89 protein-coding genes (2 of these 89 running past the window's edge) are annotated in these 115,343 nt (G+C 63.2%); 47 read left to right on the top strand and 42 right to left on the bottom strand.

The features are described 5' to 3' along the window. The 6 genes in view from IRI77_RS03430 to IRI77_RS03455 are tightly spaced (at most 28 nt apart) and all read left to right on the top strand, a layout consistent with a single transcriptional unit that may run on beyond the window. Positions 1-1,151, top strand: partial view of an amidohydrolase gene (locus tag IRI77_RS03430; RefSeq protein ID WP_194450685.1) — the 3' portion only. The gene continues 658 nt to the left of window position 1, outside the view; only the last 1,151 of its 1,809 coding nucleotides appear in the window; its start codon lies off the left edge, out of view; it ends in the stop codon at positions 1,149-1,151. Positions 1,152-1,177: 26 nt separating this feature from the next. Next, positions 1,178-2,575, top strand: a complete 1,398-nt coding sequence (locus IRI77_RS03435; protein ID WP_194450686.1) for an alginate export family protein — start codon at positions 1,178-1,180, stop codon at positions 2,573-2,575. Positions 2,576-2,603: 28 nt separating this feature from the next. Continuing rightward, positions 2,604-2,876: a DUF1427 family protein gene (locus tag IRI77_RS03440; RefSeq protein ID WP_194450687.1), complete on the top strand. Its 273-nt coding sequence runs from the start codon at positions 2,604-2,606 to the stop codon at positions 2,874-2,876. Further along, on the top strand, positions 2,873-3,331 hold the full coding sequence (locus tag IRI77_RS03445) for a DoxX family membrane protein (protein WP_194450688.1): 459 nt from the start codon (positions 2,873-2,875) through the stop codon (positions 3,329-3,331). Before IRI77_RS03440 ends, IRI77_RS03445 begins: the two co-directional genes overlap by 4 nt. 11 nt (positions 3,332-3,342) lie before the next feature. Beyond that, complete coding sequence (locus IRI77_RS03450) at positions 3,343-4,299, top strand: ring-cleaving dioxygenase (protein WP_194450689.1); 957 nt, start codon at positions 3,343-3,345, stop codon at positions 4,297-4,299. Beyond that, on the top strand, positions 4,296-4,949 hold the full coding sequence (locus IRI77_RS03455; RefSeq protein ID WP_194450690.1) for an alpha/beta hydrolase: 654 nt from the start codon (positions 4,296-4,298) through the stop codon (positions 4,947-4,949). The genes IRI77_RS03450 and IRI77_RS03455 overlap by 4 nt, the downstream gene beginning before the upstream one ends. On the opposite strand, the gene IRI77_RS03460 is transcribed toward IRI77_RS03455, so the two are convergent. From IRI77_RS03460 to IRI77_RS03480, 5 genes are all read right to left on the bottom strand, one after another. Then, entirely contained in the window at positions 4,946-5,806 is an 861-nt protein-coding gene (locus IRI77_RS03460) for an alpha/beta fold hydrolase (protein WP_194450691.1), read from the bottom strand. The genes IRI77_RS03455 and IRI77_RS03460 overlap by 4 nt on opposite strands. 81 nt (positions 5,807-5,887) lie before the next feature. Beyond that, positions 5,888-7,762 carry a tetratricopeptide repeat protein gene (locus IRI77_RS03465; protein ID WP_194450692.1) on the bottom strand — a complete coding sequence of 625 codons (1,875 nt, stop codon included), beginning with the start codon at positions 7,760-7,762 and terminating at the stop codon, positions 5,888-5,890. Between the two features lie 406 nt (positions 7,763-8,168). After that, positions 8,169-9,134, bottom strand: coding sequence for a flagellar motor switch protein FliM (fliM, locus tag IRI77_RS03470; RefSeq protein ID WP_194450693.1), 966 nt, complete (start codon positions 9,132-9,134; stop codon positions 8,169-8,171). A gap of 98 nt (positions 9,135-9,232) precedes the next feature. Next, positions 9,233-11,857: a prolyl oligopeptidase family serine peptidase gene (locus IRI77_RS03475; protein ID WP_194450694.1), complete on the bottom strand. Its 2,625-nt coding sequence runs from the start codon at positions 11,855-11,857 to the stop codon at positions 9,233-9,235. 71 nt (positions 11,858-11,928) lie between these two features. Beyond that, on the bottom strand, positions 11,929-15,075 hold the full coding sequence (locus IRI77_RS03480) for a family 78 glycoside hydrolase catalytic domain (RefSeq protein ID WP_194450695.1): 3,147 nt from the start codon (positions 15,073-15,075) through the stop codon (positions 11,929-11,931). Between the two features lie 284 nt (positions 15,076-15,359). Here IRI77_RS03480 and IRI77_RS03485 point away from each other — a divergent pair, with 284 nt between their 5' ends. The 3 genes from IRI77_RS03485 to IRI77_RS03495 are packed head-to-tail and all read left to right on the top strand — an operon-like array spanning position 15,360 to position 23,001. After that, positions 15,360-16,742, top strand: a complete 1,383-nt coding sequence (locus tag IRI77_RS03485) for an efflux RND transporter periplasmic adaptor subunit (protein WP_194450696.1) — start codon at positions 15,360-15,362, stop codon at positions 16,740-16,742. Then, a complete protein-coding gene (locus tag IRI77_RS03490; protein WP_194450697.1) occupies positions 16,739-19,876 on the top strand; it encodes an efflux RND transporter permease subunit in 3,138 nt (1,045 codons plus the stop codon). Before IRI77_RS03485 ends, IRI77_RS03490 begins: the two co-directional genes overlap by 4 nt. Further along, positions 19,873-23,001 (top strand): efflux RND transporter permease subunit, encoded by a 3,129-nt coding sequence (locus IRI77_RS03495; RefSeq protein ID WP_194450698.1) that lies wholly within the window; start codon positions 19,873-19,875, stop codon positions 22,999-23,001. The genes IRI77_RS03490 and IRI77_RS03495 overlap by 4 nt, the downstream gene beginning before the upstream one ends. Before the next feature lie 95 nt (positions 23,002-23,096). Here IRI77_RS03495 and IRI77_RS03500 read toward each other — a convergent pair whose 3' ends face one another. Beyond that, positions 23,097-24,497 (bottom strand): anthranilate synthase component I family protein, encoded by a 1,401-nt coding sequence (locus IRI77_RS03500; protein ID WP_194450699.1) that lies wholly within the window; start codon positions 24,495-24,497, stop codon positions 23,097-23,099. After that, on the bottom strand, positions 24,494-25,057 hold the full coding sequence (locus IRI77_RS03505) for an anthranilate synthase component II (protein WP_194450700.1): 564 nt from the start codon (positions 25,055-25,057) through the stop codon (positions 24,494-24,496). The genes IRI77_RS03500 and IRI77_RS03505 overlap by 4 nt, the downstream gene beginning before the upstream one ends. Before the next feature lie 97 nt (positions 25,058-25,154). Between IRI77_RS03505 and IRI77_RS03510 the strand changes: the two genes are divergently transcribed. Then, entirely contained in the window at positions 25,155-25,613 is a 459-nt protein-coding gene (locus IRI77_RS03510) for a pentapeptide repeat-containing protein (RefSeq protein ID WP_194450701.1), read from the top strand. A gap of 4 nt (positions 25,614-25,617) precedes the next feature. On the opposite strand, the gene IRI77_RS03515 is transcribed toward IRI77_RS03510, so the two are convergent. Together IRI77_RS03515 and IRI77_RS03520 are read right to left on the bottom strand one after the other, a co-directional pair. Beyond that, positions 25,618-25,824 carry an anti-sigma factor gene (locus IRI77_RS03515; protein WP_194450702.1) on the bottom strand — a complete coding sequence of 69 codons (207 nt, stop codon included), beginning with the start codon at positions 25,822-25,824 and terminating at the stop codon, positions 25,618-25,620. Positions 25,825-25,830: 6 nt separating this feature from the next. Continuing rightward, positions 25,831-27,042, bottom strand: coding sequence for an acyltransferase family protein (locus tag IRI77_RS03520; protein WP_407674103.1), 1,212 nt, complete (start codon positions 27,040-27,042; stop codon positions 25,831-25,833). Positions 27,043-27,243: 201 nt separating this feature from the next. Here IRI77_RS03520 and IRI77_RS03525 point away from each other — a divergent pair, with 201 nt between their 5' ends. The 8 genes from IRI77_RS03525 to IRI77_RS03560 all read left to right on the top strand — a co-directional run bounded on the left by IRI77_RS03525 (position 27,244) and on the right by IRI77_RS03560 (position 37,753). Next, positions 27,244-27,735, top strand: coding sequence for a bacterioferritin (locus IRI77_RS03525; protein ID WP_194450703.1), 492 nt, complete (start codon positions 27,244-27,246; stop codon positions 27,733-27,735). Positions 27,736-27,905: 170 nt separating this feature from the next. Beyond that, the gene (gene secA / locus IRI77_RS03530; protein WP_194450704.1) at positions 27,906-30,803 is read left to right on the top strand and encodes a preprotein translocase subunit SecA; all 2,898 of its coding nucleotides are present in this window, start codon (positions 27,906-27,908) and stop codon (positions 30,801-30,803) included. Then, positions 30,788-31,819 (top strand): hypothetical protein, encoded by a 1,032-nt coding sequence (locus IRI77_RS03535; RefSeq protein ID WP_194450705.1) that lies wholly within the window; start codon positions 30,788-30,790, stop codon positions 31,817-31,819. The genes secA and IRI77_RS03535 overlap by 16 nt, the downstream gene beginning before the upstream one ends. A gap of 444 nt (positions 31,820-32,263) precedes the next feature. Next, positions 32,264-33,934, top strand: coding sequence for a ribonuclease J (locus IRI77_RS03540; RefSeq protein WP_194450706.1), 1,671 nt, complete (start codon positions 32,264-32,266; stop codon positions 33,932-33,934). A 4-nt stretch (positions 33,935-33,938) separates the two neighbouring features. After that, on the top strand, positions 33,939-35,297 hold the full coding sequence (locus IRI77_RS03545) for an FAD-binding oxidoreductase (RefSeq protein WP_228486579.1): 1,359 nt from the start codon (positions 33,939-33,941) through the stop codon (positions 35,295-35,297). Between the two features lie 165 nt (positions 35,298-35,462). Further along, positions 35,463-36,773 (top strand): citrate synthase, encoded by a 1,311-nt coding sequence (locus IRI77_RS03550; RefSeq protein ID WP_228486580.1) that lies wholly within the window; start codon positions 35,463-35,465, stop codon positions 36,771-36,773. A 91-nt stretch (positions 36,774-36,864) separates the two neighbouring features. Next, positions 36,865-37,167, top strand: a complete 303-nt coding sequence (locus tag IRI77_RS03555; RefSeq protein ID WP_194450707.1) for a hypothetical protein — start codon at positions 36,865-36,867, stop codon at positions 37,165-37,167. Between the two features lie 139 nt (positions 37,168-37,306). After that, positions 37,307-37,753, top strand: a complete 447-nt coding sequence (locus IRI77_RS03560) for a hypothetical protein (RefSeq protein WP_194450708.1) — start codon at positions 37,307-37,309, stop codon at positions 37,751-37,753. On the opposite strand, the gene IRI77_RS03565 is transcribed toward IRI77_RS03560, so the two are convergent. Continuing rightward, positions 37,754-38,845 carry an alanine racemase gene (locus IRI77_RS03565; protein WP_194450709.1) on the bottom strand — a complete coding sequence of 364 codons (1,092 nt, stop codon included), beginning with the start codon at positions 38,843-38,845 and terminating at the stop codon, positions 37,754-37,756. An 18-nt stretch (positions 38,846-38,863) separates the two neighbouring features. Then, positions 38,864-39,583 carry a hypothetical protein gene (locus IRI77_RS03570; RefSeq protein ID WP_194450710.1) on the bottom strand — a complete coding sequence of 240 codons (720 nt, stop codon included), beginning with the start codon at positions 39,581-39,583 and terminating at the stop codon, positions 38,864-38,866. Positions 39,584-39,927: 344 nt separating this feature from the next. Here IRI77_RS03570 and IRI77_RS03575 point away from each other — a divergent pair, with 344 nt between their 5' ends. The 3 genes from IRI77_RS03575 to IRI77_RS03585 all read left to right on the top strand — a co-directional run bounded on the left by IRI77_RS03575 (position 39,928) and on the right by IRI77_RS03585 (position 43,317). Next, on the top strand, positions 39,928-40,329 hold the full coding sequence (locus tag IRI77_RS03575) for a hypothetical protein (protein ID WP_194450711.1): 402 nt from the start codon (positions 39,928-39,930) through the stop codon (positions 40,327-40,329). Between the two features lie 109 nt (positions 40,330-40,438). After that, positions 40,439-40,837 (top strand): BlaI/MecI/CopY family transcriptional regulator, encoded by a 399-nt coding sequence (locus tag IRI77_RS03580; RefSeq protein ID WP_194450712.1) that lies wholly within the window; start codon positions 40,439-40,441, stop codon positions 40,835-40,837. Between the two features lie 2 nt (positions 40,838-40,839). Then, positions 40,840-43,317, top strand: a complete 2,478-nt coding sequence (locus tag IRI77_RS03585; RefSeq protein WP_194450713.1) for a M56 family metallopeptidase — start codon at positions 40,840-40,842, stop codon at positions 43,315-43,317. On the opposite strand, the gene IRI77_RS03590 is transcribed toward IRI77_RS03585, so the two are convergent. Then, the gene (locus tag IRI77_RS03590; RefSeq protein WP_228486581.1) at positions 43,306-44,448 is read right to left on the bottom strand and encodes a BaiN/RdsA family NAD(P)/FAD-dependent oxidoreductase; all 1,143 of its coding nucleotides are present in this window, start codon (positions 44,446-44,448) and stop codon (positions 43,306-43,308) included. The two genes, IRI77_RS03585 and IRI77_RS03590, sit on opposite strands and share 12 nt — an antisense overlap. 25 nt (positions 44,449-44,473) lie before the next feature. Between IRI77_RS03590 and IRI77_RS03595 the strand changes: the two genes are divergently transcribed. The 3 genes from IRI77_RS03595 to IRI77_RS03605 are packed head-to-tail and all read left to right on the top strand — an operon-like array spanning position 44,474 to position 48,596. Then, positions 44,474-46,600: a glycosyl hydrolase 2 galactose-binding domain-containing protein gene (locus IRI77_RS03595; protein ID WP_228486582.1), complete on the top strand. Its 2,127-nt coding sequence runs from the start codon at positions 44,474-44,476 to the stop codon at positions 46,598-46,600. Next, the gene (locus tag IRI77_RS03600) at positions 46,597-47,724 is read left to right on the top strand and encodes a glycoside hydrolase family 172 protein (protein WP_194450716.1); all 1,128 of its coding nucleotides are present in this window, start codon (positions 46,597-46,599) and stop codon (positions 47,722-47,724) included. The genes IRI77_RS03595 and IRI77_RS03600 overlap by 4 nt, the downstream gene beginning before the upstream one ends. After that, positions 47,721-48,596: a hypothetical protein gene (locus IRI77_RS03605; protein ID WP_194450717.1), complete on the top strand. Its 876-nt coding sequence runs from the start codon at positions 47,721-47,723 to the stop codon at positions 48,594-48,596. The genes IRI77_RS03600 and IRI77_RS03605 overlap by 4 nt, the downstream gene beginning before the upstream one ends. Positions 48,597-48,629: 33 nt before the next feature. Here the strand turns inward: IRI77_RS03605 and tsaB are convergent, their stop codons facing one another. Further along, the gene (gene tsaB / locus IRI77_RS03610) at positions 48,630-49,253 is read right to left on the bottom strand and encodes a tRNA (adenosine(37)-N6)-threonylcarbamoyltransferase complex dimerization subunit type 1 TsaB (RefSeq protein WP_194450718.1); all 624 of its coding nucleotides are present in this window, start codon (positions 49,251-49,253) and stop codon (positions 48,630-48,632) included. A gap of 3 nt (positions 49,254-49,256) precedes the next feature. Continuing rightward, complete coding sequence (locus tag IRI77_RS03615) at positions 49,257-50,972, bottom strand: DUF5060 domain-containing protein (RefSeq protein WP_194450719.1); 1,716 nt, start codon at positions 50,970-50,972, stop codon at positions 49,257-49,259. Between the two features lie 25 nt (positions 50,973-50,997). Here IRI77_RS03615 and IRI77_RS03620 point away from each other — a divergent pair, with 25 nt between their 5' ends. Continuing rightward, on the top strand, positions 50,998-53,391 hold the full coding sequence (locus IRI77_RS03620; protein ID WP_194450720.1) for a zinc-dependent metalloprotease: 2,394 nt from the start codon (positions 50,998-51,000) through the stop codon (positions 53,389-53,391). A 5-nt stretch (positions 53,392-53,396) separates the two neighbouring features. Here the strand turns inward: IRI77_RS03620 and IRI77_RS03625 are convergent, their stop codons facing one another. Then, positions 53,397-53,768, bottom strand: coding sequence for a hypothetical protein (locus tag IRI77_RS03625; RefSeq protein WP_194450721.1), 372 nt, complete (start codon positions 53,766-53,768; stop codon positions 53,397-53,399). An 82-nt stretch (positions 53,769-53,850) separates the two neighbouring features. Here IRI77_RS03625 and IRI77_RS03630 point away from each other — a divergent pair, with 82 nt between their 5' ends. From IRI77_RS03630 to IRI77_RS03650, 5 genes are all read left to right on the top strand, one after another. Beyond that, positions 53,851-55,014 carry a Gfo/Idh/MocA family protein gene (locus tag IRI77_RS03630; RefSeq protein WP_194450722.1) on the top strand — a complete coding sequence of 388 codons (1,164 nt, stop codon included), beginning with the start codon at positions 53,851-53,853 and terminating at the stop codon, positions 55,012-55,014. A 147-nt stretch (positions 55,015-55,161) separates the two neighbouring features. After that, positions 55,162-55,728 (top strand): ECF-type sigma factor, encoded by a 567-nt coding sequence (locus IRI77_RS03635; RefSeq protein ID WP_194450723.1) that lies wholly within the window; start codon positions 55,162-55,164, stop codon positions 55,726-55,728. Next, the gene (locus IRI77_RS03640) at positions 55,725-58,472 is read left to right on the top strand and encodes a serine/threonine protein kinase (RefSeq protein ID WP_194450724.1); all 2,748 of its coding nucleotides are present in this window, start codon (positions 55,725-55,727) and stop codon (positions 58,470-58,472) included. Before IRI77_RS03635 ends, IRI77_RS03640 begins: the two co-directional genes overlap by 4 nt. Positions 58,473-58,637: 165 nt before the next feature. After that, a complete protein-coding gene (locus IRI77_RS03645; protein ID WP_194450725.1) occupies positions 58,638-61,370 on the top strand; it encodes a DUF1800 family protein in 2,733 nt (910 codons plus the stop codon). A gap of 20 nt (positions 61,371-61,390) precedes the next feature. Continuing rightward, a complete protein-coding gene (locus tag IRI77_RS03650) occupies positions 61,391-62,752 on the top strand; it encodes a DUF1501 domain-containing protein (RefSeq protein WP_194450726.1) in 1,362 nt (453 codons plus the stop codon). Between the two features lie 89 nt (positions 62,753-62,841). Here the strand turns inward: IRI77_RS03650 and ggt are convergent, their stop codons facing one another. The 4 genes from ggt to IRI77_RS03670 form a co-directional block, all read right to left on the bottom strand. Beyond that, the gene (gene ggt / locus IRI77_RS03655; RefSeq protein ID WP_194450727.1) at positions 62,842-64,473 is read right to left on the bottom strand and encodes a gamma-glutamyltransferase; all 1,632 of its coding nucleotides are present in this window, start codon (positions 64,471-64,473) and stop codon (positions 62,842-62,844) included. 179 nt (positions 64,474-64,652) lie between these two features. Next, positions 64,653-65,303 (bottom strand): HAD family hydrolase, encoded by a 651-nt coding sequence (locus tag IRI77_RS03660; protein WP_194450728.1) that lies wholly within the window; start codon positions 65,301-65,303, stop codon positions 64,653-64,655. A 129-nt stretch (positions 65,304-65,432) separates the two neighbouring features. Continuing rightward, positions 65,433-66,176 (bottom strand): YIP1 family protein, encoded by a 744-nt coding sequence (locus IRI77_RS03665; protein ID WP_194450729.1) that lies wholly within the window; start codon positions 66,174-66,176, stop codon positions 65,433-65,435. Between the two features lie 36 nt (positions 66,177-66,212). Then, positions 66,213-67,016, bottom strand: coding sequence for a DUF3298 and DUF4163 domain-containing protein (locus IRI77_RS03670; protein ID WP_194450730.1), 804 nt, complete (start codon positions 67,014-67,016; stop codon positions 66,213-66,215). Positions 67,017-67,141: 125 nt separating this feature from the next. On the opposite strand from IRI77_RS03670, the gene metH reads away from it, so the two are divergent. After that, the gene (metH, locus tag IRI77_RS03675; protein ID WP_194450731.1) at positions 67,142-70,699 is read left to right on the top strand and encodes a methionine synthase; all 3,558 of its coding nucleotides are present in this window, start codon (positions 67,142-67,144) and stop codon (positions 70,697-70,699) included. Here metH and IRI77_RS03680 read toward each other — a convergent pair. The 9 genes from IRI77_RS03680 to IRI77_RS03720 all read right to left on the bottom strand — a co-directional run bounded on the left by IRI77_RS03680 (position 70,654) and on the right by IRI77_RS03720 (position 80,814). Next, positions 70,654-72,120 carry an arylsulfatase gene (locus tag IRI77_RS03680; RefSeq protein ID WP_194450732.1) on the bottom strand — a complete coding sequence of 489 codons (1,467 nt, stop codon included), beginning with the start codon at positions 72,118-72,120 and terminating at the stop codon, positions 70,654-70,656. The genes metH and IRI77_RS03680 overlap by 46 nt on opposite strands. Positions 72,121-72,137: 17 nt before the next feature. Further along, positions 72,138-72,836, bottom strand: a complete 699-nt coding sequence (locus IRI77_RS03685) for a metal-dependent hydrolase (RefSeq protein ID WP_194450733.1) — start codon at positions 72,834-72,836, stop codon at positions 72,138-72,140. A gap of 27 nt (positions 72,837-72,863) precedes the next feature. Continuing rightward, positions 72,864-73,322: a YbhB/YbcL family Raf kinase inhibitor-like protein gene (locus IRI77_RS03690; RefSeq protein WP_194450734.1), complete on the bottom strand. Its 459-nt coding sequence runs from the start codon at positions 73,320-73,322 to the stop codon at positions 72,864-72,866. A gap of 309 nt (positions 73,323-73,631) precedes the next feature. After that, positions 73,632-75,416 (bottom strand): glycoside hydrolase family 3 protein, encoded by a 1,785-nt coding sequence (locus tag IRI77_RS03695; protein ID WP_194450735.1) that lies wholly within the window; start codon positions 75,414-75,416, stop codon positions 73,632-73,634. A 121-nt stretch (positions 75,417-75,537) separates the two neighbouring features. Further along, entirely contained in the window at positions 75,538-75,993 is a 456-nt protein-coding gene (locus IRI77_RS03700; RefSeq protein ID WP_228486583.1) for a response regulator, read from the bottom strand. A 120-nt stretch (positions 75,994-76,113) separates the two neighbouring features. Next, on the bottom strand, positions 76,114-77,268 hold the full coding sequence (locus IRI77_RS03705) for a VWA domain-containing protein (protein WP_194450737.1): 1,155 nt from the start codon (positions 77,266-77,268) through the stop codon (positions 76,114-76,116). Positions 77,269-77,326: 58 nt separating this feature from the next. Next, on the bottom strand, positions 77,327-78,076 hold the full coding sequence (locus IRI77_RS03710) for a rhomboid family intramembrane serine protease (protein WP_194450738.1): 750 nt from the start codon (positions 78,074-78,076) through the stop codon (positions 77,327-77,329). A 107-nt stretch (positions 78,077-78,183) separates the two neighbouring features. After that, positions 78,184-79,620 (bottom strand): HD-GYP domain-containing protein, encoded by a 1,437-nt coding sequence (locus IRI77_RS03715; RefSeq protein ID WP_194450739.1) that lies wholly within the window; start codon positions 79,618-79,620, stop codon positions 78,184-78,186. Between the two features lie 96 nt (positions 79,621-79,716). Then, positions 79,717-80,814: a tetratricopeptide repeat protein gene (locus IRI77_RS03720; RefSeq protein ID WP_194450740.1), complete on the bottom strand. Its 1,098-nt coding sequence runs from the start codon at positions 80,812-80,814 to the stop codon at positions 79,717-79,719. A 379-nt stretch (positions 80,815-81,193) separates the two neighbouring features. Between IRI77_RS03720 and IRI77_RS03725 the strand changes: the two genes are divergently transcribed. Beyond that, positions 81,194-81,982 carry an NUDIX hydrolase gene (locus tag IRI77_RS03725; RefSeq protein WP_194450741.1) on the top strand — a complete coding sequence of 263 codons (789 nt, stop codon included), beginning with the start codon at positions 81,194-81,196 and terminating at the stop codon, positions 81,980-81,982. On the opposite strand, the gene IRI77_RS03730 is transcribed toward IRI77_RS03725, so the two are convergent. Beyond that, entirely contained in the window at positions 81,972-82,421 is a 450-nt protein-coding gene (locus IRI77_RS03730; protein ID WP_194450742.1) for a DUF4760 domain-containing protein, read from the bottom strand. The genes IRI77_RS03725 and IRI77_RS03730 overlap by 11 nt on opposite strands. Before the next feature lie 39 nt (positions 82,422-82,460). Here IRI77_RS03730 and acs point away from each other — a divergent pair, with 39 nt between their 5' ends. Then, positions 82,461-84,389 carry an acetate--CoA ligase gene (acs, locus tag IRI77_RS03735; RefSeq protein WP_194450743.1) on the top strand — a complete coding sequence of 643 codons (1,929 nt, stop codon included), beginning with the start codon at positions 82,461-82,463 and terminating at the stop codon, positions 84,387-84,389. A gap of 42 nt (positions 84,390-84,431) precedes the next feature. Here the strand turns inward: acs and IRI77_RS03740 are convergent, their stop codons facing one another. Next, a complete protein-coding gene (locus tag IRI77_RS03740) occupies positions 84,432-85,244 on the bottom strand; it encodes a mechanosensitive ion channel family protein (protein WP_194450744.1) in 813 nt (270 codons plus the stop codon). A gap of 10 nt (positions 85,245-85,254) precedes the next feature. Further along, positions 85,255-88,029 (bottom strand): ATP-binding protein, encoded by a 2,775-nt coding sequence (locus tag IRI77_RS03745; RefSeq protein WP_194450745.1) that lies wholly within the window; start codon positions 88,027-88,029, stop codon positions 85,255-85,257. 222 nt (positions 88,030-88,251) lie between these two features. Here IRI77_RS03745 and IRI77_RS03750 point away from each other — a divergent pair, with 222 nt between their 5' ends. Together IRI77_RS03750 and IRI77_RS03755 are read left to right on the top strand one after the other, a co-directional pair. Then, positions 88,252-88,647 carry a hypothetical protein gene (locus IRI77_RS03750; RefSeq protein ID WP_194450746.1) on the top strand — a complete coding sequence of 132 codons (396 nt, stop codon included), beginning with the start codon at positions 88,252-88,254 and terminating at the stop codon, positions 88,645-88,647. Positions 88,648-88,765: 118 nt separating this feature from the next. Continuing rightward, complete coding sequence (locus tag IRI77_RS03755; RefSeq protein ID WP_194450747.1) at positions 88,766-89,167, top strand: hypothetical protein; 402 nt, start codon at positions 88,766-88,768, stop codon at positions 89,165-89,167. A gap of 2 nt (positions 89,168-89,169) precedes the next feature. Here the strand turns inward: IRI77_RS03755 and IRI77_RS03760 are convergent, their stop codons facing one another. The 3 genes from IRI77_RS03760 to IRI77_RS03770 are packed head-to-tail and all read right to left on the bottom strand — an operon-like array spanning position 89,170 to position 93,104. Then, positions 89,170-89,892, bottom strand: coding sequence for a hypothetical protein (locus IRI77_RS03760; protein WP_194450748.1), 723 nt, complete (start codon positions 89,890-89,892; stop codon positions 89,170-89,172). Next, positions 89,889-91,712, bottom strand: a complete 1,824-nt coding sequence (locus tag IRI77_RS03765; RefSeq protein WP_194450749.1) for a sensor histidine kinase — start codon at positions 91,710-91,712, stop codon at positions 89,889-89,891. Before IRI77_RS03765 ends, IRI77_RS03760 begins: the two co-directional genes overlap by 4 nt. Positions 91,713-91,721: 9 nt before the next feature. Next, positions 91,722-93,104 (bottom strand): sigma-54-dependent transcriptional regulator, encoded by a 1,383-nt coding sequence (locus tag IRI77_RS03770; protein WP_194450750.1) that lies wholly within the window; start codon positions 93,102-93,104, stop codon positions 91,722-91,724. A gap of 26 nt (positions 93,105-93,130) precedes the next feature. Between IRI77_RS03770 and IRI77_RS03775 the strand changes: the two genes are divergently transcribed. Beyond that, a complete protein-coding gene (locus tag IRI77_RS03775) occupies positions 93,131-93,490 on the top strand; it encodes a hypothetical protein (protein ID WP_194450751.1) in 360 nt (119 codons plus the stop codon). On the opposite strand, the gene IRI77_RS03780 is transcribed toward IRI77_RS03775, so the two are convergent. Genes IRI77_RS03780 through IRI77_RS03800 form a run of 5 tightly spaced genes read right to left on the bottom strand, consistent with a single transcriptional unit; the run spans position 93,491 to position 98,276 of the window. Beyond that, positions 93,491-93,820 (bottom strand): hypothetical protein, encoded by a 330-nt coding sequence (locus tag IRI77_RS03780; protein ID WP_194450752.1) that lies wholly within the window; start codon positions 93,818-93,820, stop codon positions 93,491-93,493. 51 nt (positions 93,821-93,871) lie between these two features. Next, a complete protein-coding gene (locus IRI77_RS03785; protein ID WP_194450753.1) occupies positions 93,872-95,362 on the bottom strand; it encodes an ATP-binding protein in 1,491 nt (496 codons plus the stop codon). A gap of 31 nt (positions 95,363-95,393) precedes the next feature. Next, positions 95,394-96,101 carry a heavy metal response regulator transcription factor gene (locus tag IRI77_RS03790; protein ID WP_194450754.1) on the bottom strand — a complete coding sequence of 236 codons (708 nt, stop codon included), beginning with the start codon at positions 96,099-96,101 and terminating at the stop codon, positions 95,394-95,396. Between the two features lie 46 nt (positions 96,102-96,147). After that, positions 96,148-97,695, bottom strand: coding sequence for a UxaA family hydrolase (locus tag IRI77_RS03795; RefSeq protein ID WP_194450755.1), 1,548 nt, complete (start codon positions 97,693-97,695; stop codon positions 96,148-96,150). 32 nt (positions 97,696-97,727) lie between these two features. Next, positions 97,728-98,276 carry a hypothetical protein gene (locus tag IRI77_RS03800; RefSeq protein ID WP_194450756.1) on the bottom strand — a complete coding sequence of 183 codons (549 nt, stop codon included), beginning with the start codon at positions 98,274-98,276 and terminating at the stop codon, positions 97,728-97,730. A 63-nt stretch (positions 98,277-98,339) separates the two neighbouring features. On the opposite strand from IRI77_RS03800, the gene IRI77_RS03805 reads away from it, so the two are divergent. Continuing rightward, the gene (locus IRI77_RS03805) at positions 98,340-99,773 is read left to right on the top strand and encodes an ArnT family glycosyltransferase (RefSeq protein ID WP_194450757.1); all 1,434 of its coding nucleotides are present in this window, start codon (positions 98,340-98,342) and stop codon (positions 99,771-99,773) included. Here IRI77_RS03805 and IRI77_RS03810 read toward each other — a convergent pair whose 3' ends face one another. Both IRI77_RS03810 and IRI77_RS03815 read right to left on the bottom strand, forming a co-directional pair. After that, the gene (locus tag IRI77_RS03810; RefSeq protein WP_228486584.1) at positions 99,774-101,072 is read right to left on the bottom strand and encodes an AAA family ATPase; all 1,299 of its coding nucleotides are present in this window, start codon (positions 101,070-101,072) and stop codon (positions 99,774-99,776) included. It lies immediately after the preceding gene. Positions 101,073-101,167: 95 nt separating this feature from the next. Then, positions 101,168-101,893, bottom strand: a complete 726-nt coding sequence (locus IRI77_RS03815; protein ID WP_194450758.1) for an SDR family oxidoreductase — start codon at positions 101,891-101,893, stop codon at positions 101,168-101,170. Positions 101,894-101,985: 92 nt separating this feature from the next. Between IRI77_RS03815 and IRI77_RS03820 the strand changes: the two genes are divergently transcribed. From IRI77_RS03820 to IRI77_RS03845, 6 genes are all read left to right on the top strand, one after another. After that, positions 101,986-102,813, top strand: coding sequence for a cytochrome C assembly family protein (locus IRI77_RS03820; RefSeq protein WP_194450759.1), 828 nt, complete (start codon positions 101,986-101,988; stop codon positions 102,811-102,813). Between the two features lie 13 nt (positions 102,814-102,826). Continuing rightward, positions 102,827-104,092, top strand: a complete 1,266-nt coding sequence (hemA, locus tag IRI77_RS03825; protein WP_194450760.1) for a glutamyl-tRNA reductase — start codon at positions 102,827-102,829, stop codon at positions 104,090-104,092. Then, a complete protein-coding gene (gene hemC, locus IRI77_RS03830) occupies positions 104,089-105,747 on the top strand; it encodes a hydroxymethylbilane synthase (protein WP_194450761.1) in 1,659 nt (552 codons plus the stop codon). The genes hemA and hemC overlap by 4 nt, the downstream gene beginning before the upstream one ends. After that, on the top strand, positions 105,716-106,066 hold the full coding sequence (locus tag IRI77_RS03835) for a hypothetical protein (protein ID WP_194450762.1): 351 nt from the start codon (positions 105,716-105,718) through the stop codon (positions 106,064-106,066). The genes hemC and IRI77_RS03835 overlap by 32 nt, the downstream gene beginning before the upstream one ends. Positions 106,067-106,092: 26 nt before the next feature. After that, entirely contained in the window at positions 106,093-106,863 is a 771-nt protein-coding gene (locus IRI77_RS03840) for an SDR family oxidoreductase (RefSeq protein ID WP_194450763.1), read from the top strand. Positions 106,864-106,950: 87 nt separating this feature from the next. Next, positions 106,951-108,324, top strand: coding sequence for an APC family permease (locus IRI77_RS03845; protein WP_194450764.1), 1,374 nt, complete (start codon positions 106,951-106,953; stop codon positions 108,322-108,324). An 8-nt stretch (positions 108,325-108,332) separates the two neighbouring features. Here IRI77_RS03845 and IRI77_RS03850 read toward each other — a convergent pair whose 3' ends face one another. Beyond that, positions 108,333-110,795: a diguanylate cyclase gene (locus IRI77_RS03850; protein ID WP_194450765.1), complete on the bottom strand. Its 2,463-nt coding sequence runs from the start codon at positions 110,793-110,795 to the stop codon at positions 108,333-108,335. A gap of 205 nt (positions 110,796-111,000) precedes the next feature. On the opposite strand from IRI77_RS03850, the gene IRI77_RS03855 reads away from it, so the two are divergent. From IRI77_RS03855 to IRI77_RS03870, 4 genes are all read left to right on the top strand, one after another. Continuing rightward, positions 111,001-112,029: a sigma-54 interaction domain-containing protein gene (locus IRI77_RS03855; RefSeq protein ID WP_194450766.1), complete on the top strand. Its 1,029-nt coding sequence runs from the start codon at positions 111,001-111,003 to the stop codon at positions 112,027-112,029. Beyond that, positions 111,998-112,285 carry a PilZ domain-containing protein gene (locus tag IRI77_RS03860; protein WP_194450767.1) on the top strand — a complete coding sequence of 96 codons (288 nt, stop codon included), beginning with the start codon at positions 111,998-112,000 and terminating at the stop codon, positions 112,283-112,285. Before IRI77_RS03855 ends, IRI77_RS03860 begins: the two co-directional genes overlap by 32 nt. 122 nt (positions 112,286-112,407) lie before the next feature. Next, positions 112,408-114,519, top strand: a complete 2,112-nt coding sequence (locus IRI77_RS03865) for a DUF7948 domain-containing protein (protein WP_194450768.1) — start codon at positions 112,408-112,410, stop codon at positions 114,517-114,519. A gap of 117 nt (positions 114,520-114,636) precedes the next feature. Beyond that, positions 114,637-115,343 carry the 5' portion of an efflux RND transporter periplasmic adaptor subunit gene (locus IRI77_RS03870; RefSeq protein ID WP_194450769.1) on the top strand. The gene runs 508 nt beyond the window's last position, so 707 of the gene's 1,215 nt are visible here — the first part of the coding sequence; its start codon is at positions 114,637-114,639; its stop codon lies off the right edge, out of view.

A 115,343-nucleotide genomic window follows, 5' to 3' on the forward strand; every position in this document is an offset into this window, starting at 1 on the left:
TCAACCGGCTCGGCCTGACCAGCGCCATTGATGCAGGCGGCGGCTTCCAGAACTACCCGGACGATTACGCCGTGATCGAGGATCTGCGGCGCCAGGGCCAACTCACCATCCGCATTGCGTACAACCTGTTCACGCAGAAGCCGAAGCAGGAGCTGGAGGATTTCGCGCGCTGGACCGGCATGACTAAGCCCGGCGAGGGTGACAACTACTACCGCATGAATGGAGCCGGCGAGATGCTGGTCTTCTCGGCCGCCGACTTCGAGGATTTCCTTGAGCCCCGGCCCGACCTGGCCGCCGGCATGGAGACGGAGCTCGAAGGCGTGGTCAGGTTGCTGGCCGAGCATCGCTGGCCCTTCCGCCTGCATGCCACCTACGACGAGTCGATCTCGCGCTTTCTGAACGTCTTCGAGAAAGTGAACCGCGACATCCCTTTCAACGGGCTGCACTGGTTCTTCGATCACGCCGAGACGATCACAGACCGGAACATTGAACGTGTCCGTGCCCTGGGCGGCGGCATCGCCATCCAGCACCGCATGGCATTTCAGGGAGAGTACTTCTCGGCTCGCTACGGCAGCCGGGCCGCGGAACGGACGCCGCCCATCAAGCGGATGCTGGAGATGGGCCTGCCGGTCGGCGCGGGGACCGATGCGACGCGCGTCGCCAGTTACAACCCGTTCGTCTCTCTCTACTGGATGGTGACCGGCAAGACCGTCGGCGGGCTGGCGATCTACCCCGAGGCGAACCGTCTGGACCGCACCACGGCTTTGCGCCTCTACACGGAGGGCAGCAGCTGGTTCTCTAATGAGCAGGGCGAGAAGGGCTCCATCGAGCCCGGCAAGCTGGCCGATGTGGCCCTGCTAACCGCCGATTACTTCTCGATCCCCGAGGAAGAGATCCGTGGACTCGAATCCGTCCTGACAATGGTGGGCGGCAAAGTGGTGTATGCGGCGGGCGACTTCCGCCACCTGGACGCACCATCGCTGCCGGTCAGTCCGGACTGGTCGCCAGTGAAGGTGTACGGCGGTTACCAGTCGCGGCTGGCGGCTGCCGCGCAGTCAACCACTGTACGCCAGCAGTGTGCCCACGCGGGGCATAGTCACGGCTGGTCAGCCTGGCCGGATGGGCTCTTCTGCAACTGCTGGGCGTTTTGATGCGGAATCGAGGTGGTCGGGTGACCATGCTTTGCTACGCGCGGTTCATCCTGGTGTTACCCCTGCTGGGCGCGGGGCTGGGTGCGCAGGCAACAGCGCAGCCGGCCCCGCCGTTCAAAGCACAGCGGTCCGACGAGGACTACAGCTACCTGAAAGACCCCAGCCGGCGGCAGGATGATCTGGATCTGCTGAAGTACATTCCACTCTCGGCGGACGGCGACAGCTATGTTTCGCTGGGCGGCGAGGTGAGGGAGCGTTTTGAGTTCTTCAACAATGGCGGCTGGGGCCGTGAGCCGAAGGACACCAACGGCTACTTGCTGCAGCGCTACATGTTCCACGCCGACTTCCACCTGGGCAGCCGGATCCGTTTCTTTGGCCAGTTCAAAAGCGGACTGGAGAATGGCCGCAACGGTGGCCCGCGTCCGCCCGACGCCGACAAAGCCGATGTGCAGCAGGCCTTCCTGGAGGCGCAACTGACAGGGTCCCCCAAGGAAGGCGTGGCGCTGCGCGTGGGCCGTCAGGAGATTTCCTTCGGCACTTCGCGGCTGGTATCGTTCCGGGAAGGGCCGAACGTGCGCCAGACCTTTGATGGCGCGCGCCTCACGGTTCTGCAGGCCGGGTGGCGCCTCGATCTCTTCGCGACCAAGCCCGTGGAGACCAACCGCGGCGCCTTCGACGATTCGCCGGATCATGCTCGCTCCTTCTGGGGCACGTATGCCGTTCACAAGCTGCCCGTGTTGCCGAAGGGCAACATCGACCTCTACTATTTCGGGATCGACCGCCGGTTGGCGCGCTTCGATGCCGGCGCGGGCCGCGAGCAGCGCCATTCCGCGGGCGCCCGCATCTGGGGCAGCACCGAAGCCTGGGACTACAACATAGAGCCGGTGTTCCAGTGGGGCCGGTTCGGCGCCGGCGACATCCGCGCCTGGACCGTTGCCTCCGATACCGGCTACCACCTGAGCAGCGTCCGGTTTCACCCGCGCATCGGCCTGAAAGCGGATGCCGCCAGCGGCGACCACCACCCCGGCGACGGCAGGCTTGGCACCTTCAACGCCATGTTCCCCAAGGGCGCCTACTTCAGCGAGGCCGACCTGCTGGGTCCTTACAACGTGATGGATCTGCACCCGTCGATGGAACTGCACCTGTTGAAGAACCTTTCACTCACCATGGATGGCGATTTCTTCTGGAGACAGAGCACGCGGGATGGGGTCTACGGCATCGCCGCGAACCTGCTGCAGACGGGAAGGACGGCGACAGCCCGGTTTATCGGCTCGCACACCAGCGCCCAGGCGGAATGGCGGCTCGACCGCCACTGGAGTGTCACCGGCATGTACCTGCATTTCTTCCCGGGCGAGTTTCTGAGGCAGGCTCCGCCTGCGCGCAATGTGAACTTCGTGGCGGTTTGGACCACCTACAAGTTTTGATCTCTGTTCGGTCCTGGAGAGACTCTTTATGAAAATCGCGATTGGACTGCTTGTTTCCTTTCTGGTTGGGGTTGGATGCCGCTTCTTCGACATCCCTGTGCCCAGCCCGCCGGTGCTGCCCGGAGCTCTGCTGGTGGTAGCCATGACGCTGGGCTACACCGCCACCGATCGACTGCTGAAGGACAAGGCGCCGGAAGCCACTACGCGCGCCCTTTGCGGCGGTCCCACCGGTGAGGCTGCCTCCGAGAACCTGAGCAGTCTGGCCGCCGGCAATGCACTCGCCACCGGAGACCGGTCATGATCCAGCGTCTCATCTACCCACCCTTCCTGGCCGGACGCGCGGGCCTGGCGTTGCTTCTTCTGCGTCTGTTCGTGGGAGCGGCCTTCCTCTTCCACGGCGGCGGTAAAGCCTCCGACGTCTCGGCCTTTGCGGCGGAGTTCCAAATTCCCGTAGCGCTGGCGGCGCTGGCTGCCTACACCCAACTGGCTGGTGCGGTGCTGCTGATTCTCGGCCTGGCGGCGCCGGCCGGCGCGGCAGCCATCGCCGGGACAATGGCCGTGGCGACCATGAAGCTGATGGCGCGCGGCGAAGTCTTCGTCAGCCCCCATGGCCACAGCTACGAAGCTTCGTTCTTCTATTTCACGACTGCCTGCGCGCTGCTGCTGCTTGGGCCCGGCGCCTATTCCATAGACGGACTGTTCCTGCCGCGTTTCGGCTTCGTCACCGGCCGTTCGGCGCATCCTCAAAACACTTAGGAGAGATTTGCATGGCTCCCTCCATCCTCGGCATCCACCACATCACCGCGATTGCCGGTGATCCCCAAAAGAACATCGACTTCTACACCGGGCTCCTGGGGTTGCGGCTGGTCAAAACCACAGTCAATTTTGACGATCCCGGCTCGTACCACTTCTATTACGGAGACGGCGTCGGCTCGCCCGGCACCATCCTGACCTTCTTCACCTGGCCGGGTGCTCGCCGTGGGCGCCACGGCACCGGACAGGTGACCAGCACCGCCTTCGCCGTGCCCTTGGGTGCGCTGACTTACTGGGAGGATCGGCTGCGGTCCGCCAACGTCGAGATCCAGGCACGATCCGGGCGGCTGGGCCGGCCGGTCCTGTCGTTCCTTGACGGCGACGGACTGAGCATCGAGTTGATCGAAGCTGAGAATCCGGATCCTGGCCGGGTATGGGCCGGGTCCTCCGTGCCCTCGGAAACGGCAATCCACGGATTTCATAGCGCCACCATCTCCGCCGCTGACGCGCAGCCGACCATCGCGCTGCTGAAGGAGACAATGGGCTTCCGCACCACGGGCGAGGAAGGGAATCGGACAAGGCTGGAGGTCGCGGCCGGCGGCCCCGGCCAGAGCATTGACATCCTCTCCCTGCCTGCCGGTGATCCGGGACGAGTGGCCGTTGGAACCGTACACCACATCGCCTGGCGAGCGCCCGATCCCGCGCAGCAGTTGGATTGGCTGCAGCTTCTCGACCGCGAAGGCTACAGCGTTTCGCCCGTCATGGACAGGACCTATTTCCAATCGATCTACTACCGGGAGCACGGCGGCGTGCTGTTCGAAATCGCCACCGACCAACCTGGGTTTTCCGTTGATGAGGCGGTGGAGTCCCTGGGCTCCGAACTCAGGCTGCCGCCCTGGATGGAGCCTCAGCGGAGCATGATTGAACAGGTTCTGCCACCCATCGCTCGCCATCAGGGAGTGGTTGCATGACGGCCCAGGAGTTAGGTTTCCGCCATCGCTTTGTACCCGGCGTAAAGGGCGGCCCCCCGGTGACGCTGGTGCTGCTGCATGGCACGGGGGGGACCGAAGACGACCTCATCAGCCTCGGCCGGGAGCTCCTGCCGGGGGCCGCCCTGCTGAGCCCGCGCGGCAAGGTACTGGAGAACGGGATGCCCCGCTTCTTCCGCCGCCTGGCGGAGGGCGTTTTCGATCAGAAGGATCTGGCGCTTCGCACCACCGAGCTCAGCCGGTTTGTCGAGGCCGCGAAGGAATCCTACGGCCTCCAGGACAACACCACGATTGCCGTCGGCTATTCCAACGGCGCCAATATCGCGGCCAGTGTGCTGCTGACGGTGCCTGGAGTGTTCCAGGGCGCCGTCCTGTTGCGGGCCATGGTGCCGTTCGTCCCTTCGGCCCCGCCTGACCTTCAGGGCGCTGCGGTTCTCCTGGCGGCCGGCGAGCGTGACCCAATCGTCGAAACAGGGAATACGGATCTGCTGCAGTCCATCCTGGATTCCGCCGGCGCGCAGGTGACTTTGTACCGGCATCCCGGCGGACACGAACTCGGGCACGACGACCTGCTTGCCGCCCGGCGCTGGCTGGCCGGCTGGCTTGGGTCCCACGCGCAGGCAGCCGGTTAGTTCAGGGTTGCCAGGAATTCCTTCAATGTGGCCAGGGCCATTGGTTTGTTCTCCCGCCGGACGTTGTGGCCCGCGCCGTCGATGTGAACAATTCTCCCCTTGGGGAGCAACGCGGCGGCTTCCTCATTCTGCTTGCGGAGGTCGCCCTGTGCATCGGCCTTCAGGATCAGAGTGGGCGCGGTAATCTTCGGCAGGATCTCGCTCATCGGCGGACGTCCTGCCGTGGCAACCAGCGTCGTGGCTGGATGGTGCCTCCGCTTGGAGGGCGCCCACAACCGGCATTCCTCCTCGCCCCACTTGGGCGAGTTCTTCGTGCAGTCGGCCGTCAGCTCTTCCAGCGACATGTTGTTGCGCTGGATCATCTTCTGAATCCGTTCTTCGGGGGTGCCTTGAGCCGAGCCAGGCGGCGGCGTCCCCGGCCTGCGCGGCAGCAGCCCCGGATCCTCCAGGATCACCGCCTTCGGGACATCAGGGTACCTCGAAGAAAACCACGCCACGGAACTGCTGCCCATGGAGTGGCCCATCAGAATCGGCTTCACCAGCTTCAGTTCCCGAATGAAGGCAGCCAGGTCTTCCACCTGGGCGTCGGCGCCGTCGCCCACCTTGGGCGGGTCGGTCAGACCGTGCCCGCGCGCATCCACCAGGTAAATGTCGTAACCGGCCGTGAGTTCCTTCGCGAGACCAGTCCAGCAAAGGCCGTCATCAGACGATCCATGAGCGAAAATCATTGCCGGCTTGCCCGGATTGGCGGCATGCCAGTAGTGGATACGGATCCCATTGCCGTACACATACGAATCCGTCCAACCTGCCACCGGAGCAGCCTGAAGCATCAGGGCAAGCGCAAAGGCAGAGAACATCGGAGTCTCCTTTTCCGGCCATCATAATATCGGAGTTCCGGTGCCAGGATGACCTCGCCAGCCGCCACCGCTCGCACGCTGTTAAGGTGCCAGGCGCACGCTGCGCCTCACCTGCTGGTAGGCTGCGAGCGGCCGAAGCCTGTCGAAGGCCGGTTCGGCATCCAGGAAGAGCATGTCGGACTCGTGCGCGTCGACGCCCTGCTTCAACTCCGCAATGGCCTGTTCGGGCTCGTTCAGCGCGGTGAGCAGCAGCGCGCGGTGAACGTGCACAACGGGCTGCCTGGCGAGCTCGTTGAGGGTCGTCCGCGCCCGCGCGGGTTGCCCCGCACGGGCGAGCGCGGCTCCATAGCGCGCCAGGATTTCCGAAGATCGCGCCTGCGTTCGAAGCGCGGTTTCCAGCTCGGCCAGCGCCTCGCGGTGGCGGCCCAGCGCGGACAGCACCGTCCCGCGCAGGAAGTGAGCGCTGCCGGACCGCGGCGTCACCGCCAGCAACTGGCTGGTCTCCTGCAATGCCTCTTCATACCGGCGGGCGGCGTACAGGATGACGCCGTAGTCGTTGGTCGCACTCATGGTAACCGGGTCCAACTCGCGGGCGAGAGAGATCTGGTCGATCGCCTCGGCATGCCGGGCGCGGCTCATCAGAAAGATCGCGTACGACTGGTGGGTCCGTGCAATCCCCGGAGCCGACTGCAGCCCCTTGCGCAGGTAGGTCTCCGCTGCCTCAGGATTCCAGTCGATGATCATGGCGATGCGGCCCCGCAAGGACGCCGCCTCCGGCAGTCCTGGATCCAACTCGAGGGCGATATCCGCTTCGCGGCGCGCCGCGTCAAAATAGCCTTGGGCACTGGCTTCCGCGTGGAATCCCTGGGAGAGGTAGGCGTCGCCCAGGGCTGCGTGGGCGCGCGCGTGGTGAGGGTCCAGCTGGACTGTCTGCTCGAAGAGTTGCCTGGCTTTCGGGACACCGCCTTCTGCCGTCCTCGACCGGAAGTACAGGCCGCGCAGGTACAGTTCGTGCGCATCGGTCAGCTTCTTCGATCGCTCTTTTCCTGGTGTTTGCCCGCGTAAGGACTCTGTCAGCGGCAATGAGAGTGCCTGCAGAATGGCGACGGCAAAGGACTCCGGCACGGCCTCGAGGTCGGCGACGGTCACGCTGAGGTGCTCTGACCAGATGTAGAAACCCTTCTTTGCATCCAGCAGCCGCGCGGTGACCGACCAGGCGTCCTTCTGTTGGGGGCCGGCGTGGCGCAACGAACCGACGACAATGTATCCGGCATGCGCCGCCTGGGCGCGCTTCTGCAGTTCCACCGTCGATTCGGGATCACGGCCGGCAAATGCAGGCAGCGACACCACGCGCAGCGACTGCGACCGGGCCAGCAGAGCCGTCAGCTCCTCGGTCAATCCGAGAGCGACATACTCGTTCCCGGCATCTCCGCTCAGATTCAGGAAGGGCAGCACACCCACAGTGAGCGGCGAGCCGAAGGGGCGCCAGGAGAGAGCCAGCCATCCGGCGCAGCAGGCCAGGCCCAGGGAGGCGGCCGCCACGATGAGCCAAGTCCTCACCCGGGAGCGGGCAGGAACCGGGACGGCCTGCTCCTCCACCCGGAAATCGAAGTTCGGGACATACTGCCCCCGGGGGATGGTGATCAACAGTTCATCCGCCTGGCCTTCGGCCTCGTAGTAGTGCGCCATCCGGATGCGCAGGTTTCGCATCTGGACCCGCACCAAAGCGTCGGACTGCGGATCCCAGGTCGCCTCGCGGTGGAAAACGCCCACGCCGATCAATGATTCCTTGAGATGGCCGCCGTGGCCCGCCAACGTTTCCTCAATCAGCCACGAGAGCAAGGTGCGCAGCCGTTCCGTATCGGCAAAGGCCGCCGAGTTCAGGATCCGGTGGACCTGGCTCCGCACTTGGGCGGATGTGGGCGGAGTGCTCCGGGATGGCTGTTCGGCAAGCATGGCGGCTGCCTCCTGACGTCGCCTCAGGGCGGCCCGAATGTTAAATGCACGCGAGCACGTGACGGCAAATAGCTGAGCCAGTGTGCCTTATGGCAATTTACCGTTAATCGGATCCAAAACACTAGTAATCTTGCTACGCGAGCAGTAGTATACACCACGTGCAGTAACACACGTGACCCCGGGTCGTGCTGCTGGCATGAACGTGAAGGAGCCGGTCAAGGCCGGCCGGAGGAACACGCTGGCGGACATAGCGCATGGGCGCATACGGGGTGCCGCGAGGGACTTGGCGGCGCCCGGCTAGAGGACCGGAGGGTGCGACAATCCGCACTGTGGGGAGATCAATTCCTGGTGCGAGAAGTCCAGGAGGGGACTCTCCGGTCCCGAATGTTCCTGAGCCGCAAGAGTGTCATTCCTCAGATTGGTCCGCCATGATGTGAAAAGCCCGCTTTCTGCCTGTGTTCACGATGCGTCCATTGAACTTGAGCGCCCCGTTGACCAGCAGATTCACCGGCCGGTTCACCGGGAAGTCAAACTCCACGACATCGTCTGGTTGGAGCCCCAGCATCTGTTCCACGGTCAGGGACGGCCCCTGGAGCCTCGCATCGAACTTCAGTTGGGCCGGCTTGATCAGCCGCAGGATGCGCGCCTGCTCCTCCTCGGTCGACTCCGACTTTCGCACCGACCACTGCTGGTCGAACTTCTGCCGCAGCATCTTAATGATGATGGAAGGGATCCCAAGGTTCATCATCCCTGCCACTTCGCCGATGCGGATCTCCATGCCGACGGTGACCACCGCCTCGTTGGGCGCTAAGATCTGCAGCAGTTGCGGCTCTGTCTCATGCGCTTCGATGGCGAAGTTGATCTGTGAGATCGGCGACCAGGCTTCGCGCAGGTCGTGCAGGATAATCCTGAACAGCCCGTCCAGGATCGACTGTTCGATCTCCGTGATCTCGCGTGTGACCTTGTAGGGCGTCTTGCCGCTGCCGCCCAGCAGCATTTCCAGGATGGGAAAGACCATCGTGGGGTTCAGTTCCAACACGGCATTGCCGTCGAACGGGCGCATGCTGAGGCTGACGATACAGGTTGGCGCCGGCAGGCACTGCGAGAACTCGAGGAACGACAACTGCTCCACCGAGATCAGGTTGACCATGACGTACGCCCGCAGATAGGCGGATAGGCTCGAGGCCAGAGACCGCGCGAAGTTGTCGTGCAACAGGTGGATGGCACGCAACTGGTCTTTGGCGATACGGTCCGGCCTGCGGAAGTCGTAAGGCTGCGCCTTCCGTGCCGGATCCTCCTCATTCGTGGTCCCTTGCAGGTTCCGAAATACACTATCGATTTCGTCCTGGCTCAACAGGCGGTCCGAGGCCATACCCTTTCACTATCGGCCTCGACTCCGTCCACAAACATGAAGGATCTTTCCGTATCACCTAAGCGCTGCGAGCTATTCACCGGAGTAGCCCAGACTCGTCACTTCAGGTCGCGCACCACCCGCAAGCCAATGTAGTCCGGACGCGCCTTCGTGGTGGTCTTTGAGTCGGCGGGCCGGTCGGCGCTGCCGCCCAGGGCCACGGTGGACCCATCTTTCTTCGTGACCCACTCCGCCACGTTGCCGCCGAGGTCAAATAGCGGATCCTCCCCACTGCCCGTAAAGCTGCCCACCGGCCGCAACAGGGAACCCGGAGCCATGCCTTCAATCAGCGAACTCAGCCGCGCCTCGTCGTCGGCGTTCACCGTATAGCCGGCCCAATGGTCGAGTGTATTCTCGCTCTTCGACCGGGTCAGCAGCGAGCCCAACTCCTCCTCCGTGCCGAGCCGGTAATTCTGCCCCGTCTGTTTTGAGAGCCAGGCGCAATAGGCCTTCGCCTGGTCGGCCGTGATGCCGCCGGCCGGATAGGCCTCGGTGCCCGGAGCCACTTGGTAGGAATTCTCGAACGCCTGGAACTGGCCCCGAGTGACCTCGAAGCGGCCAATCGCAATCGCGCCCCGCTCGACGGTTTCCGGCGTCCGCGGCAGGCTCTTTGTCTTGAGCAGCGCCGCCAGGGCGGACTCCGGCTTGAGCGCCTCATTCGTGTCGCTTGCGATCCCGAAAAGGTACTTGTCGAACCAGGCCAGTTCCTCCTCCACCTTGCGGCGCTGGTGCACATACTTGCGCGGACCGTGCGCCTCACCGGGGAAGAGGATGAACTTCACGTCCGCCTGCCCGTAGTGCTGCAACGCCCGGTAGTGCTGCCAGCCCTGCTCCGTCGGCACCTGCTTGTCTTCCGTGCCGAAGAAGATGATCGTCGGCGTTTTGACCTTGTCCATGCGGTACAACGGCGACTTGCGGATATACAACTGCGGATCGTCCATCGGCGTCTTGCCCAGGTAGTACTGCTCGAAGGAATCGCCGAATACGGCGTTGCCCCAGTCGCTGGACCAGTTCACATCCCCCGCACCGGCGCCGGCTACTTTATACCGCGTGGTGCGCGTCGTGAGCTCGATGGTGATAATCGACCCGTTCGACCACCCCATCACGCCCATCTTGTCGGGATCGATGATGCCTCGCGCGATCAGGGCATCGACACCCTTCTCGACGTCGATCCACTCCAGGTCGTTGTACTTGCCGCCGGAGATCGACTCGCCCCACTTCAGCCCGTAATTCGACGAGCCATGGTAGTTCGGCTTGAACAGGAACGCTCCGCGTTGGGCGTACAGTTGGTGTGGATAGCCCATCGACTCGTTAAAGGCGTAGGGGTCGTGGCCGTGCGGCCCGCCGTGGATCATCACCACCAGCGGGTACTTCTTGCCCGGTGTGTAATTGTGCGGGTAGTAGAGAATCCCCTCCACCTGCTCGTCCTGGGCGCCTTTCCACGTCACCAGTTCAGTCTTGGCGATGGGCTTCTTCTTCCACTCGGAGTTCGGCTCGAGAAAGGTCCTGGGCTCTACAAAGCGGGCGCCATCCAGCTTCGCCAGCATCCACTTCGCGGGTTCGCCCGAGGTCGAAGTGGTGTAGACGATCTGCTGGCCGTCCTTCGTGACCGTCACGGCATGCACGTTCTCTGTGTCGATCCAGGTCCTGGTCCAGGTATCGCCCGTGCGCGTGAAGCGGGCCGCACGGTTCCGCGCCCCATTGGCGAGCAGCGCCACGAAGCCGTCCGGGGTCAGGCTCACGCCCGAACTCAGCCCATTCTCCCAGCCCACGTCCACCTTGGTGACCTTCGACGCGGCGACATCGTAGTAGTAGAGCAGGTTCACCGAAGCGTTGTAGAGATAGGGGTGCGTCGTGTACGGGGCGGAGAAGTAGAAGCCTTTGCTGTCGCCGGTCCAATCGAACTCGCGCGGCAGCACCTTGCCATCCGCGAAGAGCTGCGTACTCCTGCCGGACTTCAGGTCGTGCAGGAACGTCACCGGCTTCACTTTCTGGTCGTAGATCTCGGCCAGGCTGCGGTTGTGCAGCGTTACCGCCCAGGCTCCATCCGGCGAGGCGAAGACGGACGTGATGCGGTCTGTATTCGTCGTCAGCCGGGTGGACTTCGAGCCCTTCACCTCAAACCGGAACAGCCGCACCGGCGGGGCGTGCTTTTCATCGTCCACCACCTGGGAGGTGTCTTTGCGCTCCTTCACTTTCTGGTCGTAAAGCGAGGGATCCTCGGGCGCGGCGATCAGCAGCGTATCGTTGTCCAGCCACTCAAACGTGCGGACACCCTTCTCGAACTTGGTGACGGACCAGGGCTCACCGCCGGCCAGGTTCAGGAACCAGACCTGCAGCCCGCCCGACGCCGCGTCGGCCGGAGCTTCACCGGCAGCCGGAGGCTTCCGCGAGGTCAGGAACGCGATCCGCTTGCCATCGGGAGAGATCCTCGGACTGCTCTCGCTGTCATTGCCCCGCGTGAGCTGAACCTCTTCGAGATCGCCCAGGCGCTTCAGGTAGAGGTGCGAAACCGCCTCGCCCTTCTCCTTGTCCACACGGGACTTCACATAGACGGCCACCTTGCCGTCGCGGGAGAGTTCCAGGCCGGAGGCCCGCTCCTGCAGCAGTATATCGTCGACAGTCCATTTCTCGGCGGCTGAAAGCAGCGACACCACGGCCAGACCAACCAGAAGAATCCGCATGGTGTTCATTGTAAACAGAGCGGGCAGGGCCGCCCGAAGGAGCCCTGCCCGTTTTGGTATGGATTGAGTGTCTACTGGCCCATAAACGTGTAGCTGCCGGACTTCACCTCAAAGACGGACGCTCCGCCTTCGACATGATCCGGCTTCAGGCCGCCCGATCCGCTCGCCGCTGCTCCGGGCACGTAAACCGTGGCCGACGTGTTCGGAGGAACGGTGACATTCATCGTCACCTTGCCACTCTGCTTCGTCCAGTTGCTGACAATGCGGCCGTAAGGCGAAAGGTGGCTCGCCTTCACATGGGTCAATCCACTCGCCGTGAACGGACGGATGGAGAAGTGTTGGAAGCCCGGATGCGCCGGATCGGGCCGGATGCCCGCCAGGTACTCGTACATCCACACGCCCAGGTCGCCGATCTGCATCACGTGGTTGCCGGAGTTCATCGCTGGATCGGCCGTGTCGCCGTTCCAGAGCTCCCACACCGTGGTCGCGCCCTTCTCCACCATGTAGCCCCAGCCGGGGTAGGTCTTCTGCGTCGCGATCGTCAGCGCCAGGTCTGCGCGCCCGTTGTCCGACAGCGTCCGCATCAGCCACTGCGCGCCCACCAGGCCGACGCCCACATGGTTGTTGCTCTCCTTCTCGATCTTCGTCACCAGGCGATCGAACACCGCCGTGCGGCTCTCGCCGGGTACGAGGTCGAACGCCAGGGGCAGGATGCTGGAGGTCTGGGTGCCGTTGTCGAACTTGGAGTCGGCCTGCTTGAAATACTCGCGCAGGAACGCGGCCTTCACGGTGCCGGCCAGCGTCTGGTATTCGGCGATGTCCGCCGTCTGGCCCGCCAGCTTCGCATAGCGGCTCATCAGCTCCAGCATGTGATAGTAGTAGGCCGTGCTGAGCAGCGCACCCGCGGTAACGCGCGTCGGATCCTGCGAGTGGATCAGTTCCGGCTTCTCCGGCGGCACGCACCAGTCGCCATAGGTGTTCTTCGGCATGATGCCGTTTTTCAGGAACCCGCGCATGTACTCCACCCACTTCCGCATCGCCGGATAGTTCCGTTCGATGACGCGCGAGTCGCCGTATTGCTCATAGACCATGTTCGGAGCCAGGATGAACGTGCTGGGCCACACAATACCGTCGTTGTACAGCACCCAGTAGCTGGGCGAGACGTCAGGGATGCTGCCGGATTCGCGCTGCGAATCCTTGAGATCGTTCATCCACTTCGTATAGAACGAAGCGATGTCGAACAGGTAGCTTTCGCTGCGGCTCACCACGCTGCGGTCGCCCAGCCAGCCCTGCCGCTCGTCGCGCTGGGGGCAGTCGGTGGGAATACTGCGGTAGTTGCCCCGGATCCCCCAGTAGATGTTGTGGTGGATCTTATTGAGCATCGGATCGGACGATTCGAAGTCGCCCGTACGCGCCATCGCATCGTGCACCACGCGGCCCTCGATGGAAGCCAGTGTCGGTTTGCCGGGATACCCAGTGACCTCGACGAACCGGAAGCCGTGGTAAGTGAAGCGCGGTTCCCAGGTCTCCGCCGCTCCGCCTTTGAGTGTGTACAGGTCGGTGGCCCGCGCCGACCGCAGGTTGTCGAGATAGAGGTTGCCGTCCGGCCTCAGAGTCTCGGCGTGGCGCAGCATCACCTGGTCGCCCTTGCGGCCGGTCACCCGGAGGCGAAGCCAGCCAACCATGTTCTGGCCCATGTCGAAGATGTAGACCCCGGGCCGGATCTCGCTCACCTTCATCGGTTTGAGGGTCTCAATCACCTTCAGCGGCTCAGCCATCTGCGCTTCCAGCGCGCCCTGCGGCGGCTGCAACGCTTCCACCGGCTGCCACTTGGAGTCGTCGAAGCCCGCATTGGCCCAGCCGGAGATCTCCTTCGTCGCGTCGTACTCCTCGCCGTCGTACTCGTTATTGACGCGTACCGGCCCGTCCGTTGTCATCTTCCACGTAGGGTCGCTGACGACGGTTTCGTGTTTCCCGTCGGCGTACTCCAGTTCCAGTTGCAGCAGAAGTTTGGGAACGTCATAGCCCACCATCCCGATGGGAACCTGGTTGCGCGGAGCCCAATAGCGCCCGTTGCCCAGCATCACGCCGAGGGCGTTCTCTCCGGACTTCAACTGCTTCGTCACGTCGTGCGTGACATAGAAGACCCGCTTCGCGTACTCGGAAAGATTGGGCGAAAGGACGTCATCACCCGCCTTCGACCCGTTCACATACAGCTCGCTTAAGCCGAGGCCGGAAACATAAGCCGTGGCGCGCCGCAGACCACTGCCCACGCTGAACTCCTTGCGCAGCATCCGCGCCGGCAAGGCTCGTTCGCCCTGGAAGCCCACGTCGCCCCAGGGCTTCATGCCGAAGCCGCCCAGCTCTCGAGCCGCCGTCCACGGACCCGTCTCCGACGCGGCTGCCTGCCAGCCGGAGCCGCTCCGCAACACCAGCGGTTCGCCCGAAGTGAACTGAACTTGTAGCGCGCCGATCAGCCCGGCCGGGTCTTCCCGCGTATTCTTCGCCTGGACAAGGATTACGTTCTCGCCCTGCTTCAACAGGGGCGCCACGTCGAGTACCTCCGGCAGGCTCGGCTGGTTGCCGCGGCCCGCCGGTTTGCCGTTGATCGAAAGCTCAAAGCTGTTGTCGGCGCCCAGGACGAACATGGCGTGCCGCATCGTCCGGCCCGCGGGGAGCGTGACTTTGGCTGAGAACCAGCGCGTCGCCGCCGGAGCCTTGACGGCCGGGTTGCCCTCGTCAAACCAGATCCACTTGGAGGTGGTGATCAGTTGGAACGGGCTGTTGGGGGACCGGTAGTCCGCATAAGCACCCTGTCCGATCCACTTGCCTTTCCAGTCGGATGCCTGCAGCAGGCCCATCGACCACTGGCCCGTTTCACTCCACGCCGAGAGATTGCCGGCCTGGTCCCACACCTGCACCTGCCAGTACGCCGCCATCCCTGTTTCCAACACTTTGCCCCGATATGGGACCAGAATGCTCTGCGCCGTCTCCACCTTGCCGGAATCCCACAAGTCGCCCGTGCCCGACTTGAGATTCGCCGGCGAGGAGGCCACCAGTACCCGGTAGGCCGACTGCGCCAATCCGCGCGCCGTGGGGGTGCGCGCCTCCAGAACCCAACTCAAACGTGGTGCTGTTTCCGAGATGCCTGACGGGTTCCTGCGATGCTCCACGGTGAGCCCCGCGGGTTTCAATGCCGAGGGCGCGGCGGTTAGCAAAGCCGCCCCCATCAATGCTAAGCTAGACAACCACTTGTACATGGATAAGTCCTTCGCGATCACTTCTATGGATAAGCCCCGCCTGGTAGCGGGAACCCCCTATTCCATCCAAAATAGAAGCTCAGCGCAAGGCGGCCGGAACGGTGCCTCAATGGAGCCTATCAAAAGTTTCTTGAGCATTGAAAAGTAACGTCGATAGCACGACGGTCGCCAGTCTATGTACCAGTGTGCCTTGCGCCCCCCTGTTCTCGGGTGACTCAAATTCTGAAATGACGGAAACCCTGTTGACCTCTAGAACTTTCTCCGGCCGATGGGCCGCCATAACCCTTGCTGTTCTCGCGCTGGCCGGAACTGGCTGTAATCGTGGTGGAGCGGCTTCCAAGAAGGATGCGGCAGCTAAGAAAGGCGACGCCGTGCCGGTGAGCCTCACCGCCGTCGCCCAACGTGATGTGCCGCTGGATCTCGAAGTGATCGGGAACATCGAAGCTTACTCGGTGATCTCCATGCGTTCGCAGGTCAGCGGTCTGCTCCAGAAGGTCCATTTCAAGGAAGGCGACTTCGTGTCGAAAGGACAGGTCCTGTTCTCCATCGACCCCAGTCCGTTCAACGCCGCCCTCCGCGAAGCTGAGGCGAATCTGGCGCGGTCGGAAGCCCAGATCGGCCAGGCGCAGGCGACGCTCAAGCGCGATATCGCCCAGGCCAAGTACTCCGGGCAGCAGGCCGACCGCTATAAGTCGCTGCAAAAGGAAGGCATCGTCTCCAAGGAACAGGTGGACCAGTTCACGACCGCCGCCGATACCAATTCCGAGATCATCCGCGTCGACGAAGCCGCCATCCGCAGCGCCGAAGCCTCCCTGGTCGCCTCCCGCGCGCAGGCCGACAACGCCAGGATCCAGGTGGGCTACACCACCATCCGTTCGCCCATCGACGGCCGCACCGGCAACATCGCCGTCAAGGAAGGCAACATCGTCTCCTCCAACACGATTGAGCTGACCTCCATCAATCAGATCCAGCCCATCTATGTGACCTTCTCGGCGCCGGAATCGAATCTTGCGGAGATCAAAAAGTTTGCCGCGGAAGGCAAACTGCAGGTCACGGTTCTGCCCTCGGAGGGCGAGGAAGTCACGCCCGAGGTCGGCACACTCACCTTTGTCGACAACAATGTCGACGCCACCACCGGCACCATCAAGCTCAAGGGGACCTTCCAGAACGCCGGCCGCCATCTCTGGCCCGGCGCGTTCGTCCGGGTCCGGCTGCGCCTGTCCACCCGCAAGAATGCACTGATCGTGCCTGCCCAGGCCATTCAGGAAGGCCAGGACGGCCAGTTCGTCTACATCGCCACCGACAAGATGACCGTCGAACAGCGTCCGGTGAAGGTGGGCTCCCGCAGCGGTCAGGATATGGTGATCGATCAGGGTGTGGAAGCGGGCGAAAAGGTCGTGGTCGAAGGCCAGCTCCGGCTTGCGCCCGGCATGAAGATCCGTGTCCGCGAAGGACGGCCCGGCGGTCCGGGCAAGGGTGGGAAGAAGGGCGGCGGTGGTGCACCCGCTGCTACCGCGGCCGAAACTCCGCAGGGCGCTCCCGCAGCCGACGCCCCGCCTTCACAGGACGGTAGTACAACTCCGGGCGCCCGCAAGGGCCGCAAGGGCGAGCACAAAAAACAGTGAACATCTGCGAGACTTTCATCCGTAGACCCATTGCTACCAGCCTGCTGATGCTGGCGGTGGCGCTGTTTGGCATCCTGGCCTACCGGGCACTGCCCGTCAGTGACATGCCGCGCGTGGACTTTCCCACGCTGGTCGTCTCCGCCAGCCTGCCTGGAGCCAACCCGGACACCATGGCGTCGGCCGTGGCCACTCCGTTGGAGCGCCAGTTTACGGGCATCGCCGGCCTGGATTCGATGATCTCGTCGAACTCCACCGGCAACTCCCAGATCACGCTCACGTTCGATCTGTCCCGCGATCTGGACGGGGCCGCCGTCGACGTCGAGACCGCGATCGCCGAGGCCATGCCGCTGCTGCCGCCCGGCATGCCCAGCCCTCCGTCATTCCGCAAGTTCAATCCCGGCGACGCCCCGGTGATCTTCCTCAGCCTCACCACGACAGTCCTGCCCATGTGGAAGCTGGACGAGTACGCGCAGAACATCATCGCCCAGCGGCTCTCCATGGTGAACGGCGTGGCCCAGGTGCAGGTGATGGGCGCGCAGAAGTACGCCGTCCGCGTGCAGATCGATCCCGATGCGCTGGCGTCCAAAAAGATTGGCCTCAACGAAGTCAGCCAGGCGCTCTCCGACTGGAACGTAAACGAACCCACGGGCACGTTGTACGGGCCGCATCAGGCCTTCAACGTCCTGGCCAGCGGCCAGCTCATGCGCGCCAAGGATTATGAATCCCTGGTAGTTACCTATCGCAACGGGGCCGCGGTCCGGCTGCGCGACGTGGCGAATGTGCTGGATAGCGTCGAGGACGACAAGACCGCCTCCTGGATTTACTCCGGCAGCACCAATGAGCGCGCCATCAACCTGATGGTGATGCGCCAGCCCGACAGCAACACCATCGAAGTGACCGATGCCGTCAAGGCGCTGATCCCGATGTTCCAGGCGCAGCTGCCGCCCAGTGTGACGCTGGCCGTGCGCGGTGACCGCTCCAAGAACATCCGCGAATCGTTCACCGACATTCAGATGACCATGGCCGTCACCCTCGGCCTGGTGATCATGGTGATCTTCATCTTCCTGCGGAACCTTTCGGCCACCGCGATCCCCACCATGGCGCTGCCGTTCTCCATCATCGGAACGTTCTCCATCATGTATGTGCTGGACTTCAGCCTGAATAACATCTCGCTGATGGCCCTCATCCTGTGCGTCGGCTTCGTTGTAGATGATGCCATCGTGATGCTGGAGAACATCGTCCGCCACATGGAGAAGGGCGAGACCGCCATGCAGGCCAGCCTGCGCGGCTCGCGGGAGATCGGCTTCACCATCGTTTCGATGACCATCTCGCTGGCCGCCGTTTTCATCCCGCTGCTCTTCATGGGCGGCATCCTGGGCCGGCTCTTCCGCGAATTCGCCGTCTCCATCTGCGTGGCCATCCTCATCTCGGGGATGGTCTCGGTCTCGCTGACCCCGATGCTGTGCAGCCGCTTTCTACGGCCTGTGAACCCGCTCAACCACGGCTGGTTCTACAACATCATCGAGCGCGGCTTTATGGCCATCCACCGGGTCTATGAGCGCAGCCTGGGCTGGGTGCTGCACCACCGGCCTGTGATGCTCGCCATCTTCGTGATTATTCTCGGAGTCACCGGCTGGCTCTTCACCGTCGTGCAGAAAGGCTTCATCCCGGAGGTCGACAGCGACCAGATGGTCGTCACCGTCGAGGCCGCGCAAGGCACGTCGTTCTTCCAAATGGCGAAGTACCAGCAGCGCGTCGGCGAGATCCTGCGCAAGGATCCCAATGTCGACACCATCATGTTGAGCGCCGGCGGTTCGTTCAACTCCAGCGCCAGCTCCGGCCGCCTGATGATCCAGTTGAAGCCGCGCCGCGAACGCGAGCTCAACGTCTTCGAGGTCGTCAACGAACTGCGCCCCAAACTGGCCGCCGTCTCCGGCATTCGCGCCTTCCCCTCCGTGCCCGCCGCCATCCGCATCGGCGGCCGCCGCTCGAAAGCTCAGTACGATTTCACCCTGCAATCGCCCGATACCGCGGAACTCTACGCCGAGGCGACCAAGTTCGAAGCGGTGGTCGCCAAACTGCCCGGCCTGCTCGACGTCTCCTCCGACCTCGAAGTCAAGAACCCGCGCGTCAACGTCACCATCGATCGGGACAAAGCGGCCGCCCTACAGCTGAACCTCCTGCAGGTCCAGAATTCGCTCTACAGCGCCTTCGGTCCGCGCTGGGCCACCACCATCTACTCCTCCATGAGCCAGAACCGCGTGCTCATGGAGCTCCAGCCTAAGTTCCAGGCCCATCCCGACACCATCCCGACTCTGTTCTTCAAATCAGACAACGGAAACGTCGTGCCTTTCCAGTCCTTCGGCAAGATGTACATCGATGCCGGTCCGCTCACCGTCAACCACTCCGGCCAGCTCCCGTCCGTCACCATTTCGTTCAACCTGCGGCCCGGCATGGCTCTCGGCGATGCGGTCGACCTCATTCAGGACGCCGCCATCAGAAACCTGCCGGCGACCATTACCCCCAGCTTCCAGGGCACCGCCAAGGCCTTCCAGGACTCTTTGAAGAACCTGGGCCTGCTGTTGCTGGTTGCCATCCTGGTCGTCTACATCGTGCTGGGTGTCCTCTATGAGAGCTACATCCACCCGCTGACCATCCTCTCCGGCCTGCCCTCGGCCGGCTTCGGGGCGCTGCTCACCCTGCTCATCTTCAACGTCGAATTGAACATCTATGGTTTCGTCGGCATGATCCTGCTCATCGGACTCGTGAAGAAGAACGCGATCATGCAGATCGACTTCGCGCTCGAGGCCGAACGCAAGGAAGGGAAGTCGCCGGCCGAGGCAATCTACGAAGGCTGCCTCACCCGTTTCCGTCCCATCATGATGACCACCATGTCCGCCCTGCTCGGCGCCCTGCCCATCTCGCTGGGTTACGGCGCCGGTGGCGAAGCCCGCCGCCCGCTCGGTCTCACGGTCATGGGTGGCCTCGTCTGCTCCCAATTGCTCACGCTCTATTTGACCCCAGTGGTCTACACCTATATGGCTTCTATCGTGGATCGCTGGCCGTCCCGGCATAAGAAGGCCCCCCTCGACGCGCTCCCGGCCGGAATCACCCCCAGCGGAACTGCCAAATGAACATTTCCGAACTCTTTATCAAACGGCCCATCGCCACCAGCCTTTTCATGTGCGCCATCATTCTGTTCGGAATGGTGGCCTACCGCTCCCTCGCGGTCAGCGATTTGCCCAACGTGGATTTCCCCACGTTGCTGGTCACGGCCAGCCTGCCCGGCGCTAATCCGGAAACCATGGCTTCCGCCGTCGCCACCCCGATGGAGAACCAGTTCTCGACCATCGCCGGCCTGAACTCGATGACCTCGGTGAACTCGCAGGGCGCCACCCAGATCACGCTGGAATTCGACCTCAGCCGCAGCCTCGATGGAGCCGCCGTCGACGTCCAGGCGGCCATTACCCAGGCTTCGCGCCTGCTGCCGCCCGGCATGCCCACGCCGCCGACGTTCACCAAGGTGAACCCGGCCGACCAGCCCATCCTCTATCTGGCGCTTACCTCCACCACGCTGCCGCTGTATACCCTCGACGAATACGCCGAAACCCGCATCGCCCAGCGCATCTCCATGGTCAGCGGAGTCGCGCAGGTGCAGGTGCTGGGCGCGCAGAAGTACGCCGTCCACGTGCAGATGGATCCCCAGAAACTGGCCGCGCACCAGGTGGGCATCAACGAGATCGAAACCGCGCTCAAGAACTGGAACGTCAACCTGCCGGCCGGCTCCATCATCGGACCCCAGCGCGCATTCACCCTGCAGGCCTCCGGCCAGTTGACGAACGCGCCCGCCTACCGGCCCCTCGTCGTCTCCTATCGCAAGGGCACGCCGGTGCGGCTGGAGGAACTCGGCCAGGTCATCGACGGTGTCGAAGACGACAAGACGGCCTCCTGGTTCTACCGCCACGGCCCCGGTCATCGCGCCGTCGTCCTCGCCATCCAGCGCCAGCCCGGCACCAATACCATCGCCGTCACCGATGCGATCAAGCATCTCATCCCCCTGTTCCAGTCCGAGCTGCCGCCCTCGGTGAAGATGGAGATCTTCTACGACCGCTCCGACACGATTCGCGAGTCCTATGACGACGTCCAGTTCACGATGATCCTCACTCTCGGCCTGGTCGTCATGGTTATCTTCCTCTTCCTGAGGAACTTCTCCGCCACTGTGATTCCCAGCCTGGCGCTGCCGTTCTCGGTCATCGGCACCTTCGCCGTCATGTACCTGCTGGACTACAGCCTCGACAACCTGTCGATGATGGCGCTCATCCTCTCCATCGGTTTCGTCGTCGACGACGCCATCGTGATGCTCGAGAACATCGTGCGCCACATCGAGATGGGTGAGGAACCCATGGCCGCTGCCCTCAAGGGCTCCAAGGAGATCGGCTTCACCATCGTCTCCATGACCCTCTCCCTGGCCGCCGTGTTCATCCCCGTCCTATTCATGGGCGGCGTGCTGGGCCGCCTGTTCAAGGAGTTCGCGGTCACCATCTGCGTGTCGATCCTGATCTCCGGCGTCGTCTCCGTCACCCTGACACCGATGCTCTGCAGCCGCTTCCTGCGCGCCGCGCATCATCAGTCCAAGGGCTGGTTCTACAACTCGACCGAGCGCTTCTTCGAGGGCATGCTGCGGCTCTACGACAATAGCCTCCAGGTGGTCCTGCGCTTCCGCCGCGCCACGCTGGCCGTCAGCTTCGTGGTGCTGATCATCACTGGCTGGATGTTTGTCGACATTCCCAAGGGCTTCATCCCAGACCAGGATACGGATCAGATGCTGGTCACCACCGAAGCCGCGCAGGGTACCTCTTTCTACCAGATGGTGAAGTACCAGCAGGCCATCGCCGAGGAAGTGCAGGCCGACCCCAACGTCGACTCGCTGGTCTCGAGCATCGGCGGCAACACCTCCACCACGCTCGGCGGCCCCAACTTCGGCCAGATGATCGTCCATCTCAAGCCGCGGCACGACCGCAAGATGCTGGTGAACGAGGTCATCGACAATCTGCGACCCAAACTCACCCAATTCCCGGGCATGAAGGTCTACATCCAGAACCCGCCGGCCATCCAGATCGGCGGCCAGGTGACCAAGAGCATCTACCAGTTCTCCATGCAGTCTCCTGACAAGGAAGAGCTCTACAAGGCATCGCGCAAAATGGAAGCCGAGATCGCCGCAATGCCCGGCCTGGAAGACGTCACCAGCAACCTGCTGGTGCAAAGCCCCCAGATCCACGTAAACATCGACCGCGACAAGTCCGCCGCGCTACAGATCAACGCCCAGCAGGTGGAAAACGCCCTATATGACGCCTATGGTCCACGCTGGGTCTCCACCATCTACGCGCCGGTGAACGAGTACAAAGTGCTGTTGGAGCTCATGCCGAAGTACCAGGCCGACCCCAACGCGCTCTCGATGCTCTACCTGAAGACGACCGCCGGCCGGCTCATCCCGCTCGATTCCGTCGCCCAGGTCACCAGCGACACCGGACCCCAGACCGTCAACCACTTCGGCCAGTTGCCCGCCGTCACCATCTCGTTCAACCTGCGCCCCGGTACCAGCCTCGGCGACACGGTGACGCAGATCGAAAAGCTCGCCAAGGAACAGCTTCCACCCACCGTCAGCACCGCCTTCCAGGGCGCGGCCAAGAGCTTCCAGAGCTCGCTCTCCAACCTCTGGCTGCTGCTCATCGTTGCGATCCTTGTGGTCTACATCGTGCTGGGCGTGCTGTACGAAAGCTATATCCACCCGCTGACCATTCTCTCCGGCCTGCCCTCCGCCGGCTTCGGAGCGTTGGTCACGCTCTACATCTTCCATATGGATCTGAACATCTATGCGTTCGTCGGACTCATCATGCTCATTGGCATCGTGAAGAAGAACGCCATCATGCAGATCGATTTCGCGCTCGACGCCGAACGGCACCAGGGCATGAGCGCCGGAGAAGCCATCTACCAGGGCTGCCTCATCCGCTTCCGTCCCATCATGATGACCACCATGGCCGCGCTGCTGGGCGCCGTGCCCATCGCGCTCGGCTACGGCGCGGGCGGCGAGGCTCGTCAGCCGCTGGGCCTGGCGGTCGTCGGCGGCCTGCTGTTCTCCCAGCTCGTCACGCTCTACCTGACCCCCGTGGTCTACACGTACATGGCCGGCCTGCAGGACTGGCTGCGCCGCCGCAAGGGCGCCGATAGCGTTCCCGAGCCCATCCCGACCAGCTATTAACCAAACCCGAGCCGCGACCAAACCCGAAGCGCGAACAAACAAGGTGGGACGGCGGACCCCCTGGTCGGCTCGGGGTCCCCTGACCCCGCACGAGGTCATTCCCGTTCGCCGCAGCCCAACGCGCTCAGAAACGCCCGAGCCTTGTGCCGAGTCTCGGCCAACTCCTGCGCCGGGTCAGACTGCGCCGTAATCCCGCAGCCGGTCTCATAACGAACCCGGCCGCCGGCGACAACAGCCGTCCGGATCGCCACCGACAGTTCCGCCCGTCCGTCCATCGAGATCCAGCCGATGCTGCCCATGCAAGGTCCGCGCCGCCGCTGCTCCTCGGCCATGGCGACTTCCATCGCATGGATCTTCGGCGCTCCGGAAATGGACGCAGGGGGAAACGATGCCCGCAGCAGCCCGCCGATCCCCCCACGCAGCAACCCGCTCACCGTGGACACCGTATGCGTCAACGTTGGCAGCCGCATCAGTTCGGCATGCGCCTCGACCACAACCGACCCCGGCTCGCAAACCCGGGCCAAGTCATTCCGCACGACATCGACAATCATGGCCAGTTCCGCCCGATCCTTGACGCTATCCGTCAGTTCCGCCTCCATCCGTACGTTCTCTTCCGGGGTAGCCCCCCGGGGCCGCGTCCCTTTGATGGGCGAGGAACTCACCCGGCCGCCCTCCACCCGCAGATACAACTCCGGACTATTCGACAGCACGGCTCGTCCAGCCCCCAGAGGAACATATGCGCCAAACCGGGCAGGATTAACCTCGCGCAACCGCCGGTACAGCGGCCAAACCGCCACATCCGCCAGTGGAGCCTCCAACCGCCGGCACAGATTGGTCTGGAACAACTCACCAGCGTAGATGCGGTCCACCGTCCGCCGCACCGCGTCCTCGAATCCCGCTGCGCCAGGCAAGCTGGTAACCGGCCCGCTGGAGAGCGGCCCTGCGGGAGCTTCCCCAGCCTTCGACGGAGGCTCGACCACATTCCGAGCCCGCCAGGCCTCCGTGCTCACGTAGGTCCACTCACCCGCCTCGTGGCGCCAATGCGCATCGTAGAGGGCCAGGTGCAAGTCGGGAACCCGGTCCGGATCTGGGGGCAGGGCAGGCAACCGCTCCAGTTCCGCCGCCAGGTCGTACCCAAGGTAGCCAACGAGAAGCGCGCCGCCGGGGCCGGCCCATGCCTCGAGCGCCGCCTCCAGGACATCAAACCCGCCCGCCTCAACTCGAATGACGCCGCCCGCGCCGCGCGCCGTCAGCTCGCCGTTCTTCACTTCCAGCGTGACGAGCGGATCAGTGAACAACCGGCTCGCCGCCCCAGCGCAATCCAGCCACAGGAAACCCGGCTCCCCCCGCAGTGCCTCGGCGACAAGTAAAGAATCGACGTTCGAACCCAATTTCACGGCGCGGGTTTCCGCTTCAGCCGGGGCCGGCAGCACTCCCCTTAGCCGCTCCACCAAAGCCCGTCCGGCCCCGTCGTCCGGCCGCCCCCACCACGTCATTGCAGGAACGCCTGGAACAACTTAGGCCCCTCCGGAGTGAGGAACGACTCGGGGTGAAACAGCACCCCTTCCGTCCGGCCACCGGGCATCCGGCAGCCCATCACGGTCCCATCCTCCAGCCAGGCCGAAACTTCCAGCTCCACCGGGAGGGATCCCGGTTCCACATGCAGCGAGTGGTAGCGCGCCGCCTCGAACGGATTCGGCAACCCGGCAAACAGCCCCCGGCCGTCATGGAAGACCGGCGACGCCTGCCCGTGCACCGGATGCCCGGAAGGCACCACCCGCGCACCGGCCACCGCCGCGATCACCTGCATGCCCAGACAGACCCCCAGGATGGGGATCCGCCCGGAGAACGCCCGCACCACCTCGGGGCAGATCCCCGCCTTGCTGGGTCCGAACGGACCAGGCGACAGCACGATCCGTTCCGGCGCAAGCTCCGCCACCTCGGCCAGCGTCACCGCGTCCGACCGCCAAACTGTGCACTCCGCCCCAAGCCCGGCGAAGGCATGCACCAGGTTCCAGGTGAACGAATCGTGATTGTCCAGCACCAGCACGCGCATGAGGTATCTTGCGTCCTCTTTATTATCCCAAGCCCCTGCCCATCGCATTCTGCTGGCGCGGCATCGTAGACTTAAGGAGGCGAAGGTACGAAATCAAGTGGCGAACCCTGAACATCTCTACATCCTGCAGCAGGGCGTGCCCGGCTGGAACAATTGGCGCTCGCGCAACCCCGAAGACCGGCCCGATTTCTCCGGAGCCGATCTCGTCGGCAAAGACTTGAGCGGAGCGGACTTAAGCCGTGGCAACTTCCAGGGCGCCGACCTCACCGGTGCCAACCTCACCGGCTGCGACCTGCGTGTCGCCAACCTCACGGCGGCCCGCCTGCCGGCCGCGATTCTCATCCGCGCCAATCTGGGCCTGGCCGACCTGATCGACGCCGACCTCCGCGCCGCGAACCTTACCTCCGCGTGCCTGAACGGCGCAAACCTCCGGCGTGCGGACCTCTCCGAATCAACACTGTTCGAAACGGATCTCTCCCGCGCCCGCCTCATCGACACCAGGCTGAGCAAGGCCGACCTGAAGCGCGCGGATCTGCGCGGCGCCGTCCTCGTCTAGGCTCCTACCGCACGGGCGGATCGTCGTCGTCAGTCATGCTGCGAGGATCGGCCTGCAGATGGTCAGCCGAATCCTGCATATTCTCCATCCTGTCCACACACTCCGGACAGGAATGCAGATGTTGTTCTATCCACACGAGTTCCGCATCGTAGTGGATCAAGCCGGTCACGTATCGTTCCAGGTCGTTATCGGACAAATGGGTAGTTTCCATGGTTGTTCACACTCTCAGGAACAGCTTGCGCCGGTACATCCAAAACAGAATCAGCCAGAACGCGAGCAGCAGGGCCGAACCCTCCACCAGTGGCGTCAACCCGTCACCCAGGAACCGGAACGCGTTCGGGCCCAGGTGGGTCCGGAAGGACGTGGCAATGAAATCGGGAAACAGGTGCGCGATCAGGTATGCCGCAATCGAGTTCATCCCGATCACCAGCAGGGGGAATGCCCACTTCTTATAGCCCTTGGTCTCGATGGGCCAACAGAAACCCGCCAGCATCAGGAAGCAAACGCCGCCGCTGAATAGTGTCCACGCCGGAGTCCAGATCCGCTTCACAATCGGGCAGATCCCGGCGAAGTGCAGCAGCAGGCCGCCTGCGATCAGGGCCGCCCCCGCAATGAGGAACTTGCGGTACGGAATCGCCGGAGACTCGGCCCGCAGCCAGCGGCCGGCAATCAATCCCAACAGCATCGTGCCCAGCGTCGGAATGAAGCTCAGCGTGAGGTAGCCGCCGTTGTTGGCAATGAACGGCTTCACCCGCGGGAACAGGTTTAGGAACCACTGGTCGAAGGCGCTGCCCAGATTGCTGTTCTTGTTCCAATGCGCCATCAGGCCGGAGTAATGATGGCTCCAGTCGGCCGGTACGCCGACAGCCTGATAGTCGAATCCGGCTGGCGGCAGCGGATACAGTGCCCAGGCCAGCCAGTAGCCGCCCAGAATCGCACCCAGCGCGCCCCATTGCCATTTGGCGTTGCGGAACCCCAACAAGAATAGGAGGGGGTACCCCAGGCCAATCTGGGTCAATGTGTCTTCAAAGGTGAAGTTTGTGATCTGCGAGTGGGTCGATCGCAGGAAGATCCCCAGCGCCGCCAGCAGGAACGCGCGCCACACCGCGTGCGCGAACATCTTGGGGAACGTGCCGCCCTTGGCGAGCCGCGCCGCGATCGAATACGGCAGCGCCACGCCCACCAGGAACGAGAACGACGGCTGGATCATGTCGTGCAGCGAGCAGCCGGCCCACGGCACATGGTTCTGGTGGAACGCCAGGACGCTCCAGAACCAACTATCCGGAAACGCGCGGTAGACCGCGCCGAACCGCAATACTTCGGCCATCATCAGCAACATCACAAAGCCGCGGTAGGCGTCCACGGCGATGTTTCTCGCCACCGGCACGGCGGCTGGACGATTGAGGGAGCCCGCCGCCGGCGCGGGCATTGTTTCGACGGTGCTCAATGAACGAGAGTTTTCCATTCCGGTCGCGCCCTCCTGCCTGTTGCCAAGTCACTCAACAGTCTAAGGGATCCGCACACCGCCGTCACACCCCTGTTGCCCCATCTTGGGATGGCGTAGGATGCACCGATTCCTCTGGCGGCCTTCTGGGACTTCTATATAATCAGAGTTTACGAGGTACTTATCATGAATCATCCCAGCGTAGACCTACTCAATAAAGCGGTGGCCGACGAACTCCAGGCCGTTCACCAGTACATGTACTTCCATTTTCACCTCGACGACCAGGGCTTCGGCCCCCTGGCCAAGCTCTTCAAGAAAACAGCCATCGTCGAAATGGGCCACATCGAGACCCTGGCGGAGCGCATCCTCTTTCTGAAAAGCGATGTGAACATGTCCACCTCCGGTCCGATCGCCGCCATCCAGGACCCCGCTGAGATCCTCGCCAAGGCGATCGCCATGGAGCGGCAAAGCGCCGCCGACTACAACCAGGCCGCCCAGCAGTGCGGCGCCAACGCAGACGCGGCCACCAAACAGTTGTTCGAAGCCCTAGTCGGTGACGAAGAGTCGCACCAGGACGCCTTCGAAAAGCAGCTCGATAACATCAAGCGCTTTGGCCTCAGCTACCTGGCGCTGCAGTCCTTCGGCGCCGGGGCCGAGGCCCCAGCCGAGTCGAAGTAAACTTCCAACTGGCTCCGGGGTCTTCCCGCAGGCCCCGGAGCCTCCACCCCTCAACGGTCTTCCTCTCCTGTCCTGTTCCATCTATTACCTGTTCCAGGTAATCCACACGGAAACCTTAACTAACCGCGGAGTGTCTAAACCCGTGCGGTAGAATCAAAATAAGCATCTCTATGGTCGATTCCTTACTGGCGAAGATCTTCGGCACCAAGCACGAGCGCGAGATCAAAAAAATCAAGCCGCTTGTCCTCGCGATCAACGATCGCGAGGCCTCCGTGCAGACGCTCACCGACGCACAACTCGCCGCAAAAACCGCGGAGTTCCGGCAGCAGCTTGCTTCCGGCGCTACCCTTGACGACATCCTGGTGGACGCCTTTGCCGTGGTCCGCGAAGCCGGCCGCCGCATCCTCAACATGCGGCACTTCGACTCGCAGTTGATCGGCGGTATCGTCCTTCACAACGGCAAGATTGCAGAAATGAAGACCGGCGAAGGAAAAACGCTGGTCGCCACGCTACCGGTCTACCTCAACGCCCTCGCCAGCGAAGGTGTCCACGTCGTCACGGTCAACGACTACCTGGCCCGCCGCGACTCCGAATGGATGGGGCGTCTTTACAAGTTTCTGGGGCTCTCCGTTGGCCTCATTGTCCATGGTCTTGACGATGATGAACGCCGGGCCGCCTACCACTGCGACATCACCTACGGCACCAACAACGAGTACGGTTTCGATTACCTCCGCGACAATATGAAGTTCCGCCTGGACGATTGCGTCCAACGCGGCCACCACTTCGCCATCGTCGATGAAGTCGACTCCATCCTCATTGACGAAGCGCGTACCCCGCTCATCATCTCCGGTCCGTCTGAAGAGTCCACCGACAAGTACTTCAAGGTCAACGGCATCATCCCCAAGCTCATCCGCGGCGAGGTGATCGAAGGCCGCGAGCCCGGCGAAAAGTACACCACCGGCGATTACACCGTCGACGAACGCCACCGCAGTGTGGCCCTGACGGAAGAGGGCGTCAGCAAGGTCGAGCGCCTGCTCAACGTCGTCAATCTGTACGATCCCGAGAACCTCGAGCTCAACCACCACGTCCAGCAGGGCCTGCGCGCCCACGTGCTCTATCAGCTCGACCGTGACTACATCATCAAGGATGGTGAAGTCATCATCGTCGATGAGTTCACTGGCCGCCTGATGCCGGGACGCCGCTGGTCCGATGGCCTCCACCAGGCCGTCGAAGCCAAGGAAGGCGTCAAGATTGAGCGCGAGAACCAGACCCTCGCCACCGTCACCTTCCAGAACTACTTCCGCATGTATAAGAAGCTGTCCGGCATGACCGGTACGGCCGACACGGAAGCCGCCGAATTCGGCAAGATCTACAACCTCGACGTCACCCTGATCCCCACCAACGCGCCCATGGTGCGCAAGGATCTCAATGACATCGTATACCGCACCGAAGACGAGAAGTGGCGCAACGCCGCCAAGGAAATCGCGGAACGCAGCAAGACCGGGCAACCTGTACTGGTTGGTACGATCTCCGTCGAAAAGTCGGAGAAGCTGGGCGGCATCCTCAAGCGCATGGGCGTCCGGCACGAAGTGCTGAACGCCAAAAACCATGAGCGCGAGGCGTACATCATCGCCCAGGCCGGCCGCTATGGCGGCGTCACCGTCTCCACCAACATGGCCGGCCGCGGTACCGACATTCTGCTCGGCGGCAATCCGGAATTCCTGGCACAGGAAGACTCGCTCAAGCTGAAGCTGGTCGAGTCGATCCGTCCGGACGAAGCTCCGCTGGTCGCCGACAATCAGTTCTACTACTTCCAGCGCGGCGACATGCACTACCGCGTGCCGCTGGCCCGCTACCAGGAGATCTACTCCAAGTACAAGGAGCAGTGCTCGGCCGAGCATAAGAAGGTGGTCGAGGCCGGCGGACTCTGCATCGTCGGTACGGAACGCCACGAATCCCGCCGTATCGACAACCAGTTACGCGGCCGCGCCGGCCGCCAGGGCGACCCCGGTTCGTCCCGCTTCTTCCTCTCCCTCCAGGACGACCTGCTGCGCGTCTTCGGCGGGGATCGCATTCAGGGCCTCATGCTCCGCCTGGGCATGGAAGAAGATGTGCCGATCGAGTCCAAACTCATCACCAAGCGCATCGCCGCAGCCCAGAAGACCGTCGAAGCCCAGAACTTCGCCTCCCGTAAGCACGTCAAAGAGTACGACGACGTAATGGATAAGCAGCGCAAGGCTGTTTACGGCCTGCGGCGCCAGTTGCTCGAAGGCGCGGACATGAAGGAGAAGATCTTCGAGATCGTCGACGGCATTCTCGCCACCTTCATCGAAACGCGTTGTTCCGAAGGCTCGGACCCCTACAAGTGGGATCTCACCGGCCTCGCCACCGACATCAATTCGCAGTTTGGCCTGCGCTTCACGCCGTCCGAAGTCGCCTCAATGACCCGCATCCAGATGGAAGAGCACATCCTGGAGCGGCTGAAGAAGCGCTACGACGAGAAGGAAGAAGTGGTGGGGCCCGAAGTCATGCGCGAGACCGAGCGCATGATCTGGCTCTCCGTCATCGACCAGCAGTGGAAAGACCACCTGCTCTCGATGGACCACCTGAAGGAAGGCATCGGCATGCGGGCCTACGGTCAGAAAGACCCGCTGATCGAGTACAAGAAGGAAGGCTTCGGCATCTTCCAGGAGATGATGGACCGCATCGAGGACGAAACTATCCGGTTTCTGTACTTCCTGCAGCCCGTTGTCGGAGAACGTCCGGATGTGCCCATGCCGCAGGACTCCTGGCCGGATGAGGACGACGAGGAGAGCAACGAGAGGGATGCGCAGGCGGCGCAGGCTGCCCAGTCTGAAGCGGATCGCAAGGAGGCCCAGGCCTCGTTCGTGGATCTGACGAGGAACATCCAGAAGAAGAAAGAGCGGGAGATGGAGATGCTCCAATTTACCGCGGGCGCAGCCGAACCCAACCCGGCGGCCCAGGTAATCAAGGGCGATAAAGTCGGCCGGAACGATCCCTGCCCCTGCGGCAGCGGCAAGAAATATAAGAAATGCCACGGGTCCTGATCCACACTCTCACCAAATCGATTCAGACGGCGGCGGCCATGCTCTTCCTGGCCGCCAGCGCTTCGGCGCAGATCTGGCCGGAAGCCTGGCACGGCTCCGCCCGGGGCAAAGTTCAGCCCGTTCCGGCGGATGACCCCATGCTCTGGGTGGAATACGGCGGCGACGCGTCTGAGCAGGCCGCCTACAACGGCCCGGTGGGCAAGTTCCAGGCCACCGCCTGGCGCCTCAAGGATGCGACTTCAGCCCTCGCCTGGTACCAGGCCGTGCGCCCCGCCACTTGTGCAGGGGTGCCCAATCTGCCTTTAATTTGTACGACTTCCGGCAGCCAGTACATGGCCCACGACAATTACGTACTGCGCTTCGACGGCTGGCGGCCGCTAGACCAGGAGCTCAACGAGCTCTTCACGAAGCTGCCCCGCATGCGCTCCGGCGGCGGGCTCCCCAACCTGCCCGGCTATCTGCCGGAGAAGAACCGGGTGAGGAACAGCGAACGCTACATCGTGGGGCTGCACTCGCTGGAAAAGTTCGCGCCGGGCATTCCGGCCGCCCTCGTGGGCTTCGAGGATGGTACGGAGGCCCAAATGGGCCGTTTCCTGGCCCCTGGCGGCGTGGAACTCCCCGTCGTGGTCTTCGACTACCATACGCCTCAATTGGCGATGCTACGGGCCAAGGAGTTCGAAAAGCAGGCCGGCTGGGCCATCCAGCGCACCGGCCCCTACATCTCGGTCGTCCCCGGCAGTGTGGATCCCAAGTTGGCATCCGCCATCCTGGGCAAATCCGAGTGGAATGCCCAGTTCACCTGGAACACACCCGGCAAACTGCCCAAGATGCCGAACGTCGGCGGCATGCTGGTTGCCATTTTCGAGCTGACCGGAGTTCTCCTCGTGGTATGTCTAGGCGGGGGAATCCTGTTTGCCTGTTTGTGGGTGTTTCTCCGGCACAGGCGCATCCGGCTGGACGGCGGCGACGACACGATCACGGTCATCCACTTCCACGACCGGCCTCAAAGTCAGTAAAAATTGCCGGATTTTACCCCTCACGGGCGGCTTGCGCTCGTTTTTTCGCACTCTTCGGGTCGAACCGGTAACTCTCCGTTTATCTCCACTTTACAGCGGAAACCGCAAGTTCTTCGCTGGGGTTCCAGGCCCGCCCGGCCCGGTCCGCTTTGACTCTGGAATGCGAGCAAGTCGCATAGAATGAAAGAGTTGGCGGGATTTTTGAGTGCTCCAGTTTTTCCCTTGACTTAACCTGTCTCAGCGTCTACCCTCAAATCACATACAGGTTTTACGGTCGCGAAACCGTTGAATCTGATTCTCCCATTGAACATCAGAGTAAGGGCCTATCCCTATGGGTAGGCCCTTTGCTTTTTCCAGCCGCTCAAGTGCTTATCCGCCATAGTCTTGGGCAGATGGAGGGGCTGTGTATGCTAGTCTGATAACTTCGGAGCCTCGCCTCCACCTATGTCCGACCAAAAACTAAAAGTAATCCCGCTGGGCGGCCTCGGCGAGTTCGGCATGAACTGCATGGCCATCCGCTACGGCGACGACATCATCGTCGTAGACGCGGGCATGATGTTTCCTGACGCCGAACTCCTAGGCGTCGACATTGTCACCCCTGACTTTGCTTATCTAGAAGAAAATAAAGAATTTGTTCGTGCCCTCGTGCTCACGCACGGGCACGAGGACCATATCGGCGGCATCCCGTTCCTGCTGTCCCAGCTGAACATCCCGATCTACGGCACGGCCTTTACGTTGGCCCTGGTGGAACGCCGGCTGGAAGAGCACGAGATGCTCGACGAAGCCCGGCTGCATCGCGTGAAGCCCGGTCAGAAGATCGAGTTGGGCCCCTTCCACGTCGAGTTCGTGCACGTCACGCACTCCATTGTGAGCTGCGTGGCCCTCGCCATCACAACGCCTCTCGGCGTGATCATCCACACCGGCGATTTCAAGGTCGACCCCACTCCCACCGACAACGTCCTGTTTGACCTCCACACCCTGGCTGAGTACGGCAAGCGCGGTGTGCTCCTACTGCTGTCGGATTCTACAAACGTCGATCGTCCAGGCTACACCGCCTCGGAACGGGCCGTCCTGCCACGCTTCGAAGAGATCTTCAACCGCGCCGAGCGCCGCGTGGTGGTGGCCTGTTTCTCCAGTTCCATCCATCGTTTGCAGCAGATCCTCGACCTCGCCGCCACGGTCGGACGCAAAGTCGCTTTCATCGGCCGCAGCATGTTGTCGGCCACCGAGATCGCCCACAACCTGGGCCTGCTCACGATTCCCGACAACCTCCTGCTGCGCCCCCAGGACATCATGTCCGTCGCGCCCCATAAGGTGGTCTGCGTCGTCAGCGGCACCCAGGGCGAACCCATGTCCGCCATGAGCCGCGTGGCCGTGGACAACCACAAGAGCCTGTCGCTGGAACGCGGCGACGTCGTGGTGCACAGCGCCCGCATCATCCCCGGCAACGAGAAGGCCATCGGCCGCATGATGAACCACATCGCGCGTCGCGGAGCCGAGGTTGTCGCCGGATCGATGAATCCGCCAATCCACGTCTCTGGACACGGTTCCCAGGAAGAGCTCAAGTTATTGTTGAACCTCATCCGGCCCCGGTATTTCGTCCCGATCCACGGCGAATACTGGCAGATGTCGAAGCACGCCGCCCTCGCTTCGCACCTGCGCTCCTACGGCCTGGAAGACACCTTCATCCTCGAAACCGGCCAGACGCTGGAGATCGACCGCCACGGCGCCCGCAAGGGTGAGAAGGTCACCGTGGGCCGCATCTGCATCGATTCCGGCTCCATCGACGAGATCGTGGAAGACATGGTCATCCGCGACCGCCGTCATCTGTCGGAGGACGGTTTCGTCATCCCGATCATCGCGATCGACAAACACACCGGCAAGTGCGAAGGCCTGCCGGAGATCGTCTCCCGCGGCTTCGTTTCGATGGAAGAACGCTCCGAGCTCATGGCTTCGGCGCGCCAGGTGGTCCTGCGGACCCTGGAAACCTCCTCGAATGAAGAGCGTACCGACTGGGGCGTGATGCAGGAGAAGATCCGCGCCGACCTGAAGCGGTTCCTCAACAAGCAGACGCAACGCCGTCCCTTAATCATGCCCGTCATCCTCGAGGTCTGACCGAGTGAGCATCCTGATCGACGACGCATCCGGTTTCCAGGGGGAAGCCGAACGAGTAGTGACTCCAGCCACCTTTGAAGAGGCGGCCCAATTTCTACGCGAGGCTTCCGAGGCCGGCATTCCCGTCACGGTTTCCGGCGCCGGCACCGGCATCACCGGCGGCCGCTGTCCGCAAGGCGGGTGGGAGCTCTCCCTAGACGGGTTCCGCAAGGTGGAGGCCGGTTCGGGCTTCGCCACCGCCGGAGCGGGTGCGTTGTTGAAGGATTTGCAGGCCGCCGCCGTCGCCAAGGGGCAGTTCTATGCTCCGGATCCGACTGAATGGACCGCCTCCCTCGGCGGCACCATTGCAACCAATGCCTCCGGTTCGCGCAGTTTCCGGTTCGGCTCCACCCGCCGCCATCTGCGGGCGCTGACCGTCGCATTCATGGACGGTTCCGTCCGGACCTTTCAGCGCGGCGAGAAGCTCGATTTCCCGTATACCCCGCTGCCCGCACCGGCTACCACCAAGAATACGGCCGGGTACTTCCTTCCGCCTGAGGCCGAATGGGTCGACCTGATCTGCGGCAGTGAAGGCACGCTGGGCGTTGTCCTCGAAGCTGAGGTGACGCTGCTGCCCCAGCCCAAGGACATCCTCTCGGGTGTCGTTTTCTTTCAGGAAGATGCAGCCACGCTGGCGGCCGTGGACGAATGGCGCGGCGTGCCGCAGCTGCGCATGCTGGAGTATATGGACGAGCCGTCGCTGAATTTCCTACGGACGTCGTATGGGAGCGAGATCCCCCGCCAAGCCAAGGCCTGCCTCATGATTGAGCAGGAACTTGATGGACTTGCGGGCGATCCTGTCGACGAGTGGGTGGAGCGCATGGAAGCCGCCGGCGCGCTGGAGGATTCCTGGTTCGGCGAGACCGCCAAGGATCGCGAGCGCTTCCGGGTCTACCGCCATACCCTGCCGGAACTGGTGAACGCCAAGGTGCGCATGAACGGGTTCCAGAAGCTCAGTTCCGACTTCGCCGTCCCGCTGGACCGCAATGCCGAGATGCTGGCCTACTACCAGGAGACGCTGAATCGCTACTTCCCGGGCAAGTATACGATCTACGGCCACATCGGCGACGCCCACGTCCACGTCAACATCCTGTCCGAGTCGCAGGCGGATTTTGACAACGGGAAGCAGTGGATGACGAATGCGGCTGCCCATTCGGTGTCGCTGGGCGGCACGGTCAGTGCCGAGCACGGCCTGGGCAAGCGCAAACTGCACCTTTTGCCCCTAATGTTCACGCCGGAGCAGATCGAGGACATGAAAGCGGTCAAAAGCCGGCTGGATCCGCAGTGGCTTCTGGGGCGCGGTAACCTCTTTTCGGCCCGCTGAAATTAACAACAGTGCATCATTCGTCGCCCGTGGTGTATTTCCGCATCATTCTCCTAGACAAATGAAGATAAACGGGTTTCAATATACCCGTGGACTCAATCTGCAGGCGCGCTGACGCGCGGGGAAGATCCCTGTGCGGCGTTTCTGCAGCCGAAGGGAGCAATCGTGGATCAGAACCGACTGAGCATCACCGATCAACGCACCGGTGCGCAATATGAGGTCCCCATCGTTGATGGAACCATCCGCGCGATGGACCTTAGGAAGATCAAAGCCACGCCCGACGACTTCGGGCTGATGACCTACGATCCCGCCTTCCTGAATACCTCCTCCTGCCGTAGCGCCATCACCTACATCGATGGCGACGCGGGCATCCTCCGGTACCGGGGCTACCCGATTGAGGAACTGGCTGAGAAGTGCAGCTTCCTGGAGGTCTCCTGGCTGCTGCTAAACGGGGAACTGCCCAATCCCAACGAACTGTCCGAGTGGACCGGCCTGATCAAGCGGCACACGATGCTGCATGAGACGACCAAGAAGTTCCTGGAAGGCTATCGTTACGATGCCCACCCGATGGGCATGCTGATTTCCACAATTGCCGCGCTGTCCACGGTTTACCCGGAAGCCAAAAACGTCTTCGACGCCGACAACCGCAAGCTGCAGATCGCCCGGCTGATCGCCAAGATGCCGACCATTTGCGCCTACTGCTACCGGCACCACTTCGGGCTCCCGTATGTCTACCCGGACAACGACCTGAACTTCACTGAAAACTTCATGAACATGATGTGGAAGATGTTCGAGCCCAAGTACCTGGCTAATCCGATTCTTAGCAGGGCGCTCGATATCCTCTTCATTCTGCACGCAGATCACGAACAGAACTGTTCCACCAACACAATGCGCTGCGTGGGCAGCGCGCAGGGCGATCCTTATGTCGGCTGCTCGGCCGCGGCGGCGGCTCTGTATGGTCCGCTGCATGGCGGCGCCAACGAGGAAGTCCTCAAGATGCTGGATCAGATCGGATCCAAGGATCGTGTAGCGGGCTTCATCCACCAGGTGAAAGAGGGCGGCGGCAAGCTGATGGGCTTCGGCCATCGGGTCTATAAGAACTACGATCCTCGCGCCCGCATCATTAAGTGGGCGGCCGAGCAGGTGTTCACCGTCACCGGCTACAACAAGAAGATCGAGATCGCCCTGGAGCTCGAGCGCATCGCGCTCGAGGACGACTACTTCGTCAAACGCAAGCTCTACCCGAACGTCGACTTTTACTCCGGCATCATCTATGAAGCCATGGGCTTCCGGCCGGACCTGTTTACGGTTCTGTTTGCGATTCCGCGCGTGGTGGGCTGGCTGGCGCAGTGGCAGGAGATGCTGCTGGATCCGGAGCAGAAGATTGCGCGGCCCCGGCAGATCTACACGGGGCATGGGGAACGGCACGTGGTGCCCATGGCGGATCGGCATGTTTCGGGCATTGGCGACGACTAACCCGAAAGACGGGGGGGCGGCTACCCCCCCTTGTGTCTTGACTCCATCTTGGGTACTCTTGTGTGAAGATTTCGCCAGGAGGGCGTTCAAGATGAAAAAACTGGGTTTGATCCTTGCTGTCACCTCGATGTGCGCATTCGCCGGCGAGTGGACCGGCTACATTTCCGAGACGAAATGCGGAGCGAAGCATGCAGACGCTGCCGCCGGTAGCGTGGCCTGTGTCAAGAGCTGCATCAGCCGCGGCGCGAAGCCCGTGCTGGTGAGCGATGGGAAAGTTGTTGCGATCGCCAACACCGATAAGGTGCCGGCTGAGCTGTACGGCCAGAAGGTAACCGTCAGCGGCGACCTGAAGGACGACTCGCTGACTATCGCCAGCATCGAAGCCGCGAAGTAGTTTTCCCGCTCAATCAGAAGTTTACAAAGAATGGGAGGCGGCCTGAGAAGGGCTGCCTCCCATTTTTTTGTGGCCTGGTTCACACCTCGCGGAACGGCGGCGTCCTACCCACAGAATCCGATTTCTGGAGGGCATTCCGATGCTGAAAACGATGACACTCTTCCGCGCGGCCCTGGCCGTGCTCGCCGTTTCCGTTCAACTGCAGGCAGGCGGTTTCTGGCTGATCTCCGGCAACCCCGAGGCCAGTGCCGACGCAAAGTCCAAGCAAGCCGTTATCACGGTGAAGGCGGTGGGCTGCCATCAGCCTGAGACCGCGACCGTCATTGGCACCGCGACCGGCATGGTGAATGGCCAGCGCAAGGTGCTGCCACTGAAGCTGGAGCCCACGTCGACGCCGGGCATGTACGTTGTCACGCAGCAATGGCCGTCCGAGGGCAAGTGGGTGCTGTCGTTCGAGGGCCGGTACGGCGAGGCCAAGACCAGCCTGATGCTGACGGCCGGCCCCGGCGGCGTGGATCGCACACACCAGAAGCAGGCCATCGGCGCTCCGGACAAGACTCAGATTGAAGCCATGCTGGCGAACTGACTACTGCAGTTTGCCGCGGCCTTCGACAGTCCAGGTCTCGACAACCTCGTCGCCGCGAATGCCGTATACCTGTTCGTGCAGATTCATTGCCACGCAGATGTGATTGGGGAGCACGCGGACCCGGTCGCCTACCGACAGCTTCGCGTTGTCGCCGGCGAGTTCGATGAAGCCGTGCTCCTCGTTCATTTTGTGGAAGCGGGCGCCGGGGGCTTCGAGAATCTCCCCGAAGGTCACTTCGTTGGAGCCGGAGAGGCGGTCGGACGAAAACGTCTTGGATCCGCCGTCGATGATGAAGCGCCAGGGGGCGACGGAGACCACGGTGGTAAGGATGGTGGCCGCGCATTCGTCTCGCGAGCACGCTCCGGAGAGGATCGTGTTGCGATCATTGAAGATATAGGTGCCCGGCCGGATCTCATTGACCTCGGGGATCAGGTGCGAGACCCAGAGCAGGGGCGTGGAGCCGCCGCTCACGATCTCGGGGTTGAAGCCATGCGAGCGGAGCAGCGCCACGGTGCTGGTGAGCGCCTTGCCCAAGGCGGCGACATCCGCTTTGCCCTGCTCGCTAAAGTCCTTGATATGACCGGGATAGAACGCGATGCCGCGCCACTTCAGGCCCGGCAGGGCAGCGACGGACTGGACGAGGGCGAGGGTGTCATCGCCGGGTTGCACTCCGACGCGGTGGAGCCCAACGTCCATTTCCGTCAGGATTCCAATCTCGACGCCCGCCGCTACGGCTGCGTCGCTTAGGGGCTTGGCGGCGGCGAGGGAATCCAGGGAAACGGTGACATTGGCTTTCCTGGCAACCTCGGTCAGGCGGGCCAGTTTCTTCGCCCCCACTACTGGATAGGCCACCAGAATGTCGGGGGTACCCGACTTGAGCATCACCTCGGCTTCGGTCGATTTGGCGACGCTGAGGCCGACGGCGCCCAGTTCCACCTGACGGCGTCCGAGGGCCGGGATCTTGTGCGTCTTGGTGTGAGGACGCAGGCGCAGGTTGTGCTGGCGCGCGTAATCGGCAACCTTGGTGAGGTTGCGTTCCATCTGGTCCAAATCAATGATGATGGCGGGCGTATCGAGGTCGGAGATTCGCATGTTGGCCGTGAGGCCATTTTACTTCTTCTTGACGGGCACGAAGCGGACGCTGACCCGTGGCGGCGCCTTGCGGTAGACGAGCTCCAGATCCTTCGGTCGAAGTTTTCCTTCCATCTGGAAGTAGAGTAATCCAGTTACGGGTTTCTTGATTTCGCCGTCCGTCAGCACCCGGGCCTTCAGGAGATCGAGCAGCGGGTTCTTCTTGACGTTCCGGTCCTCAATACTGGCGACCGCACCGGAAGTGTCCGCCGTGGCCGTGCCGGCAACCGGTGTTTCGTTGGGCATGGGCAGGCTCTGGCCCATGGGGCCTCCGCCGCCGGGAATGCCGGGTACACCGTAGGGGACGCGGCGCTGCTGCGACATGCCGGTGCCCTGGGTGCCTCCCTGGGACTTCACGACCATCACCGCCGAGCCGGCGATTTGGGTCGGTTCCAGCGGGCGCGATTTCTGGCCGTCGCGGTCGCTGCGCAGCAGGAAGTCGTCGAGATTGAGGTTGATCTCCTCGCCCTGGGCGGGGGTGAAGGTGACCTCGACGACGACGATGGATTCGCCGGGATCCATGCCGAGCAGGGATTTCACCTGGTCGCGGTCATAGTAGGCCTTGGCTTTGATGGCCACTCTCGGATCAGAGCCTTCGCCGCTGACGGGTTCCCCGGGTTTGTCCTTGGGTTTGTCCGCGCACAGGAGCGTGGCGGCGGCCAGCAGGCTGGGCAGCAGGCGCGTAAGAATTCGTGTCACGACAGGCATCCTCTCTCCCCACTCTATAGCGTACGCGCGGGAAAAGCGCGGGGTTGCAGTGGGACGGTGGATTCCCCGATTGACAGGAACGGGGGCGGGCATGGAAGCTGGTAGCGGTATTGGGCGTAATAGTAGCCGCACGCCAGCTCTCTACGGCGGTTTGCCATTGATTCGTTGGTTGCGCTGGTTGGGCGCGTGGAAGCGTCGTGCGGACGGTCCGCCACCTGGACCGAGCCTTTGGCTCTCTCGACTGAGCTTCGAAGGAATTTGAATAGGGGACGAGGTTGGCCTGAGGCGTGTCCGGGCTGGGGGCTGCCGTGCGGCGGCATCCAGGGAGGACTGGCATGAGCCTGCGTTCCTGGGTTGAGAAGCCGATGGACCGCACCTCGTTCTTCTTTGTCGCGCTCAGCTTTCCCCCTGTTTTCACGCAACTGGTTCCCCTGATCCACGACCACAGTCTTGCGATTGCCTGGGATCCCCGGCAATGGGATCTCAAGAACACCCTGCCTTCTGCCTTGGCTCCGTTTGTCGTTCTCCTATGGTTGCTCGCCATTTGCAAGCGGGTCCGGGATATGGGCGGCCACCGGAGTCTGGCGGGAGGGCTGCTGATTGCCTGCCTGGCGGTTTGGGCAGGCATGTTCTGGCACTCGATCATCTCGAACAATCGCGGGGAAGCTTATTGGTCAGTGGTTGTCGTCAGCCTGCCGCTTCTTAGTGTCAAGTCGCTACCCTCGCTGGGCCGCTGAGCAGCGGACTCTGGTCGAAGCCGCAACAGGCGCCTCCGTAGGCACGTGCACGGCCCGCACTCTTCTATTGACACCCATGCCGATTAGAGTTACAAATTGTAGCGGTACGATGCGTAACAGTAAAACAACGCGAAAAAACCTCAGCGGCCTTGAGCAACTGGTGATGGATTTCCTGTGGGCCCAGGGGCCGGCCAGCGCCGAACAGGTGCGGGCCGCGCTCACCGAGACCCACCCGATGAAGGATGCCACGGTGCGGACGATTCTGCGCCGGCTGGAGGAGAAGGGCTATGCGACCCACCGCGAGGAGGGCCGCACCTATATCTACTCGGGCGCGGAGCAGCCGCAGAACGTGGCGATGACGGCGATCCGCCAGATCATCGACCGCTTCTGGGGCGGCTCGGCCGAAGCACTGGTCGCGGGCATGGTGGAGCAGGAAGTCATCGATCCGGCGGAGTTGCGGGCGCTGGCGGCGAAGCTGGCAGAGAGATCGACGAAGAAGGAGAAGTAGCGATGTACCTTGCCCAATGGTCCAACCGCATGGTGATGTACCTGCTGGCGTCGGCATCTCTCCGGGTACTTGTCCTGGCGGCTTGGGCTGCGCTGTTGGCCTGGGTTCTGAGAAGACGTGGGCCGGAAACGCGCCATGCGGTTTGGGTGGCTGTGCTGGCCGGGATGCTCCTGATGCCGGTGCTCACGGTAGTGGTGCCACGGCATCTGGTCGCTCCGCCCAGTTGGCTCCAGGCTCCGTCCAGTGCGCAGTCCAAACCACCGCTCCGTGGGCAGACTCGCACCGTCATGACTGTCACCGCTTCGGGCGCGATAACCGTCGACGAGTCCGCGGCACCCGTCTGGCGGCCTGTTCGCCGTGGCTGGTCCAGTTGGCTCATACCTGCTTATTGGCTGATCGCAGCATTCGCGGCCCTGAGGGTGGGGCAGGCGGTCCGTAGAGCCACCCGGCTGGTGAGCCAGGCTGAGGAGATCCGCGACGAAGGGTTGAGTGAAATGCTGCGGGTGATCTGCCTGGAGCAAGGTAGCGGGTACCCGTTGCCGGTTGTACGGCAGTCTGATTCCACACTGGTTCCCTTCACGGCGGGTTGGCAGTCTCCGGCGATTTTGCTTCCGTCGGGCTGGCGCGAATGGGACTCCTTCAAGCTGAGGGCCGTGCTTGCGCATGAGATGGCGCACATCCGGCGGAGTGATTGGCTGATCGCTCTGCTCGCCGCCATCAACCGGACGCTGTTCTGGTTTCACCCGCTGGCTTGGTGGCTGGAGCGGAGGCTTGCCTCTCTGGCCGAAGAGGCCTGCGACACGGCGGCGATCGGTCCGCAAGGGGACGCGCGGCGGTATGCGAGCGTCGTGCTGGAGTTTGCAGTGACGATGGCTACGGTCCGGCCGCGGTTGAGCTGGGAAGCCACTGCGATGGCGCGGTCGAGCAAGATTGGCGGGAGGATTGAACGGATCATGGAGGGCCGCATGAGCTGGTCGAAATCGATGACGAAGCCCGGGTGGGCTCTGTTGCTTTTGCTCTCATTGCCTGTGCTCTACTCGGCGTCGGCGCTGCAGCCGTTCCAACCGCCGCGGCAGCCCACGAGTACATTTGGTCCCCTGCCGCCGTTTTCCACGGAGGTGGCGGGCGCTGATATGACCGCGGCTGAAGCGGCGACGCTGGAGGACCGAATTGTCCGGAACACCAAAGATATCGACGCCCGGTTGTTGATCACGGGCTATTACTACCGAACCGCCCTGGCTGAACCGTACCGTCAGCAGTTGCGGTGGATGGTGGAGAATGCGCCGGAGTCGTATGCACACGACACCTATGCGTTCTCGGTGGGCAACAACGGTTCCCTGATGATCGACGAAGCGGAGCGAGCGAAATTGGCGGACCTTTGGCGGAAGCAGGCGGCGCTGCATCCCGCGGATCCCGCGGTGTTGGTGCATGCCGGACGGTTCTTCGGGGATCGGGATCCCGAAGCGGCTGTCCAGTTTTACTTGAGGGCTCGTGAGGTTGCGCCGGCGGATCTCTCGTGCGTGGAAGACCTGGTCCGGCTTCATGCGATCGCAGTGGCGAACGTAGACAGGCCAACCCCGGCGGCGTCCGATCTGATACAGAGGCATGCCAGGATCCTGGCGGCGGTGGAGAAGGTCGATGATCCCGAAGTACTCGGCCGTATCGCGATCCGGCTGCCCTCCCCTCGCATTCATTCGCCGGAGAGCCTGCCGGCATCGGTGCGGGAATGGATGGCAGAATCCGCCCGGAAGAGAACGGTCCTGGCGAAGACCTTGCTCGAACGAGCCCACGCGTTGGCGCCGGCTGACGAGCGCTGGGTGAAGGCGCTCGCGCGGCTCGATGCAGGAGATGCTTTGTACGAGCAACCGGGTGCTCCCGAACTGCCGGTGTCCTCTCGCGCGGCAGTTTACCCCCCGTTGGCGAAACTGGGCCGCGTGCAGGGCAGGGTCATGTTGGAGGTCTCCGTCCGCAGCGACGGCTCTGTCAGTGAGGCCTCCCTGATGAGCGGGCACCCCTTGCTGGCCCAGGCGGCCTTGGAGGCCGTGAAGAGTTGGAGGTTTGCCGCCAGGCCGGCCGAGCAACGGATCGTGACGATGGTGGAGTTCCGGCTACCCGCAGACCTCGTGAGCCCTGCGCCTGCTTCGGCGGCGCCTGTGCAGGCTTCCGGCACGACGGCCGGTGGGACTCCGTCCCGTATCTCGGTGGGCGGCAATGTCCAGCAGGCCATGCTGACAGAGTCACCAGCGCCTGTTTATCCGCCCCTGGCCCGACAGGCTCGGATTAGCGGCACGGTGCGGTTCAAAGTCGTCATCGGCAAGGACGGATCAGTTGCCAACATGACGCTCGCCTCAGGGCATCCGTTGCTGATTCAGGCGGCACAGGAGGCGGTGCAGGCATATCGCTACAAACCCACGCTGCTGAATGGCAATCCTGTGGAAGTCGAGACGGAGGTCAATGTGAATTTCCAACTATCCAACTGACAGCGCCTGGGCGGCGGCGTAGGCTGAGGCCCAGGCCCATTGAAAGTTGTAGCCGCCCAACCAGCCCGTCACGTCCACCACCTCTCCGATGAAGAAGAGGCCGGGGACCTGGCGGGCTTCCATTGTCTGGGAAGACAGCTCGTTCGTGCTGACACCGCCGCCGGTGACTTCGGCCTTATCGAAGCCTTCCGTCCCGGCCGGTACGACGCTCCACTGATGCAGGCGGGTGTCGATCTTTTTGACGCTCGGGACCGGCTGCGTGAAGCTTTCCACGTCCAGCCAGCGCTCAGCCATCCGCTGCGGCAGCTTCAACGACAACTGCTTGCGGGCTTCGTGGGGCGGTGCCGTGGAGAAGTCGACGCCCGGTAGCAGGTCCAGGTTCAGCGGCGTGCCGGGCTTCCAGTAGGACGAGATCTGCAGGATGGCCGGGCCTGAGAGGCCGCGGTGCGTGTACAACATCTTCTCGCGGAAATGCTGTTTGCCGTGGGAGGCGATCACTTCCGTCGACACTCCTGAGAGTTCGCCCCAGCGGGCTGTGTCCGCCTTGGTGAAGGTGAGGGGGACCAGGGCAGGGAAGGTGGGTTCGATCGCGAGTCCGAACTGGCGGGCGAGGTCGTAGCCAAAGGCGGTTGCTCCGGTCTTCGGGATGGAGAGCCCCCCGGTGGCGACCACCAGGGCGGCGGAGTCCATTGGGCCGCGCGAGGTTTCGACTCGGAAACGGGTGTCGCGTGTCACCGCCGTGACTTTCGTCGAGGTATGCAGGTCCACGTGTCCGGCCGAGCACTCAGTCAGCAGCATGGTGAGCAGATCCTGGGCCGACCGGTCGCAGAACAACTGGCCCAGCGTCTTCTCGTGATAGGGGATGCGGTGCTCGCGCAGCAGTTCGACGAAGTTCTGCGGAGTGAAGCGCGCCAGCGCCGACTTGGCGAAGTGCGGGTTGGCTGAGAGGAAGTTCCGCGCGTCGACCCGCAGGTTGGTGAAGTTGGCGCGGCCGCCGCCGGAGATGAGGATCTTACGGCCGGGCCGGTCGGAATGTTCGATCAGGGCTACCTTGCGGCCCCTGCGCCCGGCCTGCGCGGCGCAGAACAATCCGGCGGCTCCCCCGCCTAGAACAATGGCATCGTACGTCAATCTTCGATGATACGATGGGCGCGTTATGAGACGTATTTGTCTGATTTGGCTGTGCCCGTTAGTGCTGCACGCCGCAGCAGGCCGAGTGACGCTGTCGTTGAACGGAGACTGGCGCGTGGGCGAGAGCGTGGCGGCCGAACCGGCTCCGTCGGAGTTCGGGCACGTGGCCGCCGTGCCGGGGCTGACCAACCAGGCGCAGCCCGCGTTTCCAGACGTCGACCGCTTCGACAGCCGCGAGTTCATCCAGGCGTCGATCCGAGAGAAGCGCCTGCCCGAGAGCGCGCGGGTCGAGACGGCCGGTGTGCCGCGCCAGTCGCGCAATTACTTCTGGTACCGGCGTTCCTTCACCGTGCCGGAGCGCAAGCCTGTAGCGATGTTGCGTGTGGCCAAGGCGCAGTTCGGCACCGCGGTCTGGCTCAACGGCAAGAAGGTGGGCGAGCACCTGGGCTGCTTCACGGCCGGGTACTTCGATGTCACGGCCTTTGTGAACTGGGGCGGTGAGAACGACCTGGTGATCCGCATCGGCGCGCATCCGGCGGCACTGCCTGTGTGGGCTCCGGCGGGCACCGATTTCGAGAAGTATAAGTGGACTCCCGGGATCTATGACAACGTGTCGTTGATCCTGACCGGGTTGCCGTATGTTGAGAGCGTTCAGGTGGGGCCGCGGCTGAGCGACTCTTCGGCTGTGGTCGAGACGATCCTGGTGAACCTGGGCAGCAGGCCTGTCCGTACGAAGCTTGTCCAGCAGGTGAAGCCGTGGAAAGCGCAGGTCCTCGCCATCACGCTGCAGCCGGGCGAACGTAAGACCGTCCAGCAGACGCTGCCGCTGCCCGGAGCGAAGCTGTGGACTCCGGAGGAGCCGAACCTGCACTGGCTGGAGACGGCCGTTGGCGAAGACACGCTGCGCACGCGCTTCGGCATGCGCGAGTTCCGCTTCGATTCCGCCACCAAGCGCGCTTACCTGAATGGCAAAATCTACTTCCTGCGTGGGTCGAACATCACGCTGCACCGCTTCTTTGAGGATCCGCTGTGCAAACGGCATCCGTGGGAAGAGGCGTGGGTGCGCAAGCTGCTGGTGGACGGTCCGAAACAGATGCACTGGAATGCGTTCCGGTTCTGCATCGGCCCGGCGCCCGAGATGTGGTTCGACATCGCGGACGAAGCCGGCCTGCTGGTCCAGAATGAGTTTTTCATCTGGAACGGGCGCGAGTACTTCCCGCCGTACCAGTCCGGCGAACTGATCACGCAGTACAAGGAGTGGATGCGCGATCACTGGAACCATCCCAGCCAGGCGATCTGGGACGCGTCGAACGAGACCGATTCGGTGATGCTGCGCGAGCAGGTGATCCCGCAGGTGCGCAAGCTGGACCTGTCGAACCGGCCCTGGGATAACGGCTACGCGGTGCCGATGGGCTTCGACGACGCGGTGGAGGATCACCCTTATCTGTTCAGTGCGCTGATGCGGCCAGAAGGCAATTTCTCCATGACGCAACTGGAGCGCATGACCGGGGCCAAGACGACGAATGCCGGGCACCCCTCGGCGCACGCCGTTATTGCGAACGAGTACGGCTGGTTGTGGCTGAATCGCGATGGTTCGCCCACGCTGCTGACGGAGAACGTGTATGAGCGCTTGCTGGGCAAGAACGCCACGCCGCGGCAGCGGTTTGAGCTGTATGCGTACAATCTGGCCGGGCTCACCGAGTTCTGGCGCGCGCACCGCAATTTCGCGGGCGTCCTGCACTTCACCTGGCTGACGTGCAGCTACCCAGGCGTGAAGACGTCGGATCATTGGCGTGATGTCGAGAAGCTCGAACTGGAGCCCAACTTCGCCGATTGGGTGCGCGAGTCGTTCCGGCCGCTCGGCGTGTACATCAACTTCTGGCAGCCGACGCTGAAGGCCGGAGAGACGCGGAACTACGCCGTCATGATGGTGAACGACGAGGGTTCGACTGTGAAAGGCGCACTGCGTTTGGAGTTTGTCGACGGGCCGTCGAAGGAGCTTTCGTTCGAACTGCCGGCCTACGGAGCGCACACCTGGCAACTGCCGCTTGTGTCGCCTACGGCCGCAGGGCATACAATGCTCAGAGCGACCGCTCGCGTCGAGGGCCGGGCAGCGACGATTTCACGGAGGAAGGTGCAGGTTTTACCATGAAGAGTTTTCAGAGGCGTGGATTCTTTCAAGGCGCCCTGGCCGCGCTGGGGATTGGCGCCGCACCGCTGGCTGCGCAGGCGCAGGCTCCCCGGGCGGCAGGTCCTGGACGGGCGGGTTTTCTGCCTGAATATTGCCGCGCGCAAAACTACCGTTCTTTGAAGCAGTCGAGCCACGATCCGACGGGAGGCAATTCCGACCGGTGGCCCATCCCGGGCGGCCAGTCGTACGAAATCTTCAACCAGCAGGGTCCGGGCGTGATCTCGCACATCTGGTTCACGATTTCCGCCCAGAGCCCGCTGCACTTGAAGGAACTGATCCTGCGCGCCTACTGGGATGGCAGCGAGAAGCCGAGCATCGAAGTGCCGATCGGCGATTTCTTCGGCTTGAACCTGGGCGACTACGTGCTCTACGAGAGCGAGTACCTCGCCTGTTCGCCCGGCAAGTCGCTGAACTGCTATTTCGCGATGCCGTACCGTACGTCGGCGCGCATGACCGTCACCAATGAAGGCACGCGCGACGTCGGGTCGTTCTATTCGAACATCGATTTCATGGCGGTGGACGCGCTGCCGGCCGATGCTCTCTACTTTCATGCGCAGTACCGGCAGGCGGCTCCGAACGTGGCGCAGCAGTTGCCGAACAGCAAGAATCCCGATGGCAAGACGAACTTTGTGTATTGCGAGACGCATGGCCGCGGCCACCTGATGGGCGTGACGCTGGGCGTCGTCCAGAACAAGGAAGCGTGGATGGGCGAAGGCGACGACATGATCTTCGTCGACGACGAGACCAGGCCGCTGATCATCGGGACCGGCTCGGAAGACTACTTCCTGGGCAGCTGGAACTTCGGCGGACGCGAGAACGCGAAGGCTTTCGGCTACCACCAGTACGGCGCGCACCTCATCCAGAGCCCGGAACGCGTGGGCGGCCGCTACTGCTGCTACCGCTTCCACGGCGACAACCCCGTGACGTTCACGAAATACCTGAAGCATACGATGGAGCATGGCCATGCCAATGATCGCGGCGACTGCTTCTACAGTTGCTGCTACTGGTATCAGGACAAACCGACGACCGAAGTGCCGGCCCTTCCGGCCGTGAAAGACCGACTCCCCAAGGTGGTGCCCGCTTGAAGAAATCCATCCTCCTGATTGTTGCGGCCTGCGCCGGTGGAGCCCTGTTGTGGGCCGCCGTTCCCGGGTTCGTCCTCTGGAACAACGCCGAACTGCACGGCTACATGGCCAAGATCGCGGCCAAGATGAAGACCGAGAAGGTGCTGGGCCAGGACCTGGGCAAGTGGGGCAACCACTGGTCGTCCATTACGCGGCGCAATGGAGACGGGGTAGGCGAGCTCCACGAGAAAGTGACCGACCTGTTCATCTGCGAGGGCGGGGAAGCCACGCTGGTGGTGGGCGGGACGCTCACCAGCCCGACCTCCGCTGGAGCGGGCGAGATGCGCGGCACCGGAATCACCGGAGGCCGCAAGGTCACGATGAAGCCCGGCGATATGGTGGAGATCCCGGCCAATATGCCGCACCAGTTGCTGGTGCCCAAAGAGTTCCTCTATTACGTGGTGAAGGTGCAGCAGGCCGCGCCGCAGTCGCCCGAGGGTTTCCGTTACTGGTCAAAGGCTGATTTCCTCAGCTGGAAGGGCAAGCTGCAGGCGAAGCTGGCGGGTAAGAATGTCGCCAACCAGGAGATTGCGAACTGGGGCAATCACTCGCAGTTGATGGTCTATCGCACGGGCGATGGCGAGGTGGAGATCCACGAGAAACAGGTGGATTACTTCATTGTCCAGCAGGGTGAGGCGACGCTGACCGTGGGCGGCAAGGCGACGGGTACGCGCGTTACGGGACCCGGCGAGCAGCGCGGCGGCACCATTGCGGGCGGCGAGAAGGTCACGTTGAAGGCGGGCGACATCGCCCACGTCCCGGCGGCTGTGCCGCATCAGGTTGTGGGGACGAAGGACTTCCTCTACGCAGTCCTGAAAGTCACCGTCGAATAGGCCGGTTCAGGGGCGGGCCGCGGTGCGGTCCGCCTACTTATCCACCCAGTTCAGCTCCGCATCCGACCGCCGGACATAGTTGGCGTCCAGCGACATGGGATCCGTCAGCCGAGTGGCGGCCAGTCGTCCGATTGCGCCGGCCAGCGCCCGGGGCGTCACCGTCGCGTCAACAGAGAAGACGGCGGGGTCCGGCGTGAGCAGTTCCGCCTGCTTGGGTAGAGCCTCGTGCCAGGGTTGGAACTTGGTCACGACCTCGGCGCCTGCCGGAGTCTGGTCGCTGTGATACAGGCCCGCGTAGATCTCGCCGCGGCGCGCATCGAGGAAGGGTGCCCGCAGCCCGGACGTGCCGTAGAGCGACATCGCCTGCAGATTGGAGATGGCCGCCGCCGGTGCGCCGGTCGCTTCCGCCAGACCCTTGATGGCCGCCAGCGCGACGCGCACGCCGGTGAACGAGCCCGGTCCTGAGCCGGCCGCAAATCCGGCTACCTGATCGTACTTCCAGCCATGCCTGCGCATGAGGCGGTCCAACTGCGGGAACAGGACGTGGCCGAAGCCCTCGGGAGAATGGAGGATCACCTCTTCCAGCACCACGCCGTCTTCCAGCAGCGCAAGGGAACCGAATTCTGAGGCTGTGTCGAGTGCGACAATTCGCGGCATGCGTTACTTCTTCACCGTGAACACATAGTCGAGGATATAGAGTTTGCCTGGGGCGTTCAGGACGTACAGGCGCACGTTCATGGGGCCTTCCGATTTGGCCAGCATGACGGGTGGGACCACCAGGGTGCCCTCCTGCCCTGTGGCGAGAATTCGAGTCCCCTGGCCGTCCGGCACGATTTCGCCGGCCAGCATGTACATCATGCGCCGCGTGCCCGCCGTCTTCTTCTTGAGCTTGATTTCGAACTTGACCGGCTCGCCCGCCTTCAAGGTCATGTCGCTGGGCGGAGTCACGAGTTCAAAGGGTGCCTTCACCGCGCTCCGCTCGGGTTCCTGGACGGGGATGGGCCAGGACTCGAACTTGTAGCTCTTCAGCATGCCCTCTTTGCGGCCGTCGCGCGACAGATGCAGGATCCAGTCGCGGGTGGCGTCAGGCGGAGTGCCTTCGAACATCTCGCCCTTCCAGTCCTTCTTTTCCTTCACCGCTTCGCCCGTCGACGGATTCACCCAGTAGACGTCGTAGCCGTGCTTCTCCACCGTCATTTCGATTTTCTGCGGGTGTTCGATGTAGACCAGGTACTCGGTCTCGGGATTCGCGATGGCCCGCCCGCCGTCCAGGTCGAAGTAGGGCTCGATGTCCCAGAAGCGTGTCCGCGACATCGTGTCGAACCAACCAGTGGCTGTTTTGGCATTGGGTGAGCCGTCGGCCAGATTGCCGGTGATCGAGATGTAGGCTCCGCTGATGGCGGCATTCCAGACGCGTTTGCGGAACGCCTCTTCCGGCAGCGCGGCGTCGATCAGGACGACCTGTGGCACGGTGTTGGCGATGTGCTCGATGGCCGGAACGGTGACGTCCGGAGCGCCGTTGATGACGAAATCCATCCAGCCGTCGGGACCCAGGGGGGCCGAGGTCACGGCTGAACGCGACGATCGCGGATGCCCATACGGGTCCAGCCCCTTCAGCGCCACGCCCACTTCCTTGAGGATCGGGCGGGCGTTGGGCGAGGACTCCCATTCGTTGGCGAGCTGCCAGGTGATGTTGAAGGCGCTGTAGCGCGCGGCGAGGTAGCGCAGAAACCGTTCGCGATCGCTCCAGGTGGTATAGGCTTTGACGAGCTCCGCCGGGCTGGGCGACAGGATCAGGTCCGCGATCATGCCCTTGCCATTGATGGCGGCCACGCGCTCATCGATCTGTTTGTAGAACGCCGGATCGAGCTTCGGCGAGAACACCGGCAGCGAGAGGTGCGTGAATTTCTGCTTGGCGCGGGTTTCCACCGCGGCCAGGTCAGTGAAGTCCGCCCCGAAGTAGAGATGCGGCTTCAGCGCTTCGGTGTACTGCCAGTGGTGGGCGTTGGCGCGCTTGATGAAGGCTGTCGCGTCGGGATTCGCTACTGCCGTGAACTTGTCTTCCTTGCCTTCGAATTCCGCCACATTGCCGCTGAGCCGGTACGTGTAGTTGCCCGCTTCGACGGGGGTCACGCGGAAGACCATTCTGGCGCCGCCGTCCCAGAAGGCAGGGAATTTGTAGGTCTTGAACTCGGGCGAACGGAACTCGGCCCAGAGCTCAACGCTGGCGGGCGGATTCGGGTGCTTCGCCGCCACGGCCGGCGGCAGCTCGACCACGATTTCACAGGGCGAATAGACCGGCGTGTTGCCGCAGGGCTTCTGCGCGAAGGCCGTCACGGCGGCAAGGGCCAGAAGGGGCAGCGAAAGCGTCCGCATAAGACCAGTGTACAGTGGTGAGAATATGCGCTTCCTCGCTCTGGCCCTCACTGTGCTCCCCATCCTGACCGCGGCGCCGCCCGCCGTCCCGAAGAATCTGCGCGTCGACGGCTTTGTTCCGTACTACTGGCAGGAAGCGGAGGGCAAGTTGTGGCTGGAAGTGGGGCGTTGGGGGCAGGATTTTCTGTACTATACGTCGCTGCCTGCCGGCATCGGGTCCAACGATATCGGCCTGGATCGCGGCCAATTGGGCGGCAGCTTCGTCGCGCGCTGGGAGCGCAGCGGCAACAAGGTGCTGCTGGTTGCGGCGAATACGGACTATCGCGCCGATTCGCGCGATCCGGCGGAGCGTCAGGCCGTGAAGGATAGCTTCGCCGAGAGTGTCATCTGGGGCTTCGAAGCCGCTGTCCAGGACGATGGCCGCGTGCTGGTCGACGCCACGGCGTTCTTCCTGCGCGACGCGCACGGCATAGGCGAGACGCTGCAGGCGCAGAAACAGGGCTCCTATCATCTCGACTCCTCGCGTAGCGCGTTCTACCTGGCGCGCACGAAGAACTTTCCCAAAAACACAGAAGTGGAGGCAACCATCACGTTCACCGGCGGGCCGGCCGGCCGGTTTCTGCGCTCCGTCACTCCTACGGGCGGCGCCGTCACGGTGCGGATGCACCACAGCTTCGTCGAACTGCCGGATCTGACCTTCCAGAAACGTGAGTTTGACCCACGCTCCGGCTTCTTCGACATGACGTATGTGGACTACGCGACGCCCGTGTCTGAGCCCGTCGCCAGGCACTTCACTCCCCGGCACCGGCTGGAGAAGAAGGATCCCACCGCCGCTGTCAGCGAGGCCGTGAAACCCATCGTGTACTACCTCGATCCTGGTGCGCCGGAGCCCATCCGCGGAGCCCTGCTCGAAGGCGCGCGCTGGTGGTCCCAGGCTTTTGAAGCGGCCGGCTACCGCAACGCGTTCCGGGTGGAGATGCTGCCCGAGGGCGCCGATCCGATGGATGTGCGGTACAACGTGATCCAGTGGGTGCACCGGTCGACGCGCGGTTGGTCGTATGGCTCCAGCGTGAGCGATCCGCGTACGGGCGAGATTCTCAAAGGCCACGTCACTTTGGGTTCGTTACGCGTCCGGCAGGACTTTCTCATCGCGGAATCGCTGCTGGCTCCCTATGCCACCGCGGGGACGGATCCGCGCATGCTGGAGATGTCCCTCGCCCGGCTGCGTCAACTGGCGGCGCATGAAGTCGGCCACACGCTGGGGCTGGGGCATAACTACATCGCCTCCGCGCATGACCGCGCTTCTGTGATGGACTACCCGCATCCCTGGGTCACGCTCAAGAACGGCCAGCCGGACCTGAGCGATGCCTACGCGAAGGGCATCGGGGAGTGGGATAAGGTGGCGATCACCTGGGGCTATTCCCAGTTCAATCCGGGTACCGACGAGAAGAAGGCGCTGAACGGCATTATCGATGCAGCGCGCCAGCGTGGTTTGACATTCCTGACGGACCAGGACGCGCGGCCCGCCGGCAGCGCGCATCCTGAGACGCATCTATGGGATAGCGGCGCCAACGCGGTGGATGAACTGAACCGCTGGATGGGCGTTCGGGCAGCCGCGCTCGCCCGGTTCGGAGAGAACAACATTCGCACCGGTGCTCCGCTGGCGCTGCTGGAGGATGTGCTCGTTCCGCTGTACCTGTCCCACCGCTACCAGGTGGAGGCGGCTGTGAAGTCGGTGGCCGGTCTCCGCTATTCCTATACGCTTCGGGGGGATGGCCAGACGCCCACGCAGATCGTAGCCGCGGCGGAACAGCGCCGGGCGCTGGAGGCCGTGCTCGCCACGATCCAGCCGGAGGTCCTCACCCTGCCCGAAGCAGTGATCAAGCTGATTCCGCCACGGCCGGCGGGCTTCGACAGGACTCGTGAGTTGTTCCGGCACCGCACAGGGCTGACGTTCGATCCCGTGGCTGCCGCCGAGTCGGCGGCTGACATGACGATCGATCTGGTGGTGAATCCGCAACGGGCCGCGCGGCTGGTGGAATACCATGCCCGCGATGCGGCCCTGCCGGGTTTGGCTGAGGTACTCGACCGGCTGTTCGCGGTCACGTGGAAGGTCCCGGAAAAGCCGGGTCTCGCCGGCGAAGTGCAACATGCCGTGCAGTACGTCGCGCTGCGGAATGTGATGAACCTGGCGGTGGACGACGAGGCGTCCGGCCAGGTGCGCGCCGTCACCCTGTTGGAGATCAGGAAGTTGAAGAACTGGTTGAGAGCCAGGCCGGGTAGCGCCAATGCGGCGTTCGGGCTTTCGGAGATCGCCGCGTTTGAGAAGGATCCGAAGCAGATGAAGCTGCCCAAAGCGCCGGAACCGCCGCCGGGCATGCCGATTGGGATGGCGGCCCTATCCTGCGATTGGGAATAGAGGCGCTAATTCGTGGCGGTTCTACGCGCCGCCTGCTCACTCTTCCTGTTCAGGTAGAAGCTGGACCCGGACAACATTCCGGTCAGCGCAACCCATACCTGCCAGTGCGAGAACGGCCCTTCAGTGATGAAGAAGTTCTTGGTCAGCCCCAAGTCCTGGCCCAGCCGCCACAGGGAAATGGCGAACGTGAGAGTGGCCGCGGGGGTCAGCAGGGCCGCCAGTCCGCCGGCCATCTCCTGCTTGCTCACGTGGTTAGGGTTCTCGGGAGGAGCGGGCGCAACCGGAGCAGGCATCTCCACCACCTGTGCTTTGCGCTGCACGGCGGTCGGCGTTGCGGGTCTCAGTGCGGCTTGTTTGAAGCGTAAGCGAACGATCATGTTACGGGACCCGGAGCACTTGTTATAGAGTGTAGAAGGTCTAAACCTTGAGCCTATTATCGGCTCGCAAGGATAAAACTTTATGAGCAAACTCAAAGTCGCAGTCATTGGCGCCGGCTTCATGGGCAAGACCCACGTGGAGAACCTGCGCCGTTTGGGGTTCGTCGAGGTGGCGGCCGTGGCCGGGATCACCCAGGAGGAAGCGGACCGCTTCGCAGCCGCCCACTACATCCCGCGAGCCACCGGCAACTACCAGGAACTGCTGGCCGACCCGGAAATCGTCGGCGTTCACGTGTGTACGCCCAACGCCCTGCATGCGCCCGTCGCCAAGGATGCCCTCGCCGCCGGCAAGCATGTGTTGTGCGAGAAGCCGCTGGCGATGTCCGCCAAGGAAGCCAAGGAAATGCTGGACCTGGCCGAGAAGAAGAAGCTCTGCCACGCCACCAATCATAACCTGCGCTACTACCCGGCCGTCCAGCAGGCGCGCGCCATGATCGCCAACGGCGACCTGGGCGAGATCCGCATCGTGCAGGGCACCTACTCGCAGGACTGGCTCCTCTACGACACCGACTTCAACTGGCGCATTCTCCGCAAGCACAACGGCCCGCTGCGCACCATGGGCGACATCGGCTCGCACTGGATGGATATGATCCAGCACGTCACCGGCCTGTCCATCACCGCCATTTGTGCCGACCTCAAGATCATCCACAAGACCCGCAAGCAGCCCAAGGTCGCGATCGAGACCTTCGCCGGCAAGACCCTGACTCCGGAAGACTACAACGAAGTCAAGATCGACACGGAAGACTTCGGCATGGCGATGCTGCACCTGGGCGAGAACTGCCGCGGCGCGTACACCGTCAGCCAGGTGTCCGCCGGTTGCAAGAATCGCTTTGAATGGTTGATTGCGGGGTCCAAGGCCAGCATCAGCTGGAACCAGGAGAAGCCCGACGAACTCTGGATCGGCGAGCGCAACGAACCCAATCGCCTGCTGCTGAAGGACGGCAGCCTGTACTACCCGAAGGCTGCCAGCTATGCCGACTACCCCGGCGGGCACAGCGAAGGCTACGACGATGCCCACAAGCAGCTTTACAAGCGCTTCTGGTCGCGCGTGATGGACCGCAGCCTGCCCATCGAATACCCCACCTTTGCCGACGGTCTACGCGGCATGCAACTACTCGAGGCCGTGATCGAAAGCAACAAGAAGAAGGCGTGGGTGAAGTGCGGGCCCGCCAAGGGCAAAAAGTAGATTATTGTACGGTTTACAGGCGATCGAAAGGCTCCGGACAACCGGAGCCTTTCGTGTTTTTGATAACTTGACAATGCTGCCCCTGGCCGCGAAGATGATTACCTATACGGCAGGCCTTTGGCCTCCGAATCGGGGAACAACTCGCGGATGCAAGAAGTCAAGACAGCGGAACTCACTCAACTGCTGCACGAATGGCGCGAAGGCGATCAGCAGGCGCTGCACCGTCTGGTGCCGCTCATCTACCCTGAACTGAAGCGCATCGCCCACGCCCACCTGAAACGTGAATTCGGTCACAAGCCGCTGAGCACCACGGAGTTGGTGAGCGAACTCTACCTGCGCCTGGCGACGGGGAATTCTCCGGAATGGGACAGTCGAACCCATTTCTATTCGATTGCCGCCCGGCTGACGCGCCAGATTCTGGTGGACTCCGCGCGCGAGCAGCGGGCCCAGAAGCGGGGCTCCGGTGTGCAACCGGTTTCTTTGGAAGAAGCTAAGGAACTGGCCGGCGGCCGGTCGCCGGACGTTCTGGCCATTCATGAGGCGCTGAGCCAGTTGGCGCAATTCGACGAACGGAAGGCGCAGATCCTGGAGCTGCGGTACTTCGGAGGGCTCGAGGCCGCCCAGATTTCGGCGGTTCTTGATCTGTCCGAGTCGACCATCGCGCGGGAGATCCGGGCCGCTAAGGCCTGGTTGCGCTCTTACCTCGCCCAATGACCGCCGAACGTTGGCGCCGCATCGAACAGCTTTTCCACGAAGCGCTGGAACTGCCGGCCGAGCAACGGGATGCCTGGTTGGACGCGCACTGCGAGGATGCCGGCCTGCGCCAGGAAGTGGTCAGCATGCTGGCCCAGGATGAGAGCGGCGAAACCAATCTGCGGGCGTCGATTGCCGAAGCGGCGGAGTCGGCCGTGGAGCTGGCCGCGGCCGTCGAGCCCGGAATGCGGATCGGCGCTTATCGCGTCGAGCGGCTGCTGGGCCGCGGCGGCATGGGGTCGGTTTACCTGGCTACGCGAGCCGACGACCAATACGAAAAGCGGGTCGCCATCAAGCTGCTGCGGGTCGGAGTCTCGGGCATCGAGGCCCACACGCTGTTCCTGCGGGAGCGGCAGATTCTCGCTCAATTGGACCATCCTTACGTCGCGCGGCTATTGGATGGGGGTACGCTGGAGAACGGCCAGCCCTATCTCGTCCTGGACTACATCGAGGGCCAGCCGCTGCTGGAATGGTGCGAGCAGCGGAAGTCGCCCTTGCGGACCCGTCTGGCCCTCTTCGTAAAGGTCTGTGAAGGCGTGGCTTACGCCCACCAGAACCTGATCGTCCACCGTGACCTGAAGCCCCAGAACATCCTGGTGAATACGGAGGGCGAGCCCAAGCTGCTGGACTTCGGCATCGCCAAGCTGCTCACCACCGATTGGTCGGAACAGACCCAGGTTCCGGCCGGACTGATGACGCCGCAGTACGCCAGTCCGGAGCAGTTGACCGGCGCGCCGATCACCACGGCCACGGACGTTTACTCCCTCGGCGCGATTCTGTACGAACTGGTCTCTGGTGAGCGGCCGTACGAAACCGAAGGGCTTTCGATGACGGAGCTGGTAAGGCGCATCGTCGACCTGCCCGTCCATCCGCCCAAGGGCAAAATCCCGTCGGACCTGAAGAATATCGTCCTGCACTGCCTGGACAAGGAACCCGGCCGCCGCTATGGTTCGGCCGACCAGTTGGCGGCGGATCTGCGGCGATATCTGCGGGGTGATGCGGTGCTGGCGCGCGGCGACTCAGTACTGTACCGGGCCGGCAAGTTTGTCCGGCGCCATTGGGTGGGCGTAGCCGCCTCGGCCGCCATTGTCGGCAGTCTCGCGCTGGTGGCGATCCAGGCCGACCGCAACGCCCGGGAACAGGCCCGCCTGCGCGAGATTTCCGAGAATCGCTTCCAGCAGGTCCGCCAGTTGGCGAACCGCTTTCTGTTCGATTTCCACGACGCCATCCAGTATCTGCCCGGCTCGACGCCCGCCCGCCGGCTGGTCGTCAAAACGGCCCTGGAATACCTGGATGCCCTGGCCGCCAACCATTCCTCCGATCCCAAGTTGTTGAGCGAATTGAGCACCGCCTACGAGCGGGTAGGCGATTCGCAGGGGAACTCGTATGTGCCCAACATAGGCGACATCGACGGAGCGGAGCGCAGCTACCGCCGGGCGATGGAACTCCGGTCGCACCTGCCTGTTGAGACACCCCAGGATCTCCATGATCTTGTCCTGATCCACCTGAAGTTCGGTGATATGTACGACATGCGGGGCAAGACCCAGCAGGCGAGGGGAGAGTACGAGTCCGCCCTGAAGCTGGCCACCGAGACGAAGATGGCTGGCCGGCCGGTCACGGTGGCCAGACTCCGCTGCCATATGCGCCTGGGCGACCTGGATGAGAAGTCGAACCGTGCCGCGGACGCGCTGCACCACTACCAGTCTGGCCGCGACAACATGTTGGCTTTGATTGCGGAAAAACCGGATACGCGCAGCCGCGCCGAACTGAGCCTCGCCTACTACAAGATGGGCCGCATGCTCTCGTTCACGGGCGACATTCCCGCGTCGATGGACGCGAGGCGCAAGGGGATCCAGCAGGCCGCGGCCGCCAGCGCCGAGGATCCATCGAATCAGGTGTATAAGCGTTATGAATTCCTCAACCACCTGGGGCTGAGCGACAATCTCTCGACGCCGCGCGCCGGCAAGCTCCGCAACCTGGATGAAGCCTTCGTTCACATGCAGAAGGCGCGCGTGATCATCGAGGCGGTGGCGGAGGCCGATCCGACCAACCTGCAGGCGCAGGTGGATGTCGGCGTGATCTGGAACTACATCGGCGGCTGGCATGAGGACAAGCTGCAGTGGCCGAAGGCGGTGGAGGCGTTCCGCCATTCCGTGGCCATCACCGACGCCCTGGCGAAGAAGAATCCGGCCAGCCGGCAGTACCGCACGCACAGCGCGAACAACCACAAACGGCTGGGCGCCGCCCTGGCGGAAATTCCCCAATTGGAGCTGAGCCTAAAGGAGATCCGGTGGGCCCTGGAGCAGTATAACGCCCTGGCCGCCGAAGATCCCAAGGACAAAGATCTGCGTGTTTCGCAGTTGGAGGCGTGGCGCGACATCGGCGAAGTCCTGCGGTTGATGGGGCGTCCCCTGGAAGGGATCGAACCCAACCGGACCGCCATCCAGATGTTGAAGGACCTGATTGTGGACGATCCGACCAACAAGAACTGGCCTGATCATTTGTCGCCGATTTATCAGCAATTGGCGAAATGCCACGCCGACGCAATCCCGAAAATTTCCACGCCGGGCGAACAAACCACGCATTGGCGCCTGGCTCTGGAGAACTGGAAATTGGCCGCGTCCTCCGGTGGGCCCGAGGCCACCAGGCCTGAGATCCAAAAGGGCGTGGAGGCGGCCGAATCGGCCTTACAGAAGCTCAGGTAAATTACTGATCTCGTTTAATTTAACCGTAGTTGGCAAAGCGCAAGGCAGGTTTTCGCATACTTAATTGTGAGGATCTCTGAAGCTCTCTCTCTTTGCCTTCTGGCATTCGGGCCCCTGGCCCTTGGACAATCCATTACTGTTTATCCCGGACCCGCGAATATCGCGGTGGGCACCACGCGGACTCTTACCGCTTATGTGCCGCTGTCCCCGGCGACCATAAAATGGTCGATCAACGGAGTCGTGGGCGGCAACAGCACCTACGGCACGATTACCGCGACGGGCGTCTACACCGCACCCGCCGTGCCGCCCGCCGCGAACCTGATCACGGTGGCGGCCACCAGCACCGCCTATCCCGCGATTGTGGGCTCCGCCCAACTGACCATCACGTATGCGCAGCCTTACATCTGGAGCAGCAGCCCCTCGAAATTCGCGGCCGGCCCGGTTTCGCTCACGTTGAACGGTGCGGCCTTCATGCCGGGTACCACAGCCACCATCAACAATCAGCCGATGACGGCGACGTATTTCTCGCCGACCAAGTTGGTGGTCACCGGCAACGTTCCAGTCTCGATGGTAGGCACCGTGCAACTACGCGTCTCCCAACCGGCGCCGGGCGCCGTGACCAGCGATCCCCTGAATCTGACCGTGACGCTCTCCAGTGTGACGGTATCCGTCTCGCCCTCCAGTGCCAGTGTGGGTTTGAATGCTACGCAAACCTTCACCGCGACTGTCGGCGGCACCGCCAATACGGCGGTCACCTGGAGCGCGACGGCGGGCACGATTTCGTCGAGCGGAGTCTACACCGCGCCCTCCTCGCTGCCCAATCCGGCCGTCGCCACCGTAAAGGCGACTAGCGTAGCCGACCCGCTGGTGTCGGCTTCCGCTTCCATCACCCTCACGCAGCCAGTGACCAGTGTGACGGTCTCTCCGTCCTCGGCCAGTGTCCAGACGGGCGCCACGCGGCAGTTCACCGCCACTGTCGCGAACAACGCAAATCAGATGGTCACCTGGACGGTGAACAACATCGCGGGTGGCAACTCGACGGTGGGCACGATCTCGTCCACGGGGCTCTACACTGCTCCCGCCGTGGTCCCCAGCCCCGCCGCGGTCACGGTTAAGGCGTCCAGTGTGGCTGTACCCGCGGCTACGGCGAGTGCGACGGTGACGGTCACCGTACCGGCCACCAGCGTCACGCTGACGCCGTCCAGCGCCAGCGTGCAGTCTGGCACCACGCGCCAGTTCACGGCTGTCGTCAACAACAACGCGAATCAGGCCGTTACGTGGACTGTGAACAATGTGGCGGGCGGCAATGCCACGGTTGGCACGATTTCGACGGCCGGACTCTACACAGCGCCGGCGAACGTGCCGAACCCGTCGGCCGTGACTGTGAAGGCGACCAGTGTTGCCGTGACTACGGCCTCGGCTAGTGCGACGGTGACGATCACAGTGGTCGTGCCTCCGGTGAACCTGACGACGGCGCGGTTCCTGGAGCAGGCCGCCTTCGGACCCTCCGCCGTGGATAGCCAGGCGGTCTCCACGCTCGGCATCAATGCCTGGCTCGCGCAGCAACTGTCGCTGCCGGAGACGACGATTCCGGTCACGGGCGATGTGAATCAGGATCGTTCGCAGTTTTTGTGGCGCATGGTGCATGCCCCCGACCAGTTGCGTCAACGCATGATCAACGCCCTGGCGAAGATCATCGTGCTGTCGACGAACAAGAACATCTACTCCAACGAGATCGCGCCCTACTGGCAGATCCTCAGCCGGAACGCTTTCGGGAACTACCGGCAGCTGCTTTGGGACATCACGGTGAGTCCTCAGATGGGCAAGTACCTGGATCTCGCCAACTCCACCAAACCGGGCGTCGGCGGCGGCGCCAATGAGAACTATCCACGCGAGATCATGCAGTTGTTCAGCATCGGCCTGATGCAACTGAACCTGGATGGCTCGACGAAGCTGGATGGCCAGGGGAATCCGATCCCGACCTACGACCAGGCGACGGTTTCCCAGACCGCCCGGGCCCTGACCGGCTGGACGTATCCCACCGCGCCCGGCGCGCAGCCCCAGGCCACCAACTGGGAGAACTTCTCCGCGGCATCGATGGAGACCCGCGAGCAGAACCACGACACCACAGCCAAGACCTTGGTCGGCGGCTGCGCTATCCCAGCGGGGTTGACCGTCACAGCGGAGACCAACGCGGCGCTGGACTGCATCTTTCAGCATCCGAACGTGGGGCCGTTTGTCGCCACCCGCCTGATCCGGGACATGGTGACGAGCAATCCCAGTCCTGCCTACATCCAACGCGTCGCGCAGGTGTTCAACGACAACGGCGCCGGCGTGCGGGGCGACCTGAAGGCAGTAGTGCTGGCGATCCTGACCGATAGCGAGGCGCGCCAGGACGTGGCCACGCCCACCCAGGGGCGGTTGAAGGATCCGCACTTCCAGTTCGCCGAGTTTGTGCGCAGTTTGAACGGCAGCGTGTCGCAAACCAACACATTCAGCTACATGTTCGTCGACCAGAGCATGAGTCCGCTGGGGCCGCCTTCGGTCTTCGGCTTCTACCCCATGCTCTACCGCATACCCAAGTCGCCGCTGTTCGGGCCGGAGTTCCAGATCTATGGCCCCACGGAATCGCTGGTGCGCGCCAACTTCTTCTTCTTCATCCTCACCGGCCAGATGGGGTCGGAGGTGACCGTCAACCTGACGCCGTTCCAGAACGCCGCCAGCGACATCCCCACGCTGATTGAGACTGTGAACAACACGCTGCTCTATGGGCGCATGCCGCAGTCGATGAAAACGAGCCTGGCGACCGCGATTGCGGCCATGCCGGACAACAACCAGAGGGTGCTCACCGCGCTCTATCTCACCGCCCTCAGCGGGCAGTTTGCCGTGCAGTACTGATGCGAAAAGGAACCAGCGACATGAAAGAAAATACGAAACCCTCACGGCGGAACTTCCTGCGCCTCTCCACCGGCGGCGCCATCTCGGCGGCCGGCCTGGCCCGCTTCGGCCTGATGAACGCCTATGCGCAGCAGGCAACCGACTACAAGGCCCTGGTGTGTGTCTTCCTGTTCGGCGGCAATGACGGACACAACACGGTGGTGCCCCAGGTGTCGTCGGAGTACAACGCCTACAAGTCGATTCGCGGCTCGCTGGCGCTGCCCGGCACGGATGCGAAGCTGCTGGCGGTGACGGCCAAGAACGGCACGCCCTATGCGCTCAGCGACGGACTGGCCGGAGTGCATCCCTTCTGGGGTCAGCAGAAACTGGCGGTGGTGGCCAACGTCGGCAACCTGGTGCAGCCCACCACGCGAACCCAGTACCTGGGGAATGCGGTGCCGCTGCCCTCCAACCTGTTCTCGCACTCGGACCAGGTGCTGCAGATGCAGACCGCCACGCCGAGCGGCTCAGGTGGAACCGGCTGGGCCGGACGGGTGGCGGACTCCGTCACGGCCATGAACGGCGCGGCGACCTTCCCTGTCTCCATCTCCATGTCCGGGCCGCAACTGTTCTGTGCCGGCAATGCGGTGCAATCGGCCAGCTTCATTCCAGGCTTCGATATGGAGCCTTACGGCATGAACATCTGGCCCTCCACGGCAGCGGCTGCCCGGTTGCAGGGCCTGCAGGAGGTGATCAGCATGGATAGTGGCTTGGCCGTGGTCCAGGCCGCCAACAAGGTCCGGCAGGACGCCATGGCTCTCTCGGCGATGTTGAAGAGCGCCTCCAGCACGAGCCCGATCGCTACCGTGTTTCCCGGCACGCAGCTCGGCGACCAGTTGAAGGAAGTCGCCAAGGTCATCAAGTTGCGGACGCAGACCGGCCTGAAGCGGCAGGTGTTCTTCTGCTCCCTGGGCGGGTTCGACACGCATGGCTCGCAGAGCTGGCAGCACTGGGACCTGCTCAAGCAACTCAGCGCGGCGATGAATGCGTTCTACCTCGCGACGCAGGAACTGGGTGTAGCTGACCAGGTGACGACCTTCACCGAGTCGGAGTTCGGGCGTACGCTGCAGCCCAGCGGGCAGGGCAGCGATCACGGCTGGGGCAGCCACCACCTGGTGCTAGGCGGCGCAGTGCAGGGCGGCGACCTGTATGGGCAATTCCCGGTGATGGCGCTGGGTGGTCCGAACGACTCGGGCTCGCGCGGCGCACTGTTGCCCAGCACCTCGCTGGATCAGTACGGCGCCACGCTGGCACGCTGGTTCGGACTCGACGATCCCTCCCTCAATGTGGTCTTCCCCAACCTGAAGAACTTCCAGACGCGCAACCTCGGCTTCCTCGGATAGCAGGGTTCGGGTCCAGGCTCTTTCTCCCACCGGGAGCCGTGGCATCCCCAACGCCGTGAGGAGGGCGGGGTGCCAAGGCTCCCATTTTTTTAGTGGGCCGGCCCGGGAATGGCCGCGCCGTCCGAGCGCGGGTCGGCGGCGGCCTGCTTGACCTTGGTCTTGCTGTTGTAGAGGACCACCGCGCCGCGGCCCATGTTGGTGGAGTAGGCGCCGCGGATCGCAAGCTTGTGCCCCTTGCCCGTGAGCTGCTGCAGGGTGGCCGCCGGGACACGATTCTCGATCTGGACATCGCAGCCGGACGGGCCGTCTTTGGTGAAGCGCGGTGACTCCAGGGCCATTTGAATGTTCATCCCCTCATCGACGAGGTTTGAGACGAACTGCGCGTGGGCGAGCGGCTGGTTGGGGCCACCCATGATGCCGAAGCCGATGTGGATGTCGTCCTTCTCCATGAAAGCGGGAATGATGGTGTGGAATGGGCGCTTGCGCGGAGCCAGTACGTTGGGGTGCTTGGGATCGAGGACGAAGCCGCCCCCGCGATTCTGCAACGGGAAGCCCAGGCCTTCCATCACCACGCCGGAGCCCCAGCCGGAGTAGATGCTCTGGATCCACGACGCGATGTTGCCGTCCTTGTCGACGACGGACAGGTAAGTGGTGTCGCTGCCGAAGGGCTGGCCGGAGACCGCATTGCACTGCGCCTTGGCGGGATCGATGAGCTTGGCCCGTTGCGCGGCATAGGCCTTGTCGAGGAGCCCTTTCACGGGAACCTTGGCGAAGCGCGGATCGGCGTTATAGGCCATCACGTCGGCATAGGAGAGTTTCATCGCTTCGATCTTGGTGTGCCAGTCGTGCCCGAGGATTTCCATAATGTTGAGCATCATCAAGGCGGCCATGCCCTGGCCGTTGGGCGGAAGCTCGTAGACGCGCCAGCCGCGATAGGTGGTGGAGATGGGCTCCACCCACTCGGCGGCGAACTCGGCGAGGTCGGCCTCGGTCATGGTGCCGCCCAGCTTGCGGGAGCCGGCGAGGAGTTTGCGGGCGATCTCGCCCTTGTAGAAGGCGTCGCGGCCCTGCTCGGCGATGAGCGTCAGAGCGGCGCCGAGTTCGGGGTTCTTGAAGATGTCCCCGGCCGCGGGAGCGTGGCCGTTGGGCAGGAAGACGCGGGCTGCTTCGGGTGTGGTCTTCAGCCGGGCGTCCGACCAGACGGCGTGGATGACCTCATGCACTGGATGCCCGTCGCTGGCGTAGCGGATGGCGGCGGGAAACAACTCCTTCCAGGCCAGCTTGCCGAAGCGGCCATGGGCCTTGGACCAACCCTCCACGGCTCCAGGTACGGTGATGGTGTGGATGCCCGCTTTCGGCATCATCGTGATGCCTTTGGAGGCGAGGAAGGCAGGAGAGAGTCCCTGCGGCGCCCAACCCGACGAGTTCAGTCCGTAGAGCTTGCCGGTTTTCGCCTCCCAATAGAGCATGAAGAAATCGCCGCCGATGCCGCACATCATGGGTTCGACTACACCCAGGACGGCATTGGCCGCGATGGCGGCATCCACGGCATTGCCGCCCTTGGCCAGGATCTGGGCGCCCGCCTGCGAGGCCAGCACGTGGCTGGTGGAGACGATGCCGTCCTGGGAATAGACGATGGACCGGGATTGCGCGCGGTCGGCCGCGGTCAGGGGCAGGGAAGCGGAGAGCATGAGGAGAGTGGCGAAGCGCACGAGGTCCATTGAATCACACCCACGGATTCCTGCCGGAGTGCGAAATTGCTGTAGTGAAATCGCCGGGTCGCGGGTCTTTAGAGATGGACCGTCATTGAGCGGAGGAATCGGGTTCGTTTCGCCTGCGCGGGATGACGAAGCGGACCGGATCGACCGGCGCGCGTGTGTGCTCCCTCACGCGCCTGCGGTCAGGCTTTGGCGGTCAGGATGGCGGGGAGCTCCAGCATGGAGTCCATCAGGTAGTCGGGCGGGGTCGCCTTGAGCGAGTCCGGACTGATGCCGTAGGTCACTCCGGCGCAGCGTACGCCGGCATTGCGGGCCGTGAGGATATCCGTCGAGGAGTCGCCGATCATCCAGGTGCCGGAGAGCGGTGCGCCGCACTCCTTGGCCAGGGTGTGAATGCCGATGGGATCCGGCTTCTTCTGTTCGAAACTGTTGCCGCCGTAGACCTGGAAGAAGTACTTGCCGAAGCCCAGGCCGGTGCACATGTCGCGGGAGAAGCGCTCGGGTTTATTGGTGAGGACGGCCATGCGCGAGCCCTGCTGGTAGATCTGCTCCAGCGCTTCGACGACGCCCGGATAGGGGCGCGTGTGGTCGAGCATGTGTTCCCGGTAGTAGCCGAGAAAGTAAGCCAGGGCCTCTTCGACCAGGGCCTCGGAGGCGCCGGGACCCATGGCCCTACGAATGAGTACGGGCGCGCCGTTGCCCACATAGGAGGCCACCAGATCCATGGGGAGTTGCTCCATGCCCATGTACGTGCGGGTGGCGTTCACGGAGTTACACAGATCCTGAACGGAGTCGACGAGCGTCCCGTCCAGATCGAAAATCACCAGTTGCATGCGTCTGCTTCCAGTGTAGCCCGGAGAGGGGGAGCGGCCGGCAGGGAGCTGCCAGCCCTCAGCAGACGCTGTCGATTCCTTCCCGCGCCGGGTCCGCGGCGGAGGACCGCGGAAGGCCGGGCGCTTTCCTCACCCAAACATCGCGGCCCAGGCTGCCTTGGCGAAGACGTACGCGAGCCAAGGCACGATGACGCCGATCAGGGCTTTGCTGAAGGGCATGCGCTTGGCTCCGCATAAGGTCGAGAATCCTACCGCGAGCAGGGCGATCTGCCAGAAAGTGAAGAGGTCGATCGACGATCCCAGGCTATGCAGCCACTTCGCGGTGCCCTCCGGAAGGAACGCGCCGACATTGAATGCCAGGGGATTCTGCATGTCGAAATCCTCCGGCGGCTTCAGGTACAGCACCAGGATGCTGGCGGCCGTGGACACAAGCGCAGGTGGTATGCCCGCATAAGCGTGCAGGTTCAGCACCTGTTTGAATTTCAGCCCGGCGTCCAGCATGAAATTGAACACGAACAGCAGCGCCCCGGCCGCCACCATCATGACGATCAGCAAGCCCACCGGAGGCATGACGCGCACGAAGAACGGCATCATCTTCCGCTGCATATCGAACGCCTGTTGCTTCTGGTCGGCGGTCATTTCCTGCATGCGGGTGTTCGACTCGAAAGCCTTGGTGATCATGCGGTCGTAGCCGATCCGGCTCACCATCAGCGTAGTGAAAGCCGATATCAGGACCGCGATAATCAGCCAGGCCACCCACCAGCGGCCATTGTTGCCGATGTCAGTAAAAACGGCTCCCGGTTCGAAACAGACGCCGGTCAGGCGGCGCATCTCGGAGCTGGGAGGAGGAGGGGCGGAATCCGTGAGTTCCATAAAGCTGCATTCCAGTCTAATCCGAACGCGCGCGATTTAGGAGGCCGGGGGGAGGATGCCGGCTTCTTTCCGGATGAGATCCCGGATCTCTTTCCAGGGCAGCATGATGGTAGTGGGTCCTGCCGCATAAGGAGCGATCTCGTAGGCGTTGTAGTGAATCACGAGGCCGTTTGGAGAAACACCCCAGGTTTTGCTCAGCGCGAATTTGTCATCCGCGAAGGTGAAGCCGGATTCCGAAAGTTTCCTGCCATCCGGGATTGCCCTCTCGACGCGGAAACGCTTCTCCGCCAGGTCGGTCAACTTTTGCAGGGATCCATCGCGCACGATGTCCTTGAGGAACAGATCCTGCCCTTTTGCCGGATCCAGGTTGAGGTAAGTGCGGCGCGATTCCGGATGGGCGCCGCCGCGAAACTCTTCCTCAGTGATCTCGATGCTGAGCATGGTGGCGTTGCTCAACAGGATGTCGGCGGTGCGGCGGATGAAATAGGTGATGGCGCTGTCGTCGAATTCCTTGTGGAAGCGCTCATAGTCCGCGGCGACCTCGGCCGCTTCCGCGTCAAACCCGCGGGGCGCTTCTTTCGGTTGCAGCGCGGCCAGGATCGCCGCGTTGATCTTCGTCTTTACTTCGTCGGAAGAGGCGCTGGCCGCCTCCACCCAGGAAACTCGAAAGGTGACGCAGGCTTCCTCGCGTTTCACCTTGTCCCCACAGCCAGGGACAGACTTGTCGAACTTCTTATGGGCGAACACCAGGGGGCTGGGCGCAGCGGCATCGGGTGCGCGCTTGCAACCGACGGCCGGTAGGTAGAGCAGGATGAGTACGGCGAAACAAAGTTTCCACATGAAAGGTTCAATCTCCACCTTCGAAAGGCGGATGCACTCCTGATTGTAGAAGTTGCCAGGGCAATCTGGAAGCGCCTCATGCCGGGTGGTTTCAACCACATGCGATAGAATGGAGTCATCCCCGAATGAATAACTGGCAAGACCGCCAACAGGCTCTATTAGACGCCCTCGCCACCCGCATCCTCGTACTCGATGGGGCGATGGGCACTATGATCCAACAACGCAATCCCACGATGGAGGATTGGGGCGGCTCGAAGTTTGAAAACTGCTCGGAAAACATCCTGTTCACTCATCCGGAGTGGATCAAAGATGTCCATCGTGCGTATTACACCGCCGGCTCCGATATCGTCGAGACCAACTCGTTTGGCGGCCACCTCATCACCCTGGCCGAGTTTGGGATCGAAGATAAGTGCCTGGAAGTGAACACGCTGGCCGCTCGCCTGGCGCGCGAGGCCGCTGCCGAATTTGATCAGCCGGGCCGTCCGCGCTTCGTCGCCGGATCCATTGGACCCACGACGCGCGCCATCTCCGTCTCGGGTGGAGTCACCTTCCAGCAACTGCGCGACGGGTACTACCTGCAGTCCAAGGGCCTGGTGGAGGGCGGCGCGGACATGCTGCTGGTGGAGACCTGCAACGACACCCGCACCATCAAGGCCGCCCTGCTGGCCATCGACCAGCTTTCGAAGGAACTGGGCCGCCGGATCCCGGTCGTCGTTTCCGGCACCATCGAGCCGATGGGCACTATGCTCGCCGGGCAGACCGCCGACGCGTTCTATACCTCCATTGCCCATGCCGACCTGCTCGCCGTTGGCCTGAACTGCGCCACTGGCCCGGAGTTCATGACGGATCACATCCGCACCATTCATGAACTCTCGAAGACGCGCGTGTCCTGCTACCCCAATGCCGGCCTGCCCAACGAAGATGGCCGGTACGACACCACGCCCACGTCGCTGGCCAGCCAGCTGGAGAAGTTCGTCGATCACGGCTGGCTGAACATCATCGGAGGCTGCTGCGGCACCACGCCGGAGCACATCCAGGCCATCTCACAGATGGTCCAGACGAAACAGCCCCGGGGGCCTGCACAGCCCACGCATCGCGCTTATTTCTCGGGTGTCGAGATGGTTGAGGCCGACGACTCCAACCGCCCGCTCATCGTGGGCGAGCGCACCAACGTCATCGGCAGCCGGCTGTTCAAGAACCTGGTGGCGGCCGAGCAGTGGGAAGAGGCGACGGACATCGCGCGCCGGCAAGTCCGCAACGGCGCCCACATCATCGACGTCTGCCTGCAGTCGTCGGACCGTGAAGAGATCACCGACATCCCGGCGTTCTACGACAAGCTGATCCGCAAGATCAAGGCGCCGATCATGATCGACACCACTGACCCCAAGGCGGTGGAGCTGTCGCTCACCTACTGCCAGGGCAAGTCGATCATCAACTCCATCAACCTGGAGGACGGCGAAGAGAAGTTCGAGCGCATCTGCCCCATCGCGAAGGCGTACGGCGCGGCGCTGGTGGTCGGCACCATCGACGAGGATCCGGTAGAGGCCCAGGCCTTCCGACGCGAGCGCAAACTGGCCGTTGCCCAGCGCAGCGTCGACCTGCTGACGACGAAGTACGGCATCCCGCCGGAAGACATCATCATCGATCCGCTCGTGTTTCCCTGCGCCACCGGCGATGAGAACTACATCGGCGGAGCGGTGGAGACCATCGAGGGCCTGCGGCTGATCAAGGAAAAGATCCCGTACGTCAAGACCGTGCTGGGCGTCTCCAATGTCTCGTTCGGCCTGCCCGGATCGGCTCGTGAGATCGTCAACTCGGTATTCCTGTATTACGCGACCAAGGCCGGGCTCGACCTCGCCATCGTGAATGCGGAGAAGCTGGAGCGCTTCGCTTCGATCCCGGTGGAAGAGCGGCGGCTGGCGGAGGCCCTGCTGTTCAACACGCCGCCTGCTTCGATGCCCGGCGTCTCGGAAGACTGGCGCGAGCAGTCGCGCGAAGAGAAGATCGCCGTCAACCAGCACAACATCGCCGTCATCAGCGAGCACTTCCGCGGAGCCCAGGCGCGCGTGAAGAAAGTGGCGGCCGAGCTTCCGCTGGACGAACGGCTCGGCAACTACATCATCGAAGGCACGAAGGACGGCCTCGTTGAAGATCTCGAGCGCAAACGCGGCGAGGGCATGGCGCCGCTGGACATTATCAACGGGCCCCTGATGGCCGGCATGGCCGAGGTGGGCCGCCTCTTCAACAACAATGAGTTGATTGTCGCTGAGGTGCTGCAATCGGCCGAGGCGATGAAGACCGCGGTCAGCCATCTCGAACAGTACATGGAGAAGGCCGACACGGCGGCGCGCGGCAAGATCGTGCTGGCCACCGTGAAGGGCGACGTCCACGATATCGGCAAGAACCTGGTCGAGATCATCCTCTCGAACAACGGCTACACCGTGGTGAACCTCGGCATCAAGGTGCCGCCGGAAGAATTGATCAAGGCGTTCAAACAGCACCAGCCGGATGCCATCGGCCTCTCCGGCCTGCTCGTAAAATCGGCGCAGCAGATGGTGATCACCGGTGAGGATCTCAAGAACGCCGGGGTCAACGTGCCCCTGCTGGTGGGCGGAGCCGCGCTGAGCGAGCGCTACACCACAGGCAAGATCGGACCGGCCTACTCCGCTCCGACGTTTTATGCCAAGGACGCCATGACCGGCCTGCGGCTCATGAACGAGATCATGGATCCGGTGACGCGCGACGCGTCGCTGACCACGCATACGTTCACCATACCCATCGCGCTGCCCACGGCCGCGGCCGCTGTCGAGCCGAAGTTTGCGTTGGGCACGGAGCGTTCGCCCAAGGTTCGTACGGACATCGCCATCCCGCCGGCGCCTTACCTCGACCGCAAAGTGCGCGACGTGCCGCAGCTTTCAGAGGTCTGGTCGTACATCAACCCGTTCATGCTTTACGGCCGCCATCTCGGCTACAAGGGCAACTTCGAGAAGGCGCTGCACGAACGCGAGGAGAAGGCGCTCGCGCTCTTCCACGACCTGGAGGAAGTCAAGCAGTACGCCCTCGGCTTCATGAAGATCCGCGCCGTGTGGCGCTTCTTCGAGGCCGAACGCGCGGGCAACGACATCCAGCTGTTTGAACCCGGAGCCACACAGCCGCTGCACGCATTCCATTTCGCACGGCAGAACAAGCCCGCCGGCCTGTGTCTGAGCGATTACATTCTGGATCCCGACGAGAACGGCCGCCGCGACCACCTGGCGATGTTCGTCGTCACTGCCGGGGCCGGCGTGCGGGAACATTCCGAGGCTGCCAAGGCGAGGGGCGAGTTCTTCATGGCGCACGGACTTCAGGCCCTGGCCATCGAGACAGCCGAGGCCACGGCTGAGTGGCTCCACCGGCGCCTGCGTGAAGACTGGGGTGCGCCGGATCCTCCGACGCTCACCATGCACGAGCGCTTCACGTCGCGCTATCGGGGCAAGCGCTACAGCTTCGGCTATCCGGCTTGCCCGAACCTCGACGACCAGCAGGAGCTCTTCCGACTGCTGCAGCCCGAGGAGATCGGTGTCCAGTTGACCGAGGGCATGATGATGGAACCCGAGGCGTCGGTCAGCGCGATCGTCTTCCATCACCCCGATTGCGCCTACTTCTCGGCCGCGGCGGTCGATGAAGAGGCTGTAGCCGGGTAGTTCGGCGAATACAGCATACTGGCGGGGCGGGGCACCAGTTTGCCGCCCCGCACCCACTTTTCGCCGCGCGGCTCCAAATGTGCCGTCATGCGGCCGCGCCACAACTGCAATGCTTCCGCGTCAGAGGACTCCCGCAGTTCCTGCGGATCGTTCACCAGGTCGAACAACTGCTCACGGCCGTCGAAGGCATGGTAGATGTACTTCCATCGCCCGTCGGTCAGCGCCGTCCAGTGATTCGTTTTGTCGTAGCAGACGTCGTGCTCCAGGTCGATCCAGGGCCGTTTCGCCTGCAGCATGTTCTGGCCATCGCAGGCTGCGGGCACGGGTACACCGCCGGCGGTGAGTAAGGTCGGCAACACATCGCGGATCTCCACCGGTACATCGCTCAGCGTGCCCTTGTCGGCGCCCGGACCGCGCGCAATCATCGGAATCCGCGCCGACGCCTGGTAGGCGTACGACTTCCGCCACAGGTAGTGATCGCCGGTCATGTCGCCGTGATCGCTTAGATAGACGATCAGGGTCTCGTCGAGCCAGCCGCGCTTGCGCAGCGCTTCAGTCACCCGGCCGAGTTGCTCGTCCATGAACGAAACCGACCCGGAGTAGCCGATTCTCGCCCGCCGTGTCAGCGCCCGGCCCACATCGCCGTGCCAGATGTCGTCGCGCTGAGAATTGCGAGGCTTGTTCCCGGCCGCCCACTGCCCAGCCACGGCTTCGGGCAGGCGTGCCTCGGTGTAGCGGTCCCAATGGCGCTGCGGCGGGTCGTAGGGGCTGTGCGGCCTCGCAAAGCTGACTTTCAAAAAGAACGGCTGCGGCCTCTGGTACGACTCCAGGAACCGCACGGCGCAGTCGGCGGTCCAGGTTGTCGGATGCAGGCGCTCCGGCAGCACGTACGGCTTGGCCGTGTTGTCGTTCCAGCCGATGCCCGTGGCGTCGGGACTGAGATTCGGAGCCTCGGACGCAAACCAGGCGCGGTAGTCGCTCTGGAAGTCCGGTGATTCCACGCGTCCGCTTTCGTCCAGCAGCGTCTGGTGAAACCCATGCAGATTGCGCTGCGGCGCCCAATGCATCTTGCCGATGCCGGTTGTGTAGTAGCCGGCCTCGCGCAGGACACGCGGACCTTCCACCGGATACTTGCGTGCCACTTCACCATAGCCGAGCATGCCGTGCCGCCACGGCGACATTCCGGTCAACAGACCGGCGCGGGCCGGCGTGCATGTCGGCGTGGATGAGTACGCGTGCCTGAATCGGACCCCGTCGCGGGCCAGCGCATCCAGATTGGGCGTGCCCACCGCCGCGTTGCCGTCGCAGCCCATCCAATCGGCACGATGCTGATCGCTCATCAACAGCAGCAGGTTGGGTTTGGAGCGGGATAGCCCCTGCAGAAACGCAGGCGCGGTGAGCAGGGTCCGGCGCGAGAGCATTTCTCTACTCTAGCCCGTCACCACTCGACGGCCACGCCGATTTCCAGCGGCCAGATTTCGGCGTCCACGTGCCCTTGGATCAGCTCAGCCAAATCCGCCGGCCGTCCAATCAACGGAGGGAACGTCCCGAAATGCATCGGGATCACTTTCTTTGCCTTGACCAGCCGGCACGCCACGGCCGCTTCTTTGGGACCCATGGTGAACAGGTCGCCAATGGGCAGGAAGGCGAGCTCCGGCTCATAGATCTCCGCGATCAGCGCCATGTCTGAAAACACGGCCGTGTCGCCGGCGAAGTAGATCCGCCGCCCATCGGGCAACGTCACGACGAAACCGGCCGCGTCGCCGCCATAGAGAATCCGGCCCTCGTCGCTGATGCCGCAGGAGTGCACGGCATGCGTCATGGTCACCCGCAGCGGCCCGGCTTCCTGTGACCCGCCTTTGTTCATGCCGCAGGCGTTCTCCACGCCCTTCGACTCCAGCCAGTGGCAGATTTCGTAGTTCGAAATCACCTTTGGCTTGTGTTTCCGGGCCAGCGGCACAGCATCGGCGATATGGTCGAAATGCCCGTGCGTGACGAGCATCGTGTCGATCTTCTCGAACTCAAAGCCTGCGGGGAACGAGGGATTTCCCCCCACCCAGGGATCGATGACGATGAGCTCGCCGCTATCCAGCTTCCATTGAAACGTGCCATGCCCAAGCCACGTGATTTCGATCATGGGGACTATTTTAGTGAAACTCGCGGCTCACTGCCGCTCGTACTTCACCGTCGTCCAGACTTCCGCCAGGTCGTGCCCGCGTAGCGCTTTGTCGAGTTGGGCGCGGCCGGAATCCACGTGCAGCATCAGGCGGCCCGTGTCCAGCGCATAGAGCTTGAACTGGTAGCGGTGCGGACCATGCCCCACCGGCGGCATCGGCCCGCCATAGCCTTCCTTGCCGAAATCGTTCACCCCGCTGGTGCCCAGGCTGCCCGGCAGAAAACCCTCCGGCAAGCCGTGCAGCGCTCCCGGAATGTCCCAGAGCAGCCAGTGAGTCCAGGTCCCGGCGGGAGCATCCGGATCGTCGACGATCATCGCAAAGCTCCTGGTGCCGGGCGGCGCGTCTTCCCACTCAATGGCTGGGGCAATGTCATCGCCTTCGCCGGTGTGACGCTTAGGCATCGTTCCGCCTTCATCGCAGGCGAGAACTCGAACTCGGAACGCCATACTTACCTCCTGTGGCGATCGCTTGAGCCGTCCCATTTCCAACCAGATCCAACCCTGGCCAGCTCCGGAATGGTCACCGGCAGCCGGCGGATCACATGGCGTGCCGCCAGCCGGCCCCGGTGCAACAGCGAGTGCCCGCAGCCAGCCAGCGTCACAGTATCACGACGGACTCCCGCTGTCACCCGGGGCTTGCGGCGGGGCCTGCAGATGCCATTCTCACTGAGCGGCACTTGCCTCGCAGCTCCTAGTTCGACTCGTCCTGAAATCAGCGGCGCCTGGCTTGCGCGTCACTAAATCCGCAGCCGGACTTCACCTCGTGCGTTCCAGCTTCAGCCCGAAACCGTACTCCGCCAGGCCAGGTATCGTCACCGGCAGCTTGCCGTTCACTTCCAGTTCGCCCGCCAGCGCCTTGACCACCGCGGTCTCCGCGGGCGCCACCGTTGTGTAGGTCGCCAGGTAGGCCGGTACATTCGGATAGGTCCTGAGCAGATAGGGATTCCCGAACGCCACGAAGACCACCGGCCTGCTGCCGGCCAGTAGCTTCTCCACGAATCCGGGATAGTTGCCGGCCAGTGCGACGTTGCCGCGATAGGCGTTGGCCGTGACATACGCCTCCACCACCACCGTGTCACACGACGCCGCGGCCTGCGCCAAATGATCGAACTCCTCCTGCGGCAACTGGGGATCCAGGAGCTGCACTTTCGCGCCGCGCAGGCCCGCGCGCAACTGGTCCGCCAGATCGCGGCCCTGCGTCGAAAAACGGCCGGCAGCCAATATGTAGTGGCAACTCGCGCCCGGATTCCGCAGAGGCAGCAGGCCGCCTTCATTCTTCACCAGCGTGAGAGCCTTCTCCGCCACGCGTTGCGCGATCTCTTCGTCTTCCGGAGAATCGATCGCGTCGCTCAGCGTCTCCACATCCACCAGCTTCTTCTTGTTCAGGCCCACGTGCACTTTGGCATTCAGGATCTTCAGCACCGAGGCATCGATCCGCTTCTGCGTTAGCCGCCCGCTCTTCACCGCGGCCAGGATGGCCCGCACGCTCTCCTGGGCATTGGCCGGCACCAGCAGTAGATCCGCTCCTGCTTCCAGTGCGCGCACGGCCGACTCGCCCGCCGGGAACTGGCTCGTCAATCCCTGCATGTTCATGGCATCTGTCACGGCGATGCCTTTGAAGCCCAGTTCCTCCCGCAGCAAGCCGGTGAGGATGTTCTTCGACACAGTGGCCGGCAGCTTTTCCGGCTCATACGCGGGCACATGCAGGTGGGCGCTCATCACTCCATCCACGCCGGCTTCGATTGCCGCCTTGAAGGGAACCAGCTCCACCTGCTCCATGCGTTCCTTCGAGGCAGTGACGACACCCAGCCCCATGTGCGTATCAGTGACCGTGTCTCCGTGGCCCGGAAAGTGCTTCACCGTCGTCAGGACATGGTTCTTTGGGTCGCTCTTCGCCCCTTCCAGGAAGGCCTTCACATGCGCCGCCACCACCTGAGGATTCTCACTGAATGAGCGCGTGTTGATCACCGGATTGTCTGGATTGTTGTTCACATCCGCATCCGGAGCGAACACCCATTGCACACCCATCGCACGCGCCTCCCGCGCCGTCGCCTTGCCCAATTGGAAGGTCGCCTCCAGATCGTTGGCCGCGCCATAGGCCATCTGGTGCGGGAACTGCGTCGTCGAGGTCATCCGCATCGAAGCGCCACGCTCGAAATCCCCGCCCACAATGAGCGGAGTCTTCGCCAGCTTCTGCATGCGGTTGAGGAAGGCGGCCATCTGGTACGGATCGGCCTTCTGCACAATCCCGTTCTGTACCCGGTTGAGAACAATCAGGCCACCCACCTTGAGATCGCGCACGGCTGCCGCATATTGCTTATAAGCGCGCGACTTGGCATTGGGGGCGTCACCGTAGAAGTGGATCATCAACAACTGCGCGGCGCGCTCCGCCGGAGTCATCGACTTCAACCAATGCTGGGCAACTCCTGTACTCGGCAGGGCTGCTGGTTTGGGGGGCGCAGGCTTCTTCTTCACCGCCGCTCCCGATGCGGAAATCCCGCTCAGCAGAAGGGCGGCCATGGCGGCAACACTCAGGCGCATTAGCTCCAGCCTAGCATCGGGAACCTGCCGGCTATGCGCCGGACAGCTTCGAGTGATGGGAGAACGCGCTCGTGGGCCGATCAGAAAGGGAAAGAAAGGGAACCGGGTACTGCTAGTGCGTTCAACTGCCGGCTTTGCGTGTCCGCACCCGCAAGGCAGGCCGCTCTTCCGTCATCGGCTTGCGCGGAATCTTCAGCAGGCGGTTGGCCGCGCGGATGAGGTGCTGCACTTCATTCGCGCTCTTCATGATCACGACGTTCGCACCCGTGTTCTTCTCGGTCAGCCCCAGCGCATCGACAAATCCGGAGATCAACACCACCGGGGTCTGGGGTTTTTCCGCGCGCAATTGCACGATGAGCTCCACCCCATTTGTCTCCGGCATCTTGTAGTCCGTGACCACCAGGTCGTAAGTGCCGCTCCGAAACATTTCCAGCGCTTTCCGTGCGTCGGGAGCCCCATCCGTGGCATAGCCCAGTTCCTGCAGGACCGTACTTCGAGCCATCAATCCGGCGCGATTGTCATCCACCAGGAGGATCCGTGCCGAGGGCACTAAACTTGACTTGGAACGAGCTGCCATTACGAGAAACCTTGCCGAAGGTAGCAAAGCGGAATTGCGAGTGTCAACGAACTTGTATCGCACTCATCCGGTGCGAGATCCAATGCTTGACTTCAGAGGAGTGCTGTGGTGAGTGGACGGCTACTCCACTTCGCGCGGAGCCTGGTACCCGGTTTTGGCGACCACCGTGTACTTCATCGGCTTGCCCTTCTCGTCAGTGACCTTCAACGGCGCGTCCGTCCGCGGGTCCACGAGATCAACCTTGATCTTTCTGTACTTGCCATCGCGCGCCGTATTCGTCGGCTGGTAGGACAGCGAGTAAGTGTTGCGCAGCGCTTCGGAGATCTGGCGGAAGATGCCGCCGTATTCGCCAAAGAAACGGGGGAACCAGGATTGTCCGCCAGTCTCTTTCGAGAACGTCCGCAGTTGGTTGTCGGCCTGCAGGAAGTCGAGCCGCTGAATCGGGCCCATGTAGCCGTGTGAATCCAGATACTCACGCATCGCCTGCAGCGTGCCCAGGGCGTAGATCGGCACACTGGCCGTCTGCAGCCGCCGCCTCGTCACATCAAACGTGATCTTCGAAAACGTATCCATGCCGCTACCGATGTAGAGGATCGCCTTGCGGCCCTCGATGTCGCTCATGCGGTCGGCCACACTCGTCAGTGCATCGTACAGGTTCGATTCCGAGAACGCCGGGATCCGCAACCGAGCCATGGCTTCGTAGGTGTCCTGCCGGTTGGTGGAGAAGTCGCTGAGGATCTCTGAGCGCATGTCGAACGCTACCACCGCCACCGTGTCCTCGGGCTTCAGGGTCTGCAGGAAGCCGTAGCAGGCGGTCAGGGTCTCCTGCCAGCCGTAAGACCAGTACTGTTGGTACAGATTGCTGAACTCGATCACCATGGCCAAAGTGATGGGCGACTCGCCGGTGGTAAAGCCCGAAACCTTCTGCGGCACCCCGTCTTCCAGGACGCGGAAGTTGCCGGCGGGAATCCCCGGAATGAACCGGCCGCGGTTGTCCAGCACCGCCACATCCACACTGACCGTCAAGGTGTCACTGCGGAACGTGGGCTGGCCGGCTTCGGCCTTCTCGCCCGGTTTCTTCTGCAGTTTGGAGGGGATCTTCTCGCTTTGCGTCTCCGGCGGTTTCTCGGCGGCCGTATCGTCCGAGGCTTTCTTGCGGGGGCGCGACACTGTGTCGCCCGATTCTTTCTTCGGGCCGGTTTGGGCGGGCAGCAGGCCGCACATCGCGACAGCCGCGGCTACCAGTGTGGGTCCCAGGAATCGGCGCAGTTTCATAACACTCCCCTTCTCATGCCTATAAGACGTACAACCCGGACTAGCCGGTTGCGACGCGCTATTGAATCCAGTCACCTGGTCCGCCGCGCTTGTCCTGCGTCGACGAGCCATGGCGCTTTAGATAGACCTGGAACTTCTTCTTGGCCCGCCGCAGCTTCCAATCCTTGTAGCGCTGTTGAAGATCGCCCCGCCAGTCCGTCCGGATCTTCGCCTTGTGTCCGAGGTTGAATCGCAGCCAGATATAGCCGAACACCAGTCCACCCAGGTGGGCAAAGTGGCTCACTGCTCCGCCGCTGTCGCCCAGCGAACTCAGAAACACGATGGCGCCGATAATGATCACCATCCAGCGTGCCTCAATCGGGAACAGCCCGAAGAAATAGGTGGTCACCTTGGGGAACAGGATGCCGAAGGCCATCAGGGTGCCGTAGATTGCACCCGACGCCCCAATCGTGCGCGTGTCGAGGGATCCGAAGAAAAGATTGAGGACCACCACGCAGATGCCCGCGCCGACGCCGCAGAAGAAGTAGAACTGCAGGAATCGCCGGGTGCCCCAGATGCTCTCCAGCGGAGTGCCAAACATCCACAGCGACAACATGTTCATCAGGATGTGCCCGAAGCCCAGCGGGCTGTGCAGGAACATGTAAGTGAACAGTTGCCAGATGGCAAAGCTGCTCAACACCGAGCGGGGCACCAGGCCCAGCAACAGGAAAAAGTCGCCCAGCACCGTGCGCGCGCTCAGGAAATACACCACGAACAGAACGCTGTTGACGATGAGCAACCACTTGACGCCTGTCGTCATGTGGTTCATGGGAGGGGGGCCGTATCCACGGTCACGAACAGAAAAGGCCATTGCGCCAGAGTACGCCTCTGCAACCACAATACACTAACGCTTGCTGGGCGCGTACGGCGCGCCTGTCAGGCGACACCGCGATGGCTCGCGCGGTGCGTGGTGATGGCTCGCTGCAACAGGGCCAGGCCTTCCGACGCCGGAGCGGGCCGGGCCTGCCTCTGGCTCTCCACCAGAGCTTCCACACAGTCGCTGTCCAGCGCGTGCGGGGCATCCCTTCGAATGATGGAGAATACTTCATCCAGTGGGATCGCTTCCCGGTACGGCCGCTTTGCCGACAGCGCGTCGAAAACATCCGCCACCGCCAGCATCCGGGCCGGGATCGAGAGCTGATCCGCCTTAACGCCGCGGAAGTACCCGGTGCCGTCCAGCCGTTCATGGTGCGCTCCGGCCACAATCGCGATCTGCTCAAAGCCCTGAATCCGCTTCAGAATGGCTTCGGAATGGAAGGGATGCCGCTTCACCACGGCCCACTCGTCGGCCGTGAGCGCGACCGGTTTCTCCAGGATCGAGTTCGGCACGCTGAGCTTGCCCAGGTCGTGCAGCAGTGCCGCCCGCCGCAGCAGCGTGATTGTCGATCGATCCGCGTTCATGTGCTCCGCGATGCCGACCGCGGCTTCCGTCACCCGCCGTGAATGTTCACTTGTATAGGGCGATTTTGCGTCCACCACGTCCGCGAACGCGTCGCAGATGACATCCACTCGATCTCGGCTGGCGGCAACGCTGCCTTCGGCCGGTGACAGGCGCGCCACCGTCTGCGCCGCATAGGCAAGTTCGTTGTCCAGCGAGCTCTGCTGGGCCACGGCGTGCGCGGCCTTTACCAGTTCCGGATCGAACCAGCGTCCGCTGCGCGTCCGCGCCACTCGCAACGCCGCAGGCATGCCCGATTGCCGGTGGAACACCTCCAGGGTTTGCGCCAGGCTCAGGATGCGGGCGGCCATTGGAATCTGATCGCCGCGCAGCCCCAGCGGATAGCCGCCTCCGTCCCAATGCTCGTCCAGGCTGCGGATCGCTTCCGCGGTTCGTTCCGGGAACCCCATCTTCCGGGCAATGGAGGCCCCGCGTTCGCAGCGGATCTCCACCACTTCCTTCTGTTGGCGATGCCGCTGCCAGGCCACCTGCGAAAGCGCCAGCAGCCGTTCCCAGGCCGGACGCCCCACCCGCACATGCCGCAGTGAGTACACCAGCGACGACCAGTTCACACTGCTCCAATCGATCAACTTGACGTCGTGCTTGGCGCGCAACTCGTCGCTGCCTAGAATCTGGTACATGCGGGCCGCATTGCTGCTGCAGCCGGAGTCCTTCAGAAGCAACGCATAGTACAGGTCGGACTGCTCAGCTTCCGGCAAACCGATGGCTTGCGCCAACCGGATACCCAGTACACAGGTGCGTTGCGCGTGACCGAGCGGCTGGCCTTCCGTCAGGTCCAACGCGTAAGACAGGGCGGAAACCAGGTCGGATAGCCGTACTGAGCGGCTGCGGCGCTGCTGGACGGACGTGGGCACTGTAGTTACTCCTCGGGGCCATTGTGAACCCGCTGGAGAGAATCACGCATAGGCGAAAAGCCTTATCGGGTCATAAGGATTCGCCGAACTATAGGCCTATCGTGTACTGAGAAACACCGGGCGGAGTTCTAGGTGAGATTCCGCCATCGCGACCGCCCGGCGGTAGAAATCCTCCCGTTCCGGCGGAGCGTGTTTCACTTGACGGAGTTGTTCCAGTGCTTCCGGCCAACGCTGCTCGTTCACATAGTGCGAGCTCAACACCAGCCGCGCATCGTCGTTCTCGGGGGTCACCTGGAGGAGCCTTTCCAGCACCGGTACAGCCTCCGCCTGGCCCTGCCGCAGGACGGCCAGGCGCTGCAGCATCCGGCTGTCGAGTGAGCCAAGATCCATTGCCTTTACATAAGCATGGAGGGCATCCTCCACCGGCGAGTCGAGCATGGCCAGGTCGCCCATGAGCACCCAGTACTCAGCCTCGTCCTGAATCAGTTCAGCCAGGGGCTCCAGCCGTGCCCGAGCACCGCTCACATCGCCGCTGCGCTCCAGCAACCGCGCCAGGGCGATCTGCACGATTCTGTCCGGTGCGGGCGCCACCGTGCACTTGACCGGAATGGGGGCAGTACCCTCATTTGGAGATACAGTTTTGAGGCGTTCAATATGGCCGGCCAGATCAGCCTGCAACTGGTTCACGGTCCGGCCCGAAGCGGCGAGAAGCGCTGCCATCTGGGGCTCTGGGCTGGTGAGAAAGGCCCGGAAATGGTCCCGGTAAGGCGGTTCGGTGAGCAGGAGATTGGTGAGGGCCCAACTGGCCGCATAGAAAGTCAGGGCCTGTGACTGGTCCTGCAGAGCGCTATGAACGGATTTCAGCGCCTGAATATCCGGAAATCCCTGTCGTTTCAACAGATTCCGGCGATATCGGACTCGAGCCGCATCCACGCCCGCAAACTGCTCGGCCAGCCCTTCGGCCAGCCACAGCGGCAGGTTCCAGCCGTTTTCGTGAACCAGCGCATGGATGTACTCATGTCGCAGAGCAGGCAGGGTTTCCTTCGCCAGGCGGCCCAGGACAATCGTTCCTTGTCCCGAACCGCCGACGAAGTACGCGGGAGAGTAGGAGTTCAGTCTGAAAACCTGATACTCCGACTCAGAGGAGAAAGCCACGATCCGCAGACGGGCCGGTTCGGTTGCTTTTTCCGGCACTGCTGAACGGAAATAAATCCGTAGACTCTCTAACTCCATAAGGGCTTGAGCGGCGGTCTCCGCCTCTGCCGTCGTTAGCATTTCAAGGTGCGGTGAAGCCACTCGAATCCACTGTGTTTCCTTGGCGTTGGCGGGGTTGTGGAGGAGGAACAGCCCCGTCAAGCATGCGAATACAGTGGCCAAACGCTGCACTTCACCGTCCTCTCTATATCCATCGGCTCGGCAGCGGATAGGACTAGAGAGGATTTAGCCTGAAATAGCGGGTGGGGCACGCGCCCTAGTCCACGCTCGAATGGAGGCCTATTAACGGATGGACCGGTTGTGCCAGTTCTTAGCCTGGAAGTACGGCGCGCGGTCTGTGCTGCGGTGCGCGGGAGCCGTGTTTCCAGTTACTTGCGTGCCGGCGCCGGCTCGCCAGTGGCGGCGCGTGGCTTCGGTTCTGGGCGAACTGGACCTTACGCCGCCGCCTCCGGTCGAGCTGGCGGCCCGTCTCCAGGGCCTGAGTCTCTTCAATGGAGAGGTTTACGCCATGGACCGGCTGTTCGCCCGGCCGGACCTCCGGCTCGACTGCCGGCTTGGGTCCTACTTCGCGTCGATGAACACCTGCGAGTCGATCGAGCTGGAACTGCTGGAGCAGTTACCCGCACTGGCCGGCCGCGCCCCCGCCGATTTCGCTCGGTTTGACCGTCGATTGGAGCGCCGGAACGCGGTGGGTCCGCTCACGCCTGCTATCGGAGTGGCGACCCTCACTGTCTGCGGGGACGAGATCCTGCTGGGCAGGCTTGCACCCAAAGCCATGCCGCACCGCGCCGGCCAGTGGCACGTGGTGCCCTCCGGGATGTTCGCGCCTCCCTACTCGATCGAGGATACGGTTTCAGTGGAGCTGCGCGAAGAACTCGGCGTGGAACTCGATCCAAGCCGCCTCTACTTTTCGGGGGTGGCGACGAACCTGCTGAACCTCCGGCCGGAGATCTGTACCTTACTGGTTCTCGACAAACCGGAGGAGTTCCTCCTCAGTGACGAGTTCCTGCCCGGGCTCACCCGGATTCCCCTCGCCACCGAGACGGAGCTGATCCAGACTCTCGGCCTTCACGCCGGCAACATCTCACCGGCCGGCGCGGCGGCTTTGTTTCTTGGGTTGCGGCTGCTGAGGAGACTCAGACCTTGAAGCGTCCGGCGAAGCTCTCGTAGACCCCTTCGCCCTGTTTACCCAGCCACTCCCTGGTGTAGCCCGCCATGGTTTCCAGGTTCCGCAACTGATGCGGAGCATTGTTCATGGCGCGGATCTGGGGCACCAGGTGCTGGATGCGCTCCCACACCAGGGCATGCTCCATCGCATTCTGGATGAACAGTTCAGGGTTGAGCACGCCGCTCACCACAAAACTGCTGGCCATCTCCCAATAGGTGGTGACCATGCGGAAGTAGGCGTTCATTTCGGAGCCGGGCGGGCAAAGCCGCTGCCAGTCCTCCAGCGTCTTGTACTTGCATTCCGAGACGAACCAGGCACGCGCCTTCCGTAACTTCTCCTCGCGCCGCTCTTCGTACAATCGCAGCAACAAGTTGGCGTCCTCATAGGTCGCTTGCCGGTTCCATTCAATTTTGGCCATGAACGAGATTCTACAGGCTTTGCTACACTCCAGAAAAACATGTCTGGGAACGAAGTCTATTCTCCAAGTACAGAGTTCTCCTCCCAAGCCCACGTGGGCTCGATGGAGGCCTACCAAGAGTTATACCGGCGTGCGGAGGCGGACCCTGAGGGGTTCTGGGCACAGCAGGCCGAGAGCGAGGTCCATTGGTTTGAGAAATGGAGCCACGTTTACGAATGGCACCCGCCCTTCGTGAAATGGTTCGTAGGCGCCAAGACCAACGCCGCCTACAACTGCCTGGACCGGCATCTGGAGACCCGCGGCGACAAGCCCGCCATCATTTTTGAGGGCGAGCCGGGCGACCAGAAGACGCTGACCTATCGCGAGCTGCATGCCGCCGTGGGCCAGTTCTCCAACGTGCTGAAGTCGCGCGGCTTCCAGGCCGGCGATCGCGCCATCGTCTACATGCCCATGATTCCCGAGGCCATCGTCGCGATGCTGGCCTGCGCACGGCTGGGCATCATCCACTCCGTGGTCTTCGGCGGATTCTCGGCCGAGGCGCTGAAGGCCCGCATCCTGGATCTCGACGCCTCGCTGGTGCTGACCGCCGATGGCGGCTGGCGGCGCGGCAAGGAAGTGAAGCTGAAGGGCGCCGTCGACGAGGCCGTGAAAGACTGTCCCGGCATCAAGGACGTGCTCGTCTACCGGCGCACCGGCGGCGAATGTCCCATGAACGAAGGCCGCGACCACTGGTGGCACGACCTGCTGCCGGGCGTCAGCCCCGACTGTCCGGCCGAAGAGCTGGACTCCGAGCATCCGCTCTTCGTCCTCTACACCTCCGGCACCACCGGCAAGCCCAAGGGGATCCTGCACACCACCGGCGGTTACCTCACTTACGTCGCCAGCACGATGAAGTGGGTCTTCGACCTCAAGGAAAACGACATCTACTGGTGTACCGCCGACATCGGCTGGGTCACCGGCCACTCCTACATCGTGTACGGCCCGCTGGCCTGCGGCGCGACCTGTCTCGTCTACGAGGGGGCACCCGACTTCCCGGCCTGGGATCGCTGGTGGGACATCGTCGAGCGCCACAAGGCGACGATTCTCTACACCTCGCCGACCGCGATCCGCGCTCTGATCAAGCAGGGCGACGAGTATCCGAACAAGCACGACCTGTCCTCGCTGCGCCTGCTGGGCAGCGTAGGCGAGCCCATCAACCCGGCCGCTTGGGACTGGTACTACCGCGTGATCGGCAAGAGCCGGTCTCCCATAGTGGATACGTGGTGGCAGACCGAGACCGGCGGCATCCTGATCGCACCCATGCCGGGCGCGGTGCCGCTGAAGCCGGGTTCCGGCACGCTGCCGATGCCTGGTGTCCTGACGGATGTAGTCGACTTTTATGGCGAAAAGGTGGCTCCGGGGGCCGAAGGCTTCCTGATCATCCGCAGGCCGTGGCCGTCGATGATCCGCACCATCTGGGGCGATCCGGAACGGTTTGAGCAACAGTACTTCAGCCGCATGCCGGGCATCTACTTCACGGGCGATGCGGCGCGGCGCGATGAGGACGGCTACTTCTGGGTGTTGGGCCGCGTCGACGACGTCATGAACGTCAGCGGACACCGGCTGTCGACCATGGAAGTGGAATCGGCGCTGGTGCGGCATCCAGCGGTGGCCGAGGCGGCCGTTGTCGGCAAGCCCCATGAGATCACGGGACAGGCGGTGTGCTGTTTTGTCTCGCTGAAGCAGGGGAATTGGGACCACGGCGTGCTCGGCAAGGAGCTGCGGCAGTGGGTGGCCCACGAGATCGGCGCCTTCGCGCGGCCGGAGGAGATCCGGTTCGCTGAATCACTGCCGAAGACCCGCAGCGGCAAGATCATGCGGCGCCTGCTGCGTGAGATTGTGACCTCCAACACGGTGACCGGCGATGTGACGACCCTGGAAGATCTGGGTGTCGTGACGCGCTTGTCGGCCCAGCACGACGAGGACTGAGGCTTTCCACTTGGGTGCGGCCTCCTGTCCGGGGGCCGCGCCTCAGTGGCCCGGCACCCAGCGCTGCAGCACGCCGAGACGCAGCAGTTCCCGGCTGGCCCGGGCCGTGATGTCGCTTTGGATCCGCGGCTCGTAGCGGTGATCGTGCACATAGCACTTAATGCGCAGCCGCAGGTACGGCCCCTGGTCGAACCCCTGTTGGGTCAGCACCACCACCGGTTTGCGCGCCAGCAGGAAGGGCGAGCAGAACGCGGCTTCCCGTCCGACATGCGCGGCCACATCCGGATCGGAATCCGGCGGCAGAAAGAGATCCGTCACCACCTGGCAGTCCGGCACGCCTGAGTTCGAGTTATAGACCTGCTCGCTGAGGATCATCGCGTTTGGGATGGTCACCCGCGTATCGTCGGGCGTGGTCAACTTTGTGCTGCGCAGCCCGATGTGGTCGATCTCGCCGTACGCGTTGCCGATCTTCACGCGATCGCCCAACTGAAAAGGGCGGTCCGCCAACACCACCAGCCCGCCGATGAGATTCTTGACCAGATCCTGCGCACCCAACCCCAGGGCGATACCAATCGAAGCCACTCCGGCGAAGAACGTATCCCGCGACGGCGCCAGCAACTGGAAGCAGAGCAGGATCGCCACAAACCACAGCGTGATGCGGACGACGGGCTGCAGCCAGTTGATGAAGAACCGGGCCTGTGTGCTGCGCGCGCTGAGCGAGTCGAGCCACAGCGTCAGCCAGCGAATGGCCAGCCACGCCAGCGCCAGGACGATGATCGCCCCCGCCACGCTGCCAAAGGTCAGGACGGTGAAGAAATCAAAGCCGCCGGAGACTATCAGGAATGCTGGTTGCATGGGCATTTCCTCAGATCAGATTCATTCGGTAGAGCGCCATGTGCACGATGCGGCCGGCCTCGGGCCGGATGCGGAGCCCCGGGCACAGCGGATCGGGCTCCAGGAACTCCAGGGCGATCAGCTTCTCCAGCCGCAGGCGGCTGTCTTCGGCGGTGCATTCGAAGATGCCCGCGTGGTCTTCCACCGTGAGGCTGCCGTGCTGCACGATCGCGTGCAGCGTCTGTGAATCCTGCAGCGTCAAACTGCCCAGGAGCGGCGAGTAGTCCGGCTCCTCCGGTTGGCGCAAATACAGGACCCCGCCTTCCACGCGGTCCATGAACTTCTGCCACAACTCGAAGGCGCTGCGGAAGATGCCCTCCGACTGCCGGTAGAGCGCGTCGAAGAAGCGCGTCTCGGGATCCTGTTGCAGCCCCAGCAGCGCGCGCAGGCGGCCCATCTGCGGATCCACTTTGAGCTGCGGCGGATACTGCAGCCGCAGCCCGGAGAGGTGATGCCGCATCAGGATGGCGCTCTTCAACTCCTCCGGCGTCACGGCCATCGCATTGATGCGGTGGGAGAAGTGCTCGCCCAGGCCGACCGCGGCGTCCAGGAAGCGGTACGAGTGCTGGTTCATGCTCAGTACCCAGAGAGTCGTACGCGAGGTGAGGGAGATAATCCGCAGCAGCTCCTGGATGGCCTGAAAGCCGCCCAGGCGGCGCAGGAACGTTCGTTCCAGCTCTTCGAGGATCACGACCCGGCGTGTCGATTTCAGAGCCTGTAGAAAGTCGCCGCCCTCCGGCAGTTGAAGTAGTTCACACAGAAACGCATGGATGTCTCCGGCGCTGGTGAGCCGCCTCGAAAAGTGGCTCTGCACCACGGGGACATCGGCGAAGCGTCCGGCGACGGCGCAGTTCAGCATGCTGGTCTTGCCGCTGCCCCGGGCGCCGACGATCAGGACCGCGACACCGCGTCCCGCGTCCCACAGGCTGCGCGCCGTGGACAGTGCGCCCATCTCGGTCTCACGGCCCACCAGGAATCGCGGATCCTGCAGGGGCGCCAACCGGAACAGGCGCCGGTAGATCATCGGCAGGTCGTAGACGTCGGAGCGCAGGTTCAGCACCTCGTCGACGTACCCGCGCAGGGCCACCTGTTCCAGGGCTGCGACGGGCGGCGGCTCCCAGCCGATTTTGATGAGCGCCGTCCGGTAAGCTGAGCCCACCGCGAGATACAGCCGGCGTCCGCCCTCCGACGTGCCGTGGAAGCCAAGTTGCCGGGCAGTTTGGAAGGCTTCGGAGCCGCGGCTGCGGATCAGTTGCGTGAGCAGGCCGAGGCGACGCTGCTCCAGCGTGAAATGTGTGAGGAAGAGTGTGGCGGCCAGGCCCTCCACCAGGCGCTGCTCCACCAGCGCGCGCGGGCTTTGGGTTCGTTCCCGCTGATGGATGGCCAGTGCCAGCGCGTTGCTGACGCTTTCCTGGGCGATGGCGCCCTGGCCCTCCTCCTGCGCGGTCTCCAGGCCGAATTCCACCACCTCGCGGGTTCGTTCAATCTCGCGTACGACTGAGCGATGGACGGCTTCGGCTTCCCGGCAGCCTTCCAGCACGCGTGCATGGCCGATGCCGTCGAGAGCGGCGAGCATCACTTTGCGCGGTTGGACCTGGCGCCAGGCGCCGGCGCGCACCGGCAATGCCTTTGACGGCTGCAGGGTGTCGCATGTCTCCGGCAGGCGAGCTTCGGCGAAGCCCTCCAGGCGGCGCTGCCAGTCGCAGGCATGATCCTCGCCGGAGACAAGATTGTTCTGCGGGGCAGGGAAGTCACCTGCTCCGGCCTGGCCGAAGTTCTGGAGCCAGGCAATGACCGTCTCCAGTTCCTGCAGCAGTCCGGCCTGCTCCTGATCGAGCTGAAGCAGGATCGAGCGGCCGCACGAGACGCCTTCCAGCGCGGCTTGCCCTAGCTCGTACTCGACCTCAATCGTAGCGTTCACACTACGGCGCTGGCGGGCCCAGTAGCGGAAAAGGTTCTGCCGGCCGTCGAGCAGATCCTGGTGATGCTCTGGAGAGAACGGCTGGTTGTACCGCAGCAGGAACTGGGCCACCCGTTCGCTGGAGGCGGCGGCCCAGGCGGCGTGATTCTGCAGCGCATCCTCGCCCTGGTGATGCAGGACGACCAGGGCGTCCATCCAACGCTGGCGGGCTTCTTCAAACGAGCCGCCGTTGTGCCCGGCCAGGACGCCGAGCGCCTCGCGGCGGACGTGCTGCCAGGGTTCGATCAGCAGAAGCACCGCTTTGGCAAGAACGACAAAGACCGCTCCGTCGAGGCGTGCGCGCAGATTCGATTCCTGCTGGAAGAAGCAGCCCAGCAGTTCCCGGAGAGGCAGAACCTCGGGGTGGTGGCGCATGCGCGCCGACAGGGCCAGCAACGGGCTGCCGGCCAGCGGCGTGAGGGCGCCCAGCCAGGCCTCCTTGGGAACTTCGACCTCGACGGGCAGCCGGCTGAGAAGGTCTTCGGCGGCGGACTCATAGTCCTCGAGACCCGAGAGTGCCCGCTCCTGCGGCTTCACCCGGCGCAACCCGGCCACGACATCGAAAAGCAGCGGTTTGCCCGAGACCTCCATCAGCCTTTCGATGGCCGCAAGTTCAACGCCTGGTTCGGTTTTGCCGGGGTGGGTGCGGAACAGGTCGGCCTGGGCCGCCAGCAGGACTTGAGTATCGCGCCAGGCTGCCTCGAACGCGGAGATAAGCTTCTGAACCCGGGCCTGCTGCTCAGTCAGAAACAAATCGAGTACCGCCTCGATCTCCGTGCTCCTCATAGTGAATCAGAATACAGCATCGATACCTTCGCCATCCGCCGCCTGCCTCGATGCCTGTGGGCGGTTTACCTTTGGCGCTTCGCCTGCAATGGAAGTAACAACCGATGACGGCTTTGTTTCCCCATGCGGCCTGGACCGGCCTCACTGGAGGGAATCCCATTCACCGCAGTTCCTGCGACAGTCCGGCGTGGGGCCGGTGCATCCAGCGGAGGTGATTCGAGTATGAAACGGCAGCTCCTGGTCTTCCTGTTTGTCCTATCCACCAGCGCCTCGGCGGAACCCTGGAGGCCCCCGGCGGCGGACGCGGCGAATCTCGGCCAGACGGCCCTTTCAGAGGCCGAGAGTGAGCGTTATGAGGTGCTTACAGGCCGCGTGATTCGTTCCGCCAACGAGCGGATGGAACTGGCCGACGGCTTCCGCTACGTCCTGGATAGCGAGGTCACTGAGCCTGCCGAAGTCATTGAGTGGATGCGCCTGCAGAGCCGGAGTTGTCCGTTTGTCAGCTACAGCCTGCACTTCACTGCCGGCGGCGACCTGTTGCTGGACCTGCGTGGTCCGGATGGAGTTAAAGAACTGCTGCAGCTGGAGTTGCCGCCGCTGGCCGCGCGGTTTATCTAGACGGCGGCTCACTTCGGGAATGGACGGCGCAGTTCCAATTCCGGACAGTCTTTGCACTTGACCGAATAATCCGGGAACAAGGCAAAGTCGAGCTGCGTATCAGACCCATGAGCGACCTATGAGATTCGGATCAAACCCCAACCCGTTCTCACACATGTTCAACGCCTCGTTCGGCCCTCTCCCGTGGAGATGGCAGTCGAAGGCTTGGAAGGCTGAACAGCAAGCTGCCTGGCGGGCCGAATGTGCCCAGATGAAGGCGGCCTGGCGGGCCGAGCGGGCCCAGTTGAAGCACGCCTGGCGGGCCGAAAATGCCCGCATGCGGACTCAATGGGCTACGGAATGCCGTCGGAATCCGGTTGCCCCGTTCTGGTCGCTCATCTGGACCCTCTTCTGGATCTGCTTCGCCGTCTGGATGTTCACCGGAGGCAGTGAGGCACGGCATATCCTAACGGACCTGATTCTCTCGCTGGGCACCACGCTGCGCGATTTTCTCGTCAGCCTTTTCGGGCTGATGCAGTAACCCTACTTCAACGTTTCGAGCAGCTCCCGGGCGAGTAGTGCGGCGCGGCGTGAAAACTGCGCGGCCGCTCGCACATCGGACGCGCGGGTTTCTTCCGCCTGCCGGATAAACGTCCTGACGCGGCTCTCGTTCTCACTCTGCTCCCGGCTCAGCGAACGTCCCTGCAGCGAGACGAGGGCCCGGCGTGCTTCCCCGATACTCTCATCAATGGTCTGGTTGTAGCTGCGGCGCTGCTCTTCCGTCAACACCTCGGCCAGCTTGATCTCGGGCTTCGGTGATTGCGGAGCCGGGTTGGCTGGTGCCGGATCCGGAGGCGGCTGGACGGGTGGCTGGGCTGGCGGCTGGGCCGGAGGCTGCACGGGCGCTTGTGTCTGCGGCGCGGTGGCGGCCGGTTCCACGGGCTTAGCGGGTTTCGGAGCCGCGGTGCTGCGCGTCGACTTGGCCCGGCGCCGGGCTGGGGGCGTGGGTTTGGGCGGCTCCACCTGGTCCAGCTTAGGCCGGATCACCTGCGGTTCGATCTCCGGCGCGGGCAGGGGAGTGGCCGGCAATTGCGGCTCCTCCATGGGCTTCGCCTGCGGAACCGGGCTGACCGGCGGCTCAATCTTAGGTTGAACCGGCGCTGGGGCCGGCGGCGGTTTGGGCGCCTTCTTGAACTTGGAGCAACCGGGCAGGCTGAGAGCCAGCACCGCTGCCATGATCCAGAGACGAGTTGATCGCATGGTCATTCCGGAGCTCCATTGTGGACCGGAAATCTTAACCGGAAGGTCGTACCTCTGCCTTCTCCTCCACCCACTTCAATTCCTCCGTCGTGCATTTGCATGGCTCGAAACGCCATGGCGAGTCCGATACCGGTTCCCTTTTCCTTCGTTGTGTAATAGAGCTGAAAGATTTTGTCTCTCATCTCCGGGGGGATACCGGGTCCTGTGTCTAAGATGTCGAGTATCGCTTCCCGCCCGGTGTTTCGCAAGTTGACCTGAAGATGGCCGCCCTCCGGCATGGCTTCCATGGCATTGCTGAGGATGTTCATCAGTACCTGTTTGATCAGGTCATCGTCCACCCGGACTTCGACGGGCGTATCCAGGCCGCAGGTCTCCACCCGGATGCCGGCGAGCTCCGCCTGGGGCCGGATCAGCTCCAACGACTCGGCAGCGAGGCAGCCAAGGTCGCACTCCTTAGTTCGCATCTCGAGCGGCCGCGTGAAATCGAGGAAGGTCCGGACGACGCGATCGAGCCGCGTGATCTCCTGTGCGATCACCTCGATCTCTCCATTGGCTTCGGGCACCTCGGGCAGCACCCTCGATCGCAGCAGTTCCAACCTCAAGGCGATGGAGTTCAGGGGATTCTTGATCTCGTGGGCCACCCCGCCGGTTAAGCGGTTGATGGCGGCCAGTCGGGTGGACAGGCTGAGCTGTTTCTCGACCAGTTGACGGCCTTCGGCGTCCCTGATTCGCAGCAACAGCGCCCCATCCGGCAGGAAGTCGAGATTCAGCATCAGCCGCCCGACCTGGGCATCCCGCAGGGGACGGCGGTCGACGATGGCCGAGGCGATGGCCGCGCCCACCGGCATCGAGGCGGGGAACAGTTCCTCGATCTTGCGCCGTGTGATGTCCGTGCGCTTCATGTTCAGGAGACGCTCCACGGGCTCGCCACAGACGATGAGCCGGCCGCTGGAATCGAAGAGGAAAATGGCTTCCTCCAACCGTTCCAGCAGTCGCTCCACGCTGCCGCGCAGTTGGGTGGCGCCCATTTGCGCGCCGCGGAACTGCTCCCCCAGGAAGCGCAACTTCTCCTGCACCGCGGCGAGTTCGCGCGTACTGGAAATGTTCGGGTGGTGGTCCGGCATAGTTTCGCCGCGCGTGATCTGGTCGATGGTCTGGCTGATGCCGGCCAGCGGGCGCAGCGCGATCTGGGCGGCGACCCAGGCGATCAGGATGGAAAAGACGAACAGCGGCAGCGAAGCGAGGGCGGTCCTGTAGACCTCCGGGACGATGGCGTCGCGCAGCAGGGCGCTCGAGACCAGCACCTGGATGGTGAAGACCGGTTCCTTCTGGCCGGGCACGCCCAGGTCCACCCGGTTCTCATAGTCCATCTGGCCGCGCAGCACCTGCAGGAAGCGGTCGAATGGATTCATGTCCACCAGCGACTTGAAGGGGAGCATGCCGCCGATGAGGCGTCCTTTTCGATCCGGGTTGGAGGAGGCCAGGATGCGTCCGCGCTCGCCGGACACCGAGATCTCGACGAGGGAGCGAGTCTGGGTGAGGGTAGCGCTGAGCAGGTCCGGTAGTTCCTGGTCCTCTGAGATCGCGGAGCGCCACAGGCGGATCTGGTTGTTGAGATCGCCGGGCGGCGGCTGTACGCCGCTGGCCCGCTCCTGGGCGCGCTCCATGACATAACTTTTGACGAACTGCGCCGTGGACGCCGCCCTTTCCTGCGTGTGGCCCAGCCACACCGTGACCAGCGAATTCAGCTGGATCCCGAGCATCAGTACCGACAGTGCGGCCACCATGCCGATCATCAACAGCAGTAATCGGAGGCGCAGGGACATGGGCGTATTCTACTCGGTTCCGCCGGGCGCGCCATACTCGCGCAGCTTGTTGAAGAGTGTTTTCTGGCTGATGCCCAGAATTGTGGCGGCCCGGGTCCGGTTGTTGCCGGTATGGCGAAGCGTGGCTTCAATCAGGGCGCGTTCGGCCTCGTCGATGGTCGCCCCGACGCTGAGGCGCACCTCGTCTCCGCTCACAACGGGGGCGCGGGCGGAGCTGTGGAGCCCAAAGAAATGGCTGGACTGGACGAGACCCTCGCCGGCGATGATCACCGCCCGTTCCACCACATTGCGCAGTTCACGAGCGTTCCCCGGCCATTCCTGGTTCTGGAGCAGGGTCATGGCCTGCGCATCGATGCCGCTGACACGGCACTGATGGCGGATGTTCATGTCGCGGACCATCACTTCGCACAGGGCTGGAATGTCCTCTCGCCGATCCCGCAACGGCGGCAGCGAAACTTCAAACACATTCAGCCGGAAGAAAAGATCCTCGCGGAAGCGGTTTTGCTTGACCTCGGCCAGCAGGTCGCGATTCGTGGCTGCCAGCAGGCGGACATCCACCTCCACTTCCCGGGCCGCGCCCAGGCGGCGCACTTTGCGCTCTTCCAGGACACGCAGCAGCTTGGCTTGCGTGGGCGCCGGCATTTCGCCGATCTCGTCCAGCAGCAGCGTGCCGCCATCGGCCAGTTCGAAGCAGCCGCGGCGGCGTTCCACCGCGCCGGTGAACGAGCCCTTTTCGTGGCCGAACAGCTCACTCTCGATAAGGGTTTCCGTCAGGGCGGCACAGTTGATGGCGACAAAGGGCGCCGTGCGGCGGGGACTGAGGTCGTGGATCGCGCGCGCCGCCAGTTCCTTGCCCGTGCCGCTTTCCCCGGTGATGAGCACCGTCGCGCGCGTGGGCGCCACCTGCCGGATGAGGGAGAAAATCCGCTGCATCACGTCCGAGCCGCCCACCAGGTTGCCCAGTACGCCCTGCTCGCTCAAGCGCCGTTCCAGAGCCTCGTTGTAATCGGTGAGGCGCGATTGGGCGACCGCGCGGGAGAGCAGCAGGCGTAACGCGCCGGGCTGTAACGGCTTCTCCAGAAACCAGAAGGCGCCCAGGTCATGGACGAGCGCGACGGCGGTTTCGAGGTTGCCAAAGGCGGTGAGCACGATGGCCGGAGGCGCCTGGCCCTGGTCCTTGAGGCGGCGCAGCAGTTCACTGCCGTCCATGCCGGGCATCATGAGGTCGGTGACGATGGCGCTGGCTTCAAACTCGCGCAGACGATCGAGCGCCTCGGCTCCGTTGGCGGCCGATGCGGTCTCATAGCCCCAGCCCGCGATCATCGTGGCGAGCGCTGTACGTTGATTCGACTCATCGTCGACAACGAGCACTCGATCTTTCGGAGCATCCATAAGCTCACGCTACCATGGGAGGGACCATGCGCAGACGCGACTTGTTTGCCCTACCTGTGGCAGCCCTGCTGCCAGCGCCCGCCGGATACCCGCCGGAACGCTCCGGAAGAGTGGTGCGGCTCGTGCTGAATCAGGCCGACCCGTACGCGCAACTCGAGCGTCTCTGGCACTTTGGAGCGCCGGTCCGGGTAGTGGCGCGGGCCCATCCCGCCTGGTGGCCTTCACCGGTCGAATTGCCGGACCGGTGGCAGGCGTGGGTCGAAACCCTTGATGGTTCGACGGTTGTCGTCGTATGCCGGCCGCTTGAGGCCGCACCGCCCCCGAACCTCGACATGGCCGGCCGTGTGACGAGCCTGATCGCCCAATCCCTGCGAATCGCCGGTTAGCTAACGCTGCTCCGGCCTCTGGCGCTTGAAGTAGAACGCCATGTAGTTCTGGGTCACCAGCTTGGGTTCTCCTTCTTTGCGCGGCTGATGGATGTCGTTGCGCATCACCCATGGAGTAACGCTGACCAGTTCCCAGCCCTGTGCGCCCAGGGAAGTGACCAGCGTCCAGTCCACCTGTTCATACGCGCCGGGACTGACTTCCTGGGGTTCCAGATGCCGGTACTCCCACGTGGGCGTATCCCGGGATGGCGCCACACCACGCTCGCGCTGGGCCCAGACCATAACGGCCGCAAGCGACAAAAAGGCGAAAATCCAGCGTGCGAGTTTCATCAAACGGTAGACGCGCGCGGGCAGGCGGGTCTTTATGGAAATCTGGCGCCGTCAGGAGAGCAGGCCGGCCGTCGATTCCGGCTCGGGCCCCGTGGCATCGACGGGCGCGGGCGCTGGGAAGATCACCAGGAACTGGGAGCCCTGGCCCGGTTCGCTCTTTACCTCCACCCGGCCGCCGTGCGCGCGGGCGATCCAGGCCACGAACGCCAGACCCAGGCCGAGCCCGCGGTCCGGATCCGGCGTGGTTTCCCGGACGCGATAGAACCGTTCGAACACGTGCGGCAGGTTGGCGGCGGGAATCCCCTGGCCGTTGTCGCTCACTGTCAGGTGCGCAGCCCCGTCCACCTGCTCCAGGATGACTTCCACGCGGCCGCCCGCATGTGTGTACTTGAGGGCGTTGGACAGCAGGTTGGACAGCAGGCGATCGAATTGTACGCGGTCGACCTCCGCCCAGCACGGGCCGTGGGCCACGACCTCCAGCGAGAGCCCCTTTTCATCTGAGGCGATGCGGAATTGCGAGACGAGTTCCTCTGCCAGCTTCGCGATGTCCAACTGCGTCTTCTGTAGCACGACCTGCCCGGACTCCGCCTGCTCCAGCAGCAGCAGCGACTTCACGATCTGCCCCATGCGCTCCACGTCGAGCAGGGCGGTCAGAATCGCTTCGCGGAACTGTTCCCTGGTCTCAGCGGTCAACAGCGCAACTTCCAACTGGCCTCGAATGATGGTGATGGGGGTGCGCAGTTCGTGCGAGGCGTCCAGGGAGAACTGCCGGATCTGTTGAAAATTCAGCTCCAGCCGCTCCAGCATCTGGTTGAAAGCGCCGATGAGGACATCCAATTCGTCGCCCGATCCGCGCGGTGCAATACGCAGGCTCAGGTTGCCGCCCGCCACGGCGCTGGCGGTTTCCGCCACCTGGTGCAACGGTCGCAAGGCGCGGCCGGCCATGTACCAGCCCACAAAGACGATGACCAGCAGCATTACCGGTACCGAGAGCAGGTATTGCCGCAATAGATGATCGGGGATTCGCAGCGTGTCTTCGACCGGCAGGCCAATGGCTACAAAGAACGCCCGGCCCTGGTCCCGCATGATGCCCATGCGGACCAGATAGGTCTCGCCGCGGAAATCATGCCTCACGACGGAGATGGGCTCGCGCGACTGGACGACGCTTCTGATCTGCTGGATCGACTCGCTGCCCAGGGCGGAATAGCCACTGGAGAGTTCCAGCACGTTGCCGCGCTCATCGGTGAGTAGCAGCACGCGGCGCAGGCGGTCGACGGCATAGGCCTCCTCCGCGTCCTCGGGATCGTAAGTCCACATGAGTTCGCCGCGCTGGAAGCGCAGATAGGCCTTCATGGCCCGCCACTCTTCGTCGAGCACGCGCTCACTCTGCTGGTTCAGGATGCCTGTGAGGGACTGCCGGAAGACGAAGCCCAGACCCACCAACGCCAGCGCAAACAACAGGACGTACGTTGCCGCCAGGCGCATGCGCAGCCCACGCAGCGAGCGGAGCCAAATCGTGGGCTGGCGAATCGAGTCGGACATACAGCGAGGCCGAGGGGGCGCCCGGAGCCGGTTAAGCTTCTTCGGGCTTGTCGGAGGAACTGCCCGGGGTTTCCGACAGATCGAGCATGTAGCCGATGCCGCGTACCGTGTGGATGAGCTTTACCGGAAAGCGGTCGTCGATCTTGCTGCGCAGGTGCCGGATGTAGACATCCACGATGTTCGTCAGCCCGTCGTACTCCATATCCCAGACGTGCTCCACGATCATGGTGCGGCTCAGTGGACGCCCGCGGTTGCGCATCAGGTATTCGAGGATGCTGAATTCCTTGGGCGCGAGCTCCACCGGTTCGCTGCCCCTGCTCGCTTTGCGGCGCACGCAGTCCAGCGAGAGGTCGCCAACCACGAGGCGTTCCGGAGTCGACTGGCCGCGGCGCAACAGCGCGCGCACACGAGCCAGCAACTCGACAAACGCAAACGGCTTGACGAGATAATCGTCGGCGCCCAGTTCGAGGCCCTTGACCCGGTCATCCACTCCGCCACGGGCGCTGAGGATGAGTACCGGCGGACTAACCTTCCTGTTGCGCGCCTTCTCCAGGACGGACAACCCGTCCATGTCGGGAAGCATCAGGTCCAGGATTACGAGATCGTAATCGTGCGCGTGGATCAACTCCAGCGCCGCTTCGCCGTTTTCGGCGAGATCGACAGTGTACCCCGCGCTCTCCAAGCCGCGATTCACAAAGTCAGCAATTCGCTTTTCGTCTTCGACAACCAGGATTCTCATGGTTCCTCTGGGAGAATTCATTCAGGGTAACACCGTTATTCGCCAGCTACATGACCGGACCGATGCGCCAGGGCACGAATTCCTTGTGACCGAGCAATTCGCTCTTCGTGCGCTCGCCCGACGCCGTCCTCAGCAAGGCAGTCAGGATTTCACGGCCAATGATCTCGACACTCGCGTCCCCGTCCGCGATCCTACCGGCATTGATGTCCATGTTGCCGGTCATGCGGCGGTAGGTGTAGCTATTCGTCGCGATTTTCAACACCGGAATGGTAGGAAATCCAATCGCGCTGCCGCGGCCGGTAGTAAAGGCGATGAGATTGACACCGCCGGCGGCCAGGCCCGTGAGTGACACCGGGTCATAGCCCGGCGTATTCATGAAGGCGAACCCGGGGCCCATCACACGCTCAGCATAGTCGACAACTTCATTCAGTTGTGAGGTGCCACCCTTGGCCACAGCGCCCAGGGACTTCTCCAGGATGTTGGAAAGGCCGCCTTCCTTGTTGCCGGGCGACGGATTGTCGTCGAAGCTGCCCTCGAATCTTGAAAGATAGGTCTTATACTTCGCGATCATCGCCAGCAGCTTCTCCGCCACGGCCCGATTGCGGGCACGCTTGACCAGCAGGTGTTCGGCGCCGACGATCTCGGGCGTCTCGGCCAGCACGCTGGTGGCTCCGAGTTCGGCCAGCAGGTCGGAACAAAAGCCGAGGGCGGGATTGGCCGTAATGCCGCTGAACGAGTCCGACCCGCCGCAATTCAGGCCCAGGCAGATCTTGGACGCCGGGAGCTCCACTCGCTGTTCCGTCGTCGCGCGTTCCATCATCGCGGCGATCGTCTTGCGGGCCTGCTCGACCGTCGCACGAGTGCCACCGCTCTCCTGCAAGGTCATGCCGACGATGCGCGAGGCGCGCGGTCCGCTGCCGGCGGCGACGCCCAGGTAGTGATCGATCTGGTTCACCTCACAGCCCAGTCCCAGCACGATGGCGGAAGAGACGTTGGGGTGGTCGAGAACACCCCACAGCGTACGCTGCAGTTGCTCGGTATCGGGTCCAATGGAATGCCCGCACCCTTCGCCGTGCGGGAAGGCCACGACTCCATCGACATTCGGGGGTAGCGTCTCGCCGTCAAAACTCGATGCGATCCACTCGGCGGTGTGGGCCGCGCAGTTGGAGGCCGCGACCACGGCGATGTAGTTCCTCGTCCCCGCCCGGCCGTCGTCGCGGGCATAGCCCTGAAACGTGGGCATGGACGACGGCGGCGCGGTCAATGGCCGTTCGTCCGCCGGGAACTCATAAACGCGAGTGCCTTCCAGATACCCCAGGTTGTGATTGTGGACGTGGAAACCGGGTTCGATGTCGACGCGCGCCGGTCCAATCACCTGGCCATACCGCAGCACATTCTCCCCCGCCGCGATGCGTCGCAGCGAGAGCTTGTGGCCCACGGGGACCTGTTCGCGCAACACAACCGTCACACCGCCGGCGGAGACGGCCTGCCCTTCGCCCAAAGTCAGCCGGGCGACCGCCACGTTGTCAGTCGGATGCAGGTGAATGGCGGCAGTTTCCGCCGTCGGCGGCTGTTGGATCTCAACAAGGCTCATAATGTCCCCTACGAATGTATCCTCAAATGAGATCACCGGACCAGTGCCGTTTCCATAATGCGTTCCCCCGTGTGCACGTGAAAGCCGCCTTTGACCGGATGGATGAACACTCCGCTGTGCTCCGGGGCGGGGAACTCCTCAGGCCGCCGCACCACGACGAAGCGCGAGTTTTCAGCGGCGGTGATGTAGCGCCCGACGTGAATATGCAAATGACACTGGGTACGCACGTGCCAGCTATTGTATGCGAGACCCCAGCCGTCCCCTATCTTCTCTTTTGCGGTCGCCACAGCAAACTTCCACAGAGCATCGCGTTGCGCCTTCGGCAGATCGTGGATGGGGTGCGGCCCCTCGCCGTGGACCCTGGGTAACACCAGCCAGCGATTGGGCTTGCGCGGATTGACGTCTTTCAGGACGAAGAACGGCACATCGGCCGGCTGCTTTTCGGCTTCGGCGCAGAGACTGCATTCGCGGACCTTCAGCGTCTCGGGATTCTTAGGATCGCAGGCGCATCCAGACACATCGGCGGCGGCCGGCCAGGCCCATGCACACAACAGAACAGCGAGACAGGATAGTCGAGGCATTGCGGCCATTATACTGGTGACGTGCCGTTGGCTGGGCTTACGCCTCGTACGATTATCCTTCTGTTGCTGCTGCTTGGCGGTCTCGCCCTCTTCTATGGCATGGCCTTGGACGGGGTTGGCCTGCTGAGTGCGGATGAGCCGCGCTACGCCTCCATCGGGCGCGAAATGGCGCACTCCGGCGATTGGATCACACCGCGCCTGTGGGGCAAGCCGTGGTTCGAAAAGCCACCCCTGCTGTATTGGCTGGTGGGCGCGGGCCAATTGGCCGGTTTAGGCGACGACCTCTCGCCCCGTTTGCCCGTGGCCCTGCTCAGCCTCGCCTACCTTTTGCTCCAGTTTTTAGCCGTCCGGCGTCTGGAGGGCGAAGGGATTGCCTGGATCTCCGTCCTGCTGCTCTCCACCACGGCGGGTTGGGCCGCCGAGAGCCAGATCGGCGTGACGGACCTGCCGCTCGCCGCCACCTTCAATGCCACGGTTCTCTTTGGCCTGCTTTGGTTGGAGACGGGCTCCCGGCGCGCCGCGCTCGCCGCCGGAGCCTGTTTCGGACTCGCACTGCTCGCCAAAGGCCTGGTCGCCGGCGTGCTCATCCTGCCCTTGCTATGGTTTGCCTGGCGGCGCTGGAAGGAAATGCTCGTCCCGGCCCTGGCCGCCCTCGTCGTGGCGGCGCCCTGGTATGCAGCCATGTTTACGTTGCATGGCAAGGCGTTCTGGGACGAGTTCTTCGTCAAGCACCACTTTTCCCGTTTCGCCGACGGCGCCCTCCTGCACGAGCAGCCCTTCTGGTTCTATATCCCGGTGTTGATCGCCAGCCTGTTCCCGTGGCCGACCGTCCTGACCCTGCTGGGCCCGCCCTGTTGGCGCGAACAGCGCCGCCGAATCCTGCTGGCGGTCTTCTGTTTCGGCCTGGTCTTCTTCTCTGTGTCCGCCAACAAGTTGCCCGGCTACATTCTGCCCCTGCTGCCGCCGCTCTGCATCGTTCTGGCCGCGGGCATCGAAGCGGCTGAAGGCGTAAAACGGCAACTGGCGCTGGCGACCCTCCTGCTGGGCCTGTGCCCGATCATCGCCACTGTCTTGCCGGACGCGCTGCTTCACGGCTTACGCCGCGCCGACCTAGGTGAGACGCATTGGGAGTATTTCGCGCTGGCCCTGCCGTTCACTGCCGCGGTGTGGTGGTTGGAGCGCAGCCGCAAGCGAACCTCCGCCGTAGCGGTGGTAGCCGTGGGTGCGGGTCTTGGCCTTTTGTTCGTGAAATTGAGTGCCGCGCCCGTACTGGACCAGATCGTCTCAGCCCGCGGCTTCTGGCGCCGCGTGCAGCCTCAGGCCGAGAACACATGCGTCGAGTCGCTGCACCGTAACTGGCTGTATGGATTGAACTACTACTCCGTGGAGCCGTTACCCGGCTGCACCGGATCGTCGCGCGAAATCGCCATTACGCAACGACCCGGTGCCCTGCCGGCTCTCTCCCCACGTCAGGTCAAATCCAGCGAAAAGCCTTAACTAACCGCGCCGCGTTGTCCTGACCGCGGGCGCCTTCTGCGCCTCAGCCAGCCCGGCTCCGGCCGCTTTCATCCACATCTTCACCGGCGGGTCGACCAGTTCCGCCATGGCCTGTATGGCCAGCCCTTCAGCTTCGCGTGCGAACGCCAGCTCACTGCTCTCCGTGTCGAAATCCACCCGCAACAGATCTCCTCCGCGCACTTGCTCTGTTGCGATCAGATTCGACAGGGGTTGCACCAGCAGGCGTTCGATCGCGCGCTTCAAATGCCGCGCACCGTATTTGAAATCGGTGCCTTCGGCCAGAAGATGGTCCTTCGCTTCCGGCGTCACCGTGAAGACGAAGCTGCGCTCCGGCGCGGAGCAGAAGACTCGCTGCTGCACCATGCCGAGCTCGATATCCAGAATGCGGCGCAATTGTTCCGTGCCCAGGGGCTGGAACACCACCACTTTGTCCAGCCGGTTCATGAACTCCGGCGTGAACTTCCGCCGCGCGGCTTCCAGTCCGCTGCGGGCGATCTTGCCCGAGACGTTGGCCGAGAGAGGATCCCCGTCCTCGCCAGTCCTCGCCAGGAACCCCAGGCGGGGGCTCACGATGGAGCTCATCTCGGCTGCACCCAGGTTCGACGTCATGAAGATGAGCGTCCGCGAGAAATCGACCTTCCGGTTGTCGCCCAACGTCAGGGTGGCCTTGTCCAGAATGCCCAGCAGCAGGTTCCAGAGCGCGTCCGAGGCTTTCTCAATCTCGTCGAAGAGGACGAAACTGAGCTTTGTGCGCTCATTGTGGTACTGATTCAGGACTTCCTGGCTCAACAGTGGATGTGTTTCGCGATGGCCTAGGTAACCGGGCGGCGAACCGATCAGCTTCGCGATTTCGTGGCTGTGCTGGAACTCCGCACAATCAATCTTGATGACGGAGCGCGGCGTTCCGACCAGTGCCTCCGCCGTCGCCTCGACAATGCGCGTCTTGCCCGAACCCGTGGGACCGAGGAACAGGAAGTTGCCCACCGGACGCTGCGGCGCGTTCAGCCCCGTCAGATGCATCTGGTAAATGTTGACGATCTGTTCGATCGCCTCGTCCTGGCCCACAATGTACTGCTTGAGGTTGGATTCCAGTACCGCCGCTTCCCGCCCGGTCCGATTGGGATCGAGAAGTTTGCCGGCGGCCGGCCCAGCCTTCGTAGTGCCCGCCACACGCGAAGTGGAGCTCCCCAGCCGCTTGGAGAACGCAAAGCGCCTGTTGTCTTTCGCAGCCGGCGCAATGTAGTCCGCCGGTATCTCCATGTGAAACGCGTCGCCCAATTTGGGCTCCTTTCCTTCGCTGCGCCGGGTACGCCTGAATTCAACCCGCCCCGCTCACGCTCGACTCTGCTGTCTTGGGCCTCGAGGCCCCACTGCTATTTCCTTGGCGGCCGCGAGGGACGAATCTCCACGTGGCTCACCAACGTCCGGTCGGGCATCGCCAGGATCATGGCAACCGCTTCCGCCACATCCTCCGCCCCGATCTTCCAATCCGCCTTGCCTGCCCGCCCAAAATCCGTGCTCACACTGCCCGGAAGCACCGTCGTAACCTTCACACCTTCATATCGGTGATCCAGCAGGATTGCTTCACTCATTCCGCATAATCCGAACTTCGACGCGTTGTAAGCAGCACCGCCCGCAAACGCATTCTTCCCCGCCAGGCTCGCAATGTTCACAATCCAGCCGCCCCCCTGCTTCTGCAGTCGCGGCAGACCATGGTGGCAGCAGTTGTATACACCCGTCAGATTCGTTCCGATCACTGTCTGCCACTCTTCTGGCGCCATCGCGGCCAGATCCTTGAAGATCCCCACTCCGGCGTTGTTCACTAATATGTCAAGCACGCCGAATTCCACATCCAACCACTCAAACAGGGACCGTACTTGCTCTTCACTCCCAACATCGGCCACTCGGCCTGCAACCTTCAGGGCGAAAGTACTATTCGCCCCCCTGATCTCTTCCAGAGCCTTGTCGACGCCCTCCTGCGAGCGCCCGCAAAAGGCCACATTTGCCTCCGCCGCCAGCAGCCGTTCCACCACCGCTCGCCCGATGCCCCGGCTTCCGCCGGTCACCAATGCCGTTTTTCCCTTCAGATTCAGTGTCATGCTGACATGTTCCCATTCTGGAAGGCGCGCCTGCCGCGATATACTCAAAGCGTGCCGGCGATTCCTTCATTGATTGGTGGTGTATGCCCGACATGAGCCTGTTTTGGCTCCGGGTGGCTGCCGTCCTCTATGCGGCCGGCCTGGTGCATGCTTTTTTGACCGTCCTGCGCCGCGGAGCCCGCCTCTTTCCCTACGCATTAGGCGCTTTTCATGTCGCAGTGGTGCTTCATTTTGTGTCGTTCGTCGAGCATAGTGTCGAACTGAGACACCTGGCGGCCAATAACTTCTACGAGACCGCCTCCTTGTGCGCCCTCATCTTCGCCGTTGTCTACCTCTTCGTCGAGTGGCGCTACCACTTCGCCATCCTCAGCATCTTTATCTTTCCCCTGGTCTCCCTGCTGACCCTGATCGCCGCCATGGGCGCGCCCATGGCCTCCTGGGAAGACGTCCGCGTCCGCAACGCCTGGCTCATCACGCACATCCTGTTGGTTCTAGTGGGCTACGCAGGCCTGCTGCTCAGCGCCGGAGCCGCTGTTTTCTATCTGCTGCAGGAACGCCGGCTGAAGCGGAAACATGGCAGTGAGGACTTCATCGCCATGGTCACGCCGGACCGCCTGCCGCCCCTGGAGACACTCGACACCCTAATCACGCGTTCTATGAGCGTCGGTTTCGTGGCCGTCACCCTCGCCGTGGTGGCCGGCAGCAGTTGGGCGTCGATCGAATACGGGACTCGCTGGATCAGCGAAGCCAAGATCGTCGTCTCCCTCGTCACTTGGGGCTTCTACCTGCTGATGGTATTTCTGAGGATCTCCGCCGGCTGGCGGGGCCGCAAAGCGGCAGTGCTTTCGTTGACCGTGCTTGGGTTCGCGGTGATTACCTGGGCCGCGCATGTCGGATTGAGGCCGCTGCTCGCCAAATGACGGAGACACGCGCATGAAGGTAATGCTCACGGGTCTCAGTTACAAGACCGCGCCGGTGGAGGTGCGCGAACGCCTCGCGTTTGCTGAATCCGCCCTCGGCGAGGCCCTGGGCAACCTGCGTTCACAAGGCGGTGCGGAAGAGGCCATGATCCTCTCCACCTGCAACCGGGTCGAGGTGGCCATTGCCACCAACGGCGAGATCGATCTCGACCAGGTGCTGGGCATCATCGCCCAGAGCCGCGGCATCGACGCCGTCTGGCTGCGGCCGTATCTCTATACCTTCCGCGACGAAGAGGCCATCCGCCACCTGTTCCGCGTAGCCGCCAGCCTCGACTCCATGGTTCTGGGCGAGCCGCAGATCCTCGGCCAGCTCAAAGCCGCCTACGCGGCAGCCAAGGAACACGGTTCCCTCAGCAACTTCCTCGACTCCGTCCTCACCCGCGCCTTCACCGTGGCGAAACGGGTTCGTTCCGAGACAGACATCGGCCGCAGCGCCGTCAGCGTCAGCTACGCCGCCATCGAACTCGCCAAGCAGATCTTCGGCCAGCTCAGCTCGAAAAAGGTGCTGTTGGTGGGCGCCGGCAAGATGTCGGAACTGGCAGCCCGCCACCTCCATCGCGCCGGCTGCGAACAGATCCTCGTCACCAACCGCACCCGGGCCCGGGCCGAAGAGATGGCCGGACTGGTCGGCGGCCACGTGATCGATTACGAGACGTTCCACGCCCGTCTGCCGGAGATGGACATCGTCATCACCTCCAGTGGAGCTCCGGACTACCTGCTGAAGAAGGACGAGATGAAGCAGGTGCTCAAGAAGCGCCAGAACCGGCCTATCTTTCTGATCGATATTGCCGTGCCGCGCAACATCGATCCGGCGTTGAACGATATCGAGAACATCTACCTCTACGACATCGACGATCTGGGCCGCGAAGTGGAACAGAATCGCAAGGCCCGCCAGCGCGAGGCGGACCAGGCCGAACTCATCATCGACGAAGAGATCGCCCGCCTGCTGGAACGCATGAAGGCGCGCGAAGTCGCGCCCACCATCGTCAGCCTGCAGCATCGCTTCGAGGAGATGGGCCGCCTGGAATACGAGCGGATTCGCGGCAAGCTGGGCCCGCTGTCGCCGCAGCAGGAAGAAGTGTTGGCAGCGTATACGCGCGGCCTGCTCAATAAGATCGCGCACGGGCCCCTCACCGAGATCCGCCGCGCGGCGGCGCAACCCGAAGGCGACCGCGTACTCACGCTGATCCGCCGGATGTTCCGGCTGGAGGATTCATGAAGCTCAAGATCGGAAGCCGCGGTTCGCAACTGGCCCTCTGGCAGGCGCGCTGGGTGGCTTCGCAACTGGCCGTGCTCGGTGTCGAAACGGACCTCGAGATCATTAAAACGACAGGCGACAAGATCACAGATGTGCCGCTCGCCAAAGTCGGCTCCAAAGGTCTGTTCACCAAGGAAATCGAAGAGGCGCTGCTGGAAGGGCGCATCGACCTGGCCGTGCACAGCCTGAAAGACCTGCCCACCGTGCTGCCGCCCGGCCTGACCGTGGCCGCCATCCCCGAACGGGAAACTCCGCAGGACGCCATCATCGGCTGCAAACTCGCCGAACTGCCGCATGGCGCGCGCGTTGGCACATCCAGCCTGCGCCGTTCCGCGCAGTTGAAAAAGCTGCGCCCCGACCTGCAAATCGAAAGCGTCCGAGGCAATCTCGACACCCGCCTGCGAAAGTTGGACGAAGGTCAGTTCGACGCCATCATGCTGGCAGGCGCGGGCCTGCGCCGCCTGGGCTGGGGCGACCGGATCGCCGAACTGATGGCGCCCGAGATCATGTGTCCCGCCGTCGGCCAGGGCGCCCTCGCGATTGAAACCCGGGACGATGGCGGCGCTGCGTTCAAAGTCTGCAGCCAATTGGATCATGCGGCCACCCGGGCGGCGGTCACTGCGGAACGCGCCGTCCTGGCCTCGCTCGGAGGCGGCTGCCAGGTACCCATCGGAGCTTACGCTGTCGTCACGGGCGAGGAATTGCAGCTCCGCTCCGTTGTGATCGATCCCGATGGCGGAACCTTAATCGTCGACGAGACCAGCGGTCCGGTCAGCGCAGCCGCCGAACTCGGCACCGCCGCGGCCGGCCGCCTGCTCGCCGGTGGAGCCCAGGCGATCCTCGTGCAGGTATACGGAACGAACCAACCCCTGCACGGCCAGCGGGTCGTCGTCACCCGGGCTCGCAGCCAGGCCGGTACCCTGTCGTCGCGCCTGCGCGCCCTGGGCGCCGACGTGATCGAACTGCCGGTGATCGACTTCGTCCCCCTGGAATTCACCGCGCCCGACTTCCCCTCGTACGACTGGGCGATCTTCACCTCCGTCAACGGCGTCGAGTTCTTCTTCGACAAGGTAAAGCCGGTAGCCGGACCCAAGCTCTGCGCGATCGGCTCAGCCACCGCCGCGGCCCTGCGCCAGCGCGGGTTGGAGCCCACCGTCGTGCCGGATGAGTTCATCGCCGAGAGCGTAGTCGCCGCCCTCAGCACGGAAGGCCTCGAAGGACGCACCATCCTGCTGCCGCGGGCTTCTGTCGGCCGTGACGTAATCCCGGAGGAACTCACCAGGCTCGGCGCGCGGGTCGACGTCGTGCCTGTCTATCAGACCATCGTGCCGCCCGACCTGGCGCAGCAGGCGCAAGCCTTGTTAGGAGCGGCCAAGCCGAATTGGATCACCCTCACGAGTTCCTCAACCGTGAAGAACCTGCTTGCCGCGGCCGGGCCGGAGTTGGTGTCGGCGTCGAAGATCGCGTCCATCGGACCCGTGACCTCCGAAGTGGCTCGCCGCCACGGCTTGACCGTCACCGTGGAGGCCGTCCCTTCCACGATCGAAGCGTTGCTCGACGCCATGCAATCGTGGATGGCCCAACATGAACCTGCGCCAAAGCCTGCGTCTGCCTGAAAGCGGCCAGACCATCGTCCTCATCCTCCATGCAGCTGAAAAGGAGCGCATGGAGGGCAAGTATGTGATGGGTTTGATCCCGGAAGAGGGCGGCAAGCTCGCCGTCGTCTTCGACGATTCGGTGACCTTCCATCGCGACATCGTCGAGAAATACGGCCTGAAGCCCCTGGGCGGCGGCTGGTGCACGATCGACACCAGCAGACAGGTCCTGCTCCTGAGCGGCCGCAGCACGCAGTACGGCATGGAGCCCGATCGCAACATGACGCTGGCCGTGTTCCAGGCGCACTTTCCGAACTACTACTGCGACCGGACGGAGTAAGGCCGCGGGGCGCTATAGTGTCTCCGATGCCCAGCGTATTCCGTGACAACCTGCTCGCCGGCCAGTCGGCCTACATCACTGGAGGCTCCAGCGGGATCTGCCTCGGAATCGCCCAACTCTTCGCCCAACACGGAGCCCGCGTCGGCATCCAGGGCCGCAATCCCGATAAGCTGGCCGCCGCTGCCCAGACGCTCCCCTGCGAAACCTTCGCCGCCGACGTCCGCGACTTCGCCGCCACCCAAGCCTGCCTGCAGGCCTTCGGCCCCTTCGACATCCTCGTCTGCGGAGCCGCCGGCAACTTCCCCGCGCCCGTCCTCGGTATGTCCGCCAATGGCTTCAAGGCCGTCGTCGACATCGATCTCCTCGGCACCTTCAACACCTGCCGCGCCGCCTATGATCACCTGCGCAAGCCCGGCGCCTCCGTCATCTCCATCTCCGCCACGCACGGCTCCCACCCTTATGAAGGCCAGGCCCACGTCTGTGCAGCCAAAGCCGGGGTCGACATGCTGAACCGGGTACTCGCCCTGGAATGGGGCCCCGCCGGAGTCCGCGTGAACGTCATCGCGCCCGGCCCCGTCGACGGCACCGAAGGCATGCGCCGCCTGGCGCCGACCCCCGAGGCCCGCGCCAAAACCATGGCCGCCGTCCCGCTCGGCCGGTTCGCCGAGATCCGTGAGATCGCCGAGGCCGCCCTCTTTCTCGCCTCCTCCGCGGCGTCCTACATCACCGGCACCGTCCTGACCGTTGACGGCGGAGTCACCCTCTCCGCCGGCCGCGCGTTCCTCTCCGGGGTGTGATCGAAAATTCGCGGAAATCCCAGGAAACGCGCCAGCGCCGGGGTCCGTCACAACCTGAACTCGCCGCGTCCGCTACAATTCAATCCAATGACCTCTTCCCCCACTCTTCTTAGACGTTTGGGTCTTTACTCGGCTACCGCGCTCGTCATCTCGAACATGGTGGGCACCGGCATCTTTACCTCGACCGGCTTCCTCGCCGGCGATCTGGGTGATCCCAAACTGGTGCTTGGCATCTGGCTGGTCGGCGCCATCATCGCTTTGGCCGGAGCATTTTCCTATTCCGAGCTGGGGGTCAACTTTCCTGCGTCCGGTGGCGAGTATGTCTATCTGACCCGCGCCTACGGCCCCACGCTCGGCTTCATGAGCGGCTGGGTCAGCTTCTTCGCCGGCTTCTCGGCGCCCATCGCCGCCGCCGCCCTCGCCCTCTCCGATTACCTGGGCTACTTCTTCCCCGCGCTCAAACAGCAGAACGCCTGGTTCCGCTGGAGCGCCGGCGAAATCGGCTTTCAGTTCGGTGGAGCCCAGATCATGGCCGCCGGCATCATCCTCGTCTTCACGGTGCTCAATCTCTTTGGCGTGGAATTCATCGCCCGCATCCAGAACACACTCACCTCGGTGAAGATCCTCGTCATGGTCGCCTTCATCGGCTTCGGCTTGCTGATGGGGCACGGCGACTGGAGCCACCTCACCCAATCCACCGTCCGCACCTCCAGCGCGCCGCTCACCGCCCAGTTCGCCATCAGCCTCTTCTGGATCTACGTCGGTTACAGCGGCTGGAACGCGGCTACCTACATCGCGGAAGAGTTGCAGAAGCCTGAACGGACCCTCCCGCTCGCCTTGACCATCGGCACCATCCTCGTCGCCGGACTCTACCTGCTCTTCAACGTGGTCTTCATTTACGCGACTCCGCTCTCCGAGATGAAGGGTGTCCTCGCTGTGGGTTCGTTAACGGCGAAGGCGCTCTTTGGGGAGAAGGTGGCGGGCCTCTTCAGCGGCCTGCTGGCCATCTCGCTGATGTCCACTGTGAACGCCATGGTGACCATCGGACCCCGCCTCTACTACGCCATGGCCAAGAACGGCGCCTTCCTGCCTGTTGCCGCCAAGATCCACCCCGAATGGCGCACTCCGGTGCCGGCCATCCTCTGCCAGGGCGCCTGTGCAATGCTGATGACGCTCATCAACTTCGGCAACCTGATGACCTACATCGGCTACCTGCTCAGCCTGTTCGCCATGCTGGCCGTGGCCAGCCTCTTCAAGTTCCGCGGCCGGCCCGGCTGGCAGAAACTGGGTGTGGTCAGCTTCGCTTACCCGCTCATTCCGCTGCTGTTCGTGGTGCCCGGCGTGGTTCTGGTTTTTGTTGGATTGCGCTTCGCGCCCGTGATTTCGGCCCTGGCCGCCGCCACTCTGGTTTCCGGAGCGTTGGTCTACCGCTTCCGCCTGCGCGACCGGGTCGTGGAATAGGCCCGGACTCAGTGAATCGTCTGCGTACCCTGGGTGTTCTGCTGCCAGAGCGCCCAGTTCTTCTGCGAACGCAGGCGTTCCGGACTGGCCGCCTTCACCTTGTACATCACGCGATCGGCTGACGAAAGCAGATCCTCGGCATCGGCTCCGCCGTGAGGATACGTGGCGCTGCCGATCGAGACCGACAGTTCGAGCCCCGTCTGCAGCCGTGCCTCTTCCAGTACCATTTTGCGAATGTGCTCCGCGCGCTGCGCCGCGTTGGCGGCATCCAGGCCCGGCAGCACGACCACAAACTCATCGCCGCCCATGCGCGCCACGTAGTCGTACTCCCGGCAATTGCCCCGCAGCGCCGTGGCCACCACCTTCAGGGCTTTGTTGCCCTCCAGGTGGCCGTACTGATCGTTAATCTGCTTGAAGTTGTCGAGGTCGCAAACAAGCAGCGAGACCACCTCGCCGCTGCGCTTGCAGCGCGCAATCTCACTGTCAAGATGTAGGAACAGCGACCGCGCATTGGGCAGCCCGGTGAGGAAATCGGTCGTCGCGGAGGTCTCGGCCTGCCGGTAGCGGAGGGCGTTCTCGATCGCCAGCGACAGCTTGGAGCTCACCACCAGCAGCACTCGCAGATGGTCTTTCGTGAAGGAGTCGCGTTCGCTGCTATACAGCGCCAGCACCCCGATGACGCCATTTACGCCTTGCAGCGGCACGGCCAGGGCGCTCCGCAGGGTAGAGAACTTCGAGGGATCGTTCAGGTAGCCAGGTTCCACGGATGGGTTGCCGTTCAGGATTGGCTTTGAATTCTCGGCGACCCAGCCGGACAAGCCCTGCCCCACGGGAATCTCCAGCGCGGAGAATAGGCGGAAATTGTCGCCGCTGACAAACTCGGGATGCAGCAGGTTTTCCCGCCGGATATAGACGGCCATCGAGTCGTAGGGCACCAGTCGCTTCAGGCGGACGCTCAGCACCGACAGCGTCTCATCCAGGCTCAGGGAGCTGCCCAGGTTCTGGGCGAGTTCAAACAGCGCATGCGCCTCGTGCCGGGCGGCTGCAATCTTGCTGAGAAAGTCGGGCTGGTCGAGAATGGCGGCGGCTTTGGCCGCGGGCGATTTGTCCGAGCCTTCGAATCCGGCGGCGGGCGCCGCCCCGGCTTCAATCTTGATATCGGTGCTCAGTTTGAGCGGCTCGATCTTGCGCGCCTTGGCCATGCGCTCCAGTTCGACATAGCGCCGCGCCAACACCTCGACCACCCGCGGGTCGAAGGCGCGTCCAGCCTCCTGCACGACCACGCCAATCGCCTGATCCAGCGGCATCGCCTTGCGGTACTGCCGATCGCTGGCCAGGGCGTCCAGGCAATCGACGGCGGAAAGGATTCGCGCGCCGATCGGGATGTCTTCCCCCCAACGTCCATCGGGATAGCCGCTGCCGTCCCACTTCTCATGGTGTGCGCGCACAATCGGTACCACGGGGTAGGGAAACCGGACCCGCTCCAGGATCTCGGCTCCGACCACCGGGTGAATCTTCATCTTTTCGAACTCTTCAGGCGTCAGGCGGCCGGGCTTAGAGATGATATGCTCCGGCACGGCCAGCTTGCCGATGTCGTGGAGCAGCGAAGCCGCCCGCAGGGCTTCCATATCCGACTCGTTCAAACCCAATTCCTTGCCCACTTCCATGGCATAGACCTGCACGCGCTCCAGGTGCTCGTGCGTGGTCTGGTCCTTGGCGTCGATGGCGAGCGCCAGCGCCTCGATCGTGCGCAGGTGCAACGAAGCCATCTCTTCCGCGTGCGACCGGCCGTCTTCCAGCCGGGCCATATAGATACGGTACGAGCGGTAGAGCAGAAACAGGACAGGCACGGCCAGCACAGGCAACTGCCAGCCCACTTCCCCCCGGGCTATGTCGAAAATCCCAGCCAGCACGGCGCCGGCTACGTAGAACGGCAGCATCCAGAAGTAGCGATTCTTCCAGATCACCGGCATTTTGACCTTGGTCTCCAGCGCCTCTTTCGTGGCCCACGGGAACGAGATCCCTACAAAGAAGGTGGCGCCGGTGAGGATCGCCCGCAACGCGTCGTTGATTTCCCGCCGGCCTTCGACCACGAACACCCCTCGCGACGCGTAGTCGGCGAGAGCGATGGCGATGCACATGACGGAGACGGCAAACAGGCTGTCCATGATCCTGCTGCGCGACTTCTTCGACGACATCCACGTCTGCGCCAGCGCGCTCGCGGCGCCCAGGGCCATCGTCTCGGCCGGGGAAAGCGATCGCAATGTGATGAGAACAAAGAGCAGGTTGATGGGCACCACGCCCAGGTCCGTGTGGTAGCCGACCTGCAGTACCGAGGCCAGAATGGCGAGCGTGAAGTAGCTGAGGTACTGTACCGGATCCTGGTTGCTCCAATACCGCAGCTGCGGCAGGAACACAGCGATTCCGAGAACAATCATGATCCGGGTATAGGTCTTCGCCACGTTCGACATGTGCGCTTCTATCCCAGATCATCGGCGGATCTTGCTGGAAACATTACCATTCTGGCCAGCTAAGCAAACTCCCACGCTCATCTAAGGCTAGTTTGAGTGAGGGTTCTCGATGATTTCGGCTATAGCCTGAAGAGGAAGTAGTCGAATAAACAACTAGGCCAATTTCATGCCTGTGCCGCCGGTTCACGAATTCGAATTCCTCGGGATGCGAGCCATCGTTGCCAGTCCGCGGATGCTGGCTGCCCTTGACCTGGCCGAACGCGTGGCCCGGACCTCGGCCACGGTCCTCGTCCAGGGTGAGAGCGGCAGCGGTAAGGAATTGATTGCCCGGGCTTTACATCATCTGTCTCTACGCGCCAGCCGGCCCTGGGTCGACATCAGTTGCGGAGCTCTGCCGGAACACCTTATCGAGAGCGAGCTCTTCGGATACGAGCGCGGAGCCTTCAGCGGAGCCGATTCCGCCAAACCCGGGCTCTTCGAACTGGCCAATACCGGCACGCTCTTTCTTGACGAAATTGGCGAATTAGAGCCGCGCATGCAGGTGAAATTGCTACGCGTGTTGGATGGTATGCCGTACTACCGCCTTGGTGGTACTAAGAAAATCACTGTCGATGTGCGCGTCCTGACCGCCACAAATGTTGACCTGGAAGTAGCGGTTTCCGAAGGGCGCTTCCGCCGCGACCTCTACCACCGGCTCAGCCAGATGACCCTCCGTGTGCCGCCACTGCGGGAACGGCCCGAGGATACGCAGGCGCTGGCGCTGCACTTCCTCAGCCTGCACGACCCGTCCGTGCACATGTCCGCTGAAGCCCTGGAAGCTCTGGTCTATCATTCCTGGCCGGGCAATGTCAGGGAGTTGAGGAATGTCATTACGCGCGCGGCGATCCTGGCGCGCAACGGTGTGATCCTCAGTTCCGACCTCGAACTGCCCGTCCGGCTGCAATCCATTCCGCCGCGCACGCCGGTGGAAATCGGAAGTTCCTCCCAGGCCGGGGCCGCGAACCATCCGGCCGCCCACGGCGCAATCCTGGACGGGCTGGAACGCGAAACGATCATGCGAGTGCTGGACGAGACCCACGGCCACCGGCAGCGAGCGGCCGATCTGTTGGGCATCTCACGCCGCACATTGAGTCGAAAACTCAGACAATACCGTCTGGAAGAAGAACCGTCCGAAATGCTGGTGAATGGCCATAAGTGGAGTCATGACAGAGAGTTACCTGGAAAAACGGCGTGAGCCCCGATTTCGCGCTGAAGGCCGAGTCACCTTTAAGGCGGTGGACGGCGCCGAGGCCGCGTCATTCGAAGGCCGCCTGATCGACGTCAGTGAAACCGGCTTCCGTGCCGCCCATACCGATACCGGGCTGGCGCGCGGCCAGGAAGTGTTGTTTGAACACAGCAAGGCCCAGGGCCGCGCCCGGGCCATCTGGAACCGCATCCTGGACGGCGAAGTCCAGACCGGGTTTCTGGTGATCGCCGGCGAGCGCACTTGAGCGCCTAACGCCTGAAAACTGAGCGGATTCCCTCCCTTTGGGTTTTGTTGTACCCGCGCCCCCATCCAGGACCGTATAATGTTTAGTTTGGGGCAGTCAGCCTGCCCCATCCACAAACTCGCATGCGCATCCTGCCGTTCCTTACCATCGCCGCCGCCGTGACCGCCGTCGCAGGCACGAGCCCCTCCGATCCCCGTAAGGCTCTCAGCCTGTTACCGGCCTGGTTCGAACCGGCACCGGACAACACGCGCTTTACCTCTCACATTACTTCCATGCCGGTGTCGATCGACGCGTCTGGTGCGGTACTGGGCGGCAAGCTGCGGATGTCCCTCGCCGGCGGCCAGCCCAAGGCCCGGCTGGAAGGGGTGCAGCGGCAGGCGGCCACTTCCACCTATTTCGTCGGCCGGCAGCGGGACAAGTGGCGGGCCGATGTGCCCCATTTTGATCGGGTTGCCGTGCGCGGCGCCTATCCGGGCATCGACGTTCTCTACTACGCCCAGGACAAGCGCCTGGAGTATGACTTCCTGGTCCAGCCCGGTTCCGACCCGAAGGCCATTCGCCTGCGTTTCTCCGGCATAAAGCCGAAGCTGGCGGCCTCCGGCGAGCTCGAACTTTCGGCTGGCATTCGCCAACATGCTCCCGTGGCCTACCAGATGCGGGACGGTCAGCGCGTGCCCGTTGCCAGTTCCTATGAGATTGCCCGCAACGGTGAAGTGGGCTTCCGTCTCGGTGCCTACGACCGCAAGTTGCCGCTGGTGATCGACCCCGTGGTCTCCTGGTCCGGCTATGTAGTCGGCAACACCTCCGACATCATCAACGCGGTGGTAGCGGATCCGGCGGGTGGATTCTGGGTGGCGGGTTCGGCCCTCGCCCAGGTGGACATCCCCGAAGACACCAATCCGTACTATTTGACGAATAGCGGGCTGCAGGACATCTTCCTGGCGAAGATCGTGCCGGATGGCACTGCCTGGAAACTGGTTTATTGGAGCTACATCGGCGGCACGGCCAACGACGAAGCTAATGGTCTCACCTGGTTCGGCAACCGCCTGGCGATGACGGGCAGCACGGCTTCCACCGATTTCCCCTTGAGCGGCAATGCCTTCCAGTTGGAGCTCGGCGATCCGAACCCTGACAACGAAGACGCCGACGACGACGAAGTCGCGGGCGGTATCGACGCGTTTGTGTTCGTGTACGATCCGTCGGCCGGCGGTCTCGATACTCTCACTTATTCCACGTATTACGGCGGCACCGGCACGGATGTCGGCCAAGCCATCGCGGCCGGTCCCAACGGAATGCTGGCCATCACCGGCTATACGAACTCCGGCGTACTGTATGGCGCCACGGAAGGCGTAGCGCTGCAGCCCTCGAATCGCGGCGGCCAGGATACGTTCGTCGCCGTTCTCCGGCCGTTTGCGGATACCGTGCCCGGCACCCTGATTATGTCCACGTTCCTGGGCGGCAACTCCACCGACGTGGCCAATTCGATCGGGTTCGACAGCAAAGGTATGGTCTATGTTGCCGGTACGACGCTGTCGAACGACTTCCCGCTGGCGGGCGCCAGCTACCAGTCCACGGCGAAGGCCGGCGGTAACGTCTTCTTCACCAAGCTGGATCCCACCAAGACCGCTTTTGATTCGTTGCTCTATTCGACCTATATCGGCGGCCGCGGTATTGATTCCGGCCAAGCCATGGTCATCGACTCGCAGGACCGGGCCTGGATCGCGGGCTACACCACCTCCAACGACCTGCCGGTGACCCCGGGCGCCTATCAGCTCTCCCTGGCGGGTGGCGTCGACGCGTTCCTGCTGGCGGTGGATCCCTCGAAGACCGGCGCGGCGATCATCCCCTACTGCACCTACTTTGGTGACACCGGGACCGACATCGCCTACGGTTTGGCCCAAAGCCCCAAGGATGGCTCCTTCACCCTGGGCGGCTACACGACCTCGGCCAACTTCCCCCAGAAGAACATCGACGGCTACACGAAGCCGCCCGTGCGTCTGGTGGAATCCTGGGCCGCGCGCATCGACCCGACGAAATTCGACGCTTCCGCCCTGGTCTGGTCGCTCACCTTCGGCGGCAACCTGAACGACGTGGTCACGACCATTGCGGTGGACGCGCAGGGCAGCGCGTTTCTGGCCGGCTTCAGCAATTCCAACAACCTGCCGGTCTCCAGCGGACAGGTGAAGCCTACCGACGCGGCCACCGATACCGGCTTCTTCTTTTTGGTCAAGTAAGAATATCGCGGCGGGCGGGGGATAAACCTCGATACAATAGCGGCTTCCGGAAACCTTCCTCTCGTGAAGCGCGCCTTTTGTTTTGGGGTGTGCTGAAGGTGTCCCCCAGGTAGTCGCATGAACTTGAATCGTCCCATTTTCTTATTTCTTAGCGCCGTCCCCCTACTGTTCCTCTCTGCCTGCGCCCGCAACGCTCCGGCTGCCGCAAAGAAAGACACCGGCCCCGTCCAGGTGAACGTGGCGCGTGTCTCGGTTCGTTCCATTCAACGCTCGGTGGAAGGAATCGGAACGCTTTTCCCGTTTGATGAGGCCATCATCAGCGCGGAAACGGACGGTCCGCTGCAACAGGTGAGCGCCGACCTGGGCGATCTCGTGGCGCAGGGCCAGGTGCTGGCCCGCATCTCCGATGAAGAAGCACGCTATCTGGTTTCCCAGCAGGAGGCCCAGTTGCGCCAATCATTGGAGCGCCTGGGCTTAAAGGACGACAAGGATCGCCTGCAGGACGTCCGCGAGGCGCCCGATGTGCGGCGCGCCAAGGCGGATCTGTTTGAAGTGGAAATCCGCTACAAGCGCACCCGCGAACTGGTGGATCAGGGCATTGGCCCGAAATCGGACCTGGATCAGGCACAGGCCCGGTTCCAATCGGCGCAGGCCGCCTACGACCAGACGCTGAACCAGACCCGCAACCTTGTCCAGGAGATCGAGCGCTACAAGGCCAGCCTCGACCTGCAGCGCAAGAAGCTGCGCGATACGACCGTGCGCGCGCCCTTTGCCGCCTTTGTGAAGGATCGCCAGGCGGTTGTCGGCGCCTACGTTCGTGCCAA

It is taken from the genome of Paludibaculum fermentans (assembly GCF_015277775.1).
Lineage (GTDB): Bacteria > Acidobacteriota > Terriglobia > Bryobacterales > Bryobacteraceae > Paludibaculum > Paludibaculum fermentans.

Bases quoted from the DNA above. Each gene is read 5' to 3' on its own strand.
- IRI77_RS03435 (WP_194450686.1), top strand. From the start codon at position 1,178: ATGCTTTGCTACGCGCGGTTCATCCTGGTGTTACCCCTGCTGGGCGCG.
- IRI77_RS03440 (WP_194450687.1), top strand. From the start codon at position 2,604: ATGAAAATCGCGATTGGACTGCTTGTTTCCTTTCTGGTTGGGGTTGGA.
- IRI77_RS03445 (WP_194450688.1), top strand. From the start codon at position 2,873: ATGATCCAGCGTCTCATCTACCCACCCTTCCTGGCCGGACGCGCGGGC.
- IRI77_RS03450 (WP_194450689.1), top strand. From the start codon at position 3,343: ATGGCTCCCTCCATCCTCGGCATCCACCACATCACCGCGATTGCCGGT.
- IRI77_RS03455 (WP_194450690.1), top strand. From the start codon at position 4,296: ATGACGGCCCAGGAGTTAGGTTTCCGCCATCGCTTTGTACCCGGCGTA.
- IRI77_RS03460 (WP_194450691.1), bottom strand. From the start codon at position 5,806: ATGTTCTCTGCCTTTGCGCTTGCCCTGATGCTTCAGGCTGCTCCGGTG.
- IRI77_RS03465 (WP_194450692.1), bottom strand. From the start codon at position 7,762: ATGCTTGCCGAACAGCCATCCCGGAGCACTCCGCCCACATCCGCCCAA.
- fliM (WP_194450693.1), bottom strand. From the start codon at position 9,134: ATGGCCTCGGACCGCCTGTTGAGCCAGGACGAAATCGATAGTGTATTT.
- IRI77_RS03475 (WP_194450694.1), bottom strand. From the start codon at position 11,857: ATGCGGATTCTTCTGGTTGGTCTGGCCGTGGTGTCGCTGCTTTCAGCC.
- IRI77_RS03495 (WP_194450698.1), top strand. From the start codon at position 19,873: ATGAACATTTCCGAACTCTTTATCAAACGGCCCATCGCCACCAGCCTT.
- IRI77_RS03500 (WP_194450699.1), bottom strand. From the start codon at position 24,497: ATGACGTGGTGGGGGCGGCCGGACGACGGGGCCGGACGGGCTTTGGTG.
- IRI77_RS03505 (WP_194450700.1), bottom strand. From the start codon at position 25,057: ATGCGCGTGCTGGTGCTGGACAATCACGATTCGTTCACCTGGAACCTG.
- IRI77_RS03515 (WP_194450702.1), bottom strand. From the start codon at position 25,824: ATGGAAACTACCCATTTGTCCGATAACGACCTGGAACGATACGTGACC.
- IRI77_RS03520 (WP_407674103.1), bottom strand. From the start codon at position 27,042: ATGCCCGCGCCGGCGGCGGGCTCCCTCAATCGTCCAGCCGCCGTGCCG.
- IRI77_RS03525 (WP_194450703.1), top strand. From the start codon at position 27,244: ATGAATCATCCCAGCGTAGACCTACTCAATAAAGCGGTGGCCGACGAA.
- secA (WP_194450704.1), top strand. From the start codon at position 27,906: ATGGTCGATTCCTTACTGGCGAAGATCTTCGGCACCAAGCACGAGCGC.
- IRI77_RS03535 (WP_194450705.1), top strand. From the start codon at position 30,788: ATGCCACGGGTCCTGATCCACACTCTCACCAAATCGATTCAGACGGCG.
- IRI77_RS03540 (WP_194450706.1), top strand. From the start codon at position 32,264: ATGTCCGACCAAAAACTAAAAGTAATCCCGCTGGGCGGCCTCGGCGAG.
- IRI77_RS03555 (WP_194450707.1), top strand. From the start codon at position 36,865: ATGAAAAAACTGGGTTTGATCCTTGCTGTCACCTCGATGTGCGCATTC.
- IRI77_RS03560 (WP_194450708.1), top strand. From the start codon at position 37,307: ATGCTGAAAACGATGACACTCTTCCGCGCGGCCCTGGCCGTGCTCGCC.
- IRI77_RS03565 (WP_194450709.1), bottom strand. From the start codon at position 38,845: ATGCGAATCTCCGACCTCGATACGCCCGCCATCATCATTGATTTGGAC.
- IRI77_RS03575 (WP_194450711.1), top strand. From the start codon at position 39,928: ATGAGCCTGCGTTCCTGGGTTGAGAAGCCGATGGACCGCACCTCGTTC.
- IRI77_RS03580 (WP_194450712.1), top strand. From the start codon at position 40,439: ATGCGTAACAGTAAAACAACGCGAAAAAACCTCAGCGGCCTTGAGCAA.
- IRI77_RS03585 (WP_194450713.1), top strand. From the start codon at position 40,840: ATGTACCTTGCCCAATGGTCCAACCGCATGGTGATGTACCTGCTGGCG.
- IRI77_RS03595 (WP_228486582.1), top strand. From the start codon at position 44,474: ATGAGACGTATTTGTCTGATTTGGCTGTGCCCGTTAGTGCTGCACGCC.
- IRI77_RS03600 (WP_194450716.1), top strand. From the start codon at position 46,597: ATGAAGAGTTTTCAGAGGCGTGGATTCTTTCAAGGCGCCCTGGCCGCG.
- tsaB (WP_194450718.1), bottom strand. From the start codon at position 49,253: ATGCCGCGAATTGTCGCACTCGACACAGCCTCAGAATTCGGTTCCCTT.
- IRI77_RS03615 (WP_194450719.1), bottom strand. From the start codon at position 50,972: ATGCGGACGCTTTCGCTGCCCCTTCTGGCCCTTGCCGCCGTGACGGCC.
- IRI77_RS03620 (WP_194450720.1), top strand. From the start codon at position 50,998: ATGCGCTTCCTCGCTCTGGCCCTCACTGTGCTCCCCATCCTGACCGCG.
- IRI77_RS03625 (WP_194450721.1), bottom strand. From the start codon at position 53,768: ATGATCGTTCGCTTACGCTTCAAACAAGCCGCACTGAGACCCGCAACG.
- IRI77_RS03630 (WP_194450722.1), top strand. From the start codon at position 53,851: ATGAGCAAACTCAAAGTCGCAGTCATTGGCGCCGGCTTCATGGGCAAG.
- IRI77_RS03635 (WP_194450723.1), top strand. From the start codon at position 55,162: ATGCAAGAAGTCAAGACAGCGGAACTCACTCAACTGCTGCACGAATGG.
- IRI77_RS03640 (WP_194450724.1), top strand. From the start codon at position 55,725: ATGACCGCCGAACGTTGGCGCCGCATCGAACAGCTTTTCCACGAAGCG.
- IRI77_RS03650 (WP_194450726.1), top strand. From the start codon at position 61,391: ATGAAAGAAAATACGAAACCCTCACGGCGGAACTTCCTGCGCCTCTCC.
- ggt (WP_194450727.1), bottom strand. From the start codon at position 64,473: ATGGACCTCGTGCGCTTCGCCACTCTCCTCATGCTCTCCGCTTCCCTG.
- IRI77_RS03660 (WP_194450728.1), bottom strand. From the start codon at position 65,303: ATGCAACTGGTGATTTTCGATCTGGACGGGACGCTCGTCGACTCCGTT.
- IRI77_RS03665 (WP_194450729.1), bottom strand. From the start codon at position 66,176: ATGGAACTCACGGATTCCGCCCCTCCTCCTCCCAGCTCCGAGATGCGC.
- IRI77_RS03670 (WP_194450730.1), bottom strand. From the start codon at position 67,016: ATGTGGAAACTTTGTTTCGCCGTACTCATCCTGCTCTACCTACCGGCC.
- metH (WP_194450731.1), top strand. From the start codon at position 67,142: ATGAATAACTGGCAAGACCGCCAACAGGCTCTATTAGACGCCCTCGCC.
- IRI77_RS03680 (WP_194450732.1), bottom strand. From the start codon at position 72,120: ATGCTCTCGCGCCGGACCCTGCTCACCGCGCCTGCGTTTCTGCAGGGG.
- IRI77_RS03685 (WP_194450733.1), bottom strand. From the start codon at position 72,836: ATGATCGAAATCACGTGGCTTGGGCATGGCACGTTTCAATGGAAGCTG.
- IRI77_RS03690 (WP_194450734.1), bottom strand. From the start codon at position 73,322: ATGGCGTTCCGAGTTCGAGTTCTCGCCTGCGATGAAGGCGGAACGATG.
- IRI77_RS03695 (WP_194450735.1), bottom strand. From the start codon at position 75,416: ATGCGCCTGAGTGTTGCCGCCATGGCCGCCCTTCTGCTGAGCGGGATT.
- IRI77_RS03700 (WP_228486583.1), bottom strand. From the start codon at position 75,993: ATGGCAGCTCGTTCCAAGTCAAGTTTAGTGCCCTCGGCACGGATCCTC.
- IRI77_RS03705 (WP_194450737.1), bottom strand. From the start codon at position 77,268: ATGAAACTGCGCCGATTCCTGGGACCCACACTGGTAGCCGCGGCTGTC.
- IRI77_RS03710 (WP_194450738.1), bottom strand. From the start codon at position 78,076: ATGAACCACATGACGACAGGCGTCAAGTGGTTGCTCATCGTCAACAGC.
- IRI77_RS03730 (WP_194450742.1), bottom strand. From the start codon at position 82,421: ATGGCCAAAATTGAATGGAACCGGCAAGCGACCTATGAGGACGCCAAC.
- acs (WP_194450743.1), top strand. From the start codon at position 82,461: ATGTCTGGGAACGAAGTCTATTCTCCAAGTACAGAGTTCTCCTCCCAA.
- IRI77_RS03740 (WP_194450744.1), bottom strand. From the start codon at position 85,244: ATGCAACCAGCATTCCTGATAGTCTCCGGCGGCTTTGATTTCTTCACC.
- IRI77_RS03745 (WP_194450745.1), bottom strand. From the start codon at position 88,029: ATGAGGAGCACGGAGATCGAGGCGGTACTCGATTTGTTTCTGACTGAG.
- IRI77_RS03750 (WP_194450746.1), top strand. From the start codon at position 88,252: ATGAAACGGCAGCTCCTGGTCTTCCTGTTTGTCCTATCCACCAGCGCC.
- IRI77_RS03755 (WP_194450747.1), top strand. From the start codon at position 88,766: ATGAGATTCGGATCAAACCCCAACCCGTTCTCACACATGTTCAACGCC.
- IRI77_RS03760 (WP_194450748.1), bottom strand. From the start codon at position 89,892: ATGACCATGCGATCAACTCGTCTCTGGATCATGGCAGCGGTGCTGGCT.
- IRI77_RS03765 (WP_194450749.1), bottom strand. From the start codon at position 91,712: ATGTCCCTGCGCCTCCGATTACTGCTGTTGATGATCGGCATGGTGGCC.
- IRI77_RS03770 (WP_194450750.1), bottom strand. From the start codon at position 93,104: ATGGATGCTCCGAAAGATCGAGTGCTCGTTGTCGACGATGAGTCGAAT.
- IRI77_RS03775 (WP_194450751.1), top strand. From the start codon at position 93,131: ATGCGCAGACGCGACTTGTTTGCCCTACCTGTGGCAGCCCTGCTGCCA.
- IRI77_RS03780 (WP_194450752.1), bottom strand. From the start codon at position 93,820: ATGAAACTCGCACGCTGGATTTTCGCCTTTTTGTCGCTTGCGGCCGTT.
- IRI77_RS03785 (WP_194450753.1), bottom strand. From the start codon at position 95,362: ATGTCCGACTCGATTCGCCAGCCCACGATTTGGCTCCGCTCGCTGCGT.
- IRI77_RS03790 (WP_194450754.1), bottom strand. From the start codon at position 96,101: ATGAGAATCCTGGTTGTCGAAGACGAAAAGCGAATTGCTGACTTTGTG.
- IRI77_RS03795 (WP_194450755.1), bottom strand. From the start codon at position 97,695: ATGAGCCTTGTTGAGATCCAACAGCCGCCGACGGCGGAAACTGCCGCC.
- IRI77_RS03800 (WP_194450756.1), bottom strand. From the start codon at position 98,276: ATGCCTCGACTATCCTGTCTCGCTGTTCTGTTGTGTGCATGGGCCTGG.
- IRI77_RS03815 (WP_194450758.1), bottom strand. From the start codon at position 101,893: ATGACACTGAATCTGAAGGGAAAAACGGCATTGGTGACCGGCGGAAGC.
- IRI77_RS03820 (WP_194450759.1), top strand. From the start codon at position 101,986: ATGAGCCTGTTTTGGCTCCGGGTGGCTGCCGTCCTCTATGCGGCCGGC.
- hemA (WP_194450760.1), top strand. From the start codon at position 102,827: ATGAAGGTAATGCTCACGGGTCTCAGTTACAAGACCGCGCCGGTGGAG.
- hemC (WP_194450761.1), top strand. From the start codon at position 104,089: ATGAAGCTCAAGATCGGAAGCCGCGGTTCGCAACTGGCCCTCTGGCAG.
- IRI77_RS03835 (WP_194450762.1), top strand. From the start codon at position 105,716: ATGAACCTGCGCCAAAGCCTGCGTCTGCCTGAAAGCGGCCAGACCATC.
- IRI77_RS03840 (WP_194450763.1), top strand. From the start codon at position 106,093: ATGCCCAGCGTATTCCGTGACAACCTGCTCGCCGGCCAGTCGGCCTAC.
- IRI77_RS03845 (WP_194450764.1), top strand. From the start codon at position 106,951: ATGACCTCTTCCCCCACTCTTCTTAGACGTTTGGGTCTTTACTCGGCT.
- IRI77_RS03850 (WP_194450765.1), bottom strand. From the start codon at position 110,795: ATGTCGAACGTGGCGAAGACCTATACCCGGATCATGATTGTTCTCGGA.
- IRI77_RS03855 (WP_194450766.1), top strand. From the start codon at position 111,001: ATGCGAGCCATCGTTGCCAGTCCGCGGATGCTGGCTGCCCTTGACCTG.
- IRI77_RS03860 (WP_194450767.1), top strand. From the start codon at position 111,998: ATGACAGAGAGTTACCTGGAAAAACGGCGTGAGCCCCGATTTCGCGCT.
- IRI77_RS03865 (WP_194450768.1), top strand. From the start codon at position 112,408: ATGCGCATCCTGCCGTTCCTTACCATCGCCGCCGCCGTGACCGCCGTC.